The organism is Saccharopolyspora sp. NPDC003752, from assembly GCF_053605825.1.
This window is the reverse complement of sequence record NZ_JBSGJZ010000005.1, coordinates 1-115,343: the sequence shown is the minus strand read 5'-3', so window position 1 is coordinate 115,343 and position 115,343 is coordinate 1. Positions and strand designations below refer to the sequence as shown.

At 69.9% G+C, this 115,343-nt stretch carries 81 protein-coding genes (1 of these 81 running past the window's edge); 41 read left to right on the top strand and 40 right to left on the bottom strand.

What is annotated here, in order from left to right:
- A protein-coding gene (locus tag ACWEV3_RS08590; protein ID WP_452613273.1) for a sensor histidine kinase crosses the window boundary here: on the top strand, positions 1–780 show its 3' portion. It extends 336 nt beyond the left edge of the window; only the last 780 of its 1,116 coding nucleotides appear in the window; its start codon lies off the left edge, out of view; it ends in the stop codon at positions 778–780.
- 217 nt (positions 781–997) lie between these two features.
- Here the strand turns inward: ACWEV3_RS08590 and ACWEV3_RS08585 are convergent, their stop codons facing one another.
- The 4 genes from ACWEV3_RS08585 to ACWEV3_RS08570 all read right to left on the bottom strand — a co-directional run bounded on the left by ACWEV3_RS08585 (position 998) and on the right by ACWEV3_RS08570 (position 4,787).
- A complete protein-coding gene (locus ACWEV3_RS08585) occupies positions 998–1,612 on the bottom strand; it encodes a response regulator transcription factor (RefSeq protein WP_452613272.1) in 615 nt (204 codons plus the stop codon).
- Between the two features lie 336 nt (positions 1,613–1,948).
- On the bottom strand, positions 1,949–2,407 hold the full coding sequence (locus tag ACWEV3_RS08580) for a hypothetical protein (protein WP_452613271.1): 459 nt from the start codon (positions 2,405–2,407) through the stop codon (positions 1,949–1,951).
- A gap of 28 nt (positions 2,408–2,435) precedes the next feature.
- Entirely contained in the window at positions 2,436–3,608 is a 1,173-nt protein-coding gene (locus ACWEV3_RS08575) for a hypothetical protein (RefSeq protein WP_452613270.1), read from the bottom strand.
- Between the two features lie 588 nt (positions 3,609–4,196).
- A complete protein-coding gene (locus tag ACWEV3_RS08570; RefSeq protein WP_452613269.1) occupies positions 4,197–4,787 on the bottom strand; it encodes a cysteine hydrolase family protein in 591 nt (196 codons plus the stop codon).
- Positions 4,788–4,926: 139 nt separating this feature from the next.
- On the opposite strand from ACWEV3_RS08570, the gene ACWEV3_RS08565 reads away from it, so the two are divergent.
- A complete protein-coding gene (locus ACWEV3_RS08565; RefSeq protein WP_452613268.1) occupies positions 4,927–5,934 on the top strand; it encodes a GlxA family transcriptional regulator in 1,008 nt (335 codons plus the stop codon).
- A gap of 41 nt (positions 5,935–5,975) precedes the next feature.
- Positions 5,976–6,368 carry a MerR family transcriptional regulator gene (locus tag ACWEV3_RS08560; RefSeq protein WP_132492598.1) on the top strand — a complete coding sequence of 131 codons (393 nt, stop codon included), beginning with the start codon at positions 5,976–5,978 and terminating at the stop codon, positions 6,366–6,368.
- A gap of 1 nt (position 6,369) precedes the next feature.
- On the opposite strand, the gene ACWEV3_RS08555 is transcribed toward ACWEV3_RS08560, so the two are convergent.
- The 10 genes from ACWEV3_RS08555 to eccD form a co-directional block, all read right to left on the bottom strand.
- Entirely contained in the window at positions 6,370–7,329 is a 960-nt protein-coding gene (locus ACWEV3_RS08555; RefSeq protein WP_452613267.1) for a hypothetical protein, read from the bottom strand.
- A 127-nt stretch (positions 7,330–7,456) separates the two neighbouring features.
- Positions 7,457–40,234, bottom strand: coding sequence for a scabin-related ADP-ribosyltransferase (locus ACWEV3_RS08550; protein WP_452613266.1), 32,778 nt, complete (start codon positions 40,232–40,234; stop codon positions 7,457–7,459).
- A gap of 87 nt (positions 40,235–40,321) precedes the next feature.
- On the bottom strand, positions 40,322–40,642 hold the full coding sequence (locus tag ACWEV3_RS08545; protein ID WP_452613265.1) for a hypothetical protein: 321 nt from the start codon (positions 40,640–40,642) through the stop codon (positions 40,322–40,324).
- Positions 40,632–41,060, bottom strand: coding sequence for a YbaB/EbfC family nucleoid-associated protein (locus tag ACWEV3_RS08540; protein WP_452613264.1), 429 nt, complete (start codon positions 41,058–41,060; stop codon positions 40,632–40,634). Before ACWEV3_RS08540 ends, ACWEV3_RS08545 begins: the two co-directional genes overlap by 11 nt.
- 21 nt (positions 41,061–41,081) lie before the next feature.
- Positions 41,082–43,256, bottom strand: a complete 2,175-nt coding sequence (locus tag ACWEV3_RS08535) for a hypothetical protein (RefSeq protein ID WP_452613263.1) — start codon at positions 43,254–43,256, stop codon at positions 41,082–41,084.
- A 70-nt stretch (positions 43,257–43,326) separates the two neighbouring features.
- Positions 43,327–43,701, bottom strand: a complete 375-nt coding sequence (locus ACWEV3_RS08530) for a hypothetical protein (protein ID WP_452613262.1) — start codon at positions 43,699–43,701, stop codon at positions 43,327–43,329.
- 20 nt (positions 43,702–43,721) lie between these two features.
- Positions 43,722–44,015 (bottom strand): hypothetical protein, encoded by a 294-nt coding sequence (locus ACWEV3_RS08525; RefSeq protein WP_452613261.1) that lies wholly within the window; start codon positions 44,013–44,015, stop codon positions 43,722–43,724.
- Between the two features lie 36 nt (positions 44,016–44,051).
- The gene (locus ACWEV3_RS08520; RefSeq protein WP_452613260.1) at positions 44,052–44,396 is read right to left on the bottom strand and encodes a hypothetical protein; all 345 of its coding nucleotides are present in this window, start codon (positions 44,394–44,396) and stop codon (positions 44,052–44,054) included.
- 96 nt (positions 44,397–44,492) lie between these two features.
- Positions 44,493–45,932, bottom strand: coding sequence for a type VII secretion protein EccB (gene eccB, locus ACWEV3_RS08515; protein WP_452613259.1), 1,440 nt, complete (start codon positions 45,930–45,932; stop codon positions 44,493–44,495).
- 141 nt (positions 45,933–46,073) lie between these two features.
- Complete coding sequence (gene eccD, locus ACWEV3_RS08510) at positions 46,074–47,444, bottom strand: type VII secretion integral membrane protein EccD (protein ID WP_452613258.1); 1,371 nt, start codon at positions 47,442–47,444, stop codon at positions 46,074–46,076.
- A gap of 297 nt (positions 47,445–47,741) precedes the next feature.
- On the opposite strand from eccD, the gene eccCa reads away from it, so the two are divergent.
- Positions 47,742–51,686: a type VII secretion protein EccCa gene (gene eccCa, locus ACWEV3_RS08505; protein WP_452613257.1), complete on the top strand. Its 3,945-nt coding sequence runs from the start codon at positions 47,742–47,744 to the stop codon at positions 51,684–51,686.
- A gap of 138 nt (positions 51,687–51,824) precedes the next feature.
- Entirely contained in the window at positions 51,825–52,565 is a 741-nt protein-coding gene (locus ACWEV3_RS08500; RefSeq protein ID WP_452613256.1) for a response regulator transcription factor, read from the top strand.
- A gap of 6 nt (positions 52,566–52,571) precedes the next feature.
- Here ACWEV3_RS08500 and ACWEV3_RS08495 read toward each other — a convergent pair whose 3' ends face one another.
- A complete protein-coding gene (locus tag ACWEV3_RS08495; protein WP_452613255.1) occupies positions 52,572–52,856 on the bottom strand; it encodes a DUF397 domain-containing protein in 285 nt (94 codons plus the stop codon).
- Positions 52,853–53,695, bottom strand: coding sequence for a helix-turn-helix domain-containing protein (locus ACWEV3_RS08490; protein ID WP_452613254.1), 843 nt, complete (start codon positions 53,693–53,695; stop codon positions 52,853–52,855). Before ACWEV3_RS08490 ends, ACWEV3_RS08495 begins: the two co-directional genes overlap by 4 nt.
- A 117-nt stretch (positions 53,696–53,812) precedes the next feature.
- On the opposite strand from ACWEV3_RS08490, the gene ACWEV3_RS08485 reads away from it, so the two are divergent.
- From ACWEV3_RS08485 to ACWEV3_RS08470, 4 genes are all read left to right on the top strand, one after another.
- The gene (locus ACWEV3_RS08485; RefSeq protein ID WP_452613253.1) at positions 53,813–54,037 is read left to right on the top strand and encodes a zinc finger protein; all 225 of its coding nucleotides are present in this window, start codon (positions 53,813–53,815) and stop codon (positions 54,035–54,037) included.
- 83 nt (positions 54,038–54,120) lie between these two features.
- Complete coding sequence (locus tag ACWEV3_RS08480; RefSeq protein ID WP_452613252.1) at positions 54,121–54,393, top strand: hypothetical protein; 273 nt, start codon at positions 54,121–54,123, stop codon at positions 54,391–54,393.
- A 369-nt stretch (positions 54,394–54,762) separates the two neighbouring features.
- A complete protein-coding gene (locus ACWEV3_RS08475; protein WP_452613251.1) occupies positions 54,763–55,641 on the top strand; it encodes a helix-turn-helix transcriptional regulator in 879 nt (292 codons plus the stop codon).
- 108 nt (positions 55,642–55,749) lie between these two features.
- On the top strand, positions 55,750–56,601 hold the full coding sequence (locus ACWEV3_RS08470) for an oxidoreductase (protein ID WP_452613250.1): 852 nt from the start codon (positions 55,750–55,752) through the stop codon (positions 56,599–56,601).
- 119 nt (positions 56,602–56,720) lie between these two features.
- Here the strand turns inward: ACWEV3_RS08470 and ACWEV3_RS08465 are convergent, their stop codons facing one another.
- On the bottom strand, positions 56,721–57,521 hold the full coding sequence (locus tag ACWEV3_RS08465) for a sensor histidine kinase (RefSeq protein WP_452613249.1): 801 nt from the start codon (positions 57,519–57,521) through the stop codon (positions 56,721–56,723).
- Between the two features lie 385 nt (positions 57,522–57,906).
- On the opposite strand from ACWEV3_RS08465, the gene ACWEV3_RS08460 reads away from it, so the two are divergent.
- The gene (locus tag ACWEV3_RS08460; protein WP_452613248.1) at positions 57,907–61,122 is read left to right on the top strand and encodes a right-handed parallel beta-helix repeat-containing protein; all 3,216 of its coding nucleotides are present in this window, start codon (positions 57,907–57,909) and stop codon (positions 61,120–61,122) included.
- 150 nt (positions 61,123–61,272) lie between these two features.
- Positions 61,273–62,418: a S8 family serine peptidase gene (locus tag ACWEV3_RS08455; protein WP_452613247.1), complete on the top strand. Its 1,146-nt coding sequence runs from the start codon at positions 61,273–61,275 to the stop codon at positions 62,416–62,418.
- Between the two features lie 325 nt (positions 62,419–62,743).
- On the opposite strand, the gene ACWEV3_RS08450 is transcribed toward ACWEV3_RS08455, so the two are convergent.
- Entirely contained in the window at positions 62,744–63,667 is a 924-nt protein-coding gene (locus ACWEV3_RS08450; protein WP_452613246.1) for a DMT family transporter, read from the bottom strand.
- A gap of 217 nt (positions 63,668–63,884) precedes the next feature.
- On the opposite strand from ACWEV3_RS08450, the gene ACWEV3_RS08445 reads away from it, so the two are divergent.
- The 3 genes from ACWEV3_RS08445 (at position 63,885) to ACWEV3_RS08435 (ending at position 65,991) form a co-directional block, all read left to right on the top strand.
- Complete coding sequence (locus ACWEV3_RS08445; RefSeq protein WP_452613245.1) at positions 63,885–64,502, top strand: superoxide dismutase family protein; 618 nt, start codon at positions 63,885–63,887, stop codon at positions 64,500–64,502.
- Positions 64,503–64,699: 197 nt separating this feature from the next.
- A complete protein-coding gene (locus ACWEV3_RS08440; RefSeq protein WP_452613244.1) occupies positions 64,700–65,308 on the top strand; it encodes a TetR/AcrR family transcriptional regulator in 609 nt (202 codons plus the stop codon).
- A complete protein-coding gene (locus ACWEV3_RS08435; RefSeq protein WP_452613243.1) occupies positions 65,305–65,991 on the top strand; it encodes a YqeB family protein in 687 nt (228 codons plus the stop codon). Before ACWEV3_RS08440 ends, ACWEV3_RS08435 begins: the two co-directional genes overlap by 4 nt.
- Before the next feature lie 7 nt (positions 65,992–65,998).
- Here ACWEV3_RS08435 and ACWEV3_RS08430 read toward each other — a convergent pair whose 3' ends face one another.
- The 3 genes from ACWEV3_RS08430 to ACWEV3_RS08420 are packed head-to-tail and all read right to left on the bottom strand — an operon-like array spanning position 65,999 to position 68,322.
- Positions 65,999–67,021, bottom strand: a complete 1,023-nt coding sequence (locus ACWEV3_RS08430) for a WXG100-like domain-containing protein (protein ID WP_452613242.1) — start codon at positions 67,019–67,021, stop codon at positions 65,999–66,001.
- Positions 67,022–67,029: 8 nt separating this feature from the next.
- Positions 67,030–67,344, bottom strand: a complete 315-nt coding sequence (locus ACWEV3_RS08425) for a hypothetical protein (RefSeq protein ID WP_452613241.1) — start codon at positions 67,342–67,344, stop codon at positions 67,030–67,032.
- A gap of 48 nt (positions 67,345–67,392) precedes the next feature.
- A complete protein-coding gene (locus tag ACWEV3_RS08420) occupies positions 67,393–68,322 on the bottom strand; it encodes a hypothetical protein (RefSeq protein ID WP_452613240.1) in 930 nt (309 codons plus the stop codon).
- Between the two features lie 145 nt (positions 68,323–68,467).
- Here ACWEV3_RS08420 and dusB point away from each other — a divergent pair, with 145 nt between their 5' ends.
- From dusB to ACWEV3_RS08385, 7 genes are all read left to right on the top strand, one after another.
- The gene (gene dusB / locus ACWEV3_RS08415) at positions 68,468–69,616 is read left to right on the top strand and encodes a tRNA dihydrouridine synthase DusB (protein ID WP_452613239.1); all 1,149 of its coding nucleotides are present in this window, start codon (positions 68,468–68,470) and stop codon (positions 69,614–69,616) included.
- Positions 69,617–69,694: 78 nt separating this feature from the next.
- Positions 69,695–70,093: a hypothetical protein gene (locus ACWEV3_RS08410; protein WP_452613238.1), complete on the top strand. Its 399-nt coding sequence runs from the start codon at positions 69,695–69,697 to the stop codon at positions 70,091–70,093.
- A gap of 296 nt (positions 70,094–70,389) precedes the next feature.
- Positions 70,390–71,262, top strand: a complete 873-nt coding sequence (locus ACWEV3_RS08405) for a GGDEF domain-containing protein (RefSeq protein ID WP_452613237.1) — start codon at positions 70,390–70,392, stop codon at positions 71,260–71,262.
- Positions 71,263–71,516: 254 nt separating this feature from the next.
- Entirely contained in the window at positions 71,517–74,132 is a 2,616-nt protein-coding gene (locus ACWEV3_RS08400) for an LCP family glycopolymer transferase (RefSeq protein ID WP_452613236.1), read from the top strand.
- 99 nt (positions 74,133–74,231) lie between these two features.
- Entirely contained in the window at positions 74,232–74,879 is a 648-nt protein-coding gene (phoU, locus tag ACWEV3_RS08395; protein WP_132482228.1) for a phosphate signaling complex protein PhoU, read from the top strand.
- Between the two features lie 133 nt (positions 74,880–75,012).
- The gene (locus tag ACWEV3_RS08390) at positions 75,013–75,870 is read left to right on the top strand and encodes a helix-turn-helix domain-containing protein (protein ID WP_452613235.1); all 858 of its coding nucleotides are present in this window, start codon (positions 75,013–75,015) and stop codon (positions 75,868–75,870) included.
- A 198-nt stretch (positions 75,871–76,068) separates the two neighbouring features.
- Positions 76,069–76,626 (top strand): Uma2 family endonuclease, encoded by a 558-nt coding sequence (locus tag ACWEV3_RS08385; RefSeq protein ID WP_452613234.1) that lies wholly within the window; start codon positions 76,069–76,071, stop codon positions 76,624–76,626.
- 180 nt (positions 76,627–76,806) lie between these two features.
- Here ACWEV3_RS08385 and ACWEV3_RS08380 read toward each other — a convergent pair whose 3' ends face one another.
- Positions 76,807–77,604, bottom strand: a complete 798-nt coding sequence (locus ACWEV3_RS08380; RefSeq protein ID WP_452613233.1) for a helix-turn-helix domain-containing protein — start codon at positions 77,602–77,604, stop codon at positions 76,807–76,809.
- 106 nt (positions 77,605–77,710) lie between these two features.
- On the opposite strand from ACWEV3_RS08380, the gene ACWEV3_RS08375 reads away from it, so the two are divergent.
- Entirely contained in the window at positions 77,711–78,067 is a 357-nt protein-coding gene (locus ACWEV3_RS08375; RefSeq protein WP_452613232.1) for a nuclear transport factor 2 family protein, read from the top strand.
- A gap of 274 nt (positions 78,068–78,341) precedes the next feature.
- On the opposite strand, the gene ACWEV3_RS08370 is transcribed toward ACWEV3_RS08375, so the two are convergent.
- The gene (locus ACWEV3_RS08370; protein WP_452613231.1) at positions 78,342–79,235 is read right to left on the bottom strand and encodes a TIGR03564 family F420-dependent LLM class oxidoreductase; all 894 of its coding nucleotides are present in this window, start codon (positions 79,233–79,235) and stop codon (positions 78,342–78,344) included.
- Between the two features lies 1 nt (position 79,236).
- Complete coding sequence (locus ACWEV3_RS08365) at positions 79,237–80,121, bottom strand: zinc-binding dehydrogenase (RefSeq protein WP_452613230.1); 885 nt, start codon at positions 80,119–80,121, stop codon at positions 79,237–79,239.
- A gap of 87 nt (positions 80,122–80,208) precedes the next feature.
- On the opposite strand from ACWEV3_RS08365, the gene ACWEV3_RS08360 reads away from it, so the two are divergent.
- Positions 80,209–80,796, top strand: a complete 588-nt coding sequence (locus ACWEV3_RS08360) for a TetR/AcrR family transcriptional regulator (RefSeq protein WP_452613229.1) — start codon at positions 80,209–80,211, stop codon at positions 80,794–80,796.
- Positions 80,797–81,140: 344 nt separating this feature from the next.
- On the opposite strand, the gene pstB is transcribed toward ACWEV3_RS08360, so the two are convergent.
- The 5 genes from pstB to mshD all read right to left on the bottom strand — a co-directional run bounded on the left by pstB (position 81,141) and on the right by mshD (position 86,252).
- The gene (gene pstB / locus ACWEV3_RS08355) at positions 81,141–81,917 is read right to left on the bottom strand and encodes a phosphate ABC transporter ATP-binding protein PstB (protein ID WP_452613228.1); all 777 of its coding nucleotides are present in this window, start codon (positions 81,915–81,917) and stop codon (positions 81,141–81,143) included.
- A gap of 10 nt (positions 81,918–81,927) precedes the next feature.
- Positions 81,928–82,842, bottom strand: a complete 915-nt coding sequence (pstA, locus tag ACWEV3_RS08350; protein ID WP_358581475.1) for a phosphate ABC transporter permease PstA — start codon at positions 82,840–82,842, stop codon at positions 81,928–81,930.
- Complete coding sequence (gene pstC / locus ACWEV3_RS08345; protein WP_452613429.1) at positions 82,839–83,798, bottom strand: phosphate ABC transporter permease subunit PstC; 960 nt, start codon at positions 83,796–83,798, stop codon at positions 82,839–82,841. The genes pstA and pstC overlap by 4 nt, the downstream gene beginning before the upstream one ends.
- A 166-nt stretch (positions 83,799–83,964) precedes the next feature.
- Positions 83,965–85,080, bottom strand: a complete 1,116-nt coding sequence (gene pstS / locus ACWEV3_RS08340; protein WP_452613227.1) for a phosphate ABC transporter substrate-binding protein PstS — start codon at positions 85,078–85,080, stop codon at positions 83,965–83,967.
- Between the two features lie 218 nt (positions 85,081–85,298).
- Entirely contained in the window at positions 85,299–86,252 is a 954-nt protein-coding gene (gene mshD / locus ACWEV3_RS08335; RefSeq protein ID WP_452613226.1) for a mycothiol synthase, read from the bottom strand.
- Positions 86,253–86,694: 442 nt separating this feature from the next.
- Here mshD and ACWEV3_RS08330 point away from each other — a divergent pair, with 442 nt between their 5' ends.
- On the top strand, positions 86,695–87,918 hold the full coding sequence (locus tag ACWEV3_RS08330; protein WP_452613225.1) for an APC family permease: 1,224 nt from the start codon (positions 86,695–86,697) through the stop codon (positions 87,916–87,918).
- A gap of 289 nt (positions 87,919–88,207) precedes the next feature.
- On the opposite strand, the gene ACWEV3_RS08325 is transcribed toward ACWEV3_RS08330, so the two are convergent.
- Entirely contained in the window at positions 88,208–88,951 is a 744-nt protein-coding gene (locus tag ACWEV3_RS08325; RefSeq protein ID WP_358581468.1) for a winged helix-turn-helix transcriptional regulator, read from the bottom strand.
- A 187-nt stretch (positions 88,952–89,138) separates the two neighbouring features.
- Between ACWEV3_RS08325 and ACWEV3_RS08320 the strand changes: the two genes are divergently transcribed.
- The 7 genes from ACWEV3_RS08320 (at position 89,139) to ACWEV3_RS08290 (ending at position 93,436) form a co-directional block, all read left to right on the top strand.
- Entirely contained in the window at positions 89,139–89,897 is a 759-nt protein-coding gene (locus ACWEV3_RS08320) for an alpha/beta hydrolase (protein ID WP_452613224.1), read from the top strand.
- 48 nt (positions 89,898–89,945) lie between these two features.
- A complete protein-coding gene (locus ACWEV3_RS08315; RefSeq protein WP_452613223.1) occupies positions 89,946–90,749 on the top strand; it encodes an LmeA family phospholipid-binding protein in 804 nt (267 codons plus the stop codon).
- Positions 90,746–91,189, top strand: coding sequence for a TlpA family protein disulfide reductase (locus ACWEV3_RS08310; RefSeq protein WP_132482198.1), 444 nt, complete (start codon positions 90,746–90,748; stop codon positions 91,187–91,189). Before ACWEV3_RS08315 ends, ACWEV3_RS08310 begins: the two co-directional genes overlap by 4 nt.
- Before the next feature lie 396 nt (positions 91,190–91,585).
- Complete coding sequence (locus ACWEV3_RS08305) at positions 91,586–91,660, top strand: putative leader peptide (protein WP_350945149.1); 75 nt, start codon at positions 91,586–91,588, stop codon at positions 91,658–91,660.
- Positions 91,661–91,769: 109 nt separating this feature from the next.
- Entirely contained in the window at positions 91,770–92,219 is a 450-nt protein-coding gene (locus ACWEV3_RS08300; RefSeq protein ID WP_452613222.1) for a DUF4395 domain-containing protein, read from the top strand.
- A gap of 30 nt (positions 92,220–92,249) precedes the next feature.
- Positions 92,250–93,098, top strand: coding sequence for a sulfurtransferase (locus ACWEV3_RS08295; RefSeq protein WP_358581457.1), 849 nt, complete (start codon positions 92,250–92,252; stop codon positions 93,096–93,098).
- Positions 93,099–93,136: 38 nt separating this feature from the next.
- Entirely contained in the window at positions 93,137–93,436 is a 300-nt protein-coding gene (locus ACWEV3_RS08290) for a DUF1416 domain-containing protein (RefSeq protein WP_452613221.1), read from the top strand.
- A gap of 65 nt (positions 93,437–93,501) precedes the next feature.
- Here ACWEV3_RS08290 and ACWEV3_RS08285 read toward each other — a convergent pair whose 3' ends face one another.
- A complete protein-coding gene (locus ACWEV3_RS08285) occupies positions 93,502–94,248 on the bottom strand; it encodes a class I SAM-dependent methyltransferase (RefSeq protein ID WP_397527791.1) in 747 nt (248 codons plus the stop codon).
- A 248-nt stretch (positions 94,249–94,496) separates the two neighbouring features.
- Between ACWEV3_RS08285 and ACWEV3_RS08280 the strand changes: the two genes are divergently transcribed.
- Together ACWEV3_RS08280 and ACWEV3_RS08275 are read left to right on the top strand one after the other, a co-directional pair.
- Positions 94,497–95,138: an FABP family protein gene (locus ACWEV3_RS08280; protein WP_358581453.1), complete on the top strand. Its 642-nt coding sequence runs from the start codon at positions 94,497–94,499 to the stop codon at positions 95,136–95,138.
- An 81-nt stretch (positions 95,139–95,219) separates the two neighbouring features.
- Positions 95,220–95,732: a DinB family protein gene (locus tag ACWEV3_RS08275; protein WP_452613220.1), complete on the top strand. Its 513-nt coding sequence runs from the start codon at positions 95,220–95,222 to the stop codon at positions 95,730–95,732.
- A 216-nt stretch (positions 95,733–95,948) separates the two neighbouring features.
- Here ACWEV3_RS08275 and ACWEV3_RS08270 read toward each other — a convergent pair whose 3' ends face one another.
- The gene (locus tag ACWEV3_RS08270) at positions 95,949–96,797 is read right to left on the bottom strand and encodes an aminodeoxychorismate lyase (protein ID WP_452613219.1); all 849 of its coding nucleotides are present in this window, start codon (positions 96,795–96,797) and stop codon (positions 95,949–95,951) included.
- Positions 96,798–96,950: 153 nt separating this feature from the next.
- Between ACWEV3_RS08270 and ACWEV3_RS08265 the strand changes: the two genes are divergently transcribed.
- The 4 genes from ACWEV3_RS08265 to ACWEV3_RS08250 all read left to right on the top strand — a co-directional run bounded on the left by ACWEV3_RS08265 (position 96,951) and on the right by ACWEV3_RS08250 (position 100,191).
- Positions 96,951–97,391 carry a Fur family transcriptional regulator gene (locus ACWEV3_RS08265; RefSeq protein WP_132482183.1) on the top strand — a complete coding sequence of 147 codons (441 nt, stop codon included), beginning with the start codon at positions 96,951–96,953 and terminating at the stop codon, positions 97,389–97,391.
- Positions 97,388–98,530, top strand: coding sequence for a CAF17-like 4Fe-4S cluster assembly/insertion protein YgfZ (gene ygfZ, locus ACWEV3_RS08260; protein WP_452613218.1), 1,143 nt, complete (start codon positions 97,388–97,390; stop codon positions 98,528–98,530). The genes ACWEV3_RS08265 and ygfZ overlap by 4 nt, the downstream gene beginning before the upstream one ends.
- A gap of 127 nt (positions 98,531–98,657) precedes the next feature.
- Positions 98,658–99,218, top strand: a complete 561-nt coding sequence (locus ACWEV3_RS08255; RefSeq protein WP_452613217.1) for an RsiG family protein — start codon at positions 98,658–98,660, stop codon at positions 99,216–99,218.
- 163 nt (positions 99,219–99,381) lie between these two features.
- Complete coding sequence (locus tag ACWEV3_RS08250; RefSeq protein WP_452613216.1) at positions 99,382–100,191, top strand: methyltransferase domain-containing protein; 810 nt, start codon at positions 99,382–99,384, stop codon at positions 100,189–100,191.
- 83 nt (positions 100,192–100,274) lie between these two features.
- On the opposite strand, the gene ACWEV3_RS08245 is transcribed toward ACWEV3_RS08250, so the two are convergent.
- Positions 100,275–101,162: a hypothetical protein gene (locus ACWEV3_RS08245; RefSeq protein WP_452613215.1), complete on the bottom strand. Its 888-nt coding sequence runs from the start codon at positions 101,160–101,162 to the stop codon at positions 100,275–100,277.
- 237 nt (positions 101,163–101,399) lie between these two features.
- On the opposite strand from ACWEV3_RS08245, the gene ACWEV3_RS08240 reads away from it, so the two are divergent.
- Entirely contained in the window at positions 101,400–101,588 is a 189-nt protein-coding gene (locus tag ACWEV3_RS08240; protein WP_093264158.1) for a DUF3073 domain-containing protein, read from the top strand.
- A 645-nt stretch (positions 101,589–102,233) separates the two neighbouring features.
- Here the strand turns inward: ACWEV3_RS08240 and purM are convergent.
- From purM to ACWEV3_RS08210, 6 genes are all read right to left on the bottom strand, one after another.
- Positions 102,234–103,346, bottom strand: a complete 1,113-nt coding sequence (purM, locus tag ACWEV3_RS08235; protein WP_452613214.1) for a phosphoribosylformylglycinamidine cyclo-ligase — start codon at positions 103,344–103,346, stop codon at positions 102,234–102,236.
- Between the two features lie 107 nt (positions 103,347–103,453).
- A complete protein-coding gene (gene purF, locus ACWEV3_RS08230) occupies positions 103,454–105,040 on the bottom strand; it encodes an amidophosphoribosyltransferase (RefSeq protein ID WP_452613213.1) in 1,587 nt (528 codons plus the stop codon).
- Between the two features lie 131 nt (positions 105,041–105,171).
- The gene (locus ACWEV3_RS08225) at positions 105,172–105,561 is read right to left on the bottom strand and encodes a sterol carrier family protein (protein WP_397527784.1); all 390 of its coding nucleotides are present in this window, start codon (positions 105,559–105,561) and stop codon (positions 105,172–105,174) included.
- Between the two features lie 426 nt (positions 105,562–105,987).
- Entirely contained in the window at positions 105,988–106,788 is an 801-nt protein-coding gene (locus tag ACWEV3_RS08220; protein ID WP_132482171.1) for a helix-turn-helix domain-containing protein, read from the bottom strand.
- Between the two features lie 302 nt (positions 106,789–107,090).
- The gene (locus ACWEV3_RS08215; protein WP_452613212.1) at positions 107,091–108,263 is read right to left on the bottom strand and encodes a S8 family peptidase; all 1,173 of its coding nucleotides are present in this window, start codon (positions 108,261–108,263) and stop codon (positions 107,091–107,093) included.
- A gap of 240 nt (positions 108,264–108,503) precedes the next feature.
- A complete protein-coding gene (locus ACWEV3_RS08210; RefSeq protein ID WP_358580856.1) occupies positions 108,504–108,926 on the bottom strand; it encodes a PRC-barrel domain-containing protein in 423 nt (140 codons plus the stop codon).
- A gap of 173 nt (positions 108,927–109,099) precedes the next feature.
- Between ACWEV3_RS08210 and ACWEV3_RS08205 the strand changes: the two genes are divergently transcribed.
- On the top strand, positions 109,100–109,681 hold the full coding sequence (locus ACWEV3_RS08205) for a type VII secretion system-associated protein (RefSeq protein WP_452613211.1): 582 nt from the start codon (positions 109,100–109,102) through the stop codon (positions 109,679–109,681).
- A 42-nt stretch (positions 109,682–109,723) separates the two neighbouring features.
- Entirely contained in the window at positions 109,724–111,598 is a 1,875-nt protein-coding gene (locus ACWEV3_RS08200; protein WP_452613210.1) for a glycoside hydrolase family 15 protein, read from the top strand.
- Positions 111,599–111,769: 171 nt separating this feature from the next.
- On the opposite strand, the gene ACWEV3_RS08195 is transcribed toward ACWEV3_RS08200, so the two are convergent.
- The gene (locus tag ACWEV3_RS08195; protein ID WP_452613209.1) at positions 111,770–113,836 is read right to left on the bottom strand and encodes a putative bifunctional diguanylate cyclase/phosphodiesterase; all 2,067 of its coding nucleotides are present in this window, start codon (positions 113,834–113,836) and stop codon (positions 111,770–111,772) included.
- Positions 113,837–114,482: 646 nt separating this feature from the next.
- Between ACWEV3_RS08195 and ACWEV3_RS08190 the strand changes: the two genes are divergently transcribed.
- A complete protein-coding gene (locus ACWEV3_RS08190) occupies positions 114,483–115,220 on the top strand; it encodes a lysozyme (protein ID WP_452613208.1) in 738 nt (245 codons plus the stop codon).
- Positions 115,221–115,343: the final 123 nt, after the last annotated feature.

The following is a 115,343-nucleotide window of genomic DNA, read 5'->3' as shown; positions in this document are numbered from 1 at the left end:
GCGGCGCCCGCCCAGTCCGGCTCGGCGGAGCTGGCCGTGCTGACCCAGGAACTCGCCGCGACCAGCGCCGCGCTCACCGCCTCGCGGGAGCAGGAGCAGCTGCTGGAGGCGTCGCGGCGGCAGCTCATCGCGTGGGTGTCGCACGACCTGCGCACGCCGCTGGCGGGCCTGCGGGCGATGACCGAGGCGCTGCAGGACGGCATGGCCCGCGACCAGGACCGCTACCTGGGCCTGATCCTGCAGGAGACGCAGCGGCTGGACCACCTGGTCGGCGACCTGTTCGACCTGTCCCGCATCCAGTCCAACTCGCTGACCCTGTCGCTGACGCCGGTGTCGCTCGCGGACCTGATCAGCGACGCGGTGACCGCGATCGAGCCGCAGGCCCGCAGCCGCGGCGTGCGGCTGGTGCCGGGCGGCATCGAGCCGGTCGCGGTGCGGGTGGACATCCGCCAGATCAACCGGGTGCTGGGGAACCTGCTGAGCAACGCCGTCCGGCACACCCACCCCGGCGGCGCGGTCACGGTGTGCGCGCACGCGGCGGAGGGCCGGGCGGTGCTGTCCATTTCGGACGCCTGCGGCGGAATTCCGGAGGCGGACCTGCACAAGGTCTTCGAACCGGGCTGGCGGGGGACCCCGTCCCGCCCGGCGGGCAAGGACGTCGGTGGCGGGCTGGGGCTGGCGATCGTGCGCGGCATCATCGAGGCGCACCACGGCGGCGTCGCCGTCCAGAACGTCGAGGGCGGCTGCCAGTTCACCGCGTGCCTGCCGCTGGCCGGTTGAGGCTCGGCCTTGGCACGCCGGGTCTCCGGCGCAGTTTCAATTGAAACTGCGAACCTTCGGCGTGTCGGAGCCCGACACGCCGGGTCCTGTGGACAACTTCCGCAATTTCAATGGAAATCAGAGCTCTGATTTCCATTGAAATTGCGGAGGACCGAACCTCGGGTGGTGCCGTGGGTGGGGTGGCCGGGGTGTTGTCGGGCGAGGCATCGGTTGGGGATCAGGCGGCTGCTAGAAGGGGTTCCCGTCGGACGACGCCCAGTTCGATCGCCTTTCGGGTCAGCTCCGCCTTGTTGCGGACCTCCAGCTTCGCCCGGATCCGCTTGACGTACGTGTCGACCGTCGCCCCGGACAGGCCCATCCGCCGGGCCGCCTGGGAGTGCGTGTAGCCGTCGGCGATCCAGCGCAGCACCTCCTGCTCGCGCCGGGTGAGCACCTGCTGCGCGGGCTCCGCCGGGGCGCCGCCTCCGATCAGGGCCGCCCGGGAACCCGACGCGACGTACACCGCGCCGCGCGCCACCACGCCGAGCGCGTCGTAGAACTCCTGGTCGTCGCAGCCGTCGCCGATGAAGCCCAGCGCACCGGCCCGCAGCAGCTCCGGGACCTGCGCGGCGGCCTGCTCCGGCAGCACCACGAGCACCCGGTAGGAGCGGCTCAGCCGCGAAACGCAGTGCACCAGGGCGTCCGCCGGCAGCGTTCCGCCGTAGGCGAGGACCGCGACGTCGGAGGTGCCGGACAGCCGCTCGGGGGCCTGGCCGAGCAGCCGGGAGATCTTCTCCTGCAACTCGGGGCGGTCGGCGAACACGGTCACGTCGGACAGCACACGAACCAGCAACGTTCTTCACTCCCGGTGTCGCCGGTTCGCGCCGCGGCACAGACCTCTTCGGCTGTTCGTCGCGATTCGGCGGAATTTGGTGGGGCTAGGGAATTTCCGACTAGCCCGCGGCCTCTCTGACACCAGGAACGCTACCTGCGGAATGGCCGGGATCGAAGAGATCCCAACGGTCTGTAAACGTCAGTCGGACCTTGTAAGAATCTGTAAGGGTCGCGCGCCCGCGGTAATCGATCGCGCACTTTCCGCAATGCGCGACTGCACCGCACACTCTGGGCGCGGGAGTGAGTGTGCGGTGCAGCGCGGTTCCCGGCCCGCGGGAGGGGCCGGGAGATCGGGTCACCAGCGGCGGTGCGCGCCGGTGCCGAGCGGCCGGATGGCCGGCAGCACGGCGGTCTGCGCCGCGGCGACGTCCGCGACGTGCGGGCGGGGCGTCGTGCGCATGGGCACGGTTTCCCGGGCCGGCCGGGGCAGGACCGGGAGCAGCTGGGTGTCGCCGTTCAGCCGCGCGCCTGCGCGGCCGTCGAGCAGGTCGATGCGGGTCAGGTCGCCGTTGTGCGACTCGATCACGTCCCGCAGGGTGCGCCGGTCGGCCCGGGAGACTGGCAGCTGCCGACGCTCGGCGAACGCCGCGAGCGCCTGGGCGGCCGCGAGTTCGTCTCCGTTGTCCAGGTGGTTGGCAACCGCAGCGCTGAGGTTGTCCGACATTTCCGGTGCGAGGTGCAGGAACACCTCGTCGAGCTCGTCGAAGCCGTCCATCTCGGAGGGCATGATCACGCCCTGATCCCAAACGAACACGGTTTCCTCCTGAATTCGCCGACTTTCGTCAGGCGCTGCAGTCGATCTTCATCTGCGCAGCGGCGTGGTGCGCGTAGGTGGGGCCCTTGTCGGTCCAGTCCTTGCCGCGGGAGTGCAGCTTGATGGTCAGCCGTCCGCCGGTGACCGCGAACCGTCCACCGTCGACCCAGCTGCCCTGCCGGTTGGTCTGGAAGACCCGGAAATCGCCGGACGGGCCCTTGGTCTCGTCGCCCTGGTAGACGGTGTAGTAGCTCGGATCACCGCCGACGTGCTGCAGGTCGCCGCGAGGCACGAACACCGACACCTGGCAGCTGCCCTGCTTGACGTCACCAGTAGTGAACCGCCAGACCGCGGAGTTGTCACCGTCCCGGTTCGGGTCACCCGACATCGGCAGGGAGGAGTACGAACCGTCGCAACCGTCGGCCGCGTGGGCGCCGCCGCTGTTGAGCCAGCCCTGGTTGCCGTTGGCGTAGTAGCCGGGACGGCTGAAGCTGCCGCTCCCGCAGCCGGGCCCGGCGAAGCCGGAGAAGACGACCGGGTGGGCAGCGGTGCGCGCGGGGTCGGCCGGAACAGCGGGCTGCATCTCGCCGCGCGGGATCTCCCCAGCTGGCGGAGGAGGCACCGGCGCGCCGTCGTTCGGGCTGCCCGGCGGCGGGGGGCCTTGGACCAGGTTGCCGTCCGGGATGCCCGGCGGCGGGACCGGCTGCTCCTGCGCCATGCCCGGGACGAAACCGGACTGCGCCTGGGCGTCGTCCTCGTAGGCCGCCGGATTCGGCAGGGCGCGCGAGGGGGTGTCGTCGTTCTGGAGGAGCCCCGCGATCAGCACCGGGACGGAGAGCAGCACCAGACCGGCCACGGCCGCGGCGGCCACCACCGGCTTGGACACGCGGTTCCCGGGGCGCGACGGGACGTCGGCGGTCTTGGCGGCGGCGACGGGCTTGGCCTTGGTGACCGTCGCCGTGGCAGCTGCGGTCGCAGTCCCGGCCTCGACCGCCGTGGCCCTGCCGGTGCCGGCGTCGGCGACCGGCTCGGCCAGGGCGGACTCCTTGATGGCGGGCATCATCTCGGTGTCCGCATTGGACTTCCGCAGCTCGCGATCGGCGAGGTAGGCGACGCCGGTCTCGCTCGCGCCGTAGTACTTGTCCCCCTCCCAGGGGTGGTCGCCCTCGGTGGACTGATCTTTGCTGCCGCTCGGGCTCATCTCTCGCTTCCCATCGGTCGAGTCTCTGCCAGCCGCTCCCGCCGGGTCGGGGTTGTGCGGTTCGCGCTGCGGAGCCGTCTCACCCGGAGCGCCGGCCGCGCCCGGGCCCCGGGCATTGAGCCTGGTCAAGATCGCGCTGCTCGACAAGTAACCGAATAAGGGACAGGGGCGTCGGGGAAGCGCACTTGCACGTTCAGATAGCGCAAGGGTTCCGGGCGGGCGGTGGCGCGGAACCGGCCGGATCGGTTGATCTCGGCGCATGGCCCTTTCCCCTTTGGACGGTCCGACCGGCGGCTACCGCAACGCCCCCCACCTCGGCCCCGGGAGCCGGGTACGGCTCGGCCGCGCCGCCGGAGTGGACACCGGCCGGCGGTGTGCTTTCGGTCGACCAAACCGAGTTGCGGCGCGCCGTCGCGTTGTTCCGGGAAGCGGCGGCGGCTGCCGGAAGCGCGGCGGGCCGGTCGGCGCGACCTCCCTCCCCCTCGCGCCGGCCGGCCACCCCGCCTCCTGGTGGCCAGAAAGCCGTGAGTGTTTTGGGGCGCTATGGCACCCCAAAACACTCACGGGACGCACGGCGCACGGTGCGGGCTACTCCAGGTCCGATCCCTTCGCCACGACGACTCCGTAGATGTCGCCGATCGTCGCCAAAGCGCTGGAATGGAGCTGCTCCGCCGGCACGTCCCCGTTCGCGGACGGCAGCGGCCGCGTGGCGCACGCGTCCGCGACGACCGTGGGCGCGTAGCCGCGCAGGAACGCGCCTTCGCTCGTGAAGGTGACGCACATGTGCGTCATGAACCCGACGATGATCACGTTCTCGCGACCCGCGGCCGCGAGCTTCTGCTCCAGATCGGTGCCGTGGAAGGAGTTCGGCGCGTGCTTCACCACGACGGGCTCACCGTCGACCGGTGCCACGCTGGGATGGATCTGGCCGATCTCGGCGCGGATGTCGTACGGCGTGCCCTCGCCGCTGTCGTGAACGACGTGGATCACCGGCGTCCCGGCCTCACGCGCCCTCGCCAGCAGCACCGCAGCGACGTCCAAGGCTTCGCTCCAGCCCTGCAGCTCCATCACGCCACGGGTGTAGGTGTTCTGGTAGTCGACCAGGATCAGCGTGGCGTCGGCGAGGGTCGCCGGCGTTTCGCCGAAGCCGTTGAGCTGGCGAAGCGTCGTGGAAGCCATGGGAAAAGCCCTCCTCAGGCGGGGTTTCGGGATCGCTCGGCGCCCTGGCGGCGCCTACGTGATCGACGCTACGATCGCCCCGTGGTGTCTGCAATGACGCCCGACTTGCAGATCTGGACATCGCGTTGGGGGAGAGCCCGTGCCCGCGCTGAAGCGGCTGATCGTCATCGTCGTCTTCGACGGCGTCGACCTGCTGGACATCACCGGCCCGCCGGAGGTGTTCGCCCTGCTGCAGCGGGAAGTCGACACCGACACCGGCTACCGCGTGCTCCTGGTCGCCGAAACCACGGACCCGGTCACCACCGCGGCGGGCGTGCGCGTCCTGCCGGACGCCACGTTCGACGAGGTCAGCGGCCAGCGCATCGACACCCTCCTGGTTCCCGGCTCGGTGCGCATCGACGCCGACCAGCGCGTGACCGCCCTGACGGACCCGCGGGTCACCGCCCGCGTCAGGCAGCTCGCTGGCACATCGCGCCGCATCGCCTCCGTGTGCGTCGGCGCCCACATCCTGGCCGCCGCGGGCCTGCTCGACGGGAAGCGCGCCACCACGCACTGGTCGACCGCCCACCAGCTGGCCGCCGACCACCCCGCCGTCACCGTGGACGCCGACCCGATCTTCATCCGCGACGGCGCCGTGTGGACCGGCGCGGGCATCAGCTCCTGCCTCGACCTGTCCCTGGCGCTGGTCGCCGAGGACTTCGGCGAGCCCGTCGCGCTTCGCGTGGCCCGCCACCTCGTGATGTACCTGAAGCGCCCCAGCGGGCAGAGCCAGTTCTCCGTGCCCCTCGAACCGGTCTCCACCACGCGCCGGATCGAGGACCTGCGGCACTACATCACCGGCAACCTGACCAGGCCCATCGGCCTCGCCGAGCTCGCCGAACACGCCCAGGTCTCCGAACGCCAGCTGGCCCGCATCTTCAAGGCGGAACTCGGCATGACACCGACCGCCTACATCGAATCCGCCCGCGTCGAACTCGCCCGCAACCGGCTGGAAACGACCGACGCCACCCTGGACCGCATCGCCACCACCTGCGGGTTCGGCACCGTCGACACCCTCATCCGCGCCTTCCGCCGCCAACTGGCGACCACCCCGAGCGAGTACCGGAGCGGTTTCCAGTACGCCCCGCGGCGGGAGGGCCGCGCTTAGGATCCAGCCATCACATGCGTGTCGATGTTCGGGAGTTGGGCGTGCGCATCGGGGAACTTTCGGAGCGGACCGGCACTTCGCGGCGGTTGATCCGGTACTACGAGGAGCAGGGGCTGATCGTCGCCGACCGCTCCCCCAACGGCTACCGCGAATTCGCGGAGTACAACGTGGACCGGGTGATGCAGATCCGCGGGCTGCTCGACGCGGGGCTGCCGACCCGGATCATCAAGCAGATCCTGCCGTGCCTGGACAAACCCCGGGTCATCTACTTCCCCGACGCGACGCCGGAGATGATCGCGACCCTGGAGCACGAGCGGGACCGCATGACGGACCGGATCAGGTGCCTGACCAGAAACCGGGACGCGGTAAGGGAATACCTCGACGCGGTCCTCGAGTACAACCGCACCGGCGCGGCACCGGAAGCGACCGGCTAGCTCAGGCGTCGGCCGGCTGCTCCGCGTTCTCCATGCGGACCATCGCCACCCACTCGCGACGGGTCGGGGTCCGCGCCTCCGGACCCGATTCGGCGATGTGCGCCCGCAGCCCCGGCGGCAGGGCGATGCCGTGCTTCTCCAGGTAGTACGTGGTCAGATCCGACCAGATCCAGCTGCCGTCGGTGCGCAGCGTCACCGGGACGACCGGCTCCTCGCTGTCGGTCAGCAGGTCGGGGACCAGGTCGTCCTCCTCGGTCAGCGGCTCGCCCGAGTTCAGGTAGGCCACCTGCGACTCGCGCTCCGGCCCGGCCGGCTCGCGCTCCTCGTTCTCCTCGTCGAAGCGGGCGAGTTCGATGGTCGGCTCCGGGCCGACGCCGAAGATCTCCCGGCCCGCCACCAGCGCCGGCGCGTGGTAGTAGGGGTCCAGCGGGCTGTCCGAGCGGAACACCTCGACCTGCGGGCCGGCCAGCCCCGCGTCCCACAGCCGCTCCGCCAGCTCCGCGGCGATGACCTGCGGCTTCATCCCGCCCTCGGTCTCCACCAGGTGCATCGCGCGGGCCGCTTCCTCCGGGCCGCCCTCGGGCACCCGCCACGCCTGCCACGCGGTGTGCGTGCCCGGCTGCGACTCCAGGTACTCGCGGACCACGGCGGCGTAGGTCTCGGAGAGCGGGTCGTCGGCGCCGTGGAAGTCCCACGCCACCACCGAGACGTCGAAGGCTTCGTCGAGCGCGCCGATCGCTTCGGCGACGGCCGCGTCGACGCCGTCGAGCAGGACCTCGCGGGTGTCCGCGGGCAGGGGTTCGTTCCACTCCCGGAAGACCTGGGCGATCAGCCGCACCGCGTGGGACCACTGGCCGGCCACCAGCCAGCGTCGCGCCTGCCACACCACCTCATCGGGCAGCATCGGCGCGAAGCGCAACAGCAGCTCGTGCCGCGCCGCGTCCTGCTCGTCCTGCGTCATCTCCGAACCCCAAACTCCAGTTGCCGCACTGCGCACCGCCAGCTTCCCCGGTCTCCGGCACCGGTTCAAGTAACCGATACCGGGACGGTCCGCGCGCTTGAACGCGCCGGCGGCAGCCGTCCACCGCCTACGACGAACGGTCCCCGCCGCCACCACGGGCGTCCGGGTTGTCCGCGAGCTGACGGGTCCCCGGTTCGACACCTTCGAAGAGGACGTCCACCGGGAATCCGGAACCGTCGGCGAATTCCCGCAGGCCGGCGGCGAATTCCCGGGCGGCCTGATCGCCGTCGCTCGCGTAGACCCGGCCGACCATCTGGACGTAGTCCTCGAACGCCCCGCCGGTCGAGGTGTGGAGCCCGGCCTGGACCGCGATCATCCGAGCCGCCGCCGCGGTGCCGCTGTTCTCGCGCGTCGGCGGGCCAGGCTGGTCGGTGCCCGACGAGCCGTCCGGCCTGGCCATCGTCCCGGATCCGGAATCCATGTAGAACTGAACGTCTCGGGCCACCGTGTTCTTCGAGACGTCGTACGCGGATGCCCTTGCGATGGCCACATAGGTCTGTCCCTGCGCGAACAACTGCCGCCACCGCTGCAGCTCCGCGAGGCGCTCCGGCGTGCCCCGCCCCGGCAGGGGTTTCCGGCCTGCCGCAGTTCCGGCCGTCTCCTGGTGGGAACCGGACAGGTCAACGTCCACGAAGTCCAGGCCCGCCAGCAGGTCGACGGGACTGCCATCGATCTCGCTCACCGACTCGTTCAACGGCGAGAACGCCGCATCGTGAGTCGTCCGCGCCTGCTTGGCGGGCGGGGCGTCCTGCTCCTCGGACGCCGGTCGCTTGGTTCCGCCCCCGCTGACGTGCCCGGAACTGGTCGATGCCTGGTCTTCCTGGGACGACTGCGGTGCGCCGGACGAGTCCCGCCCCCGGCCGAGCAGGCGGCCGCGCGGCGGGTAGAAGTCGGCGAAGTGCTCCGCCAAGCCGCGGGCGAACGCCAGGGCCTCCGTCGGGCCGTCCTCGCGCAGCACCTTGGCGATCATCGCCAGGTGCCGCCGCTCCAGGAGCCGGTCCGCCTCGGTCACGTCGAGGCTGAGCCGGTGCACGCCCGCCTGGTCGGCGATCCCCCGCACCTCGTCGGACGGCTGCGCATCGGGATTCCACTTGCCCGTGGCCGCCCATTCCTCCAGCGCGTCGAACCGAACTTCCCAGCCGGGGCGCCGGTCGGCCCCGGCCGTCGTGTCGAGCCCGCGCAGATCCAGGCGCAGCTCCTTGATGATCCGCGCGAATCCCTTGGTGTCGGAGTCGACCAGAGCGCCCGCGAGGCGCTCGCGGAAGGCCTGCAGCCGGGACTCGTCCACCGAAGGACTCCCACCATCGGCCTTGACTTCGGCCCTGAACGCCCGGACCTCCAGTCGCACCAGCGACTTCGCCACGGCCGCAGCATCCTTCTCCCGCTGCGACGGCCGCTTCTCCGCCGAAGACCCGTCGTCCTGGCGCGATTCCGGATCGGCATCCCGGCCGGAGGGCGTCGGCTGCTTCTTCCCGGAGTCCGGCGCCGACGAGGACTCGCCCGGGCCGTGCACGTTCGACTCCGGCCGGGCACCGCCGAGCAGGCGGACGTTGTCGTCGGGATCCGCCGGGATGTAGATCGCGTTGTCGTTGGCCGGAACGTTCTCCGACGCAAGGACGTGCTGCTGCACCGGCCCGGCGACCAGATCACCGATGCCGTCGTCGTCCAACCCACCAGCATCGGCCTGATCCGCCCAGCCGGCGAAGAACTCTTCGGGATCGATCTCCTGGATCTGGTGGTCATCGGCAGGTCGGCCCCCGGACGCATCGCCGCTCGCCGCTGCGGCCGACGACTCGGCACCGGGCAGATCGACGTCCACCAGGTCCAGCTGCGCGATCCAGTCGCCGGAGCCGTCCCCGCCGAGATCGTCCACGCGATCCGTCAGCGGCGAGAACGCCCCGGCATCGAGCTCGCGGAACCGCTTCGCGGACTCGCCGGATTCGTCATCGGTGGCACTCCGCTTGGCGGCACCAGCACTGGCCTGTGCTTGCTGACCGGTGTTCTGGCTCGTCGACGGCTGCCCTCCGGCACGCTGCGCATCGCGTGCCCGATCCTCGGCCACCACCTGCCTGATGTCGGCCTCGGAGAAACCGCTGAGCCTCGAGATCTCCGCGTACGAGATGTGCCGTTTCTGGGATCGCCGGGCCAGCTCGGCCCTCCGCTCCGGGTCCGCCAGCAATTCCAGCCGCTGCACCGGCGACAGATCCCGCATCAACGCCCAGTACCACGACGCACCGCCGACCAGGTTCCCATGGCTGTCCCGCTTGGCCCTTTCCTGCGGGCTCGAAGCCTCTTCGATCAACGTCCTGATCTGGTCCTCGGAAAGACCGGTCGACGCCACGATCTCCTGGTAGGTGTCCTTCCCCTTCACCTTCCGCCGGTGAAGTCGGCGAGCCAGCTCTGCCCGCTCATCGGGGTTGTCCAGCACGCTTTGCCGGCCCTCCGGGGACAAGCCCCGGAAGCGTCGCCAGTACCGCATCCCGTCGAGGATCGAAGCGCCCAGCGATCTGCCCGTCTGGTTCGACGTCCCGGCGTTGTCCGGTCCCTGCGCCCGGTTCGGGAGCCCGCCGAACAGGCGGCCGCGCTGCGAGTAGAAGCCGGAGTACTCCGCCAAGCCGCGGGCGAACGCCTTCGCGCCGTGCTCGCCTTCCTGCTGCAGCACGTGCTGGATCATCGCCAGGTGTTCGCGGAACCGCTGCTCCTGCTGCCGGTGCCGCCGGCCCGCCTCGCCCTCGGTGCTGATGTTCAGCGCCGGCTGGACACCCGCCTCCCGAGCGATCGCCAGCACCTCACCGGACGGAACCGCGTAGGGATTCCACTTGCCCTTCGCCAGCCACGCCAGCTGCTCCTGGAACCGCCGCTCCCACAAAGCCGCGGCGCTCAGCGGAGCGAACTCCGGGCTGTGCAGGAACGCCTGCTGCTTGGCGCCCTCGACGAATGCCGGCAGCGGTGCCGGCACGACGTCGCGGACGCCCGCTGTGAACTCCTCCTCGTTCTTGCCCAGGTACTCGAAGCCGTGGACGTTCTCGTAGCCGACCCCACCGGGGAGCGCGACCTCCAGTTCGTGCGGCTTCGCCGCGCTCGGCCCGAGCGTGCCGTTCACCCAGATCCCGCCGGGCACGAAGATGCGGTACCGCCAGCCCTTGCCGGACATGCTGATGTTGGACCGCAACGACGTGCTGACGTAGATCGACGCCTTGTTGTCGGCGACGTAGGACAGGAGGTTCGCGTTCTCCCCGCTCTTCGGCCAGAATCCGCCGGCCGACCGGATCTCGCTCGGCGGCCGCATGTCCGCGCGGTACACGTAGAGCGGCCCCTGCAGGTAGACCAGCTGCGCGGGGACCGCGTCCCGCAACGGCACCGACCGGTCGAGGGCGGCCGCGAGGGGGTCACCGGCGGGGGCGTACCGGCTGAGCCGGTGCGGCACGACCGCGTGCCATTCGCCGATCCGGGTCGTTGCGTAGGCGTTCGCCCCGGGCTCCTTCGACAGGTACCAGTGGTAACTCCCGTCAAGCAGCTTCGCATGGACCTCCAACCGGTCTTCGCCGCCGATCGGGGTGAGTTCGACATGGCCGCCGAGGTCGGCGGTTCGCCGCCACAGCCCGTCCGGACTGACCTGGACGACCTGGTCACCGCGCGTCTCCGGGACTCCCCACCGCTCGACCTCGGCGTGCTCTGGGATCTGGGTCAGCTTGACGTAGCGGGCCTTCTTCTGCGTCAGCTGGATGGCGTCCCCGCCGGGGAGGTCGTCCGGGTCCGCGAGGACGTCTTCCTGCACGACGTTCCCGGTGGCCTCGTCGAATCGGATGATCTTGCCGTACCTGGAATCGGCACCGCGCCGGTGGTGGAATTCGAGCAGCAGGGCGCCGCCCTCATCCCGGCTCCACGTCCCGAGGTGGGCCGCGCCGAGGCGGTCGACCAGCAGCACGCGGTCGCCGGTCCGGTCGAGCCGGAAGTGGCCGACCGGATCCGTCGAGTTCTCGTGCCGGAACTCGGTGCGCTCCCCCCACACGGGGGTGTGCGCCACCGCGGACGCCAGGTTCTCCCCGGCGCGCGCCGCGGCCGAGGACTCGGCCACCTCCCGGGTACCGGTGCGTTCCGGCTGCCGCGTGCCGCCCGACGCATCGCTCATCGTGGACGATTCGTCGATCTCGCCGAGAACGACGGCGGACTCCACTGTGGATTCGTGCGGCGGTCCCCCGGTTTGCGTGGCCGTCGCGGCATCCTGCGACGTGGTGTTCTCCGGCAGGGCGTAGGAGAAGTTCCCAGGCCACAACCGTGCTGCGCGCAGCAGGTCCTCCGGCGGAATCGGCTGCCAGCCGTCCTGTTCGCTGCGAGTGCGGAGCCCATCGACCAGTTCTTGCAGTTCGCCGGTCACCTGGCCCTCGAAGTGGCCGGTGGTCGCGAGCGCCGCGAAGTTCCGCAGCGCGGTTTCGACGGTTTCCGGGCCGGCCTGGAGCGCCTGGAACTCGCGGAAGAAGATCCGGGTCAACTCGCCGGTGAGGCCGCCGAAGGCATTGCCCAGGCCGCGCGAGAGATCGCTGAGCAGGAGGTGCTGGCCCATGCTGTCCAGCCGCAGCCCCAAGCCCCGGGTGTAGTTCACCGCACCCTCGAACGCCCTCGGCTCGCGCAGGCCGAGCCTGTCGAGCCCGCCGCGCATCCACTTCACCCAGTCGTCGTCCATGCGGCGGCGCAGCTCCGCCGAGAACAGCACCGCCAGGTCGCCCGGCCGTGCGTTGAAGACCAGGGAGGCGTGGAGCAGAGCACCCGGAACGAGGTGGAAATCATTCGCGACCTGCGGGACCTCGGTGGGGATCCAGCCGAATCGCAGGGCGAAATCGACGAGCATGCCCGGGTGGAGCCCCAACCCGAGCAGGTCCTGCAGCAGCGGCACATCGCGGGAGGCGTCGAACCACGCCTGATCGGCCAGGATCTGCAGGCCCTGCTGCTCCAGCCACTGCAGGGCAGCGTCGGCCGGGGACTGCTCCGCCTGCTGCGCGGCGCCCTCTTCGGCCAACGTGCCCGCGGCGGCGTCCGGGGTCGTCGGTGCCACGCCGACTCCCTGCAGGACCACCTGCTCGTCGCTGACCGACACCACCTGGAAGGTGGTGCCCGCCGGGATGCCGACTCGCCCGTCCAGCAGCGAGTGCGCCGACTGCAGGTTCGTCTCGGATGGGGACCGGAACACGACCTTGGCGGTGCCCTCGCCGGGGGTGGCCGAGCCGAAGGCGGCGGTCGGCAGCCGGAACTCGCCGCCGGGCCGCAGGTCGCCCAGCCAGCCCGCCCAGCGGATCTCACCGTGCACCTCGTTGCCGTGGAACGGCGGGAACTCGCGCACGCCCTGGTTCACCAACGCCTCGACGAGCATCGCCCGAGTGCGCTGCCGCTGGAGATCGCCGGTGAAAGCCGGGTACGCCTCGTGGATCTTGCCCGAAGCGGCGTGGTTCGCCGCGACCAGCGCGGCGTCCAGCGCGCCGCCGCTGCCGAAGTCGGCGACCGCGTCATAAACGTCGTAGAAGGCGTCTTCGAGCTCTTGGGAGCCCGTCCACATCCGCTGGTAGTTGATGGCATCCAGGTTCTGCGGCTCGAAGAAGTCCGTGACGCGCGCCTCGGCAAGCGCGGTGCCGCGCCACTCGTTCGCCCAGGCGATGTCCTCCACCAGCCGATCCCGCAGCTCGGCCAGGTCACCGCTCAGCCGGGTGTAGAGGGCGACGCGGTCGTTGAAGCCGCCGGCCTCCAGGTACTGGTGCAGGTCACCGGCGAGCTGGTGCAGCGCGATGAGGTCGGCGGCGCTGATCGAGTCGTCCGCCGCGAACGCCCGGACCAGGTCGAGCAGCAGCCCCTCGTCGAAACCACCATCGGCGCGCAGTTCTTCGAGGTGCTCCAGCGAGATGCCGAGCTCGAACGCGACCTGCTCGTCCAGGTCCCGGACGGCGTCGCGGATGGCCTCGACCAACGCGTCCTCGGTGGCCGGGTCCGGCGTGCTGCCCTCCGCCAGCATCTGCCCCGACCAGGCGCCGCGCCGCCGCAGGAGGTTGGTCAGCGTGATCATGCTGGTCAGGCTCTGGTCCGGCATCGAGCCGCCGGCCGCGCCCCGGTAATCGGGGTTCACCACGTGCAGGTCCGGCCGGCCCTGGAACCGGGCGGAACGCAGGTGTTCGCCGCCGACCGCCAAGAACGCGATCTCCAGCTCGTGCGCCTTGTTGGTCGCCGGGCCCAGCGTGGCGTTGACGTCGATCCCGCTGTGCGGCGTCACGATCTCGGTCTGCCAGCGCGTGGTGTTCCGGGAGAAGTCCGCCGCGCGCGAGGTCGAGACGTACATCGACTTGTAGTTGTTGTTCACGTACTGGGCGAGGTCCTGGTTCCGCCCCTCCGCCAGGTCGTCGGGTCCGCTGTCGAGACCGCCGGCGGGCAACCAGTTCTCCGGGTTCTGCGAGCGGAAGCCGCCCGGGAAGTACTGCTCCGGGCTGCGCCCGTCCACCCGGTACAGGACTTGGCCGTCCGTCCGCCACATCGGCGGCGGGAAGATCCGGCCCGTGTGCCCCTGGTTCGCGGCATCGCCGGGCGGCTGCGGACTCGCGGCGGGCGCGACCGGGTGGTGGCTGCCGACGTGGGCCGTCAGGAGGGCCGTCTCGGTGCCGCCGAACCAGTCGGCCAGGTCGTTCCGGTAGAACTTGTACTCCGCCAGCAGGGCCGAGTCCTGGACCTGCCCGAACTCGGTGCGGAACTGGGACGGCCGGTGCAGCCGCCCGGTCATCTGCTCGCCGTGGTTCCCCCCTTCGACCAGCTCGATCGTGATCCGGCCCTGCTCCCCACCGGCCGTGCGGCGCCAGCGCCCGTCCGCGGACAGCTGCGTGACCGTGCCGTCGTCGGCGACGCTCGGCGCACCCCAGCGCTCCGAGACCTGGCTCGGCGAGATGTTCTCCGGCGCCGGGATGTGTTCCAGGTGGATCGCGGCCACCTGGAACGCGTGGACGCGGCCGGTCGCGTCGATGTCCACGTGCTCGTCCGCGGCGAAGAACAGCCTGGTGATGCCGCCGGGGCGGGGCGCCTGCTCGGTCACCAGGTGCGCGGCGCCCAGCACGTCGATCAGCAGGGTGTGCCCGTTGCCGGACAGCAGGATCTCGACGTCGAGCGGCTCGCCGTCGTCGGCGCGGCTCAGCCCGCCCTGCCAGCCGTCCGAGGTCTCCTCGGTCGCCTCGTCCACTGTGGATTCTTGCGGCGTTTCCGGCTGCTCGGCGGACGTCGAATCGGCGTGGGTCCGGGTCGCCTCCCCGTCGTCCGGCGACCGGTTCAGCTCCGCCATGAACTGCTCGACCAGCGAGTTGACCGACGCGGACTCGTCGACCGGCTCCTCGTTGCCGGTTTCGTCTTGCTGCGCCGCGAATTCCTCGTCGGAGTTCGCCGAGTGGAGGTCGCCGGCGTCGCCCGGCTCGTCGGAGCTGTCCTGCTGGTAGGTGCTGTCCGAGGAGATGCTGCTCTCCGACGACGTCTCGGCACCGGAGACCGCGACTTCCTCCAGCACGATCGGCTCGACGCTCGTCACGCGGAAGGCGCTGCCCGTCGGCGCCACCGGGTACCCGATGAGGCCGGTCTCGTGGAAGTGCAGCCATCCGGAGGAGTGCGGCCGGATGGTCGCCTCGATCAGGTTCGGGTCCGCGATGCCGGGGGCGACCCACCGCGTCAGCGGCTCGTTCAGCACCAGCACGTCGCCCGGCTCCGGCGACGCGTCCAACCCCACCGGGACCCGCATGCCGAGAACCGGGCCGTTGTACTGCGGGGAGCGGCGGATACCTGCGTCGACCACCGCCGCCACGACCAGGGCCGCCGGGTCGCCGCCGTGGTGCCGCGCCCAGAAGTCCGGGACGACGTCCTCGATCAGGCCGTCGGCGTACATCGCGGCCGCGACCAGCTCAGTGACCTCCCCGTCGGTCGCGTCGGGGTGGTCCACCCGCGCGGATCGCGCGTACGCCTCGAACCGCGTCGGGTGCGCGCGCGCCTGGAAGAACGCCCGGTCCAGGTCACCGGCCTGGATGCGGTTCGCGGCCGTCGGCTGGTGCCACTCCTGCATCCACTGCTGGAGCCGCGCCAGCTGCTCGGTCGCCGCCGGCTTGGGCTGCGAGTGGAGCTCGGACAGCAGCGGGCCGGCGAAGACGTGCAGGTCCAGCAGCTCGGGCAGCGCGTCTCCGCCCAGCCTGAGGTGGTCGGCCAGGGTCAGCAGCTCGTAGGGGTTCGCGTCCGCCTCGACCGCCTTCGCGCGGAGCTCGCCGAGGTCGTCCAGGCCGCTTTCGTACCAGGCGCGCAGGGTTTCGGGGATGTCCTCCCGCCCCTGGAGCCCGGCGGCCAGCTCGGACAGCGGAATCCGGTTCGCCACCTGGCATTCCAGCAGCAGTCGGCGGGATTCCGGCCCGAGCCCGTGCCGGTCCGCGAGGTCGACCAGGCGACCGGCGTCGAAGCCCGGGACGGTCCGCTGGACCAGCGTGAGCCGGTCGGGGGTCACGTTCAGCTGGCGGGCCCGCCACGCCTCGATGTGACGCGGGTCGGCGCCGTCGAGGGAACGACCGCGCGCCTCCAGGTACCGACCGAAGTCGGCCAGCTCCTGGGGCCGGACGCCATAGCGGGCCGCGTTGATCACCGCGGCCAGGCCGTTCCGCAGGGTGGAACCCCAGCCGCGCGGGGTGCCCGACCGGCCGACGCCGTCCAGGCCGGGCAGCTCGACGCCCTGGTCGCGCAGCCTGGCGGCGAAGCCCCGCAGCCAGTCCGCGTCGCGGGTCAGCAGGACGTCCGCCGCCGTGGCGGGGTTTTCGTGGCCCGCCAGGCTGTGCATTTCGCGCAGTTCGGCGCCGAACGCGTCGAGCACTGCGGGCTGCACCCCGAGCGCGCGGGCGACCCCGAGCAGGAATCCGGCCTCCTGCGGCGGGATGCCGTTTCGCGCCGCGATGTCTGGCAGTTCGGTGGGCACCCGGTGGAGCAGCCGCGCCGAGTACGACCGCAGCACCGGGTCTCCCGCCGGGAGCCCGAGGTCTGCCGCGAGCTGCGCCAGCCGCATGAACGCGTCGTTGCCGAGGGTCTCCCGCGTCGAGTCGTACTGCTGGCCGGTCATCTGGTCCAGGAGCGCGTGGGCCTGGCCGTCGAACGGCTGCCAGCCGTGGACGGCGACGAGTTCGTCCCAGGCCAGCAGGCCGTCGCCGAGCGGCTGGGACCGGAAGTCGGCGAACCCGTTGATGCCCGCGCCCTGGATGAACCACATGGTGTTGAGCACCGACAGCGGGTCGCGGCGTGCGCCGCCCGCTTCGCCTTGGGCGATGTGGTCGACCATGTTGAACAGCCAGTTCCGGTCCACCTCGGAGGTCTGGCCCAGGAGCGCCGCGATGTCCCGGAGCTGGGCCGCGAACGTCGCGACCCGGTCGGCGTCTCCGGCCAGCGCGTCCAGCGCCGGGAAGAACGGCCGCAGGAGTTCGGGGCTGATCAGTCCCAGCTCCTGCGCGGCGGTGTCTCTCGCCGCGAGTGCCTCCGGAGTTCCGTTCTCGGACGTCACGTGCTCGGTCGAGTACGGCGACGGGTCGTCGGACCCGGTGTCGTGCTCGGTCGAGTAGGGCGGCAGCGCGCCGTGCTGCGGGTCGTTCTCCGAGTAGGCCGGGAACGCGCTCGCCCAGGGCTGCTCCGGCTCGCCGACTCGGCTGTCCTCATTGGACTGTTCGGCGGACTGGCCGGTTCCCGTCGCCTGGTCGGGCGAGGCATCCTGCCGCCACTGCCGCACCAGGTCGGCCAGCCGGTCGTCGGCCAGCGCGAACAGGGTGCCCTGCGCGCCGCGCTCACCGGCGAAGGCCGCGAAGGCCGGGTAGTCCACGAACTCGATGCTGTGGCGTTCCAGCATCGAGGCGAACTGCCGGAACTGCCCTTCGAACTCGCCCGGTTCGATCGCGTACCTCGGCAGCCCGGCGTTGAACAGTCCCAGGGTGATCTGCTGGATGTTCTGCCCCTGCCGCAGCGCAGGCACGACGAGCAGGGCCTCGTGCGGGCCGATCATCAGGTCCTGGGCCGCCCTCGCGAGCGCGGCCGGTGCCATCTGCGCGGTCGCCGCGGCCTCGGCCAGGCCGGTCGGGATGCGGCCGAGATCGTTGAACCAGCGCAGGAGGTGGCGCATCTCCCGGGAATCCGGGGCGACCCCGACCGCGCGCATCACCTGCAGCGCGTCTTCGGCGCGGAACCACGGCGCCGCCAGCTGGCCGTGCAGGCTGCTGTGCAGGCCCTTCGCGATGAGCGTCCCGTCCACCGCGTCGGCCAGGCGCAGACGCGGCGACCGCTCGTCGCCCGCGCCGGTCCCCGGCGACAGGATCGAGCCGATCCGCGCCGTCACCAGCAGGCTCGGGTGGACGCCGGCGCGGGTGGCGACCTGCAGCACGGCCTGCTGCGACGCGCCGAGCTGCTCCGAGACGGCCGACACCGCCTGCGCGACGTCCGCGTGGTCGCGGGAAGTCGCGTAGCGGCCCAGGGACAGCCGGTCTTCGGCATCGAGCTCCAGCGAGTGGGCCAGCGCTGCGAAACCGATCGCCTGCTGCGAGGAGATCTCGGCATCGGGGCCGAGGCCCAGCAGCCAGCGCGCGACGAGCTCGCGCGTCGAGTCCGTCCCGGCGGAGGCGAGGTCCTGGGGTGTGCGGCCGGCGTCGGCGAGGTACTCGGTGAACCGCGCCAGCGCGGCGCCGTCCAGGGTCGCGAGGCCGGTGAACCAGGACTGGTGCTCGGCGTCGAGACCGTACTCCCGCAACAACCGGATCTTGGGGCCGTCGGTGCCGTAGTCGGGCAGCGCCGAGAAGTCGGTGCCGGTCTCGACCTCGGCCAGCTGCGGCTGGTACTGCCCGCCGGGCGCGCTCGCCCCTGGAACGGGCTTCGGCTCCTGCGACACCGACGCGTCTTGATCGCCGCCGTCGACCCCCGAAGTCGCGTTTTCGTCCACTGCAGACGATGTGGCGACGGGATTCAGGGCCGCTTCCATGGCGCCGACCAGGTCCTGGTTCGCACTGCCGGCGCCCTGCTCCTCCCCGGTGGTGTTCTCGTTCGCAACCGTGTTCTTCGGGGCGTTCTGGACCGGCGAGTCCTGCTGCCCGGACGGCGTGGGTGTGATCCAGTTGCCCCCGCCGAGGCTGCGCGGCGCATCCCGGTTGACCAGCCGGCTGACGTCGAAACCGTCCCGCAGCATCTGCTCCAGGTGGACCGACCGGAACCGGCCCGGCGCGACCGGTACCTCGGGCGTGTTCAGCAGCCAGCTCGCGATCAGCGACCGCAGTCGGTGGCCCCGGGGGCGAAGGAGGATTTCGAGCCCGTCGAACAAGCCCGGCCCGCCGCGCAGCAGGTGCCCCCAGCGGCCCAAGCGCTCACCGGCACGCGCCCCGGCCACGGTCAGGCCGTGCTCGCCCAGGTACGACCGGAACGATTCCAGATCGCTCCGGCCCAGCCGCTCCTCCCGGCCGAGCAGCCTCAGCCGGTCGCGGAAGATCTCCAGGTCTGCCGGCCGGAGCCCGAAGTCGGCGAGCAGCTTCGCGCGGGCCGCGGCCAACTCGGCCCCGCCGTCGGCGGGGTCGAGCAGGTCGAGGCCCGCGTCTTCGGCGCCGGTCACCGGGGCGGTGACGACCGTGCTGGAGCCCGAATCGCCCCGGGGAACCACGCCGGGATCCAAGACCGGCTCCACCAGGTCCGCCGACTCGTCCTGACCGGAGGAGACGTTCTCGTCGTAGCCCGGAAGCTCTTCGAAGGCCGGCGGCAGCAGATCGGCGGGCATCTCCGGCCGGTAGTTCCGCAGGACGAGCTCTCGGGCTTCGCGCGCCGAGTCGGTCTTGCCGAGGTGACCGCGCTCCTCCAGCAGCGCCTCGACGCTGCCCTGCCGATTCCACCGGTCGGCGTTCATCATCAGGCTGCGGACGGTCCCGTCGGACCGCACGTACGCGTCCAGGTACCGCGCGGGAACCCCGAGATCCTCGGCCGTCACCAGAATCCGGCAGGCACCGACGTCGCCCCACCGGTTGAGGTGGTAGCTCGCCCACGCCGCCGGGCTGGTCAGGCCGTGCTCGGTCAGCCGGCTGCGGATCTCGGCGAATTCCGCTTCGATCAGCGCCGCGCCGGCGCTGTGGTCCGTCGGCTGGACATCGATCTCGCTGCGCAGGTAGGTCGCCAGGTGCAGCGGCTCCACGCCGAACTCGGCAGCGGCCCGCAGCAGCCCGTGAACATCGAACAGCTCGTTGCGGGCGACCGTCGGGAGTTCATCGGGCACGCGGCCGAGAGCACGGGCCAACCGCCCCAGCGCCTCGGCGTCCAGGCCGTGCACCACGACCAGGTCGTGCAGTCTCGCGATGTCCTGGTCGCGGAACCACGACTCCTCCCGGAGCTGCGGGAAGGTCTCCCGCCCCCAGTCGCGCTGCTGCGCCCCCTTCCTGGTCAGTTCCTTCCACCAGGAATCCAACCGATCGCTCCGCCCGTGCGACCACGTGGGCGGATGGGTTTCCAGGTACTCGCTGAAGCTGGCCATCTCGCCGATGCCGACCGCCGGGAGCCCGCGGAAGGAGTTCAGGTCGCTCAGCGCGAGGCCGGTGGTGACCATCCAGCTCGCGACGGTGTTGACGGCGACGGCTTCCGGCCGCCGCCCGAGGAACTCCCCGAGCCAGGGCAACCGCAGGCCGGGCAGATCGCCGAAGCCGTGCTGTCCCCGGATCGCCAACACGGTGGTCGGCCACACGTGCCACTCGCCCGCCCTGGACCAGACGGTTCCCTGGAGTTGGGTCCTCGTCCCGGGATCTGCGACGAGGGCCCGCAGGTTCCTGCGCTCGTCCGCGGTCAGGTTCTCCTGGACCGCGTACCGCGTCATGCGGTCGAGCACCATCGACCCGAATTCGCCCGGCTCGGCACCGAGCCACCAACTCGCGATCAGCGACCGCATGCGGTTGCCGCGCGAGCGCCCCAGGGTTTCGCCCAGGTCGGCCCCGCCCCGCCCCACGTGACCCAGGCGGCCGAAGCGCTCGCCGGCCCGCGCCCCGCCGACCGTCAGGCCGTGGTCCTCCAGGTACTTGGCGAAACTCTCCAGGTCCGCCTTGCCGAGCCGGTCGACCCGTCCGCGGAAGGACGCGAGATCCGCCGGCCGCATCTTGAGGTCCAGGAGCAGATCTCTGACATCAGCGGGAAGCGGCCCGACCGTGCCGTCCTCGCGAACGTGCACGAGCAGGTCCGGCTCTTCGTGGGCGGAGTCTTCTTGATGCCCTTGCCCGGAAGCGGCGCCGGTCGGGTGCTCGACGCCGAGTTCGGCGGCCCAGGCTTCCACCGGATCGGCGCCCGCCCGGATCCGCTCGTTCACGGCCTCCTGCACGCCCGGGCGCTCGGCCCGCTCCACCAGCAGCGTCGATTCGTCCGACCTGATCCGGAAACGACGCGTCAGTTCCCTGCGCACTTCGTCGAAGCGCCACTCCACCGGCCGCTTGACGTCCGTCTGCCGATGGTCGAGGTCGGCCCCGATGTCGTGCTGGTTCTCCGGAGCACGGGCCCGGGCGCCAGCCGAGGTCTCGGGCTCGTCGAGGCCGTGGTCGCTCATCGCGGCGTCCAGCTCGTGGGCCCACGTCTCGACCGGGGCGGCACCGTTGTCGATGAGGCTCACAGCCGCGAAGTCCTGTCCGGGCAACGGATCCGACTCTTCCGAGCCCGGCGCCCGCCGCAGGTTCCCGCTCTCCTCGTCCGAGAGCTCTGCATCGCTGTGCGAACGCTTGACCGGCGGAGCCGTCGGCGTTTCAGCGCCGCTCTGCGACATGAGCGTCTCGTCGGCCCCGACGTGCGACGGGTCGCCCTCCGGGGGTCGCGACCAGAGGACCTGCGTCACGGGAGGGCTGCCGATTTCCCCCCAGGTGTACTCGACGACCTCCTCGATGTCGCCGGGCGGGATCTTCTCGATGAAGGCGACCTCGCGTTCGGCCTTGAAGACGTGGACCGGAATTTCCCGTGCGCCGAACGTCTTCACGACGTCGATGCCGGGCTGCGAGGCACGCACCTTGTAGCGGTACCTGCGGTTCTTGTACGCGTAGTCCGGATTGGTCGTCGTCGCCACGAACTGCTTGCCGCCGAACGATTTGACGTGGTTCAGCAGCGAACTGCCTGCCGTCGGGTCCACGGCGGTGAAGCCATGGGTCAGCGGCGACTCCCACGAAACGTCATCGGGGTCGATGTACCGCAGGTCGTCCTCGTCCAGCCACCGGTAGACGACCCGGCCCGGTTCGGTCAGCACGAACCCGTGCTCGACGTCCTCCTCGTCCAGCAGCTGGTCCGTCTCGTCGCCGAACGGTGGCTTGGTCAGCTGGCCCGGCTGGTCCTGGTGGGCGACCCGGAGCTGTTCGGTCCAGATCTCGGCCCACTCCTCGACCGGGTCGAAATCGGTGTCGATGAAGCGTTCCACGCGGGCCCGCAGGACCGGGTTCGCGGCCAGCTTCTCCAGTTCCTCGGCGGGAAGCCCGAGCTCCTTCGAAACCTGCTCGCGCACCTCGACGAAGGTCGGCGGAAGCTCCGGCTCATCGGGCTGCTCCTCCTGCGGCGCCCGCCTCAGGTCGGCGACGTCGTCCTGGTCCTCGCCCGTGTTCTCGGGAACGTGCTGGTAATTCAGGCCGTCGAAGTCCTCGACGTCAGGCCCGCTCAGCCGGTCGTCGCGGGTGAACCGCTCCATCCGCAGCAGGTCCTTCGCGGAAGCGGTCCCCGGGGGCAGACCCAGCCGCCAGCTCGCGACGAGCGCACGCATCCCGTAGCGCTCCGGGTCCTTCAGGATGGCGAGCTTCTGCCGGAAGTCCAGCCCGTCCTGCCCCAGCTGCCCGAGGCCGCCGAACCGCCGCGCGCCGCGCGCGGAGAGGTGGTGCTCGGTCAGGTAGTCCTGGAACGCGACCAGTTCCTCGTGGCGCAGCTGCTGGAAGCCCTGTTCGCTGAAGACTTCGAGGTCCGCCAGCACCAGCCCGTACTCGGCGAGCGCGATGCGGCGATCGGGCACCGACAGCAGCGGGCGCAGCAGGTCGAGGTCGTGCACGTCGTCGTCGTGCACCGGCACGTCCCCGGGCTTCCACCAGCCCAGGTCTTCGGCTTCCTGCCTGGTGATCGTCACCGTCATGCCACCCCGCCGGTAGGCGGAGTCCTGGAACGCCCGCGGGTCGTGGGCGCGCAGCTTCGACTTGGCGGTGACGGTGTACTCGACGTCCAGGTCGAACACCAGGCGGTCCTGCGGGCCGAACTCGGTGCGGCCCTGCAGCTCGTTCGCGTTCGTCTCGTCCGTGCTGGCCCCCTCCTTCCCGGCCAGCGACGCATCCGCGTAGAAGAAGGCGGGATCCGGCGCGGTCGCCGCGCCCGCGCCCGGGGCCTGCCAGGCGAGCCGGGACTTCACGTCGGACTCGGCCTGCGACGTGATCTGACCGTGGAACCGCTCGTTGCGGGCCGTCCGGATCTCGACGCCCTTGTACCTGGGGTTGAAGACCCGCTGGTTCACCTGGGTGTCGACGTCGGTGGCGAAGGTCTTCTCCCCGAGCCGCATCCTGTGCCGGTGGCCACGCCCCATGGCCGCCGCCAGACCGCCGGCGAGCTTCAGCTGCGCCTTGGCCTCGTCGATCTCGAGCTCGAACGTCGTCACGTCCCGGACGTTCGTCCGCTCGCCGTCCAGCAATCCTCGAACGACCGCTTGGACGCCGCGGACCTTGCCGACGATCTCCGCGGCCCGCAGGTGGCCCCCCACGGTCTCTTCGAGGTTCGCGATGCCCGCCAGGGCGTCCCCGGCGTTCCGGATGCCCCTCGTCAGGCCCTTGACCTCGCGGCTGGTGCGCAGCGCGTGCTCGGCGCTCTTGATGTCCTCCAACGCCTGCTCGGCGTCCCGGATGGCCTGTCGTGCCCTGTCAACGGTTTTCTGGATGTCGCGCAGGGTCGCCTCGGCGTTCTGGATGTCCTGCAGCGCCTTCTCGACCTGCGCATGAGATTCGGCGTCCTGGATGTCCTGGATGCTCCACCCGGTGTCCAGGACGTGCTGCAGGGCCGTTCCAGCGTCCTGGACGGACTGCGCGAAAGCCTCGGCGCCCCCATCGCGTCCCAGCCGCTCCGCTGCCTCGCGGATGTTCCGCACGGCCGCCTCGACGCCCTGGACGGCCTGCGCGAATTCGTCCCGCCCCGCGACGTCCTGGACGTTCCGCAGCCCCTCCGCCGCGTTGTGGATGCTCTGCACAACGGCTGCGGCATCCTGGATGTTCTGCAGCGGAGTCTCGGCATCCCGCATACCCCGCAGCGCCTGCGCGGCGCCCCGGATGCCCGTCGTCAGGCTCTTTGCTCCCCGGTAGCTCCGCAGCGCGTTCTCGGCGTCCTTGATGCTCTGCTCGGCCGTGAGCGCGTGCTCGATGACCTGCGCGAGGCTCCGGCCGTCTCCCAGCCCCACCACACCGTCGCGGATGCCCTGCACAACCGCCTCGACGTCCTGGACGGCCTGCTTGTTCGTGTCGGCCGACCGGATGTCCCGCAGGGCCGTCTCGACGTTCCCGATGCCGCCGAGCGCCTTCCCCGCCTTGCGGATGCCGTCGAGGGCTCCCTTCAGGTCGCGGCCATCGTTGAGCAACGCCTTCGCGTTCGTGCTCATCAGCTGGTAGGACAGCCAGTTCCGCAGCTGCATCCGGCGCGGGCTGGCGGGCCCGAAGGCCCGCTTCGCCTGGCTGTCGTAGCCCAGGCCGGACTTCGGCGCGCGCGAGATCACCTTCTCCACGAACTCGAGCACGTCGCCGAGCCGCTGGTTGGTCACCAACGCCGTCTTCGCCTTGTGCAGCTGGCCGGTGACGTCCCGCTCGCCGTCGAGCCGGCGACCGGTCAGCAGCGGCTGGGTGGTGCTCGACTCGATGTCCAGCAGGGGCTTGGGCATCTGGAGCGTGGCGAAGCCCGTCTTGGTGGCGTTCTCGCCCAGCGGGATGGACCGGTGCTCGGGGTTGCGGTAGGTGCTCGAAATGCCGGCGTTGGTCACGGTGTTGAGCAGCGCCGCGTGTTCGGTGTAGGAGAACAGCTTCGCCTCGAAGACCAGGTCGACGCCGACGCGGACGTTCTGTCCCCGGTTCTCGCTCCGGTCGCCGTGCTGGTAGGAGTCGCCGGTCGCCACCTCGACCGACCGGTTCGGGAAGCCGATCGACAGCGAGGCCGCGGGGCCGGCCGGACTGGCCGCGGTGTGGTTCGTGGTGATCAGCGGGTTGAAGAGGACCCCGGCGCCGAGGCTCTTGCCCGATGCGTACTGGGATTCGTTGCCGTAGACGGCCTGGTGCTCGAAGAAGCTGCGCCCGTCCTTCAGCTCCGTGACCGTGGCGTTCTTGTCCCAGCTGTCGGGGAGCTTCGCCTCGAAGCGCAGCTCGACGTAGTGCGTGTGCCCCTTCCAGTCCTTGTACTCCTGGAAGATCGACACCCCGCCCTTGAGGATTTCGAGCTGCGTCGCGCGCATGTCGAGGGCCGACAGCTCCTGCACCGTGTTCGAGTTCAGCGCGACCCAGTGCTTGCCCTCCTGCCACGCATCCGGCACCAGCTTCTTGCGGTGCTCGGCGAAGATGTCCAGCGCCCACTGGGAAAGCGGCACATCACCGGCCGACATCTCGAACAGGCCGACGCTGGCGTCCACGGAGTTGCCGACGTCGTCCAGCGCGGGCACCGGACGTTTCGTCGTGACCGCCGCCTCGGCCTTCTCGATCACCGCGTTGGCCGCCTCCTCGGTCATCACTGCGAGGGCCCCGTCGCGCTCCAGGTAGCGCCGGGTCTCCGCGCCGCCGCCGATCTTGTAGGGGTTGAAGGCCTTCCAGTGCGACGGCCTGCCCCAGCGGTACTGCTGGGCCTCGGCCCGGTGCTGGTCCAGCTTGTCGAGCTTGACCAGCACGTACTTGACGTCCTTGCCGGTCTGGAAGGTGACCTTGCTGCTCCCCGCGATGGCCTCGCTCGAACCGCCGCTGGACTGCCAGCTCAGCGCCCCCTCCACGTCGAGCCCCAGCGCGCCGATCTGCAGGCTGCCGCCGCGGTCGAGATCCGTCGACTCGCCGTAGGACACGCTCCGGCCCAGCTTCGAGATGGCGGAGATCGAGAGGTTCCGGGGATCGACGTAGTCGACGATCCTCGGCCGGTGGAACGTGGTGCGCAGGTTCTCCTGGTGCACGCGGTCCTGCAGGTGGCCTCGCCGGGTGCCCATGGCGATCACCTGGGGGCGGAGGTGGCTCGCCATCGACGCGTTGCCGACCAGGTCCGGATCGGGCGCGACGTGGAACTTCGGCCGGCTGGTCCACGGGAGCTTGAGCAGGTACGGCGTCCACCACGCCTTGGTCTTCTCGGCCGCGTCCCGCTGCATGCCGGGCGAGTTGTCGCTGACCCGCTCGAAGTGCGCATCCCCGCCGTGGGTCAGGACCACCATGTTCTCGACCGGCACCGCCGAGCCGAGGTCCGGGGCGAAGGACTCGATGCTGATGCCTTCGGGCACGCGCACGGTGGGACCGGGCCGGAACTCCGCCGCGTTCTTCCCCATGAAGTCCGGCACCCGGTAGTCCGCCAGGGCGTGGACGGTGTGGTTGCGCAGCTCGTGCGGCTTTCCTCCGCGGGTCACCTGCACCGCGACGTCGAAGTCGAATTCCCGCCGGATCTCGATCGCCGGGCCCTTGTAGCTGACCTTGACCTCGTCGGTGGCGGTGGTGCTCGAACCGGAGGTCGTGGTCCGCGAGGCGGAGAGCTGTGCGGCGACGTTGCCGTTGAACCACGTGGCCTTGAGCGGGCCTGCCGTGAAGGTCTTGAACCGGTTCCGGATCTTCAGCGAGAGGCTGCCGTAGATCGTGTCCTTGAGCTTGTTGCCCAGGGCGATCTCCGTGCCCCGGTTGCCGGAGAGCTCGGCGTGGTCGAGGTGCTTGGCGGTCCGCACGCCCTTCGGCGTGCCGGTGACCGCCACGTCGAAGCGGTAGTCGCCGATGCTGAACTCGACCGTGTAGGCGTGCTTCTTGCCCGCCTTTCGGCGCTGCTCGTCCTCCTGCAGCTGCGAGAGGATCTTCTGCCGCTCCGCCGCGGTGAGCCGGACGCCCTTGGCCAGCTTCTTCTCGAAGTCCTGGAGCGCCTCGTCCACCGGCTTGTCGCTGCGCACCGGCAACTTCCGGCCGCCGGCCTCCACCTCGGTGTCGATCCGGTAGCGGCGGATCGCGAACTCGTTCTCCGGCTTCGCCGCGCCGTCCCGGGCCGCCGCCAGCTCCTGGCGGATCCTGGCGCGGTCGGCATCGGAGAGCTCGATGATCCGCTTGGAAACGCGGTAGTCGAGCTCGCTCAACGCCTCCGCCGCGGAATACCGGCTGTTCGCGCGGAGCTTCTCCCCGCCGATCTCGACCAGGACGTCGACGGCGTCGAAGGCGTTGCGGCCGTTCTCCGCGCGGATCTGGAAGTTCTCCTCCAGCTGTTGCCGGATGCCCGCGGCTTCCTCGTCGGTGAGCTTGACGCGCGGCCGCTTGCCGAGCTTCTCGCGGAGATGCTGCACCGCGTCGTCGGACGCCGGATCCGCGACGTACGCCGCGTTTTCATCGAACGCGAGGTCGGGCTCCCTGCCGAGCTGTTCCAGGAAGGTCTCGACCGCCGAGTCGACCGACTGATCGGACAGGTACACCTCGTAGGTGCGGCCCCGGAAGCGGACCTCGGTGGCGACCGAGGTGGTGCCGATCTTGTTCAGGTTGTCGACGAGCTTCACCGGGTCGAAGTCCGTGACGGCGTCGTCCAGCTGGTCCAGCAGCTCGTCGCGCCGCTGCGGGGTCAGCTTCCCGTCGCGGTAGTCCTGCAGGATCAGGCCGGCGGCGATGGCCCGGACTTCCTCGCCGATGCCCTCGGCGCCGTCGAAGCGGGTGAGGTCGCTCAGCGTGCTGTTCTTGGCGACCGCGGCGTAGTCCTGGACCTCGTTGGCCAGTTCGGTCTGGTCTTGCTCGAGAAGCCCAGCCTTCTGCTGCTCGGTCGGCTCGGCACCGGAAGCGGGCAGCGACGTCTCGTGCGGCAGGGTGGCCAGCGCGGCCAGCATCTTCTCCTCGAACGCCGCGACCTTCTCCTTCGGAATCAGCACGAAAGCCGCGGTTTCTCCGGCCCCGGCCACCTTCTCGCCCAGCGCCTTGCCGTCCCGGCTGATCGTCAGGTCGAAGTGCTCCGCGAAATCCACCCGGTACAGGACGTGCCTCGCCGGGGCGTGGTCCTTCTGCTTCAGGAAGTTCTTGAACTTGCCGAACAACGACGTGCCGTGGCCGGCCCCGATCTTCAGTGACGCCTGGCCACCGGTCTGGACGTCCAAGCCGTCGAAGTTGGCCACGGTGTGCAGGTAGCGCACGTCGAGACCGATCGCGGAGGCGGACGTGGAATTGCTCGCGCTGATCCTGATCTCACCGCGGCGGCGGGTGGTCCCGCCGGTCACGTCGACCTCCATCAACGGCCCGAAGCCCGTCATCCTCGGGTCGGAGGTGAACGTCGCCGCGTAGTTGTGGGCGGCCGTGGCGGTGTGGTTGCGGATCCACCGGGCCCCCTTGTCGATCGCGTCCGGCAGCTTCTCCGACACCGGCGCGGACTTGTCCCGCGGAACCGCCTGGTCCCAGGTCACCGTGGTCTTCTTGGTCACGCCCCGGACGTAGCCGTCCGACCGGCCGTCCGGCGAGAGGGTCCGCATGAAGTTCTCGGTCATCAGGTCGAGACCGTCGTACTTCGACAGCTCCTGCAGCACCGCTTCCTGGGCCTTCGCGGTCCCGACCCAGGTGATGACGTGCTCGATGTCGTTCTGCGTCGATGCCGGCATCCGCACCGGCCGGCGTCCCGGGGCCAGGCGGTGGTATTCGCCGCCCGCGACCTTGGTGCCCAGGGCCTCCTCCGGGTAGCCGAGGGTGAACCTCTCCGGCAGCTGCTGGGTCATCTCGGCCAGCTTCACGCCGTTCTCCGTGATGCTGGCGTGCATTTCGAAGCCGACCTCGAACTGGTCGGCGACCGCGCGCACGAACTCGGTCTTGTACAGCGTGCTCGACGAGGTGGCCCGGCCGGTGTTGATGGACGAGTCCCGGCCCTGCTCCAGGAACGGGAGCACGTAGACCAGGCCGGACTTGTCCGCGACCGTCCCGATCCAGCCGGCGAGCAGGTTGATCTTCGACTTGTGCGACACCGTTGCGGTGCTGCCGCTGCCCGGCCCGCTTTCGAACTGGGAACCCTGCTTCGGGCCACCTGCCGCGTCGCCGCCCGCGGCCGTCGGCCGGGTCACCGGGCCGGTTCGCGTCAGCTGCAACATGATGTGGCGGTTCACGCCGAGCCGCACCGGGAGTCCGGCGCGGAGCATCCGGAGCAGGCCGTTCTCGCCGAAGGCGCCGGCCTGCTGGCGCAGGTACACCTCCAGATTGGTGCGGTCGGATCGGCTCAACGCCTGGCCGAGCTCGTTGTTCGCCTCGTGCACGCCTAGGTCGTGCCCGGTGACCGAGTCGAGGACCGTCTTGATGAGCAGATCCCGCGCCGAGAGCCCGTCGCCGTCCGCCGAGTGGGGCTGCTGGCTGCCGACGACGAGGTCGCCGACCTTCAGCAGCTGCTCCATCGGATGGGTGGCCCCGTCGTCGGTCACCAGCCCGATCGGATAGGCCCCGCCATCGTTCAGGTCGACGACACCCGAACCCGTCTCGCTGGTGTTCGCAACACCCGAGCCGGTCTGGCCCGAGCCGGAATCGTCCAAATTGGACTCGTTCGAGCCCGACTCGCTCGGCTTCGTCCCGCTCAGGTCGTCCCCGGACGCCTGGTCCTCCTGCGCGGACTCGTCCCGCAGGTGATCGCCGACCTGCTCGACGAGCTGCGTCAGCTCCGGGCTCAGGTCCTGCGGGCCGCGAGCGGTTCCGGTCTGCGGTGGCCGGTCGAGCTGCTCGACGAGCTCGCCGAAGCGCCCCAGTTCTTCCGCACTGGCCGGACGTTCGGCCGAATCCAGCAGCGCGAGGATGTTCCCGACGACATCCGGGTGCGATTCCTGGTGCTCCGCACGAAGAAGGCTCGCGAACTCGTCGAGTTCCTGCCCCCGAGTCCCCTCGCCCGGCCGCGAAGAACCCGGCTGCGACGTGGTCGCCGACTCCGGCCCGTTCACCAGTAGGTCCTTGACCTCGTCGAGGAGCCCGAGCAGTTGGTCGTCCTCGTCCGAACGCAGCTGTGCGCGGGTGTCCGGTTCGGTCAACGTCCCGTAGTAGTGCGCGGAGCCCTCGTCCCCGGTGCGCACCAGGACGATGGACCCCGAGTCGGGAGTGGTGACGCCCTGAACCGAATGGATCGCGTTCCGCGCGGGGTCGACCACCCAGATGTTCAGGTCCTGGGTTTCGGACACCAACTGCGGGATGAGATCGCCGAGCCCGGGGCCGTAGTACCCGTCCGCGAGGACCGATCTGACCGCCTCTTCGCGGGAGAGCCGGGTGTAGTCCGCGATTTGCTGGGACCAGGTCTCGCGAAGGCGCTGGGCCACGAGCTCGCGCATCTCCGCGACCGGCATGCTGATGCGCCCGCCGCTGCTGACCCTGATCGCCTCGAAGAGGCAGTTGCCGTCCCCGGGCACGCTGATCGGCGTGTAGCCGCGCAACTCGGCCTGGTACCCGCGCAACTCGGACGGCACCTGCGTGCCGGCGGTCTGCCTCGGCGCGGGCGCATTCGTCGGCAGGTAGAGCTGGTGGACGAGTTGCTCGAAACGCTGCGCACGGCGTTGCCCTTCCGTCGCGCTCTCCAGGGTCTCCGGCGCGGAGAGCGCATTGATGACGTGCTGGACCTCGACCGATCGATCACCGAAGTCCAGGCTCAGCAGTAGTTCGGTGAACTGCTGGATGACATCGGCAGAGCCGTGCTCGGACTGCTGCTGCGGCGGCTCGCTGGTCAGGTGGTTCCGGACGCGGTCGGCGAGGTCTACCAGCTCGGGGCTCAAGCCCCGGGATTCGTTCCCGGCCGCGGGCTGCCGGAGCTGGTCGGTGAGGTCGGCGAAGCGCTGCTGCTGCGATTCGCTCAACGGCCGGGAGGCCAGGCTCAGGAGCTCGGCGAGGTCCGCGACGACCTGCGGGTGCGTCTGCCCGTGCTGTTCCCGGAGCAGGTTCTCGAACTGCTCGATCGCCTGCTGCCAATGCGCCGCGGCCGCCGACTGCGGGGATTCCTCGGTCGGCTTCTCCGGCGTGGACGAGACGTCGATCGAGCCCAGCAGGTCCAGCTCTGCCTGGAGCGCGGCTTCCCGCCCGGCCTTCTCCGCCGCCAGTTCGGCCTTGGTCCTGCGGCTCCCGGCCTGCGGGTCGATCGCCTCGGCCTTCTTCGGGTGGAGGTCGAACTGGGCCGCGTTGTAGTACTGCACCCCGGCCCGGTACGCCTTGGTGTCGTTGAGGTTCTGCTTGATCGTGACCTCGAAGTCGAATTCGACGTGCGAGGTGTAGCGGTTGCGGCGCGTGTCCGCCAGATCCTTGCTGCGCTCGTTGCCCTCGACCTTGGTGAGGTGCTGCGCGCCGCCCCTCCCGGTGTTCCGCGAGGTCGTACCGCCGCCGACCGTGGCCATGATGGGCTGCGACGCGACCGGCGCCGCGGCGGCCGTCTGGTACCCGGTGTCCGAGCTGTTCGTGACGTCTTCGGTGATCTCCTCGACGTGCTTCTGCTGCCAGGCCGGCACGTCCCAGGCCAGCAGGAACTCCGGGGCGAACAGCCGGACCTTCGTCCGCACCGAGATTTCCTGGTTGAGCGGGCCGGGCACGGTGAACTCGAAGCGGTAGCCGTCGTCGGCCAGGAAGGGCTCGGCCGTGGGGCCGTCCGGCCTCTCCTTGGGGCGCGCCACCATCGCCGGCGACAGCAAGGCCTCCAGGTTCCGGTGGTCAGGCGTGCCCTTGGCGAGCCAGTCCCGCAGCGCGGCGCCGGAATCCTGCAGCCCGGAATTGACATCCTGCCCGTCGACATGGACGGACGTCTCGACGATGACGTCCACGAGCTTGTCGACCACGTCACCGGGCAGGATCTTGGCCAGCTCGAACGACCCCGCGCGGAGCACGTCCGGGGGCAGTTCCCGCAGCAGCTGGCCCTCGTCGACGATGTCCACCAGCAGGCCCTGCTTCGTCGGACTCTTCCCCGCGGAGTGGCTGCCCACCAAGGCGTCCGGCAGTTCGAGGAGGGCCTGCCCGCGGAAGGTGGGCGGGGCGTCGCCGAGAACGAGCTTGATCTTCTCCGGGGCGGGTCGGCCGTTCTCAGCGGACTCGCTCTGCTCCACCGGCACGACGAGCTTGTCCAGCACGGCCTTGACCGCCTCGTCGAGCGCGTCGGCCTGCTTCGTCGGCGACGAGGAGGTGTCCACGATGGACTTCGCGTGGTCCACCAGGGACTTCGCACTGCCGCCCGCCTTGGCCAGGGCGGACGCGATCTTCTCGACGACGACGTCGGCCTTGACCTTCTGCGCGGCGGATCCGGCGGCATCGTCCAGGATGGTCCTGATCTGCTCCGCGACGGCCCCGGCCCGGGCCTTGGCCTTCGCCGGCGACGACTTCGGCTCCGCGGCGAAGTCGACCTCCTGCGAAGTGGGCGTCGCCTTGACGGCCACGGCCGCCAACGTCATCGGGAGCTTGACCTCGAAGATCTCGGCGGTCAGCTCGACGTCCTGGCGGAACTGCGCCGCCTCGCCGGGGCGCGAGCGCCGCTGCTCGGTGATCTGCTCCGCGACGGAGACCTCGGTGCCCTCGGTCTTGTCCACGCCGAACGTCGCGCCCGGACGCATGGTCCCCTGGGTGCCGAACGGGGCCGGCGGGCCGACGAACGCGGTCGCGGTCGTCTTCAACGACCGGTTCACCTGCTCTTCGCCGATGGTGGTGTTGCCGGAGATCTCCGAAGACCCGCCCACCGGCGGTGTCGCGTGGACCACCTGGACGGGATCGCCGACCGGCTTGGCGTTGAGCTTCAGGACGTAGTGGGTCCTGCCGTCCGGGATGGTCACGGACCAGCCGCCGTCGAGGATCTGCCGAACCGTCCCCAGGTCGCGCAGCGCATCGAGCTTCTGGACCGCGCTCGTCGCCGGCGGCGGAGTGCCCGACTCCGGGTCCCAGCCCAGCACGAGGCCCGGATTCGCCTTCGCGACCACCCGGTAGGCCCAGTCGGCCAGGTCATCGCCCTTGCGCTGCAGCAGCGGATCGATGCCCCGAGCACCGGCGGACACGTCCACGCCGCCCTCGGGGGTGAACCTGATGGCCTTGACGTCCTTGCCCAGCCCGTCACCGAGGTCGTTGAGGGCCGGCTCGGGGGCCGGGTCCTCGAAGGTGAGCGGCGTCGTCTCGAAATCATCGGGCAGCGGCAGCCCGTGCGCCTGCCGGAAGTCCTCCGGAACCGCCATGATCGCCCAGCGGGGCAGCAGTCCTTGCCGCACGCCCCGGCGCAGGCCGGCCAGCTCGGTGTTGGGCTTGCCGAACATGTGCAGCGAGTCGTCGAGGCGGTTGTGCATCAGCACGTCCACCACGTAGAGGTGGACGTCGCCCTTCAGCGCCGCCGCGGTCAGCTTGTTGACGGCGGCCGAGGTGTCGCGCTCGGTGCCCTCGGCCTGGTAGCCGTGCTCGAAGCTGAGCTCGGCGATGCCGAGTTGGGCCATCAAGGTGCCGCCGAGGGACATGCCGCTGCTCTTGCCGTGGTGCACGGCGATCTGGCCGGTGGTCGCCGGCTTCCAGGATCCCTTCGGGATGATCCCGACGTGCTCGACGATGTGGGCCCGCAGGTCGGAGCTGAAGATGCCCTCGCGCTTGATCGGCGCGCCCTGCGGCCCGTCGCTGATCCGCTGCGGTCCCAGGAACATCCCCTGGACCAGGGTTTCGTACTCCTTGCGCGAGAGCTGGGCCACGTCCTTCGAGAGGACGTCGAACGGGTTCGACGTCTTCTTCTCGTTGGACTCCTCGTGCAGCTTGACGTACTCGCCGTTGAAGATGGCCAGGGTGTCGCGCATGTAGTAGACGAGCCCGGCACCTGGCGGGATCTGCTTGCCCAGCCGGTGCCCGGGATTCTGCTCGTCGAGCAGTCCTTCACGGCTCTGCAGGTCGCGCAGTGCTTCCTGCAGCAGCGGCTCGCGCGCACCGGGGTCGAGCTTCCCGGAGAGCTCGACCAGGTTCTCGGGCACCAGGTAGCCGGCGGCGCCGTCGGCGGTCAACTTGCCGAGGTCGCCGTGCTTCACCGGCCGGAACAGCTCGGCCAGGCTGCTCGGTCGCTTCGCGTGGTACTTGGACCAGCGCTCGCCCCAGTCCCGGTGCTTCTCCTCGCGGATGTCGGCGGTGAACCTGACCGCCCGCTCGATGCGGAGGGCCTTGCCGGTCTGGTTGACCTTGTCCTCGTGACCGGCGGCTCGCAGGTTGCCGCTGTGCGCGCTGGTCTCCTGCCGGTACTTCCCGCCGACCGCGGCGCCCAGGTAGATGTTCTTCGCGAATCCGTCCCGGCCCATCCGCACCCGGCCGAGCAGGTTCAGGGCCGCGGCCCAGCCGAAGCCGTGCTTCATGCGGACGCGCTGGCTGGCCCCGGCCGAGCGGGTGCCGGTGATGACCGCCTCGTCGACCTTCTGCTCGGAGACCACGTCGCCGAGCAGGGCGCCGACGTCGACCACGAACTTCCGGTCGCCGGCGTCGATCGTCACCTGGTGGGGGCGCGACTGCGAACGATCGGTGCCGTGGGCGTAGTCGCCGAACTCCTCGACGAGCCGGCTCGGGGAGAGCTCGCTGAGCTGCAGGTCGATCGCCTGCACCTCGACCGCCGTCAGCTTCCTGCCGTCCTGTTCCAGCGCGGCGAGGATCGTCCGCCGGACCTCGTCGTGGATGTCCTCCACGCCCTTGATGTGGGTGAGGTCGGAGACCAGCCCGCCGTTGTCCAGGACGGTGCGCAGCTGGTCCGCACGTTCCCGCGACGGCTTCGGCGGTGTTTGTTCCGGGACCGGTTCGGTGCCGCGACCGAGGATCTCGTCGAGCTCGGCCACCAGGGCCGGGAGGTTCTCCTCGGTGACGTAGACGTAGGACGCGCCCCGCTCCTGGCCGACGGACTTCAGCTCGGCGCCGAGGAGCTTCTTCGCGTCGGAGGTGTTGCCGTGCTCGTGCGTCGCGAGGCTGGTGTGGTTGTTCAGTTCGAGCCGGATCTCGACGAGATCGGCCGCGTGCGACGACTTCTGCTTGCTCGCCGCCGGTTTCTTGTCGGTGGCGGTGAACTTGCCGGACTTGCCGAAGGTGATCTGCCCGTCGAGGCCCAGCTGCGCCGGGCCCCTGCTGCCGCCGAAGAGCGAGGCGAGATCGCGCAGCCACCGGAACCTGAGCCCGGCCTCGGCGGCGTCGCCGAAGACGTACTCGGCCATGCGCTCGACCGACAGCCGGTGGTCGACCCCGATCTGGGCCCTGGTCTTGCCGGTGATCGTGAAATCGACCAGCTCGCTCCGCGCGTGCCACGCCACGGAGTCGGGCCGGAGGTCGGGATTGATCGCGAACCGGGGCGGCAGCTGATCTGCCCTGACGCTCGCGTGCTTGACCTCCAGACCGTGCAGGAGCGCTTCGACCGACCCGTCCTTCATCAGCGACGAATTGGCGGTGGTGTTGATCAGCTTGAGCAGCGCGCTGTTCTGCTTGACGAACTCCGGCAGCGCGTCCACCAGCTTGTGCTGGAAACCGCGGCCGAGGTGGGAGTCCCCCACCGCCGCGATGAGGTTCGCCGCCTTCTGGGTGAGGTAAGCCGGTTCCCGGCCCACCGGCTGCACGGTCTCCGAACCGGCGGGGTCGAGGTCGCCCCGCGCCGCCTCGATCTCCGCCTTGATCTTCGCCGCTGCCAAGCCGTCGCGGAGATCGTCGGCCGGGGCGAGGAAGTCGACCTTCCCGAAGTCCGCCTTGTCGCCCGGAGCCGGGCTGTGGCCGTCGAACGCCCAGACCAGATCGAACCCGGCCTCGAACGCCTTGTTCGCCGAGGACAGCTTCACGGTCTTCACGAACGACTGGTTGAGCCGTTGACCGATCCTCTTGAAGGTCTCGTTGATCCACGTGACCTGGGGCGCCACGCTCAGGAAGCCCGAGACCATGGCGGGGACCGCGCCGATGCTGACCGAGACCTGCGTCTTGACGCCGGTCTCCCTGCTCGACTCCGTCCGCTCCGACCGCTCGACGACGTTCTTCTGCTCGGTCTTGCCCTTCCCGGTGGTCTCCAGGATGGACTCGGGCCGCACGTCGAGGTTCAGGTCCAGCAGGCGGTGGCCGGGGGTCGTCCGGCCGGTGGGGAGCACGAAGGTCATGCCCTGCGCGAGCAGCTTCAGGGCCCCGAATTCGCCGGCGTGGAGGGCGATGGCGGCCAGGTCTTCCTTCAGCCTGCCCCGCGGCGCCGCCATGGCATCGCCCTGCAGCTGCGGGATCAAACCGATGACGTGGCCGGCGAAATCTTCCACGGCCTGCTCGCGGGACACCGGCCTGGGGTCCGCGTCCGAGCGCTGTTCCCGGGGGCCGGGGACCACTCCGTTGATCTGCTGCAGCCGGTAGACGTCCGGGAACTTCCCGTCCAGGTACAGCTTGAGGGGCACATTGCCCTGGGGGTGCTTCGGCGGCTCCTCGTCGGTGGACGTGGATGCGGAGTCCGGGACATCGGATTCCGAATCGTGCTGGAGGGCCTCCAGCTCGTGCGCCTCTTCCTCGCGGATGGTCGGCAGACCGGGCTGCTCCTCGATCTTCCTGATGGCCTTGTGCAGCTCATCGCCCGGCTTCGACTCGTCCTCAGCCGCGCGACGGTTCGGCGTGGCTGGTTCCAGGTCCGTGGCGTTCGGCCCCTGCGACAGCAGCGGGGTCGGCGCGAGCATCCTCGCCGGCCTGGAGATCTCGCCGTGCGACCGCGTCGGCGCCGCGTCGTGGTCGATGTCCAGATAGCGCAGCGCCTGCTCGGGCAGGCCGACCGGGTGCTCGGAGTTCGGCTGGGCGTCCGGCTTCCGGAACTCCTTGCCCGGCGGGGTCGTCGTGGTGACGTCGGTGACCTGCCGCACCAGCCCGCTCAGCTCAGGCCGCGAGTGGAGGTAGCCCAGCGCGGCGGTCCAGACGGCATCGGGCTGCCGGTGCTTGGCGACCAGTTCGCGCACCCCGGCCAGGTTCAGGTCGCCGCCCCGGTCGTGGAGGTCGCTGACCAGCGACTCGACGACCTGCTTGGTGAGTTCGACCGACGCTTCCCAGTTCTCGTGCCCGATCGCCGACGACTCCGGGGTGGCGCCGGATCGCCGGCTTCCGAACGGGTTCGACGCCCGATCGTCCACTGTGCTCGATCGAAGCTCGGAGATCAGCAGGTGCGCCAACGCCTCGGTGGCGTAGCTGTGGCCGACGCCCTCGACCTCCGACGTGAGGACGTGCCCGTCGGGCGTCCTGGGGTCGCTCAGCGCGTGGTTGACGCCGAGCTGCTCGGCCAGCAGGCCGATCTGGAACAGGTGCCGCACCCGGAAGCCGGACCTCGTCGTCGGCGAGTCGCCCATGATGTTGGCGACGTTGCTCTGGACGCGGGACAGGCCACCATCGGCGTTGAACACCGGAGGAGCGATGTCGGTGTGCGTGTACCGGTACTCGTCCACCAGACCCACCGAGTGCAGGATCTCGTGGACGAACTTCCAGTGGACGTCGCCCTTCGTCTTCGATTCCAGAACCCAGGTCCCCTGGTCGGTGCCCCGCTTGCGCTTGTCGGCCTGCTCCTGCGTGAGCAGGTCGACCTCGCTGTGCGCCTTGGCGGGATCGTCGACGAATTCCACCTTCAGGTAGAACTGCTCGCCCGTGGGCAAGCGGTGGCCGCGGGCGTTGACGAGTTCGTTCAGCAGCTTCGTCGTCTGCTCCCGCACACCGGCTTGCCGGCCGGTGTTGCCCTTGAGGTAGATCTTGTGCTCGAACTCCATCACGGAGCGGTCCGGCGCACCGTTCTTGCCGGTCACCGTGATCCGCCGCGCGTCGTAGGCGATCTTGCCCACCACGCCCTTCTGCGAGGTGAGGTGACCGATCAGCCGCTGCTTGAGCTCGACCTGACGAGCGGCGACCTGGTCCAGCCAATCCGGCCGGGCCTTGCCGTCCGCGCCCTTGGGGAAGTTCCCGCTCTCGTCCCGAGGGAGGCCGTACTTCGGCAGCGGGTGCCGGGTGTAGGTCTTCTTGCCGCCGGGCTTGCCGTCGTGCTGGACGTCGCGGTCCGTGTGGAACACGGTCACGTGGGTCACCGAATCCCGCAGGTGCGCCCAGTCCGACGGCTTCAGCGGGTCCGCGTACGGCGCGATCCACTTGCCGTCGCGGTCGATCACCGTCGCGGTGTTGCCGACCTGCTTCTCCGTCAGCTCGTCGACGTCCGGAGCCCGGCGGTACTGGGGTTCGTTGCCGGAGTCGAGAACGGAGTGCTGGGGTTCCAGCGGGGGCGCTCCGCTGTCGTCCTTCTCGGTGTCGGTCGGCGTGGGCGTGCTGGACTGCGCCGGGTGTTGACCCCCGGCACCGTCGTCGCCCGCCTGCGGCAAGAACGGGTTCGTGCTCGACGTCTCCGCCTGCAGAACGAACGGATTCGTCTCGATCGGCCCCTTCTCCCGCAAGAAGGGGTTGGTGATCGACGGCTCGGACTGTTGCAAGAACGGGTTGGTGCTGGGCGACTCGGACTGCTGCAGGAAGGGATTGGTGCTCGACGTCTCCGTCTGCAGGAAGGGATTGGTGCTCGAAGGGTCCGCGTGCCGGAACGGGTTCGTGCTCGGCGTCTCCGACTGCTGCGAGGTCGGCGTTTCCGCGTCCTGGCCGAGGTTCGGGGTGGCGGTGTGGCCGGGCTGGTTCGTCGAGGAGTCGGTGGAGGCCGGGGCCGACTCGGTCTGCTGCGGGGTGGGCGCGCTCGGGCTCGACTGGGTCGGGCGCGGGCTCGTGTTCTGGGAGCCGGTGTTCGAGAAACCGCCCTGCGAACCGGGGTTCTGGGCGTTCGTCGCGGTGCTGGTCGACGTGGACGTCGGGCCGGTGCTCGTCGCCATCGAGCTTGGCGACGTAACGGCGCCATGCGAGAACGCGACCTGGTGGTCGCCGTTCGAGCCGCGCTCGGACAGCGGCTCCCCGGTCACCGGATCGAGCTCCGCATCCAGGTCGATCAGGTCCGGCACGTCGTCGAAGTGGGAATCGCCGTAGTCCGAACCGGCATCCGACATCCAGTCGCCGTAGTCGCCGAGCAGGGGCTGGGTCTCGATGTTCGCGGCACCCTCCAAGGTGTCCAGCGAATCGGCGCCGCCGTAGTCGACCACAGTGGACGAATCGGAGAACGTCGAGCTGCTGTCGCTGAAGCTGCTCGACTCGGTGCTGATCGCACTTCCGGGCCCGGACGAACCGCCGAAGCCGGTATCGGTCGCAGCGGTGAAGGTCGTGCCGCCGGAGTCGAAGAAGTTCTTCATCATCAGCGGGAGGGTCAGGTTGTTCTGGAGCAGCTGTTCCTTGACCTTGTCGGCGACCAGCGTTTCGCCGAGCATCTCGGCGGCACCGGAGACCGCGCCGCCGGTGAAGCTCTCCCAGCTCGGGTCCCACTCCTCACCGTTGACGGCACTGCCCGCGCCGTCGCCCAGGAAGCCCTGGAGACCGAAGATGGGCGAGCCCGCGATCGAGCCCACGATGTGCGATGCCGCGCTCTCCCGGACGTGGCCCAATCCACCGTGGATCCCGTCGGAATATCCCTTGGTCAGCGCGTTGAACGCATTCTCGCCCAGCTCTTTCCGGTAGGGATGCATCGCCGTGGCCAAGCCGAGCTCGAAGCCGCCCTGACCCGTCTTCCCGGCGTTCTTCGTCACCGCCTCGCCGAAGGCCTCCCCCGCGCTCTTGGCGCCCTCCTTGCCCAGAACACCCGTCAGGTGCTTTTCGAACGCGGTGGAAACCGCGTCCTTGAACCGGAACCCGGCACTGGCGGTCAGGGACTGGAGCACGCCCTTGCCGATTCCGTGCGACGCGCCGTTGCCGAACCCGGTCAGGAAGTGGGTGCTGAAGTTCTTCGTCGTCGCCGCCAGGTCGCCACCCAGCTTCGTGACCGACTTCGACAGGGCAGTGGCCTCGATGTCGCTCGCCGCTTTCCCGAACTGCTTCGTGATGCTGTCGGCGGCGTGGTCGCCGACGTCCAGGAGCTTCTTGCTGAACTCGGAGGTGAGGTTGAACTTGGCGAGCGCCTTGCCGAGGTACTTGGTCGCGACCTTGCCCAGCGCAGCGGCGCCCATCGAGGCCACGCCGCCGATCGAGCCGGACACCGCGGCGCCCTTGATCGCCCCGGTGGTCAGGTCCTGGTTCCAGCCGTGCTGCAGGCCCTGCTTGATGAGCTCGGACTGGATCGCGAGGTCCAGCAACCACCCGGCGACCAGCTCGAACGCCAGCGACATGATGGTGGCGACCACCAGCTGCAGCAGGAACTTCAGGGCCACCGCGGTGATCGCTTTGATGAACGGGACCTTCAGCAGCGACAGGCCGCCGGTGGAGAACGCCATGGCGATCGCGGCGGCGATCTCGATCGCCATCAGGATCATCTGGCCGATCGCCTGCGCCTTCATGTACCTGACCTGCGCAGAGGTCTCGAACAGGAAGTCGCCGAACGACTCGGCGGCCGCCGCCACCTTCTCCAGGGTGCTCAGGCCGCTCGCGTCACTGGTGATGTACTGCCTGGCGTACTGGCCGAACTCCTCGGCCGCGTCGCCCGCGAAACCCGCGTTGATGGCGGCGACGTAGTCGTTCAGGTGGCGTTGCAGCGACCGCAACGCTTCGGCCGCGGCCTTGTACTCCCCTTCGAGATCCTTGAGCTTGTCCTCATCGGCCTCCGGCCATTCCGAGCCCGTCAGCCCGGCGAAGACCTTGGCTCCCTCCGGGTCGAGGTACAGCGACACAGCTGACACCCTCCCCGTTCAGCCATCCGCTCCCGCGCCCGGGAGCACCCCGTCGAAACTTGAGAAATCGAGCTCCAGAGCCGAGCACTAACCCCCGAAGGACTTGTTCGCGTTGTGCACGTTGTCCTGTTCGGTGTTGTCGGTCATGTTGTTGAACTTCTTGCCGTTGTCGCTGGTCTGCTGCAGCGCCTCTTTGAAGGTCTTGCTCAGGTCCCGGAAGTTCGCGAACAGGTGCACGCCGTTTTCCTTGACGCTGTCGGTGATGTCGCCTTCCTTGCCCGACGCCGCCATCGTCTCGGCCTCCAGGCGGTCCGCGTAGGAGATGAACTTCTCCATATCGGCGGTCGCTTCGCCGAGCATCGGGAAGTCCTTCCTCAGCTGCTCGGTGACGACGAACTTACTTCCCATTGCCGCGCTCCGGGTTCAGCGAGTCGGTGACGTCCTTCTGCATCTCCATCAGCGGCGCCAGGAACTCGCTGAAGGGCGACGCTCCGCCCAGCGATCCGCGCAGGTCGGCGATGTCGCCCAGCTGCGGCGCCATGGTCTCGTTGACCTGGTGGAGCATGTCGGCGCGGGCCTGCTCCACGACCTTCACGACGGCGTCGGCGAGCTCGGCCCGGGCCATCGTCCGGTACCGGTCGTCGTGGAACTCCACTTTGGCCAGTTCGCCGCCGGCCTTGACGGTGGCGCTGATCATCCGGTCCTTGGAGCGGGCCGTGGCGGTGCGGCTGAGCAGGTCCTGCTCGACCTTGCGCATCTCCTGCTGCTTCTCGGTGATCTGCGCGAGCGCCTGTTCCATCTGCGCCTGCAGGTTGCCGAAGTTCACGGTATGTCTCCCATCACGCGTTCAGCGGCCGATGGCCGTGGTGAAACCGCCTTGGCTGCCCCATTTTTCCGGGTCTTCCGTCAGCCAGGTGTTGCGCTGCCGCTCCTTCTCCTGACCGCCGGCAGCGCCACCGCCACCCATCGGCGGCGGCATGACCGGAGACTGCCCGTTCGCGCCGCTACCGCGTCCCTTCGGCCCGGTCTCGGTGTCCATCGTCGACGGCTTGCGCAGCGTGTCGTCCAGAGCGGAGCTGTTCGTCGTTGAACGCTTCGCCGGATCGCCGATCTCGGGCGGCCCGACGGGCCCGACGGTCTTCGTCCCGAACGAGCCGTTCAGCGGAATCTTGTTCTTGAACGGGGCGCCGTCCGGGCCGACGGCACCCAGGAACTTGCCGTTGGGACCGAGGACCAAGTTGCCCTTCGGGTCGAGGACCTGGCCGTGCGGGTTGACGGACGATCCGTACGGGCCGTAGAGCGGCCTGCCGTCCGGGCCGGTGGCGAACGTCCCATCGGGGTTGCGCAGCATCTGGTTCGGCCGGATCGCGGAGTCCGGGTCCACCTTGATCGGCTTGCCGTCCGGCCCGTTGAGCAGCGTGCCGTCCGGCTTGGTGATGGTTCCGTCGGCGTTGATCTTCGAGCCGTTCGGCACGGTCAGCGGGGTGCCGTCCGGCCCGCGCGCCACCGAGCCGTCCGGGTTGAAGACGGAGCTCTGCCCGCCCGGGTTGTTCGGGTCGTACGTCGTGCCGCCGAGCGAGTTGTTTTTGCCCAAGCCCAGCGATCCGGGGCCGGTGAGCAACGACGGCGGCGGGACGTTCTTCTCCTCGTTCAGCGAGCCGGTGCCGGTGCCGTTGCCATCGGTCAGGTTCTGGGTGAGCTCCTTGTTCTGGTCCTCGACCTCGTCGAGGTTGTCCAGGTCCGGGGGATCGGTGTCGTCCCCGGTCTTCTTGTCGCCACCCGAGCCGTTCTCGTCCGGCGTGAGGTTGGTCTTGTTCAGCTCGTCCTGCTTCTGCTTTTCGAGGTCGTCCTGCTGCTGCTTGTAGTCGTCCTGCTGCTGCTTCTGGAAGTCGCCCTGCTGCTTCAGGTTGTCCTGCTGCAGCTTCTGGTTGTCCTCCTGCATCTGCTGCAGCTTCTGCTTGAATTCGTCGTCCGCGCCGCCGCCCGAGTTCGGCTGGTACGTGGCGGTGATCTGGCCCAGGCGGACGTTGGGGAACCCCCGCGGGATGTGCTCGAACTTGCCGTTGGCCGTGCCCATGGCCTGCGCGGCCGGGGCGTCGAGCTTCTGGACGAAATCCGAGTTCCACAGGTCCTTGGCCGCCCGGTCGAGCTTCTTCTTGAACTCCTCCGACTCGACCGACACGTTCGTACCGCCGGCGGTGATCTCCCTGACCTCACCCGCGGAGGAGTAGGTCATCATGAGGTTCATGCTCCGCAGCGCCTCGGCCACTGCCATCCGCGGGCTGCTCAGCGAGAACGCCTCTTTGTTCTCGAGATCCGGGCGCCAGGCGGTGAAGGCGTTGAGCAGCTGGAGGGCGTACTGCGACAGCGCGTCCTTGGCCTTCTGCAGCTCGGCGATCATCCTGGGGTTGGCGACGTCTTCGCCGAATCGCCGCAGCTTCTTGACCGCGTCTTCCAGCTTGCTCTGGTAGGTCTTGGCCGCCTCCCCGGAGAAGCCCTGACCCGAGCCGACCGACTTCGCCTGGGCCTCGAAATCGGCGGCCCACTGGTTGATCGCGGTCTGGGTGTCCTGCAGCTGCTTGATGTAGAAGTCGACGCTCGGCTGGCTGGCGACGACCTGGTTGCCGGCCGTGTTCTCGAACGGGGCGATGGTCGCCACCGGGTCGAGGATTTCCTTGCCCTGCGCGAGGATCTGGCTCCAAGTGCTGCCCGCGCCGAACTGCGAGTGGTCGAGGTTCACCCCGATGTAGAGATAACCCCAGTTCCACCCCTGCGCACCTTGGTCGGCCCCGACCGTGAGCGCTTTCGACTCGTACTTGAACTTCAGGTACACGTCCCAGGTGTTCGCGGGGTCACCCGGCATCGTGTCGCCTTGCAATCTGTTGCCCCCACGGGCCTGCTGCAGGTAGTCGACGGTGGCGATCCAGGACGGCGAGTCGTTGCCGGCGAAGGCGTCGCGGTCGGCGACCTTGAAGTGACTGGGCACGAGGGCCTGGAGCGCTTGTTCCCAAGCAGCCGACATTTCTGCTCACTCTCCTACGACGTGCCCGCGGTCGCCGACCGCGACGATTGCCAACCGACCGGCCCAGCGGTCAGAAGGAGTTCTCCGATTTCTTGGTGTTCTCTTCCTCGGTCTTGTTGACCGTGGCCTGCAGCTTTTCCAGCTCATCGACCCAGCTCGGCATCCAGTCCTTGACGAGCGTCTGGAGCTGGTTGTCGATGTTTCCGGCGAACTCCCCGGCCCGCTGCGTCAGGGTCTGCGCCTGCGGCAGGAGACCGACCAGCAACTTGCTGTAGCCGTTGCCGGTCTTGCCGCCGTCCAGGTCCTTGCTGTTCTGGGCGAACGTCGAGAGGTTCTTCATCGGTTCGGAGTTCATCCACTCCGTGTAGAACTTGTCGAGGAAGGTCTTCTGGCCGCTGATCGCCGCGTCTGTGATCTCCAGCTTGTTCGTGTCGGGTTCAGCCATGGCACATCACCTCGCCGTCATCACATGAAGTACTGGGCGGCGACCTTGTCGACGTCCTTGTACGCCTCGGTGACGTTGTTGAGGAGCCCCGAGCCCTGGTGGAACTGCTGGATCATGTTCTTCTGCTCGTTGTCGATCATCTGCTGCGCGCCCTGCCACGAGTCCTTCCAGTGACCGGACAGCGCGGGGTCCTGGATGATCTGGTTGACGACCCGCTGGATCTCGTCGATGTGCCCGTTCAGCTTCTCGGTCTGCTTGAACATCATCGCGACCAAGGCTTCGGACTCCGCCTTGTTGACGTCGAGATCGGTCATTTTCGGTTCCTCACAAGGTATTCGGATCGGAGCGGATCAGTTGTGCGGCTTGCTCAGGACGTCGTAGATGCCCTGCCCGAACTGGGCGGCCTTGGTCTGGTTGTCCTCTTCCGCCGCCTGGATCTGCTTCTTGGCCGCGCCGAGGTTGTTGATGACCTCGTCGACCTTCGCCTTGATCTTGTTGTAGCTCTGGGTCCACGCCTCGATCTGCGTGCCGAACGTCCGGCCGGCCCCGGACCGCATGTACTCCTGCAGCTGCTGGTTCATCTGCTGGACGTTCTTGGCGGCCTGATCCATCGAGTCGACGTGCTGGACCAGGCTGCTGGTCAGTTGTTGGTGCTTCGCTTCATTCTGAGCGAGGTTGTTGGGCGAGGTGACCACCGATTCCTCCAAGGTTTTCGAAGCCTCTGGCAATCACGAAACTAGGACCACCGGCCCGCGCCAACCACATCCCAGAACAGGGACGTGGCAGGGGATTCAGCACTGCGGAGCGGCCGGGACCTGCGGGGTCTCGGTCACCGGCCGGGCGGCCGCGACCGGGTCCAGGGCGGGGCCGGTGGGCAACTGGTCGACGAGCATGGGCGGCATCGCCACCGGGCTCGCCGGGTAGCCGAGCGCGGTCGCCACATCAACCGACGGCACCGGGTATTTGACGCCGTTGTCTGCCACCAGGTACATCGTCGGAGCCTGGGAGCCGCCCGTGGGCGCGGCGGCGGCGAGAACGCCGCTGCCGGGCTGCAATGCCACCCGGTCCGGCCGGGAACAGCTCAGCGCGACCCCCGGCTGCGCCAGCACCGGGTTCGCGGTGTCCGTGATGTCCTTGGGTACCAGGGACATGCCCCGCACCACCGGAGGGCCGGCGGCGGTGGAGACGCACAGGGCCTGCTTGTCGTCGTCGGGCACCAGCTGCGGCGGCGTTTCCGGGAATGCGCCGTCGCGCGTCAGCACGTCCTTCGCCGCGGCCGGGGCCGAGTGCGCCGTGATGTCGCTCGCGCCGATCCGCCGCGGCTCCACCGGCTGTCCGCCGTAGGCGACCTGCTGCGTCCGCGGGTCGCCCCGGAGCAGCTTGAACAGCGTGTCGGTGAGCGGCACCAGCCCGCCCTGGGTCAGCAGGTAGGGCTTGCTCGCGGCGTCGAGGAACAGCTGTCCGACGACGCTCGGCGCCCCGCTGAGCTGCGGCCCCGCGGTGCCGCGACCGGCCACCTCCGGCGCCACCAGGTCCGGCCCGGACGGCAGCGCGTTGAGGAACCCGGCGGGCACCTCGATCGGGTCGGTGGTGCTGTAGCCGAGCGCGGCGGGGCCGGCGGTCTGGGTGTCCATCCGGAACTTCTGCCACTTCCAGGCGAGGAACACCGTGCCGTCGGGCCCGGCGACCAGGGCGCCGTCCTCATCGGTCATCGGCTCGCCACCGCCCTCGCCGACGAGCATCGTGAAGTCCCGCTCGCCACCACCGGTGGGGGCGGCGCAGGTCAGCCACGGATCGGTGCTCAGCGCGGCGGCCGACGGCAGACCGTCCGGCGCGCCGGGAATCCCGATCGGCGCCCCGCGCGGCGTGCCGAGCAGCGAGTTCTCGGTGACGGTGTGCACCGACAGGTCGGCGCCCGCGATGAGCCGGGCGGACGCCTGGTTGAGCACCGGGTGCAACTCGCCGTTGAGGAACAGCCAGCGCGCGCCGCTCTCCTTCTCCACGACGAGCGCGCCCGGCACCTTCCAAGCCGTGGCACCGCCCTTGTTGATCATTCCGAACAGGAAGGTCCCGATTCCGAGCAGAACCGCGACGATGATGCCGATGGCCAAGCCGCGCGACGTCCGCCGCTGCGGCGTGTCTGAAATATCCGGATCGGCACGCAGCATTCCCGCGCTGAGCCGCCCCATGACGAACATGTGCGCCTGAACCTGATCCCGCCGCGACTGCACACTCCCACGCCCTCTGCTGCGAAGAACTCGTCAACTCAATGCGTCCGGCCAACCCGCGACCAGCCGGACCGTCGAACTCGGACGCAATTTCAATGGAAATCGAAGGTCCGATTTCCATTGAAATTGCGGACCAACCCACCCTCAGCCGTTGATGGCGCGGATCAGGCCGAAGACTCCTAGCACCGTCAGCATCAGCGGGAGGAGGCTCACCGCCAGCAGCACGTGCAGGATGTCCGCGGCCCGTCCCCAATACGGGACCATGCGCTTGCCCGGAACGACCCAGCCCGCGACCATCAGCGCCACGCCGAACAGCGCCACGCCGACGAACAGCAGCAACCGTCCGAAGAGGTCCTGCTGCGCGAGCACCAGGACCAGCACGGTGCAGCCGAAAGCGCCGGGGACGACCACCGAGAGCCGGTGCCAGATCCCGCCCACGTCGCGGCCGTGCAGCAACAGCACCGCGCTGAGCACGCCGGCCATCGTGTACGTGGACCAGTCCGGCTCGGTGAGCAGGCCGGTGATGGCCGCCGCGCAGACCAGCCCGACCGCCAGGTACAGGGCGGTCATGTAGTTGTCGGCGACCTCGGTGCGGTCGAGCACGTTCCGGCTCGGGTGCGGCTCGATGCCTTCCTGCAGCTGCTCGGAGTTCGTCGGCAGCGGCGGCATTCGCAGTCCCGCGACGCGGAAGGCGAGTCCGGGGATGAAGGCACCGAAGATGACCGCGATGACGGCCGTCGCGGCCATCGCCTCCGCCATCGAGCCGGTGAGCAGCATCAACAGCGCGGTCACCACGCCGAAGACGCACACCACCAGCACGCCCAGGAACGCGTGCGCGTGCGTTCCGGACGCCGCCAGCGCCAGGACCGCACCACCGGCCGCGGTCGCCGAGGCCGCGAGCAGCGCCGCCATCCCGGAAGCCTCCGGGCCGGGCGCGAGGAAGCCGGCGAGCGCCAGGAACGGCACCGCCGCAATGCCGAAAGCGGTGCCCGCGAACGCATCGCCGACGGCCCGGGAAGCCGATCCGGCCGCCGCCAGCAGCAGCAGCGAGACGACGCCCGCGGCCACCGATCGCACCAGCGAGTCGCCGGGCAGCAACAGCCCGAGCCAGATGATCCCGGCCACTACCAGCGTCAACGCGTGCAGCAGCCGCTTGGTCCCGGTCGCCGTCCAGGAACCGGCGCGCGCCTGCATCCCGGAGGCGATGCCGTCGACGAGGTCGTCGAAGTGCACCGCGGGCATGGCTTCCTGCCGGGAGCGGAGGTAGAGCGTCTGCCCGTCGTGCAGCCCGAGGGCTTCCGGGGTCGCCTCCTCGTCCAGCGGCTCGCCACCGACCTCCTGCAGCAGCCAGCCGCCGTGGTCCAGGCCGGCTTCTTCCACCTGCGAGCCCGCATAGCTGATGATGGTCGGCATCAGGTCGATCAGCGGAACATCGGTCGGTACCGCGAGATCGAAGTTTCGATCAGGTGCCCGGATGGACAAACGGCACAGTCCCGCAACTGCGCTAGTGCTCACGCCGGTTCACGCTCCCTTTCCGGAGGGTTTCGCTCCAACGGCGACGTCGGGCACCGGACCCATGCTTCGATGCCCAACGTCGTCGGTAACCGCCTCGAACACCGGGGGACAGTTGCGTTCGAGACCGGGGCGGCGGCGCCGGCAGGTTCGCGTTGACGAAGTGCGTCGCCGTCCTGGCAAAACCATAAAGCGGAATTCGGTAATAGTGCTGTCGCCGATTTACGTGACCTGAAAGTCCCGGCCCTCGGTGGAAGTCTGCTGGAGTCGCAAGTTTTCCCGAGCGGGAAGGGAAATCGCGTGAGCGTCACGCTGTTCCGTCGCCTTGAGCGGCAATCGGGGCCACCGATGCCGACGGGCGAGCTCACCCTCCAAGAACCACCGGAGCTACCCGAGAGGCAGAGCGGGTTCTCCGGCATGATCACGTACCTGCCGATGGCGCTGAGCTCGCTGGCGATGGTGATGATCTTCCTCCGCCCGGGCATGGGCGGCGGCGGCGAGATCATGTACTTCGCCATGGGCATGATGGTGCTGGCCGCGCTCGGCATGCTCGCGGCGAACTTCCTGCGCGCCGCGTCGGAACGCAAGCAGCAGGTGACCGGCGCCCGCCGCGACTACCTCCGCTACCTGGGCCAGATCCGCCGCCAGGTGCGCAAGACGGTCGTGCAGCAGCGCCACGCGCAGACCTGGCGGCACCCGGAGCCGACCGCCGTGTGGTCGCTGGTCGGCACCTCCCGGTTGTGGGAGGTGCGCCCCGAGCACCCGGACTTCGGCGAGGTCCGCATCGCGGTCGGCGAGCAGCAGCTCGGCACCCGGATCACCGAGATCAACACCAAGCCGATCGAAGACCTCGAACCGCTGTCCGCGCACGCGCTGCGCCGGTTCATCCGCGCCTACGGCACGGTGCCCGACCAGCCTGTGCCGCTCTACCTGCGCGCCTACGCCCGGATTCTGCTGCGCGGCGACGTCGACGTCGCCCGCGCGATGGTCCGGTCGATGATCGCGCAGCTGGCGGTGCTGCACGCACCGCAGGACCTGCGGATCGTGATCCTCGGCCGGGAGCTGGACCACTGGCAGTGGACGAAGTGGCTGCCGCACTGCCTGCACCCGACCGAGACCGACGGCGCGGGCCCGGTCCGGCTGGTCGCCGAAACAACCGGCGAGCTGGAAGGTCTGCTCGGCGAGGAGATCGCCGGGCGGCCCTACTTCGAGCGCGACACCCAGGTCGGGCAGGGCGAGCCGTACGTGCTGGTCGTCCTGGACGGCGCGCAGACCGCACCCAACAGCCGGCTGGCGACCAGCGGCTACCGCAACGTCACCGTCATCGACCTCGGTTCCGCCCTGGACTGGCAGACCGATCCCCGCACCCTGCTCATGCGCGTTTCCCCCGGCAACGCCGAGCTGGTGCAGATCGGGCGGGCGGGCAAGGAAGACCACTCCCCGATCGGCCGACCGGATGCGCTCAGCCTCCTTCGCGCCGAGTCCCTCGCCCGCCTGCTCTCCCCCTACCGGCTGGCCATCTCCACCGACACCACCGAGCCGCTGACCTCCGACTTCGAGCTGACCACCCTGCTCAACATCAACGACCTGCGCGGTTTCGACGTGGCCAAGCTGCAGGCCCAGCGGAAGTCGGGCAACGCCCGGCTGCGGGTGCCGATCGGCGTCACCGGCGACGGCACGCCGATCGAGCTGGACATCAAGGAGTCCGCGCAGGGCGGCCAGGGCCCGCACGGCATGCTCATCGGCGCCACCGGTTCCGGCAAGTCCGAGCTGCTGCGCACCCTCGTGCTGGCGCTCGCGCTGACGCACTCGTCGGAAACCCTGAACTTCGTGCTCGTCGACTTCAAGGGTGGTGCGACGTTCCTCGGCCTGGACGAGCTGCCGCACACCTCGGCGGTCATCACCAACCTCGCCGACGAGGCGTCGCTGGTGGAGCGCATGAAGGACGCCCTGCACGGCGAGCTGATCCGCCGCCAGGAGCTGTTGCGCAAGGCCGGGAACTTCAGCTCCGCCACCGAGTACGAGAAGGCGCGCGCCGACGGCGCCGATCTGGATCCGCTGCCGACGCTGTTCGTGGTGGTCGACGAGTTCAGCGAGCTGCTGGCCGCGCACCGCGAGTTCATGGACCTGTTCGTGATGATCGGCCGCCTCGGCCGAAGCCTCTCGGTGCACCTGCTGCTGGCCTCGCAGCGCCTCGACGAGGGCCGCATGCACCAGCTCGAATCGCATCTGTCCTACCGGATCGGTCTGCGCACCTTCTCGGCGATGGAAAGCCGTGGCGTGCTTGGTGTTCCGGACGCGCACCAGCTGCCGTCGCAGCCCGGCGCCGGCTACCTCAAGACCGGTGTGGACAGTCTGACCCGGTTCAAGGCCGCCTACGTGTCGGGCACCTACCGGCAGGCCCGGCGCGAGGTCCGGCAGTCCGTGGTGGAGCGGCAGATCGTCCCGTTCAGCACCTCCTACATCCCGCCGCGCGAACTGCCGGTGGCCCACGAACCCGAGGAGCAGGAGGACGAGGGCGGCGCATCGCTGCTGGAGACCGCCGTGCAGCGGCTGGCCGACGAGGGCGGCCGGCCCGCGCACCGCGTGTGGCTGCCGCCGCTGGACGCCTCGCCGACGCTGGAGGAGATGCTGCCGCAGCTGACGATCGACCCGGCCCGCGGGCTGAACGCGGTCGATGCCGCGCAGCGCAACCTGCAGGTGCAGGTCGGCGTGATCGACCGGCCCTTCGAGCAGCAGCGCGAACCGCTCCTGGCCGACCTCTCCGGCGCGGGCGGGCACGTGTTCATCGCGGGCGGCCCGCAGAGCGGCAAGTCCACCCTGCTGGCCACCCTGATCACCGGGCTCGCGCTCACCCGCACCCCGCGCGAAGTGCAGTTCTACGGCCTGGACTTCGGCGGCGGCACGCTGTCGTCGCTGGCCGGGCTGCCGCACGTCGGCGGTGTCACCGGCCGGCTCGACACCGAGCGCATGATGCGCACCATCAACCAGGTCACCGCCCTGCTGGAAGACCGCGAACAGCGCTTCGCCCAGCTCGGCGTGGATTCGATGGCCACCTACCGGCGGCGGCGCGCGGCGGGCGAGCTCGCCGACGAGGAGTACGGCGACGTGTTCCTGGTGGTGGACGGCTGGGGCACGATCCGCCAGGACTTCATGGACCTGGTGCCGCAGTTCGCCCTGCTCGCCTCCCGCGGCCTGAACTACGGCATCCACCTGATCATCACCGCGACCCGCGCCGGCGAGGTCACCGGCGGCCTGCGCGACCAGCTCGGCACCCGGTTCGAGCTGCGGCTGGGCGACGCGGTCGAGTCGACGATCAACATGCGGGCGGCGGCGACGGTGCCGAAGATCCCCGGTCGCGGCCTGACCGAGGACCGGGCCCACTTCCTGGCCGGTCTGCCGCGCCTGGACGGCGCCGGCGACACCTCCGAGGGCACCCAGGAGCTGATCTCGACGATCGCGTCGTCGTGGAACGGCCCGGCCGCGCCGCGGGTGAAGATGCTGCCGCCGGTCCTCGACGTCGCCGAACTCCCGGCGCCGCGCGGCCGTCTGCAGATCCCGCTGGGCCTGTCCGGCGACGACATCGAGCCGCTGTGGCACGACTTCACCGAGCACCCGCACCTCATCGTCGCCGGTGACGACTCGACGGGTAAGACGAACCTGCTGCAGCACATCGCCCGCTCGATCACCAGGCAGTACACCCCGGACCAGGCCCGGATCACGCTGGTGGACTTCCGCCGCGAGCTGTTCGACACCGTGCCGGAGGAGTACCGGCTCGGCTATGCGGTGTCGAAGGACATCGTGCGGGAGGCGGTGGCGGGTTCGTCGCGGGCGATGCGGGAACGCGTGCCCGGCCCGGAGATCAGCCCGGCCCGGCTGAGCAAGCGGGACTGGTGGCACGGCCCGGAGCTGTTCTTCATCGTCGACGACTACGACATGGTGAGCACGGACCCGCACGACAACCCGTTCGTCCCGATCCTGGACTGCCTGGCGCAGGGGCACGAGATCGGCCTGCACGTGATCGTCGCGCGTAGCGCCAACGGCCTGGCCCGCACCTCCTACGACCCGCTGCTGCGCCGGATGCAGGAGGTGAACACGCCGGCGGTGCTGCTGTCCTGCCCGCCGTCGGAAGGCCCGGTCTTCCACGACGTGCGCCCGCAGAAGCTCCCGACGGGCCGCGCGCAGTACATCACCCGCCGCAAGACGTCCCTGTTGCAGACGCCGCACCTGAAGAACCCGAGTTGACCAACGCCATGTGGGTAGCGGGGGTCCGCAGTTTCAATTGAAACTGCGGACCCCACGACAAGTGGTGCGGGCATCCGGGCCGCGGGGTTGGCCGACCGGATAGTCTTCGGCTCTGTCGGGATTGAGCGGAGGCGGGCGGTGGACAGCGGTCCTTCCAGCGCGGGCCCGGGCGCGGTGCGCCGGCATCGGGTGCTCGTGGTCGAGGACGATCCGATGATGGCCGAGGTCATCGCCAGCTACCTCAACCACGCCGGGATGCTGGTCGCGGTGGCCAGCGACGGCGTCATGGCGCTCGACGGTTTCGCCGCGTTCAACCCGGATCTGGTGATCCTGGACCGGATGTTGCCGCGCCTGGACGGCACGCACGTGTGCCGCAAGCTCCGCGAGCAGAGCACGGTGCCGATCATCCTGGTCACCGCGCTCGGCGAGCAGGACGACCGGATCCACGGCCTCGAACTCGGCGCGGACGACTACGTCACCAAGCCCTTCAGCCCCCGCGAGCTCGTGCTGCGCGCGCAGGCGCTGCTGCGCCGCTCCGCACCCGCGCAGCAGGCGCCGCCGGAGCCGCCGTCCCACCTCCAGCGGATCGAGGACGTGACGTTCGACCCGACGACCCGCCAGGTCACCAAGGCGGGCAAGCCGCTGCGCTTCACCGGCCGAGAACGTGACCTGCTGGAGTTCTTCTTCGCGAACCCGGGCACGACGTTCCGCAAGGACGAGCTGATGCAGCGCGTCTGGCAGTGGCAGGTGGGCGACTCGTCGATGGTGAGCGTCTACGTCCGCCGACTGCGCGAGAAGATCGAAACGGACCCGGCGAACCCGACGATCCTGATCACGGTCTGGGGAGTCGGCTACCGCTTCGGCCCCACCCAGCCATAACCCGAGCTACGGGCGACGAAGCCCGCCGACGAAAGCGGCCCACTGAGCCCGGGAGAACACCAAGGTGCCCCCATCCCGGTCCTTCGTATCCCGAACCCCAACCAGGCCGGGAGCCAAAGCAACCTCGACGCAGTTGCCTTCAGCCGCGCTGTAGGAAGACTTCAACCAGCCCACCTCGACGCAATCCGCTTGGGCGCCGCTGTAGCTGGACTTCGACCAGCCAACCTCAACGCAGTCACCTTCTGCGCCGCTGTAGCTGGACACCCGCCAGCCATCTAAATCGGGCGTCATTTCGCCTCGCTCTCGTACTGCTCCAGGTACTTCTGCAGTATCTCCTGCGAGGCCGCCAGGGCGGAAGCATGATCTTCCAGTCGTTCCACTGCATCAAGGAACAGCGCTACGTCGCTCGGCTCGTCGATGAAAGCACCCGAGCGCCGCGCTTCCAGGTACACAACAGGGCGAGTCTTGATGAACTCGAAAAGCACGAAAGTGCCGCTCAAGCCTGCGTGCGCGCCAATTGAAAGCGGGACTACTCGAACCGTGACGTTCGGTTCCTCGCAGGCGGAGATGACCTTCCGCAGCTGATCGGCCATCACCTTGGCACCGCCGATTGGCCTGGCCAACGCGGTCTCGTCGATGAAGCAGCGCAACTCCACCGGATCCCGCTTGCTCAGAATCCCTTGTCTGACTTGCCGAATCGACACGTGGTCGTCAATCCGGTCTTCGGGAACACCGGATGCTTCCATCACCGTCCGCGTGTATGCCCTGGTCTGAAGCAAGCCGGGCAGCACATTGAGCGTCACGTCAGTGATCGTCTTAGCGCGCTGCTCCGCGTCGATGAGCGCCGTGAGCTGCTGAGGAAGCTCACGGCCGAGCTCCCACCAGGCCGGCTCGTGGATGTCGCGCGCCATCTTGAGCAGGCGTTCCCGATCCGCACCGGTCACGCGCAGCACAGCGAGGATCGCCGACACGTCGGACTCGGTGATGCCTTGCTTGGCGTTCTCGACGCGGCTCACCTTGGCTTCGGACCAGCCCAGCTGCTTCCCGACGAGCTTCATCGAAAGGCCGACTTCGTTCCGCGCGGCACGGAGTTCCTTGGCTAGGGCGCGAGCTCTCGGCGTATTGGACACGTGAACACCTTACGGCTATTCACCAGCACTTTCGATACACCCAATCGTGGATCTTGCAAGACTTGCATCGCTCACGGGAGACTCTAACCACAGGCGGAAGTCCCAAAAGGAGGCTTCATGAGCGACTACTTGACCTACATCTGGCGCCCGGTCACCGGAGGCCGCCACGCTTTCCCCATCACAGCAACGAAAACCCCTGCCGGAAAGCCGGTGGTGGCGTTCTGCGGAGCAGAAGCGGACGCAGCAGAGCTGCACGACCGCTCCGAAGTGGACTGGATCCGCGAAGACACCTGCATGCGCTGCTGGCGGCGGATCACCGCCGGGTGGGCCACAGGCCCGTGAGTACTTATTGCTGCTATAGCGACACAAAGTACACACGGGCCCTGACCAGCAAAAACAGCAACTTCAACGGTACGGAGAAACCAATGTTCTGGATCCAGCTCAGCACGTTCGTCCTGTTCAACCTGCTGATCCTCGCCATGCTCACCACCCAGATCCCCGCACGCACCATCGCCTTCACCACAGGCCAGCACGCCGGAGGCGGCGAAGGCGCCTACACGGTCTGGCATCTCATAGCCGACATCGAAGCCGAAACCCGCGAAGAACACGGGCCGGAACGCGAACATCCCCGCATACCACCAGAATTCCCCACCACCGACCCCGATGAGCCCACCGGACGCCACCACCTGCGCCCGTAACGGCCCGTGAGTGCTTTGGGGCGCTAGAACACCCCAAAACACTCACGGCCCAAGCCTCCCGAGCAGGGCCGGCGCGGTGACCTCCCCCAAACCCCAACCACACCGGCCCACCCCGGTGACCGGGCGCGATACCCCCGACCCCACGCGCCCGGTCACCGTTGACCAGACTCCGCAGGCCGTCGAGCACGCCCGGCCGCCCGCCGCTGCATAGGGGGTGAGCTGCAAGCTGCTTTGCAATGGCTTGGCATGACCCATGCCCGTTCTCGGCGGACCTCGCCGAGTCTCGCGGCCTCGCGCGACCTGGTGCGTAGTACTGGCAGGGCCAGCCATGCCCTTGGTGCTCGGCTGGGTGAAGAGCAGACTCAGGGCATGGGCAAAAACGACTTGGGCGACTTCCTCCGGGCCCGCCGTGCCGGACTCACGCCGGATGAGATCGGTCTGCCGGTCGAGTTCGGTGGCGGTCGCCGGGTCGCCGGCCTGCGGCGCGGTGAGGTCGCGCAGCTGGCCGGGGTGAGTACCGAGTACTACACCCGTCTGGAACAAGGCCGCGCCCGGCAGCCGTCCGAACAGGTACTGCATGCCCTCTGCGACGCGCTGCGGTTCGATGACATCGAGCGGCGGCATCTGTTCGCCCTCGCGGGCACCACAGCCGGGCACGACGACCGGGCCGAGCACTCGTCACGGCTACGACCGGCGCTGCGACAGGTGCTGGAGTCGATGGATCTGGCGTCTGCTTTTGTCAGCGACCGGAACCTCACTGTCGTCGGCGGGAACACGTTGTGGGCGTTGCTGTTTCCCGATGTGGCCGAGCTGCCGCGCCGGGAACGCAGCATGGCGCGCTGGACGCTGCTGGATCCGCGTGCTCGCCTGGTGTGGTGCGACTGGGAACGCGTCGCCCGCGACTACGTGCACGGGTTGCGGCTGGCCGCCGCCGCCCAGCCGCGAAACCAGCGCATCGCCAACCTGATCGGTGAGCTGATGATGCGCTCACCCGAGTTCCCGGCGTGGTGGTCAGAACACCGCGTCCAGGAACGCAGCACCGGCCTCAAACGCCTCCACCACCCCGTCGTCGGTGACCTGGAACTGCAGTACGAGATCTTCAACTCGGTCGCCGACCCGGGCCAGTCGCTCGTCGTCTACTGCGCGCCGTCCGGCTCGCCATCTCAGGAGCGCCTGCGACTGCTGGCCAGCTGGGGCAGCGAACCCGCCGCCGCGCGGACTACCCGGGACACCGCCGCAGAGTCCTGACCACCGCCCGGATCCAGCACCAACACCACCCGGACACGACCCCGCCATACCCGCGGGGTCGATGCCGCCGTGCCCACGCACGCCCCCATCCACGAGAGGACACCCGTAGTGAGCAAGACATTCCTGATCACCGGCGTCAGCACCGGCCTCGGACTGGCCATCGCCCGGCGAGCCCTGGCGGCCGGACACCGGGTCGCGGGCACCGTGCGCACCGAGCAGCACGCGGCCGCCTTCCAGGCACTGGACCCCGACCGCGCCCGGGCCTTCATCCTCGACCTGTCCGACTCGGACCGGATCGACCCCACGGTGCGGGCCGCCGAAGCGGAACTGGGCCCGATCGAGGTGCTCGTGGCCAACGCCGGCTACGGGCTCGAAGGCACCTTCGAAGAGTCATCGATGGCCGATCTGCGCCACCAGTTCGAGATCAACGTGTTCGGCACGGTAGCGACCGTGAAAGCGGTCCTACCCGGCATGCGGGAACGGCGCGGCGGCCACATCTTCGTCATCACCTCGATGGGCGGGCACACCACCTTCCCCGGACTGGCGTTCTACGAAGGCAGCAAACACGCCCTGGAAGGCATCACCGACACCCTCGCCCAAGAGGTCACCCAGTTCGGCGTGCGGGTCACCGCCGTAGCTCCGGGCGCGTTCAAAACCGACTGGGCAGGTAGGTCGCTGGTCCGCGCACCACGCAGCATCGCCGACTACGACGCACTGTTCGACCCGATCCGGACCCGCCGCCAGGCCCTCGCGGGTCAGGGCATCGGTGACCCCGATCGCGCGGGCGACGCCATCCTCACCCTCCTGGACGCGGAGAAGCCTCCCGTGCATGTCCTGCTCGGCTCGGACGCGCTGCGCCTGGTCACCGCCGGGCGCCAACGCGTCCAGGACGACTTCGACGCCTGGGAGAGCCTCAGCCGCTCCACCGACTCCACCGAAGGCGGAGTAACAGTCGCCTGACACTGGACAATTCAGCAAGACAGCGGCCAGGTGGAGACGCAGTGGGGTTGGCCACTGCGTCTCCACCTGGCTCGTCGCACTACCCGAGCACTTGGCAGGTATCCCGGCGGCCCCCTACATCACGAAATGCCCGCCGGGACGCGGGCGATGAAGCGGCAGCCGTCGGTGACCTGGTCTATCCGGACGTCTCCGCCGTGCGCGCGGATCAGGCCACGGGTGATCGCCAGGCCCACGTCGCCCGGCTCGACGGAGTCGCCGAGGTCCATGAGCCCTCCGCAGCCGTCGACCACGATCACCTCGATCTCGTCGCCCGACACCACCGCCGTCACCGTCACCGGCTCGCCCGGCATCGTGTGCCGCACCGCGTGCATCACCAGGTTCGTCAGGGCCCGCGTCGTCACCGCGATGTCGACCAGCACCGGATCGGTCGCGCTGTCCAGGCCGACGCCGTGCAGCCGCACTCCGCGCTCCAGGGCGACCGGGAGCGCCGTCGCCAGCGCCGAATCCAGCAGGTCCGCCAGCCGGGTCGGCATCCGGTCCACCGGCGCCGCCTGGATCCGGGCCAGCTCGAAGAGGTCGCCGGTCACCCGGTTCAGCCGCTGCGCGCCGCCGACCAGGCTTTCCAGGTATCGCTCGGGTTCCTGCGCGACGCCGTCCTGCAGCGCTTCCGCCGCGGCGCGGATGGTGGCCAGCGGGGTGCGCAGCTCGTGGGAGATGGCGGTGATCAGTTCGCGCTGCGCGCGCCGCAGGTCGGCCCGGCCCTGCTCCGCTTCGATCAGCGCGTTGCTCGCGGCCGTGAGTTCTTGGCGCAGCCAGCGGAGTTCCGGCTGCGGGTAGCGGCGGGTCCAGCGCCCGAGCGCCCACCCGACCGCTCCCGATGCGAGGCACATCGCAGCCAGCGCCTTGCTCACCCCGGCCACGTCTGGTCACCCCTGAGATCTGTTCCTTCGGCGGCGGTGGCCGCTCGCGGTGCGGGTCGCGCCGCCGCGGGTTCTCGTGGACCTGCCCGCGGGGTTTTCCGCGAGCGCGGTCCTTCCTGCACGCCACCCGCACCGCTGCGCAAGCCACTCTCGGAACAGTCCTCAAGTGCGTTCGCCCGGTCCGGGTGGCCGGCCGGCTCTCCGAATCGTCCGTTCCATTTAACCTCCCGGCAACCACGCTCCGGGAGTCCCATGAAAAGGGGTCGGCGGGCGACGTTGTTGGGACTAACGCTCGCGCACCGCGCAAGGCAGGCTGGGAACACCGTTTCAACGCAAAGCGGATTTAGCGGTCGTTGGATCCGCGCGGTCGATGGAGGAGAGTGGCGTGGCACGGCCTGTGCTTTCGGTCCGCCCGGAGGGGCCCGACGGTCATCGGACCATCACGGCGGCATTGGAGCAGGCCCGCCCGGGAGCGGTCATCTCGGTGCACCCAGGCCGCTACCAGGAGAACCTGGTGATCACCAAGGTCGTCACCATCACCGCCGCCGAGGGCTCGCGCACCGTGGAGCTGGCCCCGGTCCGCGGCAGCGCGGTGCGGGTGGTGTCCGAGGCCGTGCAGCTCAGCGGCCTCGTGCTGCGCGGCCGCGACCCCGAACTGCCCACTGTGGACGTTCCGCGCGGCCAGGCCGCGATGGACGACTGCGAGGTCACCGGCTCGGCCTGGACCGCCGTGCTGGCAAGGGAATCCGGCTCGCTGGCGATGCGCGACTGCCGGGTCACCAACTCCTCCGGCGCCGGCATCGTGGACACCTCCGAGGCGGGCAGCGTCGTCGAGGACAGCGTGATCGAGCACCTCGGCAGCTCGGCGATCGTGATCAGCGACCGCGCCGCGCCGACGATCCGCCGCTGCGTGCTCCGCGACAGCCGCGGCAACGGGATCTGCGCGAACGCCGAATCCCGCGGCACCGTCGAGGACTGCCAGATCTCCCGCACCGACAAGCCCGCCATCGCGCTGGAAGGCTCCAGCAGCACCGCCATCAGCAACACCTCCGTCAAGGACGTGGCGATCGGCGCCTACCTGAACAGCACCGGCCGCCCGACGCTGCGGGACTGCTCGATCACCGGCACCCGGGAGCACGGCGTCGTGGTGCTCGGCGGCAGCGAGCCGGTGCTGACCGGCTGCCGCGTCGGCCGCAGCAAGGCGCACGGCCTGCTGATCACCGACAAGGCCAAGGGCAGCTACGAACAACTGCGGGTGTTCGGCACCAAGCAGGCCGCCATCCACGTCGGGGAGCTGGCCGGGCCGAGCTTCCGCGAGACCACCGTGCACGACAGCGCGAAGGAAGGCGTGGTGCTCACCGACGAGTCGGTCGCGGAGTTCGACCGGCTCGAAGTGCGCGACGTCGAGGGCACCGGGATCAGCGTGGGCGCCGGGGCGAACCCGATGCTGCGCCGGGTCACCGTGCGGGAGGCGCGCGGCGACGGGATCGCGGTGTTCGGCGGCGGGCACGGCCGGATCGAGGAGTCCGAGATCGGCGACGTCGTCGAGGTCGGCCTGCGGATCGGCGAGGACGCCGACCCGTACGTCAGCGGCACCGTGATCCGGGCCGCCACCGGCGTGGCCGTGGAACCCGGCGGCACCGGCATGTTCCGGGACTGCGAGGTGCGGGACTGCACCGGCGACGGCGTGACCGTCGCCGACCACGCGGAACTGACCATGCTGCACAGCAAGATCCGCAAGAACAACGGCCACGGCGTGCTGGTGAGCGGCGGCGGCCGCGCCACGCTCGACGAGTGCGAACTGGTCGACAACACCCGCGACGGCGTCCGCGTCGAGACGACCGAACCGGTCTCGGTGACCAACTGCACGGCCACCGGCAACGGCGGCTCGGGCGTCAACATCCCGAACAGCACCGGCAGCGGCGGCGACCGGCTGGAGATCGAGAACCTGGACAGCCGCGACAACGCCAACACCACCGACGCCGAGGCCGGGCCGCTGGTCGAGCTGACCGCGCTGGTCGGCCTGGACGGAGTGAAGGAGCAGGTCACGACGCTGGTGAACCTGACCGAGATGGCCAAGCGCCGCGAGGCGGCCGGGCTGCCCGCGCTGCCGATGAGCCGGCACCTGATCTTCGCCGGGCCGCCCGGCACCGGCAAGACGACCGTCGCGCGCCTCTACGGCGAGGTGCTCGCCTCGCTCGGCGCGCTGCGCAGCGGCCACCTGGTGGAGGTCGCGCGCGCCGACCTGGTCGCGCAGATCGTCGGCGGCACCGCGATCAAGACCACCGAGGCGTTCAACAAGGCGCTCGGCGGCGTGCTGTTCATCGACGAGGCGTACACGCTGAACGCGCAGGAGGGCGGCGGCCCCGACTTCGGCCGCGAGGCGGTCGACACGCTGGTGAAGCTGATGGAGGACCACCGCGACGACGTGGTGGTCATCGCGGCCGGGTATTCCGAGCAGATGCAGGGATTCCTGGCCTCCAACCCGGGCCTGGCGTCGCGGTTCAACCGCACCATCGAGTTCGAGAACTACTCGGTGCCCGAGCTGGTCACCATCGTCGGGAAGATGTGCGAGGCGCACAGCTACGAGCTCGGCGAAGGCACCCGCGAGGCCCTCGAACAGCACTTCGGGCGGATGCACCGCGGCGCAGACTTCGGCAACGGCCGCGCCGCCCGCAAGCTCTTCGAGGAGATGATCGACCGGCAGGCCGTCCGGCTGGCCGCGCTGCCGGACGCCGACGGGCCGGAGCTGTCCCGGATGCTGCCCGAAGACGTGGGCGCCGAGCCGGAATCCGCGGCGGACGACAAGCCGTCGGCGCTGACCAAGCTGCGCGAGATGATCGGCATCGGCTCGGTGAAGTCGGCGGTGGAAGACCTGGTCAACCTGCTGGAGGCGAACAAGCGGCGGACCGCAGCGGGCCTGCCGACGCCGAAGATCAGCAACCACCTGGTGTTCGCCGGGCCGCCCGGCACCGGCAAGACCACGGTGGCCCGGCTCTACGGCGAGGTGCTGACCGGACTGGACGTGCTGCCGACGGGCCAGCTGGTGGAGGTCGCGCGAGCCGACCTGGTCGGCAAGTACATCGGGCACACCGCGCAGCTGACCCGCGAGGCGTTCGAGCGGGCGCGGGGCGGCGTGCTGTTCATCGACGAGGCGTACACGCTGACGTCCTCCGGTGGCAACGACTTCGGCCGCGAAGCGATCGACACGCTGGTGAAGCTGATGGAGGACCACCGCGACGAGGTGGTGGTGATCGTCGCGGGCTATCCGGCGGAGATGCAGGACTTCCTGGACTCGAACCCGGGTCTGGGCTCGCGGTTCTCCCGCCACGTGCAGTTCGAGAACTACACGGCATCGGAGCTGGTCAGCATCTTCGAGCGCACGGCGGAGACCAACGGCTACGAGTGCGGCGAGGCCGTCCGATCGGCGCTGCTGGACCACTTCGAGCAGGTGCCGCGAGACCGGAACTTCGGCAACGCCCGCTACGCCCGCCAGCTCCTGGAGTCGACGATGACCCGCCAAGCGGGCCGCATCAGCGCCCTCCAGTCACCAACCCTCGAAGACCTCCGAAACCTCCAACCCTCCGACCTCCCCCTCTGACGGCTCCCGGGGTCCGCAATTTCCATTGAAATCGAAGGTCCAATTTCAATGGAACTTGCGGACTCAGCAGACCCGACGGCGGCCGCCCCGGCACGGCGATCCTCTTTTCGGGACGTGTCGCCTTCGGGCGTCAGGGCATAGCTTCGGGGCGTGCGAACTTGTGCCAAGTGGGCGGCCGTTTTCGGGGTCATCTCGGTGCTTTCCGCTCCGGCGGCGAGCGCCGCGCCGGACCTGCCACCGATCACCCCGGTCCTGTCGAGCTACCAGGGCTGCCGCACGGCGTCCACAGTGGACACCAACGACATCCCGTGGGCGCAGGCGATGCTCCGCCCCGACCGCGCCTGGCAGCACGCGAACGGCGCGGGCGTGACGGTCGCGGTCGTCGACACCGGCGTGGACGCGACGTCCCCGGCCCTGGCCGACCGGGTCGCCAACGCCGGGGAGGACTGCGTCGGCCACGGCACCTTCGTGGCGGGCCTGATCGCCGCCACGCCCCGCCAGGGCGGCGGATTCACCGGCATCGCCCCCGGCGCGCGCATCGTGGCCGTCCGCGCCACCGACCAGGCGGGCAACGCCACGGCGGACGGCGTGGCCAACGGCATCCGCTCGGCGATCGCGAGCGGGGCCCGGGTCATCCAGGTCTCGGCCGCGGTCACCGAGGGCAACGGCGCCCTCGCCGCCGCAGTCCGGGATGCCACGGCGGCCGGAGCCGTCGTCATCGCGCCCGCTTCGACCGGCGACCCGGACAAGGCGGTCCCGTCGTTCCCGGGCGCATATCCCGAGGTGCTCGCGGTCTCGGCGATCGCCCCGAACGGCGCCCCGGTCCGCTCCTCGGCACCCGAGATCAAGGTCGACCTCGCCGCCCCGGGCGCGATGATGACCGGCATCGGCCCGCGCGGCAACGGCCTGTTCGTCTCGGGCGGCGACGCGGTGGCGGCGGCGCAGGTCTCGGGCGCCGCAGCGCTCGTCCTGTCGTACCGCCCGGCGCTGTCCCCGCACGAGGTGGTGCGCCGGCTGCGCGACACCGCCTACCCGCCGCCCGGCAACGCCCCGGACCCGCTGCTCGGCAGCGGAGTCATCGATCCGGAAGCAGCGCTGACGGCGGAATTCCCCACCGCAGGGGGAAAGCCGCCCGTCGTCCCGGCAGCGGTCCACATGCCACCGCCCGTGGACACGACGCCAGAGGTGACGGCGGCAGTGGTGGCAACGGCGGCGGCGGTCGCGATCGCGGCCGTGACGATCGCGGCGGTGATCATCCCCCGAGGCCGCAAGCGCGGCTGGCGCGCAGCCCCCTGAGCCCGCCACCCGAAGGCGGGTGTCCGCAAGCCCGCGGGGCGCCCATCGTGACGGCGCGAGAACTCGCGCTGACGGCGGTTTCGCGCGAAACCGCCATTCCCCGCGCTTGCCAGGCGCTGGTTTCGCGCGAAACCGGCGTTCCTCACGCCCACGAGATGGCGATTTCGCGCGAAATCAACATTCCCCACGCCCACGAGATGGCGATTTCGCGCGAAACCGCCGCCTCTCACTACGTAGCCAAGCGGTTCGCCACTCCGAGGGACGCGCCACCACGGGAAAACGTCGTGCAACAGCAAGACGGCGCCGGAAGGCGCCGGGACCTTGGTCAGACCCGCGTGGTCTCCGGAACTTCGACGAGCTTCGTGGTGCTGACCCGCTCGTGCCAGCCGAGCCCGGCCACCATCGCCACCACGATCACGAACCCGACCCACTGGGTCGCGCTCAACTCCGCCCCCAGCACGAAGACGCCGACGATCGCCGCCGTCGCCGGGAACGACAACTCGGCGAGCGTCGCCCGCGCAGCAGGAGTGGTGCTCAAACCGATGTAGTAGAGCCAAAGCGCGAGCAACCCGGGGATCAGCGCCAGCAGCACCAGCCCGAACGCGTTGTGCCAGCCCACCGCCACCGGCGACCCGCTGAACAGCAGGATCACCGACGCCGCCGGCAGCCCGATGGCGAACCGCAGGGTCGTGACGTCCCGCGCGGGAACGCTGCGGCTGACGAACCGCCCCAGCACCGTCCCGGCCGCCCACAGCACCGCGGCGCCCAGCGCCAGCAGCGCGGGCACCACCTGCGAAACCTCGATGTGCAGCGGGTTCTTGAACGCCAGCAGCCAGGCCCCGATCAGGGCAGGGATCGCGAAGGCGAAGTAGCGCCCGCGCAACTTCTCGCGCAGCAGGGCGAACGAGGCGACGGCCGCGAAGATCGGCTGCAGCTTCTGCAGGACCAGCGGCGTCACGGGGTCGCCGTACTTGAAAGCGGTGGTGAACAGCGCGGTCGCGAGCGCGGACGAGCCGACCCCGACGACGATGATCGCGACGCGTTCCCGCCAGCCGCAGGCCCGCAGAGCACGCAAAGCGCGCGGCAGGAACGGCGCCAGCAGCACCACGATGATCACGTGTTCCCAGAACACCACGCTCGCCGACGGCAGGCTCGTCGCGAGCGGCTGCCGCCACAGGGCATCGGTGCCCCACATCGCGGTGGCCAACGCCACCAGCCAGGTCCGATCCGCGCCCCGCGATAACCCCATGCCCACAATCTATGATCTCGCCCCGCCCGCTCGGCCGGCCGCTCGCCATCTGGGACGCGATCTGCGGCTTTCGTACCCCTGTTCATACGACAGGACATGGGCCGCCCGCCGCCATACGCTCAATCCGGGCCACCGCTGGACGCCGGTTTCGGCGCGTCGGCGATCACGGGCAGAATCAGCGTCGATTCGGACAGTAACGACAAAGGACGGATACCTCATGCTTCACCAGAGCTCTCGCCTGACCGGCTCGGTTCTCGGCCTGTGCACGACGGCCGTGCTGATCGCCGGATGCGGCGGCGGGCAGGCCCCGGCGCCGTCCGAGCAGCCCGCGACGCAGGAACACGGCCAGCACCAGGCCGCCAAGCAGACGTCGGCGACCTTCGAGCCCTACAAGGAAGGCGCCACCGCGATCACCTACAACCCCGAGCAGGTCCCGGCCGGTTCCCGCGTCAACCTGTCCTCGGAGCGCACCGACGGCCAGACCAAGATCACGGTGAACGTCGAGGGCCTGCAGCCGAACCGCGACTACGGCGCCCACGTGCACACCAAGCCCTGCGGCCCCACCGGCGAAGACGCGGGCCCGCACTTCCAGGAGAAGGCCGACCCGGTGAAGCCGTCGGTCGACCCGGCCTACGCGAACCCGCAGAACGAGGTGTGGCTGGACTTCCACACCGACGCCCAGGGCAACGGCACGGCCACCGCGGAGGGCAACTGGTCCTTCGACAACCGGCAGGACGCGAAGTCGTTCGTGATCCACGAGATGCACACCCACACGGAGCCCGGCAAGGCGGGCACGGCGGGCGGCCGCCTGGCCTGCACCAACGCCACGTTCTGACCGGACCGCGCCGCGGCGGAACGCAATTTCAATGGAAATCAGAGGTCCGATTTCCATTGAAATTGCGGAAACAGAACCAAGATTCCACGATGCGAGAAGGTAGTCAGAGGGGCGCCTGGCGGCCATCCGGCCGGAGGCGCCCCTCTTCCGGTCCGATTCTTTAACTGAGCACTCAGTTAATTTGCTAGCCTGGTGGCATGGCTCGAACAGTCGACCCGGAGCGCTCCGCAGCGCGGCGCAAGGCGATCACGGAGGCGGCCGCGACGTTGTTCGCGGAGCGGGGCTTCGAGAACACCTCCGCGGCGGAGATCGCGAAGGCCGCGGGCGTCAGCTCGGGGAGCGTCTTCTACTACTTCGCCGACAAGCGCGCCGTGTTCCGCTCGGTGTTCGAACAGGACCTGCCCACCTCCCGCGAGCTGGTGCGGCGGTGCACCGCGGGCGAGGACCCGGTGGCGTCGATCCTGACGATGGTGGACGAGCTGGCGGCCGAGGCGATGGACCCGATCGCCCCCGGCCTCCTCGTCGAAATCCTGCGGCAGGCCGGCAAGGACCCCGAGTTGGCGCAGGTCATCGGCCAGAACTCGGCGATCCTGCGCGCGGGGTTCGCGGAACTCGTCGAGCGCGGCATCCGCGCCGGAGCCATCGATCCGGCGCTGGATCCACATGAGACGGCGGAGGCGATCGAGGTCGTCATCGACGGCGCCTTCGTCAACGCCGACCCCGACCGCGACCCGCGGCCGATGCTGCGCCGGATCGTCGCGAAGTTGCTCTCCCACCCGTGCGAACCCGCTGGAGAACCCGCATGACCACCACCGAAACCTCCGTCACCCTCCGCATGTCCAACGTCGTGCTGTGGCTGCTCGGAACAGGCTGCGGCGCCGCCGGTTTCGGCCTGGGATTCCTCGTCAAACCACTCGTGGAGTGGATCGTCGACGCCGTCGGCGATGCTCCCGGCCCGCTGCGGCTGGCCGCCGCCCTGCCGACCGTCTGGGCGGTGCCCGTCCTCACCCTCGTCGGCCTCCTGATCGGCGCCTGGCTGGCGAGCACGGCGCAGAAGGAAGCCCTGGTCCTGACGGTCAACGCCGCGTGCGTGGGCCTGCGGCAGGACGGGGCCGACCGCCACATCCCGCGCGACGCGATCGGCTCCGTGTTCCTGGACGGCAAGGAACTGGTGTTCCTCGACGCGCAGACGAAGCAGATCGCCCGTCACAAGGCCTCCGACCTCTCCAAGACCGCCGTGCGCACCACCTTCGAGCGCTTCGGCTACCCGTGGGCGGGCATGAGCGATCCGCACGAGCAGGAGTACCAGCGCTGGACGGACGGGCAGCCGGGCCTCGACGAGCACGCCAACGGGCTGCTGCGCGCCCGCGCCCGGGCGCTGACCGACAAGCAGGCGGGCGTGGCGGCGGACCTCGCCGACCAGCTCCAGGCGGCGGGCGTGGTGCTCCGCGACCGCGACGACGCCCAGCAGTACCGCCGGATCGGCTGATCGGGGGTCACATCGGACGGATCACGCCGGACCGGACCAGATCGTCGTAGTTCGCGACGATCTCCTGCTGCACGATTTCGGGCGTGAGCGCGTCCGGACCGTACTTCTCGTGCAGGTCCATGCCGAACTGCACGGCGGCCTGGTCCGTCGGGTCGGTGCGGTCCTGCGTGCCGTAGTCGGCGACGTTCGCGCCGGCGTGCAGCTCGTCCTCGCTGAACCCCGCCTCCAGCCCGACGTAGCCGTAGTGGATGTTCGACCACGTGTCGTACCGGATCTCGCCAAGCACCCCGGGAATGGGCGTGTACGTGTTGTCCTCGACCGTCATGCCCAGGATTTTCGACTTGTGGTCCCATTCCCCGCCGGGTTTGACGAGGTTGCCCCAGTCCACGTAGGCGCCGGCCTTCTCCAGCCCGCTCAGGACTCCGTCGGACCGGTTCTTCTCCTGCAGGTCGAGAACCCTGGGATCCTTGGAGTTGTCGACCATCTCGTCGGTCATGTACGCCACGATGTCGCCGAACTCCCCGAACGCGTCCCCGGGTTTGCGCTGACTGGCCACACCGGAATCGAGGTACTCGACCTGCTGAGCGGCGTCGTCCACGATGCGCCGGACCTGGATGGCCACGTCCGCGGCGAACGAGCCGAGCCTCTCCCGCATCTTCGGAAGCGCCCCGTACGCCTCGCTGTTGCTGAAGATGAGGTTGCTGATCTTGCTCTTGGTGGCCTCGACGATATCCGCGAACAGGGCGACGTGGTGGCCCTGCTGCACACAACTCAGCCGCACCACACCGGTCGCGGCAACGATGTGGCCGACGTGCGTGGCGAAGATCTGCCCCGCCGAGTCCGGCCACGCTTCGCCGAATTCGCCGTGATGGACAGGAGGTGTGGTGAACGCCAGCGAGGCGTCGCGCCAGGCTCCGGCCAGCTCGCGCATGCGGTCCTGGTCGGTTTCGGGCCACCACCAGAACTCGGCGTCCGTCGATTTCACGGCATTCCAGAGTCCGTTCGGGTCGGCCGGTTCCGGGATGAACACGATCCCTCCTATCGCGGGAAGCAGCCGGTGGCGTCCTGCTGGGCGAGGAAGTAGATCGCCACCGCGTCCGTGCCGTTCTTCCCCTGCGTCAGCCACCGCCCCGGCAACGGATCCGCCAGCGCAACAACGGATTCCCCGGCTGGGCCGTATTCGCGCCGGAACGCACTCCCCAGCGGATCGCGGCCGATGCGCGACTCACCCGCCTCGATCGCCGCCCGGTGCCGGTTCCACTCGGTCTGCATGTCCTCGCCGACCGCGATGAGCACCCGGGACAGGTGCTCGAAATCCTCGGGCTTCATGTGGATGCAGTGGGGGTCCGCCATGTTTGAAGCCTGGCCCCCCGGAAGGCCCGCCGCGGCCCCCTGACCGCTTCAGGCCACGCCGGGCTGCGAGCTGCCGACCGCGCCCCAACCCGCGTCCAGGTGGCCGCGCAGGACGCCGTAGGTCGGGGCGAGCGCGCGCAGTACCGCAGCAGCTGCGCGGTCGTCGCCGGTGACCAGCGGGTGCTGGAGCGCACCGACCAGCCGCGCCTGCTCGGCGAGGACGACCGCCGCCTCGGTGCGACCGACCCGGTGCAAGCACGTCGCGGCGTCCGACAGCCGCCGCGCGCCAACGCGGATCACGAAGTCGACGAGCTGTTCGCGCATGTCGTCCCCGCAACCGGATTCGAACAGCTCCGCCAGGGCGAGCGCGGCGGTGCCGCTGCCCGGATCGGCGCGCAACCAGTGGGCCGCGCGGTCGAGCGATGCGCGGATGGCGTCATCCGGATCGACCTGCGCGGTCCGGTGGAAGTTCGTGCGCAAGGTGAACGGCTCGCCGTAGTCGATGGTGTCGCCTCGCCACGCCGCGACGAAGTCGCCCACCGGCAGGCGCGCGTACGGGTAGCCCTGCGGGTCGTGCAGCAGCACGTGCTCGTCGTCGATGCCGAGTGCCACGAGGTAGTGGTCCGCGCCGACCGGTCCGGTCATGCCCGGCTGGTACCGCAGATGCCCCATCTCGACGGGGCCGACCATGACCGGACCGTTCGCCAGGCTCGCCGACAGACGATCCAGCGCGGCATCGACGTCACCTCCGCTGGTGGTCTCCGCGGCCCAACCGAGGGCCGCCATGGCGTCGTCCACGCCGATCTCGGGGTCCCAGCCGGGCGGATCGAAGAACGGCAGCGACCCGCCGACCAGCTGCACGCCGAACGGGCTCCCGGTCAGCGTCTCCACGACGCCGACGTCCGGCGCATCCGCACCGATCATCATGACGAGGCTGTGCGAGTAGCAGTACGGTCCTGAGCCGCGATAAGCGATCATGCGGACAAGATGGCCTTTTTCGTGCGAAAACACCACCACCGTCCGCCACGCCCCCGCGGCAGTGCGGGCGGTCCGCGGTCGGCGATGCCCCCGGCGCGACCATCGATGTCGCGGCGGCTGAAGGTCGTTTCGGGCGTCAGCGACAATGGGGGGCGTGACCGCCACCTTGTCCAAGCCCGCCTTGAAGATCGGCCCCTACGAGGTCGATCCGCCGGTGGTGCTCGCGCCGATGGCCGGCATCACCAACGTCGCCTTCCGGCGGCTCTGCCGGGAGTACGGTGCGGGGTTGTACGTGTGCGAGATGATCACCAGCCGCGCGCTGGTCGAACGGCACCCGAAGACCCTGGAAATGATCACCTTCGACGCGGACGAGCACCCCCGCTCCATGCAGCTCTACGGCGTCGACCCGGTGACCATGGGCAAGGCCGTGCAGATGATCGTCGACGAGAACCTCGCCGACCACGTCGACATGAACTTCGGCTGCCCCGTGCCGAAGGTCACCCGCAAGGGTGGCGGCTCCGCCCTGCCGTACAAGCGGCGGCTGTTCGCCGAGATCGTCTCGGCAGCGGTCCGCGCCGCCGAACCGGCGGGCGTCCCGGTGACGGTGAAGTTCCGCATCGGCATCGACGACGACCACATCACCTACCTCGACGCGGGCCGCCTCGCCGAGGAGAACGGCGCCGCTGCCGTCGCGCTGCACGGCCGCACCGCGGCCCAGCGCTACTCCGGCACCGCCGACTGGACCGCCATCGCGCGGCTCAAGGAGCACGTCAAGACGATCCCGGTGCTGGGCAACGGCGACATCTTCAGCGCCGACGACGCGCTCCGGATGATGGCCGAGACGGGCTGCGACGGCGTGGTGGTCGGCCGCGGCTGCCTCGGCCGTCCGTGGCTGTTCCGCGACCTGCAGGCCGCGTTCGCCGGCCGGCCGATCCCGCCCGGGCCGAAGCTGGGCGAGGTCGCCGCCGTGCTCCGGCGGCACGCCGAGCTGCTCGCCGACCACATGGGCGAGGAGAAGGGCCTGCGCGACCTGCGCAAGCACATGGCGCAGTACCTGCGCGGCTTCCCCGTCGGCTCCGACCTGCGCCACCAGTTCGGCCTGGTGTCCAGCCTCGCCCAGCTCGACGACCTGCTCGCCGGGCTCGACCCGGACGTGCCGTTCCCGGCCGACGGCGAGGGCCCGCGCGGCCGCCAGGGATCGGCGGGCAAGGTCGTGCTCCCGGAGGGCTGGCTGGACGACCCGGAGGACGTCACCGTGCCGGTCGGCGCGGAGATCGACAGCAGCGGCGGCTGAGTGACCGAGCAGCGCACCACGAACCGCGATTCCGTTGCGGCGCGCCGAATTCGCCACCGATCGGTTTTCCTCGTCGGCGTGTCGGCGCTGCTTTTCGCGGCCGGATGTGCCCAGCCGCCAACCGAATCCGAGTCGATGCGACTGTCCGAGCAGTACTTCGCGGAGAACAACTCCGCCGCGGCGCGAGGACCCCAAGCGCAACAGGAGTTCTTCCGCCGCACGCAACATCCCGATTTCCAGGACCAGACCTGCGATCTCGGAACGATCACGGTCGAACTCGACCCGGCATTGTCGACGCTGCGGCCGGATCCGGGTTTCGCCCCGGACGGCGCCAAGCCGCGCGGCGAGATCTGGGTGGTCGGAGTCGAGGTGACCACCAGGTCGGCGGGCAGCACCACCGGCCATCAGATCGGTTCGCAACACCTGGTGCTGATGGACGGCCGAATGCACGGATTCGCGCCTTGTCCATCCTGGTAATTGTTGCGCGCTCAAGCGCTGTAACGCGAAGGACGGGCCAAACCGATGAACTTGCAATGCGGTGACGAGAAACACACACTGGTCTGCTCGTCCGTGCGGGTGGGTCCGATCCGTTTTGCTTCCACACACACCCCTCCGCCCGGTACACATCCAAGGCAGCTGCGGATTCGCGCGGCGCTCGCCAATTCGGACCAGGCCAGGGGTCAGCCGGTCGAGCGAATTAGGGCGGTGCGCGAGTCAGAGCAGCTCAAGCGATCCGTCCCACCCGACGACACCACGGACGGGAGGTGAGTGCGATGACCGGACTGCGCAACGGTTTCGCCGGGCCGGAGCCACTGCGTGACGACGAGCCGCCCATCGCGCTGCCTCCCGGCAGGCGCTCCCGGCAGGACCTGGCCAACGGGACCGGGATGGCCGAGCTGCACGAATCGATCGCGAGCCTGCTCGCGTCGCGCGGCCAGTGGCGGCAGGCGTACCACCACCTGCGGTCGGCGCTGGACCTGAAGTCCACCGCGGACGCGCCGCGGGTGCCGGAGCAGCTGCGGCACGAGGTCAACCGGCTGCGCCGGGAGCACGCCGAGGCCCGCGAGCAGAGCCTGCGGGACAGCCTGACCGCCAGCTACAACCGCCGCTACCTCGACGAACGACTGGCCGACCTGCTGGCCGACCACGTCGGCACCGACCACGGGCTGGCCGTGGCACTGGTCGACCTGGACTGGTTCAAGCAGGTCAACGACACCTACGGGCACCTGCTCGGCGACCGGGTGCTGCAGCGCGTCGTGGACCTGCTGCAGGAGGTGCTGCCGACCGGCGCGTTCTGCGCCCGCTACGGCGGCGAGGAGTTCGTCCTGGTGCTGCCGAACATCGAGCCCGCGGCCGCCGTCGCGGTGTGCGAAACAGCACGTTCCCGGGTGGAGCGGTTCCCGTGGGCGCAGATGGCACCGGGGCTGCGGGTGACGGTCAGCGCCGGCGTGGCGCACGAGCACACCACGGCCGATTCCGCGCCGGTGTCGGCCGAGCAGCAGCTGCTCAGCGCGGACGCTCTGCTCTACGCCGCGAAGCAGTCGGGGCGCAACGCGGTCGCGTACCGGACCGGAGCCGAAGTCCGTTTGGCCGGAATTGCAGCGGGACGGCGCGGAACCGCGGGGCGGCGGGTCGGCGGTTACTGATCGCGATCACGCGAAAGCACAGGGTGTATTCGAGAAACATTTACTCCGGCCAACCTGCATAGCACAGTTGGCCGCATTCGACGAGGTCCAGGGCATGATCGTGCACTGATTGTGAAGAAATTGTCGCCCACTATCGTCAATTCGGGCGATCGGCCGTACTATCTCGTAGGCGCCGACCGATACGCGTCGGGGGGTATCGAGCGCGTCGGCAGTAGTCGTAGACCGTTGGCTTTCGCAGGTGGGAGGGAAAACGCGTGCCGCAAGACCCCCGGCATGGCGAATTCGGGCACCGGCGTTCCCGCCCCGACGAGGACGTCGCCGACAACGCCACCGCCGCTTCGACCGGTCGACGCAGGCGCGCATTGAGCGACGACGGCACGGGCGGCACCCGCGTCATCGACCTGCTCTCCAAGCACGGCAAGGCCCCGGGCAACGGCTCCAACCACCGTCGCGCCGCCGAGCCGGAACCCCCGCAAGCACCCCCGGCACCGCAGCCGCCGCAGGCGTCGAAACCGCGCCGCGCCGCGCGACCGCCCCAGAACATCCCGCCGGGCCCGGCGGAGCAGCCGGACCCGCGCGGCTGGACCGCGCCGGAGGGCGCGTCGCGCCGCTCCCGCCCCGCGCCGCCGCCGAACCCCGGCACCCCGCCCGTCACGCCGCCACCCGGCTGGGCGCCGCCTGCGGCGGGCTCCCACGCCTCCCAGGCCCCGAACGGCGAGCCCCGCCAGGGCCGCCGCCGCGCGCGCCCTGAGGCCCCCGCACGGCCCGCCGACGGCCCTTCGGGCCGCGCCCGCCCGAACCTCGGCGGTGCCGCCGCAGCGTTCGCCGGTGGAGCGGCCGCACGCAACGGCGCCCCTGCCGACCTCCCGACGCGCAACGGCGCCCCCGCCGAGCCGCCCGTTGGCCGCAACGGCGCACCCGTAGAGCCGCCCGCCGGCCGCAACGGCGCCCCGGTCGAACGGCCGGGTCGCAACGGCGCCCCGGCAGAGCACCCGGCCCGCAACGGCATGCCGGAGCGGCCCGTCGGCAACGTCGCTCCGATCGAGCCGCCCATGCGCGGCGGAGCCCCCGGCCAGCCGCCCGCCCGCAACGGCGCACCCGCCGAGCCGCCCGCGGCCGAGCCGACCCGAATAACCCAGGCGCTGACCGGCGAGTCCGCCCCTGCGCCCGCCAAGCCGCCGCGCCGCGCGCCGCGCCCCGCCGCCGGCCGCCCGGTGCCGCCTCCGGTGAACGAGGACCTGGAAGCCACCACCCAGCACCCGGCCGTGCCCGCGGGCCCGCCGCAGGCCGAGAAGACCGCGATGGTCGCGCGCCCCAAGCGGGACGACAAGACCACCATCGCCAAGCCGGTGGCGCCGCCGGCCTCGGACGCCGAGGAGACGGCGATCGTCGCGCCCGCCGAGCTCGACGGCCTCGACGACTTCGACGACCTGGACGACGTCGACGACCTCGAGGACGCCGACGAGCCCGGCGAGACGGGCGAGGAGCGCAAGAACGACATCAAGGAGATCGACGCCACGCTGGCGCGGTTCTCCGCGGTCCACGACGAGATCGCCGCCGAAGAGGAAGCCCGGCGCAAGAAGTACTCGTGGCTGCTGGGCAAGCGCCGCGAGCCGGAGCTCGGCACCGACATCCCGTTCGACTTCGTCGAGGGACGCGACGGCCAGTCCCGGATGGAGTGGAAGAAGAAGCAGCGCAAGCGCCGCACGAACCTGATCGTGATGGCGGTGGCGATGGCCGCGTCGCTGACCGTGTTCCTGACCCTCGGCATCGCCTGGGGCGCCACCACGCTCTGGGGCCCGCCGTCGGTCCAGGCGCTGGACCCGAATTCGGACTCCATCAAGGAGATCGCCAAGCAGACCGGCGACCAGAACTTCCTGCTGGTCGGCTCGGACACCCGGGCGGGCGCCACCGCCGAGGACGGCGTGGGCAGCGAGCAGGACGAGCCCGGGGCGCGCTCGGACACCACGATCATCGCCCACATCCCGGCCGACCGGAGCCGGGTCGTGCTGGTGTCGTTCCCGCGCGACCTCAAGGTCGACCGGCCCACCTGCGAGCGCTGGGACGCGACGACCGGCAAGTACACCGGCGAGCAGGTTCCGGCGGACAAGGGCGTGCGGCTGAACTCCGCCTACGCCGTCGGCGGTCCGCTGTGCACGACGAAGGTCATCCAGCAGATCTCCGGTCTGCGCGTGAACAGCTTCCTGGGCATCGACTTCCAGGGCTTCAAGTCCATGGTGGACGCGGTGCAGGGCGTCGAGATCTGCACCGAGAAGCCGATCATCGACTCCACGCTCGGGACCGTGCTGCCCCAGGCCGGCCGGCAGACCCTCACCGGTGAGCAGGCGCTGAACTACGTGCGCGCCCGCCACGTCAAGGGCGACCCGACCTCGGACTACGGCCGGATGCAGCGCCAGCAGCTGTTCCTGTCGGCACTGCTGCGCAAGACGATGTCCAGCCAGGTGCTGCTCGACCCGGGCAAGCTGAGCGACTTCGTCAAGGCGGTCAGCGCGAACACCTTCGGCGAGAACATCGGCGTCGACCGGCTGATGGACCTGGGCCAGCAGATGCAGGGCCTGGACGCCAGCCGGGTGACCTTCATCACCGTGCCCACGACCGGCTACGCCGACGAGCAGGGCATGGAGGTGCTGCGGGAGGGCGACACCAAGGCGCTGTTCCAGGCGATCCTCGACGACGCCCCGATCATGTCGGGCAGCGGCGGCCCCGCAGCCGTCAACACCACGCCCAGCGGCGGCGGTGCCGCGGCGGCGAACGGCCTGTTCCAGCAGCAGCCCGCGGACCCGAACCAGCCGCCGGCCGTGCCGGACGGGCTGTCCACGGTGAACGCCGGAACGGACCTCTGCGGCTGAACCGCTCCGAGCCGCGAGTACGGGTTCATCACGGCCCGTTCACCCCCGGTTCACCACAGGGCATTCTGTCCGATTCCGGCTGGAAGTACCCTGGTTGTCATGCGTGAGGTTTACCAGGAACAGCTCGGCGTGCTGGCCGATGAACTCGCTTCGATGTCGACCATGGTCGGCACCGCCATGGAGCGCGCCACGAAGGCTCTCCTGGAGGCCGACCTGTCGCTCGCCGAGCAGGTCCTCGACGAGGACGTGCAGGTGGACGAGGCGCGGGCCCGCGTCGAGGAGCACGCCTTCGGCCTGCTGGCGCTGCAGGCGCCGGTGGCCGGCGACCTGCGCACGGTCATCTCCGCCATCCACGCCGCCGAAGACCTGGAGCGGATGGGCGACCTGGCGCTGCACGTGGCCAAGACCGCGCGCCGCCGCCACCCGAACGCCGTGCTGCCGCAGGACGTGCAGCCGTACTTCGCCGAGATGGGCCGGATCGCCGTCAAGCTGGCCGGCCGGGTCCGCACCGTGATCCGCACGCAGGACGTCGAGGCCGCGCGCGGGCTCGAAGAGGACGACGACGAGATGGACGACCTCCACCGCCACCTCTTCACCGTGCTGATGAGCCCGGAGTGGTCGCACGGGGTGGCGGCCGCGGTGGACGTCACGCTGCTGGGCCGGTTCTACGAGCGCTTCGCCGACCACGCGGTCTCGGTGGCCCGCCGAGTGGTGTTCGTCGTGACCGGAAAGATGCCGACCGGCTGAGCCGTCGTCGCAGGTCACGGGTCATTCGGCCGGGAAAGTATTAATACTCGGTCTCAGTACTCGATGTTGCGATCGTCGTGTGCGATGCTCGTTCGGGTGAGAAGGTTCCGAACAGCTTCCGGCGGGGTGCCCGGTGCGTAAGAGTCCGACCGTGCACCGTCGACGGCTGGGCAGCGAATTGCGGCGACTGCGCGAATCCGCCGGCCGCACGCACCGCGAAGTCGCCGCTCACCTCGACTGCTCCCAGGGCAAGATCAGCCAGATCGAACTCGGCCGGGTGCCGGTGCGCACCTCCGACGTGCGACTGATGGCCGAGTTCTACGGCGCCACGACCGATCAGCTCTCGGCGCTGGTGGACCTCGCGCAGGACTCCAAGCAGCGCGGCTGGTGGCAGCAGTACCCGAGCACCGCGCAGCGGCCCGGCCTGCAGACCTACCTCGGCCTGGAGACCTCGGCGAAGGCGGTCAGCTGCTACGGCTCGGATCCGCTGCCGGAGCTGCTGCAGACCGCCGAGTACAGCCGGGCCCTGCTGACCTCCGGCGCGCAGCCCTACGGGGCGGACGAGCTGCAGGAGCGGCTGACGGTGATCTCCACCCGGCAGCAGCGGTTGCTCGGGGAGAGCCCGCTGGAGCTGTGGGCGGTGCTCGACGAGGCGGCGCTGCGGCGCGCCGTCGGCGGCCCCGCGGTCATGCGCCAGCAGCTGGAGCACCTGGTGCTGCTGGGTTACCGGCGCAACGTCACGATCCAGGTGCTGCCGTTCCGCACCGGCGGGCATCCGCTGATGGGCGACCGGATCGCGGTGTTCTCCTTCCCGGACGACGCCGACCCGCAGGTCGTGCACCTGGGCGACTCGGCGAACTCCCGGTTCCTGGACAAGCCCGAGGACACGGCGGACTACCTGAAGTCGTTCGAGCAGGTCTGCACCCGGGCCCTGAACCCCAAGGACTCCAGCGCCTTCATCTCGGCCATAGCCGACGAATCCCCGGCCTAGCGCACGTTCGGTTTCCGCTGGTCAAATGCCATGCGCTAGACCACCCACCGCACGTTCGGGCCGCTACCAGCGCCAAAGGCACAATGCGGCCGCCAACACCCGGGTCTTTGCGTCGACGTCGCTTGCCGCAGCTGGGACACTGAGTCAGTGCAGAACCTTGCAGGTTCTGCACCTGCCAGCCAGGAAAGGAGCCGAGCCGTGAGCCTCGTGCACGCCGTTCCCGCAGCGCTCGGGCCGCACACCGTGTCCGAGTGGCACGAGATGCCACAGCCCGGCAATGGGCGGCGGTTGGAGCTCCTGGCAGGCTGGTTGATCATGCCCCCTGCCCCGACCCGCCGGCACCAGCGCATCGGCGATCTCGTGCGCACCGTTCTCGAGGACACTTTCCCCGAGAACATGGCGGTCACCGCCGCCGCGGTCGACGTTTCCACCCCCCGGCGGGACGGGCTCATCCCGGACGTCATGCTCATGACCCACGACACCGACGACGACCCGGCACGAGCCGAAGACGTGCTCCTGGTCGTCGAAGTCTGGTCGGACGGCAATACCGCGCGGGAGCGGGTGGAAAGGCGCCATGCCTACGCAACCGCGGGCATTCCGTTCCTGTGGGAGATCACCTTCGACGCCACCACTGCCGAACTCGTCGGCCAATGCAACGACCACGGACGATGGCTCGAACTCGACCGCCTCCCGCTCGGGCCTGACCCGATCGCGGTGACCGCCGCGCCGAAACCCCTCACGCTCGTGCTGACCTGAGCCGGCCCGGCACAGCGGCCGACGCCCGCGGAACCCCGGCTTCATGCGGTCCGCACGCGGGCGGGGCGTCCATTGTGGTCTGTTTCGTTGTAGCTCCACCCGTGCCTGATCCGGCCGAGCCGGCTTTCCAAGTGTTCGACGAGCTTCATCCAGACTTGCCCGGTCGCGATTTCGTGGAAATCAGGCCATTCGCCTGGATCGGAGGAAGTCCGCTGTGGACTGGTCCGCCGGGAAGAAGGACTCGATCGCCAGTTCCGCGACCGTCACGTCCAGCGGGGTGCCGAAGACCGTCGTCATGCTGAGCAGCGACAGCTCCCGGTCGCCGTGGCGGAGGCGCAGCGGCACCACGACATCGCTCGCCCCCGGTAGCTCGACCTCCGGTTCCGGCTGGTCGCACGGGTAGTCGCGGAGCTCCGCGAGCAGCTCGGCCAGCGCCGGGTCCGCGGTCGCCGCGGCCTGGCGGCGCAGCCGGCCGAGGACGTGGGCGCGCCACTCGCCGAGGTTGGCGATGTTCGGCGCCACGCCCTGGGGGTGCAGGCTCAGCCGGAGGACGTTCACCGGCGGCGCCAGCAGATCCGCGGCCGCGCCTTCGAGGAGCAGTCCGACGCTGGCGTTGCTCTCCACCAGCTGCCACGCCCGGTCGACGACCAGCGCCGGGTACGGCTCGTGCCCAGCGAGCACCTGGCGCAGCGCCGCTCGCACGGCCGCCAGCTCCGGCACGTCCAGGCCGCTCGCCGGGTAAGCCGGGGCGTAACCGCCCGCCAGCAGCAAGCTGTTGCGCTCCCGCAGCGGCACGTCGAGCCGTTCGCTGAGCCGCAGGATCATCTCCTTGGTGGGCTTCGACCGGCCGGTCTCGACGAAGCTGAGGTGCCGCGTCGAGATGTCGGCGTCCAGCGAGAGCTGCAGCTGGCTCAGCCTCCGACGCTCCCGCCATTCCCGGAGCAGCACGCCCACCTGGCGCTGTTTCACCGTTGTCACACCACGACATTAGCCACCGGCGCCATTACCTCCCGGGTAATCGACGCGGTGACTTCCACGCCGCACAGTGGTGCTCACCGAACCGCAGAACGGAAGGGTTTCCACCATGAACGAGCTCCTCGACCGCTACCTCGCCACCTGGAACGAGCGGGACGCCGACAAGCGCCGCGCGATGGTCGACGAACTCTGGGCCGACGGCGGCACCTACACCGACCCGCTGGCCGACGTGCGGGGCCGGGAGGCCATCGACGCGACGATCGCGGCGGTGCAGGCCCAGTTCCCGGACTTCGCGTTCCGCCCGGGCGAGGTCTTCGACGCCCACCACGACATCGCCCGCTTCACCTGGGAGCTCGGCCCGGCGGGCGGCGAAGCCGTGGTGGTCGGCTTCGACGTCGCGGTCCTCGACGAGAACGCCCGGATCCAGGCGGTGCACGGCTTCCTCGACAAGGTCCCGGCGATGTGATGCCCCGGTCGTGAGGGATGTCGTGGTGTTGAGGTGCGGTAGGGCGGGTTGTTGTCTTTGAAGCGGCGAAGCTGCTTAGCCCGCCCTCGCAACTCGCACCGCCGCGGGTTCTCAGGGGTCTTCTCGCGAGGACAGCCCCGACGTGGTGAATTGGCATTCATGATGTCGGGGATCCCACAGCGAGAAGGCACCTGAGGTTCCGCCACCCGCACCGCCACGCAGAGCAAGTTTGCAAACAGGCTCTCCGGCGACCATTGCCACTCACGACACCGGGTCAGGCTGCGACGTTCAGCGCCGCCATGAGCCGCCTGGTCCGCCGCTGCTCCTCGTTGGTCCCGAAGGGGGCCGCGATGAGCTCGGTGGCTCCCGCCGCCGCAAAGCGGCGCAGCGCGCGTTCCACCGCCGCGTCGTCGCCGATGACGGCGACGTCCTCCGGGCCCGCGAGCCCTTGGCGGTCCAGCACCGCCCGGTAGGCGGGCAGTTCGCCGGCGATCGCGAGTTGCGCGGCGAACCGTTCGCGAGCATCGTCCACATCGGACACCACCGACACCGACACCATCGCGACGACGCGCGGTTGTGCCGCAACCGCCCGGATCGTCGGCACGATGTGCTCGTCGAGCGCCCGCGGCCCGGCCCAGACCGTGATCGTGCCGTCCGCGAGCTCGCCCGCGATCCGCAGCATCGCCGGCCCCAGCGCCGACACCAGGAGCGACGGCGGCTCGGCGTCCGGGACCTCGACCTGCCCGGCCGCCCGCAGCGTCGCGCCGCGGAAGTCGACGGCTTCGCCGCGCAGCAGCGGCCCCAACGCCGCCAGGTACTCCCGGACGTGCCGCGCGGGTTTGTCGTAGGAGTAGCCGAACTGGTCCTCGACGATCACCCGGTGGCTCGGCCCGATGCCGAGGTCGAGCCGGCCGCCGGTGATCGCCTGCACCGTGAGCGCCTGGCCGGCGAGCATCAGCGGGTGGCGCGGATAGGTGGGCACGATCGCGGTGCCGAGCCGGATGCCCGGCACCGCAGCCCCGATCGCGGCCAGCGAGGTCAGCACCTCCCACGACGCGTGCTGGCCCAGCCAGAAGCTCCCGAAACCGTCGGCCGCGGCGTCGCGAACCACTGCCAGCAGATCCTCGTGCGAGAGCTCCCGCTCGTCGACGCAAAGCCCGATCCGCATGTCAGCCCCTCACGTCCAGCACGGCCTTGCCCGAAACCCGCCGCTGCAGCAGCGCTTCGGCGGCCTCGTCGAGGCGTTCCCACGAGCCCCGCCAGCCGACCTCCGGCGAGATCCGGCCCGCCGCCAGCAGATCGGCCAATGTGGACAGATCCGCGGCGGGCGCGGCGACGTCGCCGAAGGTGTTGAGCGACTTCGACGGCCCGACCGCGAAGATCGAGTAGGGCTCGAAGACCGCCGGTTCGCCGGAGGTCCAGCCGATGTTCTGCACGCTCCCGCCCAGCTTGACCAGCTTCCAGGCGTCGACTAGCAGCTGCCCGCCGACGTTGTCCAGCACCAGGTCGACCGGCCGCACGCCGGCCAGGTCGGAGACCACCTCGTGCGCGCCCAGCTCCGCCAGGCCGTCCTGCCGGTTGGCCTGCGCGATGACGTGCGCGCCGCCGATCGCGGCGAGCTGCACGGCGAAGCGCCCGACGCCGCCGGAAGCCCCCGTGATCAGGACCCGCTTGCCGAGGATCGGCGCGGTCCGCAGCGTGCGCAGCGCGGTCAGGCCCGCCATCGGCAGCGCCGCCGCGTCGGCCAGGTCCGCCGTCGCCGGAACCTCCGCCACCGCATCGGCGTTCACCGCCATGCGCTCCGCCCAGGCGCCCGCGCCGAAGGCGATCACCCGCGCACCGACCGGCGGGCTCCCCTCCGCCGCCCGCACGACGACGCCCGCGGCGTCGTAGCCGTGGACGGTGCCCGGGGCGAGCCGCTCGGCGAAGGCGATCTCGCCGTGGTTGAGCGAGATGTGGTGGACGTCGAGCAGCACCTGCCCGTGCTCCGGCTCCGGGACCTCGGCAAGGCGCAACTTCGCGGGTGCCGCCGGGTCGGCGACGAGTGCTCGCATGTTCCCTCCAAGCGTTAACCGGACCGTCAGTCCGTTTAATCGACGGTAGCATAGGCGGACCGACGGTCCGGTTCTTCAGGAGGGGATGTGCCGAAGCAGGAGCGAGCCGACGCGGCGCGCAACCGCCAGGCGGTGCTGGAAGCGGCCGAGCGGCTGCTGGCGGAGCGCGGGCACGTCTCGCTCGACGAGGTCGCGGCCGAGGCCGGGGTCGGCAAGGGCACGGTGTTCCGCCGCTTCGGCAGCCGCGCGGGCCTGATCAGGGAAATCCTGGCGGAGCGCTCCCGGGCGCTGCGCGAGAACGTCACCAGCGGGCCGCCGCCGCTGGGCCCGGGCGCGCCGACCCGCGAGCGGCTGATGGCGTTCCTGGTGGAGCTGACCGGCATCGGCGAGCAGAACGCCTCGCTCCTGTCGGCGCACGAAGCGGCCTGCGCCGACCACAAGCACGAAGACCCCAGCTACCGCTTCTGGGCGCAGCACATCGCGGACCTGATCACGGCGGAGAGCCCGGACCTGGACGCGGACTTCCTGAGCCACGCGATCCTGGCGACCTTCGACGCCGACCTGATCCGCCACATGCGGACCCGCGGCCCCGGCGCCTTCACGAGCGCGGTCCAATCCATGGTCACCACGCTGCTCGACGCACCCCGAAAGCAACAGGACCCCAGTTTCAATTGAAACTGGGGTCCTGAGTCAGACACCCACACCAGTTTCAATTGAAACTGGGACACCCGGGCACGGTGCCCAGTTTCAATGAGCGTTTTTCATCCTGGTCGACCCGCAGCTGCGGGCCGCAAAGGTGCACGTCGATGGGCTGTCGCATGCGCCGCAGGCGCATAGCCCACCTACGACGCCGGCACCGCTGCGGGTTCTCAGACGCTTCCTGGCGAGGACGGCCCTGACGCCGTGTATTGGACATACATAAGTCAAGGCACCCACAGACCAGGGAGCCTCTGAGGTTCCGCTACCCGCACCGCCACGCAGAACGAGGTTGGAAAAACCTCAATTGAAACTGGGGGTGATCAGCCGAAGCGGCCGGAGATGTAGTCCTCCGTCGCCTTCTGCGTCGGGTTGGAGAAGATCTTGCCCGTCTCGTCGATCTCCACCAGCTGGCCCGGCTCGCCGACCGCGCGCAGGTTGAAGAACGCCGTCTGGTCGCTCACCCGCGCCGCCTGCTGCATGTTGTGGGTGACGATGACGATCGTGTAGTCCTGCTTGAGCTGAGAGATCAGGTCCTCGATCGCCAGCGTCGAGATCGGGTCCAGCGCCGAGCACGGCTCGTCCATCAGCAGCACGTCCGGCCGCACCGCGATCGCTCGCGCGATGCACAGCCGCTGCTGCTGCCCGCCCGAGAGGCCGCCGCCCGGCTTGTTCAGCCGGTCCTTGACCTCTTCCCACAGGTTCGCGCCGCGCAGCGCCCGCTCCGCGACGTCGTCGAGCTTCTTCTTGTTCTTCTCGCCCGCCAGCTTCAGGCCGGCCACCACGTTGTCCCGGATGGACATCGTCGGGAACGGGTTGGCCCGCTGGAAGACCATGCCGATGGTCTTGCGCACCTGCACCGGGTCCACGTCGTTGGCGTAGATGTCCTCGCCGTCGAGCATCACCTTGCCCTCGACCCGAGAGCCCGGGATGACCTCGTGCATCCGGTTCAGCGAGCGCAGCACGGTCGACTTGCCGCAGCCGGACGGGCCGATGAACGCGGTAACGCTGCGGGCGGGCACCTGCAGGGTCACGTCCTGCACGGCGTGGAACTTGCCGTAGAAGAGGTTCAGGTCCTTGATGTCGAGACGCTTGGCCATGTTTCGGTCCCTACTTCGTCTTGATCGCGAGCAGCTTGGACAGCAGCGACGCGACAAGGTTGATCAGCATGATGACGAGCACGAGGGTCAGCGCGGCGCCCCACATCCGGTAGTCACCGGCCACCGTCCCGGTGCTGCGCTCCATGTAGATCACCAGCGGCAGCGACGCCATCTCACCTCCGAAGAGGTTGTAGCTGATCGAGCTCGAGTAACCCACCAAGATCAGCAGCGGCGCGGTCTCGCCGAGCACGCGCGCGAGGCCGAGCATCACGCCGGTGAGGATGCCGGACAGCGCGGTCGGCAGCACGATGCGCAAGATCGTCTTCCACTTGGGCACACCCAGCGCGTAAGACGCCTCGCGCAGCTCGTCCGGCACGATCAGCAGCATCGTCTCGGTGACGCGCACGACCACGGGCAGCATCAGCAGCACCAGCGACAGGGCCACCGCGAAGCCGCTGCGGCTGAACCCGAAGGTGGTGATCCACAGCGCGTAGATGAACAGGCCCGCGACGATCGACGGCAGACCGCTGAGGATGTCGACCATGAAGGTCGCGATCCGCGCGAACCGGGACTCCCGGCCGTACTCGATCAGGTAGACGCCGACCATGATGCCCAGCGGCACCGAGATGACCGCGCACACCAGGCCCTGCAGCAGGGTTCCGATCAGGGCGTGGTTGATGCCGCCGCCGAAGTCGTTGGGCAGCAGCCCGTTGAACGAGTTCGTCCACCAGGTGGAGCCGAACATCGGCTTGAGGCCCCGCTCCAGCAGCGTCCACAGCACCCACAGCAGCGGGACCACCGCGACCACGAAGGCCGCCCCGAACAGCGTGGTGGCCAGGTTGTTCTTGAACTTCCGCCCGAAGCTGATGCGCTGGAACGCCGGCGGGGTGGCGAGCTGCTCCACGTCAGCGGTGTCGGTCCTCATGCTTTCCCCTTACCGCTGGAGTTCTCGATCCAACGGGCGAGCGCGTTGACCGCGAAGGTGATGACGAACAGCACCAAACCGGCCGAGATGTAGGCGCCAACCTGCAGGTTGTTGTTGAACTCCCCGGAGCCGAGCGCGATCTTGGAGGCGAAGGTGGCACCGGCGTCGAAGACGCTGTAGTTCGGCGGCGCGGTGCTCATGCTCAGGATGATCGTCAGCGCGACGGTCTCGCCGAGCGCGCGCCCCAGGCCGAGCATCGACCCGCCGATGAACCCGTTGCGGCCGAACGGGAACACCGTCGTGCGCACGACCTCCCACTGGGTGGCGCCGAGCGCCAGGGCGCCTTCGATGTGCATGGTCGGGGTGCGCTGGAAGACCTCGCGGCTCACCCCGGTGATGGTCGGCAGGATCATCACGGCCAGCACGATGCCGGCGGTGAAGACGTTCGCGCCGGAGTCGGTCGGCGCGTTGCCGCCCGCGAAGATCGGGATCCAGCCGAGGTTCTGGTTCAGCCACAGCGCGACGGGCTTGAGCACCGGGCCCAGCACCAGGTAGCCCCACAGGCCGTAGATCACCGACGGCACCGCGGCGAGCAGGTCGACGATGTAGGCGAAGGGGCGGGCCAGGGCCCGCGGCGCGTACTGGGTGAGGAACAGCGCGATCCCGCAGGCGATCGGCATCGCGATGACCAGCGCGACCACCGAGCTGGCCACCGTGATCCAGGCCAGGTCGATGATGCCGAAGCTCATGTCGTTCGGGTTCGAGGTGTTCCACTCCCTGCTGAACAGGAAGTTCACCTGGTCGACCTGCAGCGCGGGGACGGCGCGGATCAGCAGGAAGATGCCGATCGCGGCGATGAGCGCGACGACGAACGCGCCGGAGGCGGTCGCAACCGTGGAGAACACCCGGTCGCCGATGCGGACCTTCGTGCCCGCCGTGGTTTCGGGAGCGGAAATGGGAGCCTCCGGTCCGGAACTGGGCGCCGAAGCGCCCCGCGGCGCACCGTTGTCGGTGTCCGCGGGGCGCTGATCGGCTCTAGTCGAGTCGGTCACTGCTGTTTGCAGCCTCTCACTTCGTCCGTTCGACCCTTGTTTCACCCTGGGTATGTGCGACCCGGGTTACTCACGAGATGGCGTTGACGGCAGTCAGGACCTTGCCCTTGAAGGACTCCGGCAGCGGCACGTAGCCGGCCTTCTCCAGCTCGTCCGGGTTGGCGTTGGCCGCGACCGTCAGGAACGCCTTGACCGACTTCGCGGTCTCCGCGTCGTAGCCCTTGGAGCAGACGATCTCGTAGGTGTTCAGCACGATCGGGTAGACGCCCGGCGCCTTGTTGCCGTAGATCGAGTCGAGGTTGACGCGCAGGTCGTTGCCCTCGCCCTTGATCTCGGCGTCCTCGATGGCCTTGCCGACGTTGGCGGTGGTCAGCTCGACCGGGCCGGCGCCGCTGTCGATCTTGGCGATGCCCAGGCCGAGGTTCTTCGGGAAGGACCACTCGACGTAGGTGATGCTGCCTTCGGTGGCCTTCACCGACTGCGCGACCTGGTCGCTGCCGTCGCGGCCCTGGCCGATGCCGGGGCCACCCTGGAACTGCTTGCCCTTGCCGGTCCAGCTGCCGCCGGTGGCGGTGGTCAGGTACTTCTGGAAGTTATCGGTAGTGCCGGACTCGTCCGAGCGGAAGAACGGCACGACGTCCTTGGCGGGCAGCTGCGCGTTCGGGTTCAGCGCCTTGATCGCCGGGTCATCCCACTTCTTGATCTGGCCCTGGTAGATCTTGGCGATCACGTCGGCGTTGAGGGTCAGGTCGGTGACGCCGGGCAGGTTGTAGGAGATGGCGACCGGGCCGAACACCATCGGCAGGTTCCAGGCCGGGTTGCCCTGGCAGCGCTCGGCGGCCTTGGCGACCTCGCCCTTCTCCTCGCTCAGCGGCGAGTCGGAACCGCCGAAGTCGATCTGGCCGGCGGTGAAGGCGGCGACACCCTTGCCGGAGCCCGACTTGGTGTAGTTGAGCTTCTGACCGGCGCACTTGAGGCCGTAGTCACGGGCGAAGACGTCCATGGCGTTCTTCTGCGCGGAGGAGCCCTCACCGGAGACCGGCTTGGTGCCGCACTCGACCTGGAGGCCGTCCAGGGCCGGGTTGCCGCCACCCTGCGGGGTGTTCTGGTCCGACCCGCAGCCGGCGAGCACGAGCGCGCCCGCGGCGAGAACGGCGAACGCAGCGCTGTGCCGCTTGATCTTCACTTCGTTCCTCCAGTTGGAAACCCTGCGGTTGCGCGGCCGAGCAGGCGCAGGCCCGTGTTTTGCCGCTCGCCAGGGACGCTAGGGAGTCGGGGTGGACGGCCTTCGCCATCGAAGTGAACGGGAGGTGAACAAGGCACGCTAAGTAAGCAGGCCCACAGTCGAACGGGGGATTGGCAGCCCGATTCTCAGGTGAACCAGTGACTCAGGGCAAAGATCGATCAGCGCCCAAATTGCACGTCCGTGTCCCATTTCTCGAATCCCAACCGCTGGTAGACCTTGATTGCGGGCGCGTTGTCACCTTCGACGTAGAGCATCACCTGACGGGATCCAGTGTCGCGGAGGTGGCGCAATCCGGCCACCGTGAGTGACCGACCCAACCCGCCGCCCTGCGCGGCCGGATCGACGCCGACGACGTAGACCTCGCCCATGCCGTCGGGGTGGACCTTGGTCCAGTGGAAGCCCAGCAGCCGGTCCTCGCCGTCCACGGCGAGGAAGAACCCGGCGGGGTCGAACCACTCCTCGCGCTCCTTGGCGCGCAGGTCCTGCTCGGTCATGCCGCCCTGTTCGGGGTGCCAGGAGAACGCCCGGTGGTTGACCTCGACCACGGAGGGTTCGTCCCGGCCTGCCCGGAAGGTGCGGATGCGCACACCTTCCGCGAGCTCCGGCTCGGGCAGCTCCGGGGTGGCGAGGTCCCGGCCCATCCGCCACAGCTCGCGGGGCCGGCTGAGCCCGAAGCGCTCGGCCAGCCGCACCGCGCCGGGGTGCTCGCCGTGCGACCAGATCCGCAGGCGGCCCAGGTCGGGCGCGGGTTCCGGGGAGAGCTCGGCGCGGTCCAGCAGCGCCTCGACCAGGCGGGTGCCGACGCCCTTGCGGCGGTGGTCGGGGTGCACGGCCAGCTCGGCGACGAGCTGACCGGCGGTCTTCTCGTGCTCGGTGTCCAGGTGCGCGTACCCGATGAGGACGCTCCCGGCGTCGCGCACCACGAAGTGCTCGGAGCGCACGTCGGCCTGCACCGGCTCGATCTGGTGGATGACGTCGCGATGCGCCTTCAGGCGCAAGATCACGTGTTCGCCGACCGGGGCCACCCCGTCGGCCTGCTCGGCCTTGTCGAGCAGGGCCATGACCTCGGCCGCTTCACTGCTGTCCAGTCCGTTTCGCCAAGTCAGCTGCACGCCACCGACGTTACCCACGAACCTTGCGGTTGACGCGAGCAGAACGCTAATTTCCCGAAGCCACCTCGCCCCAAGGCCAACCCAGGCGAACACCACCACTCGCCCCGAGGCCCGGCCGGAGCCCCAACCCACTCCGCCCCGGGGCCCAGCCCGGGTCCCGGTCCGCAATTTCAATGGAAATCAGAGGTCCGATTTCCATTGAAATTGCGGAAGTTGTCCACAGCCACCCTGGGTTGTCCACATCCCCTGGCGTGTCGGGCCCCGACACGCCGTTGATCCGCAAGTTCCATTGAAATCGTGGCTGGCCACGACCCCGGCCCCGGCCCTGGTCCCTGGCCCCGGCACCGGCACCGGTCCCTGGCCCGAGCGGGGCGGGGCGAGAGGCCGCCGACGGGTCGACGAGTTCAGGAGCAGATGTGCCGACAGATGCGAGGACCACCACGTGAGCGAGCTCCGCCGACGCCTGAACACCGCGGACGCGGTGACGATCGGGCTGACGGCCATGATCGGAGCGGGCCTGTTCAGCGCCTTCGCCCCGGCGGCGGCAGCGGCCGGATCGGCCCTGATCATCGGCCTGGTCATCGCGGCGATCATCGCGTTCTGCAACGCGAGCAGCTCGGCGGTCCTCGCGGCCCGCTACCCGGCGGCGGGCGGCACCTACGTCTACGGCCGCGAACGGCTCGGCCCGTTCTGGGGCTACCTCGCGGGCTGGGGCTTCGTGCTCGGCAAGACGGCCTCGTGCGCGGCGATGGCCCTGACGGCCGCCGAGTACCTCGCCCCCGCCGCCGCCAAGCCCGTCGCCGCGGCGTTCGCCGCGGCTCTGGGCGCGGTGAACTACGTCGGCGTCACCCGCACCGCCAAGCTCGCTCGCATCCTGCTCGCGGTCACGCTCGCGGCGCTCGCGTGCACGCTGCTCGCGATCTGGCTCGGGGGTGCCTCGGCTGCCGCCTCGGCGTCCCCGCCGCCTGCGCCGCTGGGCGTCCTGCAGTCCGCCGGGCTGCTGTTCTTCGCGTTCGCGGGCTACGCCCGCATCGCGACGCTCGGCGAGGAGGTCCGCGATCCGCGGCGGACGATCCCGCGCGCGATCCCGGTCGCGCTCGGGATCGTGGTGTGCCTGTACTTCGTGGTGGCGGTTTCGCTGCTGGTGGCGCTCGGCCCGGCGGGCCTCGCGGCGTCGTCGGCTCCGCTGGCCGACGCGGTGCGGGCCGGCGGCTTGTCGCAGCTGGCGCCGGTTGCGGTGGTTGGCGCCGGGGTTGCCGCGCTCGGCTCGCTGCTCGCGCTGCTCGCCGGGGTGGGCCGGACGACGTTGGCGATGGCCCGGGAGCGCGATCTGCCCGCGCCGCTGGCCGTGGTGCACCCGCGCTTCGCGAGTCCGCACCGCGCGGAGCTGGTGATCGTCGCGGCTGTCGTCGTGCTGGTGCTCGTCACGGATTTGCGGGGTGCGATCGGCTTTTCGTCGTTCGGCGTGCTGGTGTACTACGCGATCGCCAACGCTTCGGCGTTCACCTTGCCTCGCGACCAGCGCTGGTTCCCGCGCGCGCTCCCCGTGCTCGGCCTCGTCGGCTGCGTGGTTCTGGCGTTCGCGCTGCCATGGGCATCGGTGCTCAGCGGCCTCGCCTGCTTCGCGCTCGGCGCCGCCGTCTGGGCCTGGCGCCACCGCGCCTGACCTCGATCACCCCGCGTGGTCGTCGTCATCCTGGGCGGGCGGAATTGATTGTCCATCACTCGGCGATCGTCAATTTCTCGCGAAATTGCGCCCCGCCACGGTGAATCATCACCAAATGATTCCGCAACGCGGAAGGGAATTTTCCGCTCGTACCTAAGATCGGGCACCCCAATTCTAGGCAGAATCGGGAATCCGGCACCGGACGAAGATCAACAATTCCACCGGGGATCGCCTGGAATGCGCGAAGGAGCCTCCGGCCGGATCGGCCGGAGGCTCCTTCGCGGGTGGATCAGTACGCGTCGACCGTCTCGCGCTCGATCGCTTCGAGCTCAGGGTGCGCCTGCTCGGCCGCCCGCGCGGAGCCGCCGCGGCTCGGGCGGACGAACTTGTAGCCCACGTTGCGGACCGTGCCGATCATCGAGTCGTGCTCCGGGCCGAGCTTCGCGCGCAGCCGCCGCACGTGGACGTCGACCGTGCGGGTGCCGCCGAAGAAGTCGTAGCCCCACACCTCCTGCAGCAGCTGGGCCCGGGTGAACACGCGGCCCGCGTGCTGGGCGAGGTACTTGAGCAGCTCGAACTCCTTGTAGGTGAGCTCCAGCGCCCGCCCCTTCAGCCGCGCCGTGTAGGTCGCCTCCTCGATCACCAGGTCGCCGACGCTCAGCGAACCGTCACCGCCGGAGCCCGCGCTGGTGCGCCGCGACACCAGCAGCCGCAGGCGGGCGTCGATCTCCGCCGGGCCGGTGGTCGGCAGCAGGATGTCGTCCACGCCCCACTCGGCGCTGATCGTGACCAGCCCGCCCTCGTTCACCAGGGCGACCACCGGCACGTCCCCGGCCGCCAGCAGGCGGCACAGGTCGCGCGCGCCGACCAGGTCGTTGCGGGCGTCGACGATGATCACGTCGTGCGCGCCGCCGGAGAGGATGGCGCCTGGATCGGCGGGCAGGGTGCGGACCCGGTGCGGCAGCAGCGCCAGCGCGGGCAGCACCGCTTCGCACTCGGATTCACTGGTAAGCAGGAGTAGTTCGGAGCTCATCAGAGGGGCCTCCGTCCCAAGGCGAGAAACACCGACGACCGGTGGGAGAGCGGCCATCCGCAATCGGGGGACGGCCCGGCGTCGTTGCCTGTGGATGGCAAGGAGAATAACCGAAATGCGGCGGAAAAACCCAGGTCCAACCGGCGGCATCACATTTGTGAACGGTGGGCGACCATTTGTTACGGGCATGTGTCGGGTGCGCCACATCACGCTCACCGCCGCCGACGGCACGCCGCTGCGCGGGCTGCTCTACCCCGGTCCGGGCCTGCCTGCGGACCTCGGTTTCGTGGTCGGCCACGGCTTCACCAACCACGTGCGCAAGCCCGCCGTGCGGCGGGTGCTGGAACGGCTGGCGAGCCACGCCCCGGTGCTCGCGGTCGACTTCCGCGGGCACGGCCGCTCCGGCGGCCGCACCACCGTCGGGCCCGCCGAGGCGCTGGACATCGCCGCCGCCGTCGAGCGCCTCCGCGAGCTCGGCTGCCGCAAGGTGGTCACCGTCGGGTTCTCGCTGGGCGGCTCGGTGGTGCTGCGGCACGCGGCGCTGTCCACGCCGCCGGACGCGGTGATCTCGGTGAGCAGCCCGGCGCGCTGGTGGGTCCGCGAGACGCCCGCGATGCGCAGGGTGCACTGGCTGCTCGAACAGCCGCACGGCCGCTGGAGCGCCCGCCTGCTCGGCGTCCGCCTCGCCCCGCCCTGGCCGGACGTGCCGATCTCGCCGATCGAGCTGGCGTCGCGCATCCCGGTGCCGCTGCTGGTCGTGCACGGTGACCAGGACCACTACTTCCCGGTGGCCGACGCGGTGGCGCTCAGCGAGGCGGGCGGCGGCGAGTTCTGGCTGGTCCCTGGCATGCGACACGCCGAAAGCTCGACCAGCGCCGAATTGGTGGACCGCATCGCCGCGTGGGCGGCCGATACAGTGGGGCCACCTGATCGTGGTGGCCGCTAGCCCCCGAACGCCACCGGCCTCCTGCCCCGACCAGAAACGGACCGCTCGGTGAAGAAGCTCGCCATCGCCCTCGTGATCATCGTCGGCCTCCTGGTGGGCGCCGACTTCGGCGCTGCCGCGATCGCCGAGTACCAGGTGTCGAAGCGGCTCGCCGAGCAGATGCGGCTCCGCGAGAACCCGGACGTGCGGATCAACGGGTTCCCATTCCTCACCCAGGTCATCGCCGGGAACTACCGCGACGTGCAGCTGGCCGCCAACGCGGTGCAGGTCGGCCAGCTCAACGAGGTCGGCATCGAGGCCGACCTGCACGGCGCGCGGGTGTCCACCGCCGACGTGATCTCCGGCACGGCCGACCACATCACCGTCGACCAGCTCGTCGGCCGGGTGAAGCTGAAGGCCTCCGACATCGCGCGGCTGATCGGCATCCAGGACCTGACGATCGAGCCGGCCCCCAAGGACGCGCTGGCCGACGACGACGGCAACATCAGCAGCGCCGACGAGCAGCTCGCGGCGGGCACCGACGACACCAAGGCCGTGGTCCAGCTGGACGGCACCGTGAACATCGCGGGCTCCGACAACAAGGTGCGGGTCATCGCGGTCTTGTCCCTGGTCGACGACAAGATGAAGATCGAGCCGCGGAAGCTGGACCTGAACAACAGCGCGCTGGGCCGCATCGAGCTGCCGAAGCTGTTCGAGCAGTCGGTGCTCAAGCAGTTCAGCACCACCCTCGACCCGGGGATGCTGCCGTTCGAGATCAAGCCGACCGCCGTGCGCGTCGAGCGGGGCGCGCTGGTCATCGAGGGCATCGCCGAGAACGTCACCATCAACGCCGGCGGGGTGACCACGGGGTGAACGCGGGCACCTGGGCACTGCTGATCGCCGTCGCCGTCGCCGCGGTGTTCGGCCTGGTGTGGCGGGCCAGGGAGGGCAAGGTGCGCAAGGCGACCGGCGGCGAGGAGAGCATGTTCGACAAACTTCCCGAGGGCCTGCGGCAGCAGCTCGCCGACGCCCCGGACACCGACGCCAAGGTGACGCTGCTGCAGCTGTCCACCACGTTCTGCGCGCCCTGCCGGCACACCCGCATCCTGCTGTCCGACTTCGTCGGGCGCACCGAAGGCGTGCGCCACGTGGAGGTCGACCTCACGGATCACCCGGAGTGGTCGACGCCGCTGGGAGTGCACCGCACCCCGACGACGCTCGTGCTCGACGACGCGGGCCGGGAGCTGTTCCGCGTCGGAGGAGTCCCGCGCCGGGACGAGCTCGCCACCGCCCTGCAACCCCACCTCGCGTGACGCCGGTCCATCCGGCCCGCCTGGAGCTTCACGGTTCACGCTGGTCACGGGGCCGTGAGTGTTTTGGGGCGCTATGGCACCCCAAAACAAAAACCGCCCCCGCCACAACCCCCCCCCCCCAACCCAAAACTGTCTGGCGAGGGCTGCCGCAAGCGGCGCAGCCGCTTAGCCCACCTAAGCAACTTGCACCGCCGCGGGTTCTCAGACGTCGTCTGGCGAGGACAGCCCCGATGCCGTGTATTGGGCATGCATAAGTCGGGGATCCCACAGTCCAGACGGCGGCCGTAACTCCCGCAGGGGAGCCGCCACGCAAAACGAGCCTGGAACTTCCAACTACGGCGTCTCACCCTGTGAACGACCTTCCCGCCGATCGGTCTAGCCGGTAACCTCCGGTTCGTGCATGTACTGCTGACCCGGAGGCGCGCGGTGGATCTTTGCCGCGTGGGTAGCAGCCTGTGTTGCGGGCACTGACCGGGCGGTAGTACGTCTTGCACATCGCACGGCCGCGCGTGGCTGGGGTGTGCTCTCCGAAACCGCCTGACGGACTCGGCAGTCGAAGTCCACTGAGTCAGGAGGCCCCATGTCCGCCGCAACGCTCGACCCGCGTGGCGTCCGCTTCACCGCCGCGATGACCAGCGCGATCCTCGCGCTCGGGCTGATCACCGCGAGTTGGCGGGTGCTCGCCGCACAGATGGTGCTGTTCGGGATGTGCGCTTTCCTCGGAATGCGGCTCAACCCGTGGGGTTACGTGTTCCGGCAGGCAGTGCAACCGCGCCTCGCGCCCGTCGATCCGGCCGAACGCGAAGAACCGGCACCGGTCCGGTTCTCCCAGGGGGTCGGTTTCGCCTTCGCGCTGGTGGCCACCATCGGCTACGCCGCCGAGTGGACGACGCTGGGCCTCGTCGCGAACGCGTTCGCCCTGGTGGCAGCGCTGCTCAACGCGGTGTTCGGCTACTGCCTCGGCTGCCAGATGTACCTCTTGCTCCGGCGCGTCGCGCCCGTCGGGGCGTCCACATCAGACACCCGCTGAACCACCGAAGATCAACGAAGGAGTCGCTCGATGAGCCGCGCAGAGGTCCTGGTTTCCACCGAGTGGGCCGAACAGAACCTGAACACCGCCGGCGTGGTGTTCGCCGAGGTGGACGAGGACACCACCGCCTACGACGGCGGGCACATCCCGGGCGCCATCAAGCTGGACTGGAAGAACGAGCTCCAGGACCACGTCCGCCGCGACTTCGTCAACCGCGAGGGCTTCGAGAAGCTGCTGTCCGCCAAGGGAATCAGCAACGACGACACGGTGATCCTGTACGGCGGCAACAACAACTGGTTCGCCGCGTACGCGTACTGGTACTTCAAGCTGTACGGGCACGGTGACGTCAAGCTGCTCGACGGCGGCCGCAAGAAGTGGGAGCTCGACGGCCGCGAGCTGACCAAGGACGAGCCGAACAAGGCCGCGACCACCTACAAGGCGCAGGAGCCGGACACCTCGATCCGCGCGTTCCGCGACGAGGTCGTGGACGCCATCGGCAACAAGAACCTGGTCGACGTCCGCTCGCCCGACGAGTTCGCGGGCAAGCTGCTGGCCCCGGCGCACCTGCCGCAGGAGTCGGCGCAGCGCGCCGGGCACATCCCGTCGGCGATCAACGTGCCGTGGAGCAAGGCCGCGAACGAGGACGGCACCTTCAAGTCCGACGACGAGCTGACCGAGATCTACCAGGACGCCGGGCTCGACACGTCGAAGGACACCATCGCCTACTGCCGGATCGGCGAGCGCTCCTCGCACACCTGGTTCGTCCTCCGCGAGCTGCTGGGCAACGCCAACGTCAAGAACTACGACGGCTCGTGGACCGAGTACGGCTCCCTCGTCGGCGTCCCGATCGAAAACCCCGCCGAAGCGGCCAAGAACTGACCATCCCGGTCTCGTTTTCCAGGTGAGGAGAGTTGAGCATGAGCGGATGCGGAGCGCCGCAGCAGTCGGGCACGGCGGTCGCCGAGGACACCGACCAGGTCATCGTGACGGGCAAGGTGCGGGCCGGCAGCGAGCCGGTCGGCGGGGCTTTCGTCCGCCTGCTGGACTCCTCGGGCGAGTTCACAGCGGAGGTCGTCTCCTCGCCGGAGGGTGACTTCACCTTCTACGCCGCCCCGGGCGACTGGACGGTCCGGGCCCTCCACCGCGAGGGCAACGGCCAGACCGCGGTCACCACCAGCGGACCGGGCGTGCACGCGGTGGACATCGCCGTCGCCTGAGTTCTTCCCCACGCGAAGGGCGCCCCGCACCGGTTCGGTGCGGGGCGCCCTTTCGTCCACTGTGGTCAGCGGGCGGACTTGGACCGGAGCAGGGCGAAGGCCCGTTCGTCGCGGTCCTGGGAACGCGGGTCGGAGTCCTCCTGGCAGCCGACCGTCGTGAAGTCCACGACCTCCCAGCCGGTGCGGTCGAACAGCCGGCGCAGGCCCGTCTCGCTGAAGATCCAGAAGTTCGTCGCGTCGTTGTTGGCCTCGGCCGGGTCCAGCAGGTACGCCACCGGCAGCTGCTGGATCCGGGTGCCGTCCGGCGCGACCTGCGCGACCCGGGTCGACACGAAGCACAGGTCGGCGCGCTTGGCCAGCTCCTCCAGCACGAAGTACGGGTTCTTCAGGTGGTAGAGCAGGCCTAGGAAGAACACCGCGCCGTAGTGCTCGGCGGGCAGCCGGAACTGCGCGTCCAGGTCGATCTCGTGCACCTGCACGCCGGAGTCCAGCTCCTCGACGAGCCGGCGCGCGCCGCGCAGTCCGTTGAAGTTCGTCGGCGCGTTGTCGATCACGTCCACCTGGCAGCCCAGCTCGGCCTCCAGGAAGAAGCCGAAGTCGCCGTCGGCCGCGCCGATGTCCGCGATGCGGGTACCCGCGATCCGGTCGAACACCGAGCGCTGCTCGCCGGTCAGCAGCGCGTCCAGGTGGAAGATGTTCGCCATCGTGTCGTACGGGTACCAGCCGAAGTCGGCGGGCGCGATCTTGTCCTTGCGCGCCAGCAGATCCTCGCGGAAGGCCAGCGCCCGCTCGCGCAACGTCTCGAAGTCCATGTGATCCCCGTCCCCTGCTGTCGGCCCAGCGCAGTTCGGCGCGGTATCCGCCCGCAGATCATGCCCGACGCCACACTCCGGACGGGCGCCGCGGTGGTTATCCTTTGCGCGTGGAACTTATCGACTTCCTGCACTACGGTCTCGTCACCCTCGTCGGGCTCGCCGCGCTGGCCACCATCTGGTTCGCCTGCTACGTGGTGTACCGCCTGCACAGCGACTGATCCGGGGCTCCCGGTAATCTCGACGCGATGACTGCTACGCCGAACGAACCACAGCGCGGCAGCGGCGACGCCGCGGTCGCCGCGGCCGAGGAGCGCGCCAAGCTGACCCGGGACCGCAACGTCCCGGAGTACGACGACCTGCCCGGCGTCGGCGACACCGCCAACCTGCGGATGGGCCCGTCGCTGAACGACGCCTGCCTCGCACTGCTGCCGCTGGTCGGCGTGTGGCGCGGCGAGGGCGAGGCGTCGCACCCGTCGCTCGACGAGTCGTACTGGTTCGTCCAGCAGGTGACCATCGCGCACGACGGCCGCCCGTTCCTGACCTACGAGAGCCGCGCGTGGCGGCTCGACGGCGAGGGCGGCAAGGTCGTCGCGCCCGCGTTCCGCGAGGTGGGCTTCTTGCGCCCCCAGGCGGACGACACCATCGAGCTGATGATCCTGCACGAGACCGGCGTCGCCGAGATGTTCTTCGGCAAGCCGCAGGGCCAGACCACCTGGCACTTCGGCACCGACGCGGTCCTGCGCACACCGACCAGCGAAGACGTCACGGCGGCCACCCGGCTCTACGGCGTCGTCGAAGGCTCGCTGGCCTACGTCGAGGAGCGGGCCACCTCGGAGCACGAGCTGCAGCCGCGCCTGTCCGCGAAGCTCGACCGCGTCGTCGGCTGAGGTTCCCGCTCGGCCGTTCCTTGTCAGACCCCCGGGCTACGTTTCTGGTCAGCTGACCGACGAACCCGAGGCAGGCAGAGCATGACCAGCACCCTCACCGGCGAGCGCGCCGACATCCTGGAACTCCTGCGGGCGCACCGCGGCTTCCTGCGGCACACGGTGCAGAACCTCACCGACGAACAGGCCCGCCTGCGGCCGACCAAGAGCGAATTGTGCCTCGGCGGGCTGATCAAGCACGTGACCGAGGTCGAGCGGAGCTGGGCCGACTTCATCCGCAACGGCCGCAAGTTCGACGCCTACGACGAGGCGGCGTTCGCGGAGCAGGCGGCGACCTTCCACCCGACCGACGGGGAAACGCTGGAATCGCTGCTGGCGGAGTACGCGGAGGTGGCGGAGCGGACCGACGAGATCGTCGCGACCCTGCCGGACCTGGACCTCTCCCACCAGCTGCCGGACGCCCCGTGGCAGGAGGAGAAGGGCCAGCGCTGGACGGTGCGCCGGGCGCTCCTGCACATCGCGGCGGAGACGGCCCAGCACGCGGGCCACGCCGACATCATCCGCGAGACGATCGACGGCCAGAAGACCATGGGCTGACCTGGCAGGACCGACCTCGCGGGACCGACCTCGTGGGACCGCAATTTCCATTGAAATCGAAGGTCCAATTTCAATGGAACTTGCGGGAGTCATCCACAACCTTCGGCGTGTCGCGGAGCGACACGCCGTCCGGCCGCAATTTCCATTGAAATCGAAGGTCTGATTTCCATTGAAATTGCGGCCGGTCGGTCGCCGGTCGGTCGCCGGTGCCGGTGATCAGTAGTTGGACTCGTAGAGGCGGTTGATCTCGGCGTGCAGGTCGGCGTCGGTCTTGACCTCGGTGCCGTCGATGGTGTGCACCTGGGTCATCAGCCGGACGCTCGACGCCAGCCACACGCCGTCGCTTTCGAACAGCGCCGAGGCCGGGAACTTCGCCACCTCGGTCTTCCAGCCCGCCTGCTCCGCGGCGCGGAACAGCGCGCCCTGGGTGGTGCCCTTGAGGATGCCCGAGCTGGGCGGCGTGGTCAGCAGCGTGCGGCCCTGTGCGAGCACGACCGTCGAGGTCGGCCCCTCCAGCACCGAGCCGTCGGTGGCGGTGAAGATCACCTCGTCCGCGCCGCGCGACTCGGCCTCCCGCATCGCGGCCATGTTCACCGCGTACGACAGGGTCTTCGCGGACAGCAGCAGCCAGGGCGCGCGGTCCATCAGGTCCGGCGCGTAGCCCCGCTCCAGCGTCACCGCCGCGACGCCCTCGGCGCGCTTGCGCAGCGTGTCGGGGCCGATCTGCATGCCCATCGCGAAGCCGTTGGGGGTGCCGTCGCCGCCGTCGACGCCGCGGGTGCACACGAGCTTCAGCGCCATCTGCGGGTCGGTGTCCCACGGCCAGTTGTCGATGACCACCTGCACGACGCGCTCCCACGCGGCGCGCTCGGGCAGCCGCATCTGCATCAGGCCGGCGGAGCGCTCCAACCGGTCGAGGTGTGGCCCGAGTTCCCTCGGCTTCCGGTCCGCGACCAGGATCGTCTCGAAGATGCCGTCGCCGCGCATCACGCCGAGGTCGTCGGCGCGGAACAGCGGCGCCTCCGGATCAACGAGGGTCCCGTCCAAAAGTGCCAGTACGCGCATGCCGGAAGCCTAGAACCTCCGCGCCGGCGACAACGGCCGCCCCGCGCACGCGGCCGGCAACACCACCCGCCCCGCTCAACGAGCCGATCCGAGCATTCCGGCGCGGAGTTACGATCGAAGGAACTTCAAGCGCGCCGAGCACAGGAGCGGGCATTGAGCGACCAGGGATCGCTGCGCAGCACCTTGCACCAACGCGGCATGCGGATGACACCGCAGCGCCAGCTGGTGCTGGACGCGGTGCGCGAGCTCGGGCACGCGACGCCGGAGCAGGTCTGCCGGCGCGTGCAGGGCACCGCATCGACGGTCAACATCACGACGATCTACCGCGCCCTGGACCTGCTGGAGGAGCTGGGCCTGGTGCGGCACACGCACCTGGGGCACGGCGCGCCGACCTACTCCGTCGAGGAGCACGAGCACGTCCACCTGGCGTGCCACCGCTGCGGGACCATCGACGAGGTCTCGACGGAGCTGCTGGACGACCTGTGCCGCGACCTGCTCGCGCGGTTCGGGTTCGCCCTGGACGCCACCCACCTGGCCCTGTCCGGCACCTGCCGGAACTGCCGCAACGCCGACGCCGCCGAGGAGCGCCGATGAGCTCACCCCTGTTGGACCTGCCGGGTGCGGTGCCCGCGCCGGACGATGCGGTGGACGCCGGTGTGCCCTGGCACTTCGGCGACCCGTTCGCCGAGCAGCGGTCGGCGACCCGCTCCGCCGTGCTGGTGGACCGCTCGCACCGGCAGATCATCGCGGTGCCCGGCGAAGAGCGGCTGAGCTGGCTGCACCTGGTGCTCTCGCAGCACCTGACGGAGCTGCCGGACGGGCAGGGCACCGAGGCGCTGGTGCTGGACAGCCAGGGCCGCGTCGACTGCCACGTGCTCGTCGCGCACCACGACGGGGTCGTCTACCTGGACGCCGATGCGGGGGCCCAGGCCACCAGCGCGTTACCGACGATGGGCGTGGACGGCAGGCAGTCGCTGCTGGAGTACCTCGACGCCATGCGCTTCTGGTCCAAAGTGGAGCCTCGGGACGCCACCGAGGAGTTCGCGGTGCTGACCGCGGTCGGCCCGGACGCGGGCGGCATCCTCGCCCAGTTCGCACCGGTGCCGTCGAAGCCGTACGAGGTGAAATCCCTGCCCGGCGGTGGCTTCAGCCGGTACGTGCCGTTCCGCGCGCTGCCCACCATCGACCTCGTGGTGCCGCGCGCATCGCTGGTGGAGTGGTGGACGAAGCTGACCGACGCGGGCATCCGGCCCTCCGGCACGCTCGCCTTCGAGGCCCTGCGGGTGGAGGCGCTGCGGCCGCGGGTCGGGCTGGACACCGACGAGCGCGCGATCCCGCACGAGCTCGGCTGGGTGCACGTGGCGGCGCACGTGGCCAAGGGCTGCTACCGCGGTCAGGAAACCGTCGCCAAGGTGCACAACGTCGGCAAGCCGCCGCGGCGGATGGTGCTGCTGCACCTGGACGGTTCGGCGGAGATCCTGCCGGAGACCGGTGATCCGGTGTGGCTCGGCGAGCGCAAGGTCGGCCGGGTGGGCAGCGTGGTGCAGCACCACGAGCTCGGGCCGGTGGCGCTGGCGCTGCTCAAGCGGTCGGCGCCGGTGGACGGTGAACTGGTCGCCGGCGATCCGGAGCAGGATCGCGCGGTGGCGGCCGCGGTGGATCCGGACTCGGTGCCGCCGGACACCGGCGAGCCGCCGGGGCGGATCGCGGCCCAGGGGCTGCGCGGCCGGTAGTTGACGAGGCGGGTATGCCTGGAGGCACCACCCCGCGCGTGATCCAACGCGCCGGGGGAGCACCGTTGTTGCAACAACATCGCCCGAACTGTTGGCGAACTGCACAGAATTGCCGGAGGATGGCCACGTGATCGAAGTCCGCCCGGGTGGACGGCGCCGAATCGACAGGGTCCTGGCCCCGGACTACACCAGCGATATCGAACAGCGCACGCTCGGCGAGGTGCGCGCGTTGCGGGACGAGGCGGCGCAGGAGGAAACGGATCTCTCCTACCTGCGCCGGGTTCTGCACGCGCGGATCGACATCGTGCGCGCCGAGCAGCGGCGGCGCCGCGAGGGCGGATCCGCCTCGGTCGTCGAGCAGCTGGTGAACATCCTGTCGGACAACGCCGTCGGGCCGGCGGCCGGTTCCGGCCGCTACCAGACGACCGAGCCGTCGCGGGCCGAGGCGCACCGCAGGCACGTAGAGGCGCTGATCTCCGATGTCGACCTCTCGGACGTGATGTCGTTGTCGGAGGCCAAGCTCGACCAGGCCCTCGGCGCCTACACCGCGGAGGAGGACTCGGTGTCCCAGCGCCGCCGGGAGGTGCAGGGCGTGGTGGACCGGCTGAACGCGGATATCGCCCGCCGCTACCGCGAGGGCGCGGCATCCGTGGACGACCGGCTCGCGGAGGAACGCGACCGGCCCTGACCGCCGAACGGCGTCCTAAGTAGACGATCGGAACGCAGCTCGTGAGCGTTCGATCCGGTTCTCACCGGATCGAACGCTCACGAGTTTTTTTCTTCCCAACTGGACTTTCCTCGGAGTACGCTCACATATTGGTACTGATCTCCCATATTTTGAGATGGATGTCATGAGTGCACAGCCTGACACCTACACCCACGGACACCACGAGAGCGTGCTGCGGTCGCACCGCTGGCGGACCGCCGAGAACTCCGCCGCCTACCTGATCCCGCACCTGCGGCCGGGCACCCGCGTGCTCGACATCGGCTGCGGGCCGGGCACCATCACGCTGGACTTCGCCGCCCTGGTCGGCCCCGGCGAGGTGCTGGGCATCGACAACGTCGACGAGCCGCTGGAGATCGCCCGGGCCGGAGCCGCCGAACGCGGCCTGGACAACATCGCCTTCGCCAACGCCGACGTCTACCGCCTGCCCTACGCCGACGACTCCTTCGACGTCGTGCACGCCCACCAGGTGCTGCAGCACCTGACCGATCCGCCTGCCGCGCTTCGGGAAATGCGGCGCGTGTGCAAGCCGGGCGGCGTCGTGGCGGCCCGCGACGCGGACTACGGCGGCATGCGCTGGTCGCCGGGCAATCCGGGTCTGGACCGCTGGCTGGAGCTGTACCGGCAGGTGGCGCAGAGCAACCAGGCATTCCCCGACGGCGGCCGTTATCTCAAGACCTGGGCGCTGGAGGCGGGCTTCGAGGACATCACGTGCACGGCGTCGGCGTGGTGCTTCGCAGCGCCCGAAGAGCGCTCCTGGTGGGGCAACCTGTGGGCGGACCGCATCCGCCGGTCGTCCTTCGCCGAACAGGCCCTCACCCACGGCCTGACGACGCGCGAGGAGCTGGAGGAACTGGCGGCGGCCTGGCACACCTGGATCGCCGCCGAAGACGGCTGGTTCGCCGTCCTGAACGGCGAGATCACCTGCCGCCCCTGACTGCTGGCCGTGAGTGTTTTGGGGTGCTGTAGCGCCCCGAAACACTCACGGACCCGCGAGGGAGGCGCGTGGTGCGTTCGTCGTCAGTTGTGGCGTTCGCGAGCGGCGAATTCCGCCCAGAAGTCCCGCAGGGACTCGTAGTGGGTCGCGACGTCTTCGGCATCGTCGGCTTCCATCGCGTCGACGATCGCGTGCACGTCCTCCGCCGACGTGTCCGCGTCCAGGTCGCTGGACGTCATCAGCTGCACCAGGCCGCCGTAGTCCAGCTCCACCGCCGAATGCGGGTGGAAGCGCTCCAGCCAGCGGCCGGTCTCCCGCAGGATCCGCGTCGGCCCTTCCTCGCCGATGGACTTCCGGCCGATCGAGTGCGCCCGGGCGACCCGGCGCCGCGCGTCGGCCATCGCCGCCCGCCAGCACACCCGGCGCCGGCCCGGCTCGGTGAACACGCAACGCTCCGCCGGATCGATCAGCACGAACCACGGCAGCGGGACGGTCCAGGTGGACGACAGCACGTGCACCCCGCCGCCCGCGAGCTCGCTGACCACCGCGGTGGCGCGCACCTTGGCCTTCTCCGCGGGCACCTGCAGCGCCGCGGTCCGCAGCGGGACCTCCGCATCGCCCAGGAAGCCGACCAGCGCCGCGGCGGCCCGCCCGCGCAGGTCCAGCGGGCAGACCAGCGGGCCCGGCCCCACCGTGGCCGATGGCGCGCTCGGCACGTCCGCCGGATCGAGCACCAGCACGTCGCCGACGCCCGCGACCGCGCCGTCGGCGGTCTCGCCGGGCAGCAGCCGGGGCGGCGAGGCGAGCTGGCTGCGCAGCCAGACGTCCTGCTCCCGCACTCCGGCGTCGAACGGGTCGACCGGCCCCTGCGCGACGGCCGCCTCGAGCTCCTCGCGCAGCGGCGAGTCGAAGGCCGACAGGGGCTCGTACACCCTCAGGTAGGCGACGAACGGCTCTGGCACAGCGAGCATCGTGTCATGCGCCCCGGGACCGCCTGCGGCTGGCTCTCCGGGCAGCGAAAACAGGTGCGGGAAGGGCCCTCGGAGGGGGAGAGTTGGACGTCACCCAAGACACGGGCACTCAGTCATGGCACCACGTCGCGTTGAACCGCCTCGACACGGTACGGTAGTTACAGGAAAAGTTGTCGAGATCATGCGGGGCCGACATTCCCCTGTCCGCCCCGCAACCCTGTGCGAGGGGGTCGAGCCATGGGGCGCGGCCGGGCTAAGGCCAAGCAGACGAAGGTGGCCCGCGAGCTGAAGTACAGTTCCCCGTCCATGGACATAGAGGCGTTGCAGCGCGAGCTGTCCGTCTCGGAGTCCGGCGAGTGGTCCCGTGAGGACCGCGATGACTCGCGCGACGATGGGTACGACGACTACGACTACGACCGACGTTGAAGCACTTCTCCACGGGGACAGCGGATGAACGCTGTTCGCTCGATGGCGAGGTACGTCGGAGTCGTTCGTCTGACCCGATGTCAAGGAGCGGGTGGGGTTGACGAGTTCGCAAGTCCCACATAGGAGGAGCACCGCGAGTGGCGTTGCCGGGTTCACCGGCGACGCCACTCACGTCTGTGCGCTGCCGTCCGAAAAGGCCTGAGCGAGAAGGCGAACGCGCGCGGGAGTCCGGCGGGCAAGACGAAGCCGGCGCGCGCGGGCCGCCTCTCGGCGGGTGGCGCTGCTGGGCTCCAGCCGAACGGTATTCCCAGCAGGCGATAGTTGGAGCCCGGGGGCACACGCGCACGCCGGCAATCGGTTCAACGACCGAGACCCCATCAGGATTCCCGGCCGCGATCACATGTTTCGGGCGCGGCCCGGGACACAACCCGAACCGCGCCCGGCGCCAGCTGGATCTTTGAAGCGGCGAAGCCGCTTGGCCCACCCTCGCAGCTTGCACCGCCGCGGGTTCTCAGGTGTCTTCTCGCGAGGACAGCCCCGACGTGGTGAATTGGCATTCATGATGTCGGGGATCCCACAGCGAGAAGACACCTGAGGTTCCGCCACCAGCACCGCTATGCGGAACGAGCCTGGAAACAGGTTTTCTCAGAAGCGCGGGTGGTTGCCGCGGAGGAGCACTCGATCTTCTTCGTTCGCGCCTTCGACGGTGGGCTGCTTGGCGATCTCGCCGAGGACCCAGGCCGGCACGTGGCGGGCCGTGAGCACCGCGAGGGCGCGGTCCACGTCTTCGGCCGTCACCACCGCGACCATGCCGATGCCCATGTTGAAGGTGCGTTCCATCTCGTCGGCCTCGACCCGGCCGCGCTGGGCGATCAGCCGGAACACCGGGTCCGGCGTCCAGCTGCCCCGGTCCAGCACCGCGGTCAGCCCCGACGGGATCACCCGCGCCAGGTTCTGCGCCAGCCCACCGCCGGTGACGTGCGCGAACGTCCGCACGCCCGCCTCCGCCGCCAGCGCCATGCAGTCCTTGGCGTAGATCCGGGTCGGTTCCAGCAGCTCCTCGCCGAGGGTCCGGCCGAACTCCTCGACGTGGCCCTCCAGCGGCATCCTGGCGATGTCCAGCAGCACGTGCCGGGCCAGCGAGAAGCCGTTGGAGTGCAGGCCCGACGAGCCCATCGCGATCACCACGTCGCCCGGGCGGACCTTGTCCGGGCCGAGCATCGCGTCCGCCTCGACCACGCCGACGCCGGTGGCCGAGATGTCGTACTCGCCGGGCGCCATCATGCCGGGGTGTTCGGCGGTCTCCCCGCCCAGCAGCGCGCAGCCGGCCTGCACGCAGCCCTCCGAGATGCCCTTGACCAGATCGGCGATGCGGTCCGGCACGACCTTGCCGACCGCGATGTAGTCCTGCAGGAACAGCGGCTCGGCGCCGCACACCACCAAGTCGTCCACCACCATCGCGACCAGGTCGATGCCGACCGTGTCGTGCACGTCCATGGCCTGCGCGACGGCCAGCTTGGTGCCCACGCCGTCCGTGGAGGAGGCCAGCACCGGCTCCTTCCAGCGGTCGAGCTTGAGCTGGAACAGCCCGGCGAAGCCGCCGAGCGAGCCGATCACCTCCGGCCGCGTCGCGCGCTTCGCCCACGGGCGCATCTTCTCGACCGCTTCGTCACCGGCCTCGATGCTCACGCCCGCGGCGGCGTAGGTGGCTTTCGGACTACCGGTCTGGGCAGACCCTGCGAGCAGGTCTTCGGACACGACTGGCTCCACATCTTGGTGCGAGTTTCGGTTCGCCGGACGCGCATGTGTAGCACGGACAACGCTACGCGCCGATGGCGAACCCGGGTGCGGGAACGGTGCGATTCTCAGGGCCGCTGCAGCGCGTCGGCCGCGCCGTAGCTGCTCGGCAGCACCGGTTCGGCCGGCCCTGCGACACCGCGTTCGGCCTGGTTGAGGCCCTCCAGCAGGTACTTGCCGATCCGGGCGTCCTCCGGCAGCGGGATCGGGTAGTCGCCGTCGAAGCAGGCCGCGCACAGCCGGGTGCGGGGCTGCTCGGTGGCGGCGACGAGCCCGTCCAGCGAGACGTGGCCGAGGCTGTCCGCGCCGATGGAGCGGCGCACCCCGTCCATGTCCAGGCCGTTGGCGACCAGTTCGGCGCGGGAGGCGAAGTCGATGCCGTAGAAGCACGGCCACTTCACCGGCGGCGAAGCGATCCGGACGTGCACCTCGATCGCGCCGGCCTCGCGGAGCATCCGGACCAGGGCGCGCTGGGTGTTGCCGCGGACGATCGAGTCGTCCACCACGACCAGCCGCTTGCCGCGGATCACCTCGCGCAGCGGGTTCAGCTTGAGCCGGATGCCGAGCTGGCGGATGGTCTGCGACGGCTGGATGAAGGTCCGGCCGACGTAGGAGTTCTTCACCAGGCCGTTGCCGTAGGGGATGCCGGAGGCCTGCGCGTAGCCGATCGCGGCGGGCGTGCCGGACTCGGGCACCGGGATCACGAGGTCGGCGTCGACCGGGTGCTCCTTGGCCAGCCGGCGGCCGATCTCGACGCGGGTGCCGTGCACCGAGCGGCCGGAGATCGTGGTGTCGGGGCGGGCCAGGTAGACGTACTCGAAGATGCAGCCCTTCGGCTTCGGGCTGGCGAAGTGCTGGGAGCGCAGCCCGTCCCCGTCGATGGCGAGCAGCTCGCCGGGCTCGACCTCGCGGACGAACGACGCGCCGACGATGTCCAGCGCGGCCGTCTCGCTGGCCACCACCCAGCCGCGTTCCAGCCGACCGAGCACCAGCGGGCGGACGCCCTGCGGGTCGCGCACCGCGTAGAGCGTCTGCTCGTCGCAGAACACCATCGAGAACGCGCCGCGGACCGTCGGGAACAGCTCCATCGCGGCCTGTTCGAGACCCTTGTCCACGGCGAGCGCGGCCAGCAGGCCGGTCACCAGGTCGGAGTCGCTGGTGGCCCGCTCGCAGCCGTTGGCCGGCGAGGACGTGTTGGCCGTGGTGTCGACGCCCTCGGCGACGACCCGTTCCAGCAGCTCGGCGGTGTTGACCAGGTTCCCGTTGTGACCCAGGGCCAGGCCGTTGCCGGTGGCCGTGGTGCGGAAGGTCGGCTGGGCGTTCTCCCAGCTGCCGCCGCCGGTCGTCGAGTACCGGGCGTGCCCGACGGCGACGTGGCCGCGCAGCGACGCCAGGGTCTGTTCGGTGAAGACCTGGCTGACCAGACCGAGATCCTTGTAGACGAGCACCTGCGAGCCGTCGCCGACGGCGATGCCGGCGGCCTCCTGCCCGCGGTGCTGGAGGGCGAAGATCCCGTAGAAGCTGAGCTTGGCGACTTCTTCGCCGGGTGCCCAGACGCCGAAGACGCCGCATTCCTCGCGGGGGATGTCGCGTTCGAGGCTGGAGAGGTCCGTTGGGGTACTTGCGTTTGCCGGTTCGGGCCGGTCGGTGACCACCGAGAACTCCCTGAAGGACGAAGCCGGAGTTACACCTCAGTGTAAACAGGTGGCAACCGGCCCAACTCCGCCCCGATGCGTGTCCGCCATCTCATCCTCGGACCGGCAGTCGACGCGACGTGCAGGTCCGGTCACGGCTCGTCGATCCGGACCAGCGGAAGCCACTGCGAAACGTCGGAGCGGGAGCCGGAGGCGGTGAGCGCCCCGCGCTCCAGGGCGGCGGCCCAGTCGAGCCGCCCGGTCGCCAGCAGCAGCCAGGTGCGCGGGTCGGTCTCGACGACGTTGGGCGGCGTGCCACGGGTGTGCCGCGGGCCGGTGACGCACTGCACGGCCGCGAACGGCGGCACCCGGACCTCGACGCTGTTGCCGGGCGCGACCTGCTCCAACGTCCGCAGGCTCAACCGCACGGCGGCGGCGAGCTCGGCGCGCGCCGGCTGCGCCGCCTCGCCGTCCAGCCAAGACCGAACGGCCAGCACGGCATCGCGCATCTCCCCGGGATCAACGGCACGGCGACTGGGCATGCCCCAAAGCCTACGAACCCACCCGACCCCCAAACCCCCGACTCCCGGCCCCGGGCCCCCGACTCCGGACCCCGGGCCCCGACTCCGGACCTGGACTCCGGGCTCCAGACTCCGGACCCGGGCTCCGGGCCCCGACACCAGGCATCAGGCATCAGGCATCAGGCATCAGGCACCCGACTCGACCCTGGCCTCCAGGCACCCGACCCCGGACTCCGGCCTCCCGGGTCCGGACCCGGGCCCGGGCCCGGACCTGGGCTCCAGGCTCCAGGCACGGGCCTCCTCGGGGACCGGAGACACGCAATTTCAATGGAAATCGAAGGTCCGATTTCCATTGAAATTGCGGAAGTTGTCCACAGGCGTCGGCGTGTCGGGGTGCGACACGCCGATGATCCGCAGTTTCAATTGAAACTGCGGATCACCAGGGGCTCAGAGCCAGCCGAGTTTGACCGCCTGCATGCCCGCCTGGAAGCGGGTTTCCACGCCCAGCCTCGAGATCAGCTCCCGCACCCGGCGATGCGCCGTGCGCGCGCTGAAGCCCATCAGCCTGCCGATCGTGTCGTCCGTGGCGCCGGAGGCGAGCAGCGACAGGATCCACCGCTCCTCCTCCGTCGGCTGGAGCTCGTGCCCCGACAGGTCCTGGTCCGCGGTGAACGGCGCCGCGAAGCGCCACAGGTCTTCGAAGATCCTGGCGATCGCCGCCAGCATCGCCGAGCTGCGCACCACCACGGCGCTCTCCACCGAGGTCTCGCTCACCGTCAGCGGCAGCAGCGCGATCTCGTTGTCCACCATGATCAGCTTGGTCGGCGCCACGTGGATCACCCGCGCCTGCTCGCCCATCGCGACCAGCTTGGTGGTGATGTCCAGCTGCGGCGGGCGCGCCAGCGCGGACCGGTCGTAGAGCACTTGGTACTGGACGCCCTCGGCGAGCTTGCGCGATTCCAGCGAGTCCAGTGGACCCGTCGTCACGTACGGCGGCTTCGCCACGCCCTGGACCAGCTGCGTCGCGTTGCGCTGCAGCTCGTACGCGGCCCAGCCGACCCGCTTGGCCCCGTGCACGACCTGCAGCACGCCGCCGTTGCCCGACTGGGCCCGGGCGGCGCGCGTCACCGACGCGACCTGCGCCCGCACGGCCCGCTCGGTCAGCGGCTCGGTCGTGGCGGTGTCCCTTGCCGGCTCGTCAACCGCAGTCGGCGACTGCGTCAGCTCCTCGGTGTATCCGGGTAACACGGCACACCCCTCCTCGATGTGCCCCCAGCAGCACCGATTAGGCATCGGCACCGCGACGGACACTGAAACACCCCCGTGTTGGCAACGTATCCACCGGGAACGACCGCAGGAACCGACTTTCGCCGGATGCAGCGGATCGACCTTTGATTGACCCCTTTTGGCCGCATCCCAAGATCCCCCGTATGGAGCAATCGACGCCAGGCGGCCACTCGGCTGGAAAGCCCCCGTGCGGCTCGACGTCAAGCGCGGACGGGCCCTTCCTGGCGATCCAGGAAGGGCCCGCGTGTCGCACTGCTACCGGATCAGAGGTCGCCGATCTGCAGCAGGTCGGCGATGGTGCCGTCCGGGGCGCTCTGGATCACGCCCTTCGAGGCCTGACCCTGCAGCCCGGCGATGACGTCCGCGGGCTTCGCGTCCGGGTTGGCCTGCAGGAACAGCGCGCCGACGCCGGCCACGTGCGGGCTGGCCATCGAGGTGCCGCTCATCGTCTCGGTGCCACCGCCGGGCACGGTCGACACGATGTCCACGCCGGGGGCGTAGCCCTCGACACTGGCGCCGAAGTTGGTGAACGAGGCGGAGCCGTCGGCGTTGTCCGAGGCCGCGGTGGTGAACACGCCCTCCGCGCTGGCCGGGGACACGTTCTCGGCGTCCTGACTTTCATTACCGGCCGCCACCGCGAGGAACACACCGCTGTTGACCAGGTTGGTCGCGGCCTCGTCCAGCGCCGGGTCCTTCGGGCCGCCCAGCGACATGTTCGCCACCGACGGGCCGGAGTGGTTCTGCGCGACCCAGTCGATGCCGGACACGACCTGCTCGGTGGTGCCGCTGCCCTGGTCGTCGAGCACCCGGACACCGACGAGCTTGGCGCCCTTGGCGACGCCGTAGGTGTCGCTGCCGATGGTGCCGGCGACGTGGGTGCCGTGGCCGTGCTTGTCGGAGCCGTCGCCACCGGTGGCGTCGAAGCCGATCTCGGCGCGCCCGCCGAAGTCGGGGTGCGACGGGTCGATGCCGGTGTCGATGATGTAGGCGGTGACGCCCTCACCGGTGCCCTTGGGGGCGTAGCTGTCGTCCAGCGGGAGGTCCGGCTGGTCGATCCGGTCCAGGCCCCACGAGCCGACGGCTTCCTTCTTCGACGGCTCGACCTGGATGCGGTAGCTCTGCGAGATGTTCTCGACCTTGCCGCTGGCGCGGACGGCCTCGAGCGCCTCGGGGCTCAGCTTCGCCGAGAACCCGTTGATCGCGGTGTTGTAGACGACGCGCGGCTGAACGCCGAGCTCTTCGGCGACGCCCTGCGCGGCGATGCCGTCCTTGAGGTTGACGATGTAGACGTCCGACTCCGCGCCCTGCACCTGTGCCTGCGGGTGCAGCGCCAGAGGCGCCAACTCGATCTGCGGCTGCGCGCCTGCCGGTGCACCGGCGAACACGAGCGCCGCCGCGGCAACCCCTGCCCCGGTGCCGTAAAGCAGCTTCCTCATGTGTCCCCTCCTACGTTCATTCGCTCGGGTGGGGCCGAGCGAAAGGCGGTTCACGGCGGAACGTAACCAGGGAAAACACTCGTCCGGGTGATGTTGGCGATTTGTCGCCACACAATCGGGCGGTGGGGTGAACGAATTCCCAGCTCTGGGAGGACTACCGGGAATGAGCAGGTAAAACCGCACCCGCCGGGATTTCCGGCGGGTGCGGCGATTTGTTCTCCCAAGCCTGATTTGTGCGTTTTACGTAGCGGCTACCCAGCGTCGCAGGCGGAGGCGAACGGCCTCGACGTACTCGGGTTCGACCTCGGAGACCTCGTCGATCGACTCGGCGCCGTCGGGGGCGACGCCGTAGGTCATGCCGTAGTAGAGGTACAGCGCGCGCTCCTGCTCCAGCGGGAGATCGCCCTGCAGCAGGCTGACCCGGGGCGCGCGCCGGACCGCGTCCTTGTCGACCGCGATGGTGAGCGTGTCGCCGTCGAAGGCCGCGCCCTCCAGCGGCGCGAAGCTCTCGTTCGTCCCGAAAAGTCCAGTTTGGACGGTTATCCAAGCGGGCTGCTCGGTGTCGTCGTCGATGAACAACTGGCCGACGATGCCGATCCGCTGGCCCTCCGGATCGAAGACCTCGCACCCGAACATCCGCAACGCTTCCCGCTGGCCGATCATCGCCGCCTCCTCCCCCTCGCCCTCCCAGGTCAGTCTGCGCCCGGAACGGTCGCGGCGGCACCTCGGAACGGCTGCATCTCCGACCGTCCACCGAGTACTGAGCCGGGGCTGGCACCCTCGGAGGCGAGCCCCGGCACTCCCGCCGGGACCCGAACAGACCTACGGAGCTCCCGATGTCCCAGCCCGCCGACCGTTCCGCCCCGCCGATCAGCGCCGAAATGCGGGAGCACGCCAAGCAGAACCCCAACAGCTGGCTGTACATCGCCGATCCCGGCTACGCCGCCGAAGGCGAGGAGGTGCCGCCGGAGGGCATCGTGGGCGCCTACCGCATCGACGCCGACGGCGAGATCGACGAGGACTTCCAGTTCAACGACAAGTACCAGCCGTCCGAGATGACGACGAACCAGCTGGAACCGGCTAACGAGCTGGAACACGTGCTGGTGCGGATCGCCGCCGGCCAGCTGCCGGAGTCCGAGCTGCCCGCGGCGGTGCTCGACGGCGAGGTGCTGCTCTACGCGCCGAGCGCGGACGACCCGATGCTCTACACCGCGGAGCTGTCCGACGGCAGCCAGCTGGTGCCGGCCTGCACCTCGGCCGCCCGGGTTCCCGCGGACTGGCCCGGATTCCGCCGGGTCCCCGGGTCCGCGCTGCCGGACCTGCTCGGCGGTCTCGACCTGGGCCTGAACATGCACGACGCGATCCAGGCCGTGATCCCGAACCGCGTCCTGACCGAGGCCGCCGAGAAGCGCGGCTGAGAGCGGTGGCCGGAGCCGGGCGAGGTGCCTAGCCTCGGCAGTGTGACGGGCGATCAAGGACCAGGACGCATCGAGGACTACGCCCTGCTGTCCGACCTCCGCACGGCCGCGCTGGTCGGCAAGGACGGTTCGATCGACTGGCTCTGCCTGCCCCGCTTCGACGCGCCGTCGTGCTTCGCGCGCCTGCTCGGCGACGGGCGGGACGGCCACTGGCAGATCGCCCCGACCGCGCCGGTGCACGAGGTTCGTCGCCGGTACCGGGACAACTCCCTGGTGCTGGAGACGGAATTCCGCACCGACGGCGGGGCGATCCGGTTGATCGACAGCATGCCGCCGCACGAGAAGAACCAGCACGACCAGCCCTGCCTGGTGCGGATCGTCGAAGGCATCGACGGCGAGGTGGACGTCAAGCTCCGCTGGGTGGTCCGCTTCGCCTACGGCGACGCGGTGCCCTGGGTGCGCCGGGTGCGCGAAACCGAGCCGGTGCTGGACGAATACATCCTCGCCGTCGCCGGCCCGCACACCGCGGTGCTGCGCGGCGACGTCCTGCCGCAGCGCGCGCATCACGAGCGGGCGCACGAGCTGGTGCTCACGGTGCGCGCCGGGCAGCGGCTGTCCTGGGTGATGCAGTGGTCGCCGGACGCGCGGGACCTGCCCGCGCCGATGGATCCGGAGCAGGAAATCCAGGACAGCGAGGACTTCTGGCGGGAGTGGACCGGGAAGATCAGCTACGACGGGCCGCACTCGGCCGCCGTGTACCGGTCGCTGGCCACCCTCAAGGCGCTGACCTACGCGCCGACCGGCGGCGTCATCGCCGCGCCGACCAGCTCGCTGCCGGAAGCCCTGCCGGGCAACCGGAACTGGGACTACCGCTACTGCTGGCTGCGCGACGCCACCCTCGTCCTGCTGGCGCTGGAGAACTTCGGCTGCTCCGAGGAGGCCGCGGCGTGGCGCGACTGGCTGGTGCGCGCGGTCGCCGGCGATCCCGCGGACCTGCAGATCATGTACGGCGTCAACGGCGAGCGGCACATGGTGGAGTGGGAGGCCGACTGGCTGCCCGGCTACCGCGGCACCGGGCCGGTGCGGATCGGCAACGCCGCCTTCCGGCAGACCCAGCTCGACGTCTACGGCGAGGTGCTGGACATGCTGCACCTGGCCCGCGAGCGCGGGCTGCCGGAGAGCGAGGAGACCTGGGCGTTGCAGCGCGGCATGCTGCGGCACCTGGAGAAGATCTGGCAGCAGCCGGATCGCGGGCTGTGGGAGGTGCGCGGCCCGGAGCGGCACTTCACGCATTCGCGGGTGATGGTCTGGGTGGCATTCGACCGGGCCGTCCGCGCCGTGGAGGAGGACGGGCTGCCGGGGCCGGTGCAGCGGTGGCGGACGATCCGCGACACGGTGCGCGCGGAGGTCCTGGATCGGGGCTGGAACCCGGAGGTCGGCGCGTTCACCCAGTACTACGGCGGGACGGCGCTGGACGCGGCCACGCTGCTGATGCCGTCGGTCGGGTTCCTGCCCGGCGACGACGAGCGGGTGGTGCGCACCGTCGAGGCGGTGCAGCGCGAGCTGCAGCACGACGGGGTGCTGGTCGACCGGTACAGCACCGGTGACCGGCGCAGCGAGGTCGACGGGTTGACCGGGCGGGAGGGCGCGTTCCTGGCCTGCTCGTTCTGGCTGGTCGACGCGCTGGCCTACTGCGGGCGGCGCGCGGAGGCCGAGCGGATGTTCGCCGAGTTGGTGGGCCTGACCAACGACTTGGGCCTGTACGCGGAGGAGTACGACGGCGCGAACGGCCGATTCACCGGCAACTTCCCGCAGGCGTTCAGCCACCTGGCGCTGGTGAACTCGGCGGCGATCCTCTTCGGCGGCATCACCCGGGACCGCAAGAGCCGCCGCAACGGCCCCGCCACGACCACCTGAGCCCCGCACCTCGTGCAGTTTCAATTGAAACTGCACACTGGGGACCGTCGGCGTGTCGCAGCACGACACGCCGGTGGTTGTGGACAACTTCCCCAATTTCAATGGAAATCGGACCTTCGATTTCCATTGAAATTGCGGCAGAACCCGGGGGTGGCGGGGCCGGGTGGGGTGTCAGCCGAGGTGGTCGGTGATGAACGTCGTTATCTCCGCTGGGGATCCCGGGCGGGCGAAGAGGTAGCCCTGGCCCGTTTCGCAGCCGATGTCCGCCATCCGGCGGGCTTGGGCCTGGGTCTCCACACCTTCGGCCGTGACCGTCAGCCCGAGCGCGTGCGCCAGGTCCACCAGCGTTCCGACGATGCGCGCATCGACCGGGTCGGCCCGCTCCGCGTCCCGCAGGCCCTCCATGAACGAGCCCGCGATCTTCAGCTCGTGCACCGGGAGGTGCCGCAGGTAGGCCAGGTTCGAGTACCCCGTGCCGAAGTCGTCGATGGCGATCCGCACGCCCATCCGGGACAGCGCGCGCAGCGCGTCCAGCGGCTCGTCGGCGGTGCCCATGATCGCGCTCTCGGTGAGCTCCAGCTGCAGCCGCGACGGTGCCAGCCCGGTCTCGGCCAGGATCTCCGCCACGTCGGACACCAGGTTCGGGTCCCGCGACTGCCGGACCGCCAGGTTGACGCTGACGAACGGCGCCGCCGCCCCGAATTCGTCCTGCCACTGCTTCGCCTGTCGGCAGGCCTGCCGCAGCACCCAGCGCCCGAGCGGCACGATCAGCCCGGTCTCCTCGGCCAGCCCGATGAACCGGTCCGGTCCCAGCCGGCCCAGCTCCGGGTGAGCCCAGCGGACCAGCGCCTCGACGCCGACGACGTTGAAGTCCCGCAGCCCGATCAGCGGCTGGTAGTCCACGTAGAACTCGTCGCGCTCCAGCGCGGCGGGCATCTTCGCCGACAGGTGGAACTGCGCGACCTCGGTGGCGTTGCGGTCCGGGTCGAACAGCGCCCATCGGCCCTTGCCCTCGGACTTCGCCCAGTACAGCGTCACGTCGGCATCGCGCATCAGCTCGGCCGCGGTCTGCCCGGACACCGGCCGCTCGACGATGCCGATGCTGGCCGACACGGACAGCTCGTGGCCGCCGATGCGGATCGGCCGGACCAGCGCGTCGAGCACGGTGTCGGCGACCTCGACGGCCTGGTCGGTGCCGAACGAGTTCTGGATCACGATGACGAACTCGTCGCCGCCCATCCGCGCGACGAGCCGGTCGGCGCCGTGCACCGCGGTGGCGAGCCGGTCGGCGACCGCCCGCAGCAGGTCGTCGCCGACGTGGTGGCCGAGGCTGTCGTTGATGACCTTGAACCCGTCGAGGTCCATGTAGCACAGCGCCACCCGTTCGCCGGGTTCGTGCTGCTCGAGGATCGTGGTGAGCCGCTCCAGGAACAACGCCCGGTTGGGCAGCCCGGTCAGCGGATCGTGCATCGCCTGGTGACGCAGGCGTTCCTGCAGCATCCGACGGTCGGTGACGTCCTCGATCAGCGCGACCTGGTACAGCGGGAGGCCATCCTCGCCGCGGACCAGGGAGACGATCAGCTCGGTCCACACGGTGCCGCCGTCGGGGCGGACGAACCGCTTCTCCACCCGGAACTGGTCGCGTTCGCCGCGGACCAGTTCCTCGTACAGCCGCCAGGTGCTGTCGGGATCGTCCGGGTGCATCATGTCCTGCACCAACATCCGGCGGAGTTCCTCGCCGGGCCGGCCCATGATCCGCACCAGCGAGTCGTTCACCTCGAGGATCCGGCCGGTCATGTCGCCGATCCCGATGCCGATCGCGGCCTCGGCGAAGATCGCGCGGAACCTGGCTTCGCTGGTGCGCAGGGCCTGTTCGACGGCATCGCGCGCGTCCAGCACGGCCTGCCGGATGGCCTCCTGCTCGTCCAGCGTCCGCTTGCGCGCGGCCTGCACGAAGCCGGCGCACAGCGCGCCCTGCAGAGCGGCGACGCGTTCGCGCCAGATCGGACCGTCGTCCAGGTGCAGGACGTCGAGGATCTCGTCGCCGATGAGATCGATCGTGCGGCCTAACGACTCCGCGCTGGTGAAGTGCACGGCGACCAGGTCGACGCCGACCGACCGCGCGGGGGACGGGTCGAACGGCTCGCCGAGCAGCGCGTCGACCAGCCGGTCGGTGTAGCCGTACAAGCGGCCTTCCACCTCCGCGCTGGTCATCGGTACGTAACTGGTGCCCATCATGGCCTGCGCCCAAAAGGCGGCAAAGCGTCGTCGATCGGCTCGGTTCACCTCGGCGACCACCTCGTGAGCGCTGGGCACCGGCGCTGTCCAGCCAGTCATGCCTGGGGCGCCCTCCACTCGTCCTACTCGCCTGGGCCGTTCGTTCGGAGCATACGACCGGACCGGTCCAGCGGTCGAACATCAGGTACGGCACCCGGGGTAGGCGCTCACCTCATTCGAGCAGGCCATACAGGGGGCCTCACCCGGCGGGCGACTACCGTCCGCAACCAGTCGATCGCCAGAGCGTGGCTGCCGTGATAGATCTGATGTTTTCGACGCACAGCCCCGCCGAGAGGTTGTGCGCGGCCCGGAACTCCACCCTGGAGACCACTCGGTTCACTTGCGGTGTCCGGATTGAGCCATTCTGGTTAAAAACTAACACAGGATCTACATCTTTGGAAAACCATTCGCCACACTTTCGGGGCAGGACGCGTGGTCCCCCGACGACGCACCGCAACTACACCCCCGAGAGGTATCGATGAACCTTCCGAGTGGACGTGGTCGCCGATTACCACTGGTCTCCTTAGTATCGGTTGCCTGCGCAGGCGTTCTGCTCCTGTGCTCGCCAGCGCAAGCCAGCACACCCCTTCCGGGAAGGGAAAGCGCGATGAGCACGCAGGTGACCGGCGAACCACCGAGCGGAACCGAGACCGACACCCCGATGGGCTCGCAGATCCGCAAGCACGAGGGCGGCGGCGATGATCCGCTGCTCACCCCCGTCGTCGATCCGCTGGCCACGGTGGCCGGCATGGACGTCAGCGGCCACCAGGGCAACGTGGACTGGAACTCCTGGTGGGGCCAGGGCATGCGGTTCGCCTACGTGAAGGCGACCGAGGGCACCGGCTACAAGAACCCGTACTTCGCCCAGCAGTACAACGGCTCCTACAACGTGGGCATGATCCGCGGCTCGTACCACTTCGCGCTGCCGGACCGCTCCAGCGGCGCCGCGCAGGCCAACTACTTCGTGGACAACGGCGGCGGCTGGTCCAAGGACGGCAAGACGCTGCCGGGCGCGCTGGACATGGAGTACAACCCGTACGGCTCCACCTGCTACGGCAAGACCAAGAGCGGGATGACGGCCTGGATCAAGGACTTCAGCGACACCTACCACTCCCGGACCGGGCGCTGGCCCGTCATCTACACCAGCACGAGCTGGTGGAACCAGTGCGTGGACGGCGACTTCAGCTCGACGAACCCGCTGTGGGTCGCCCGCTACGCGAGCACCGTCGGCCAGCTCCCCTACAACTGGGGCATCTGGACGATCTGGCAGTACACGTCGTCGCCACTGGACAAGAACACGTTCAACGGCGCTTACGACCGCCTCCAGGCGCTGGCCAACGGCTGACGCCAGAACCCGCGCGGTGCCGGCGAGCCCGGCACCGCGTCGTGCGGTTGGGGCGTAGGTGGCGGTTTCGCGCGAAACCGTCGTTCGCCCCGCGTGCCGATGACGGTTTCGCGCGAAACCGCC

What these genes read in the sequence shown, in the direction of transcription:
- ACWEV3_RS08575 (WP_452613270.1), bottom strand. Translation starts at nt 3,608, where the DNA reads ATGAGCCCGAGCGGCAGCAAAGATCAGTCCACCGAGGGCGACCACCCC.
- ACWEV3_RS08570 (WP_452613269.1), bottom strand. Translation starts at nt 4,787, where the DNA reads ATGGCTTCCACGACGCTTCGCCAGCTCAACGGCTTCGGCGAAACGCCG.
- ACWEV3_RS08555 (WP_452613267.1), bottom strand. Translation starts at nt 7,329, where the DNA reads ATGACGCAGGACGAGCAGGACGCGGCGCGGCACGAGCTGCTGTTGCGC.
- ACWEV3_RS08545 (WP_452613265.1), bottom strand. Translation starts at nt 40,642, where the DNA reads ATGGGAAGTAAGTTCGTCGTCACCGAGCAGCTGAGGAAGGACTTCCCG.
- ACWEV3_RS08535 (WP_452613263.1), bottom strand. Translation starts at nt 43,256, where the DNA reads ATGTCGGCTGCTTGGGAACAAGCGCTCCAGGCCCTCGTGCCCAGTCAC.
- ACWEV3_RS08530 (WP_452613262.1), bottom strand. Translation starts at nt 43,701, where the DNA reads ATGGCTGAACCCGACACGAACAAGCTGGAGATCACAGACGCGGCGATC.
- ACWEV3_RS08525 (WP_452613261.1), bottom strand. Translation starts at nt 44,015, where the DNA reads ATGACCGATCTCGACGTCAACAAGGCGGAGTCCGAAGCCTTGGTCGCG.
- ACWEV3_RS08495 (WP_452613255.1), bottom strand. Translation starts at nt 52,856, where the DNA reads ATGACGCCCGATTTAGATGGCTGGCGGGTGTCCAGCTACAGCGGCGCA.
- ACWEV3_RS08485 (WP_452613253.1), top strand. Translation starts at nt 53,813, where the DNA reads ATGAGCGACTACTTGACCTACATCTGGCGCCCGGTCACCGGAGGCCGC.
- ACWEV3_RS08480 (WP_452613252.1), top strand. Translation starts at nt 54,121, where the DNA reads ATGTTCTGGATCCAGCTCAGCACGTTCGTCCTGTTCAACCTGCTGATC.
- ACWEV3_RS08475 (WP_452613251.1), top strand. Translation starts at nt 54,763, where the DNA reads ATGGGCAAAAACGACTTGGGCGACTTCCTCCGGGCCCGCCGTGCCGGA.
- ACWEV3_RS08450 (WP_452613246.1), bottom strand. Translation starts at nt 63,667, where the DNA reads ATGGGGTTATCGCGGGGCGCGGATCGGACCTGGCTGGTGGCGTTGGCC.
- ACWEV3_RS08445 (WP_452613245.1), top strand. Translation starts at nt 63,885, where the DNA reads ATGCTTCACCAGAGCTCTCGCCTGACCGGCTCGGTTCTCGGCCTGTGC.
- ACWEV3_RS08440 (WP_452613244.1), top strand. Translation starts at nt 64,700, where the DNA reads ATGGCTCGAACAGTCGACCCGGAGCGCTCCGCAGCGCGGCGCAAGGCG.
- ACWEV3_RS08435 (WP_452613243.1), top strand. Translation starts at nt 65,305, where the DNA reads ATGACCACCACCGAAACCTCCGTCACCCTCCGCATGTCCAACGTCGTG.
- ACWEV3_RS08425 (WP_452613241.1), bottom strand. Translation starts at nt 67,344, where the DNA reads ATGGCGGACCCCCACTGCATCCACATGAAGCCCGAGGATTTCGAGCAC.
- ACWEV3_RS08420 (WP_452613240.1), bottom strand. Translation starts at nt 68,322, where the DNA reads ATGATCGCTTATCGCGGCTCAGGACCGTACTGCTACTCGCACAGCCTC.
- dusB (WP_452613239.1), top strand. Translation starts at nt 68,468, where the DNA reads ATGGGGGGCGTGACCGCCACCTTGTCCAAGCCCGCCTTGAAGATCGGC.
- ACWEV3_RS08405 (WP_452613237.1), top strand. Translation starts at nt 70,390, where the DNA reads ATGACCGGACTGCGCAACGGTTTCGCCGGGCCGGAGCCACTGCGTGAC.
- phoU (WP_132482228.1), top strand. Translation starts at nt 74,232, where the DNA reads ATGCGTGAGGTTTACCAGGAACAGCTCGGCGTGCTGGCCGATGAACTC.
- ACWEV3_RS08375 (WP_452613232.1), top strand. Translation starts at nt 77,711, where the DNA reads ATGAACGAGCTCCTCGACCGCTACCTCGCCACCTGGAACGAGCGGGAC.
- ACWEV3_RS08370 (WP_452613231.1), bottom strand. Translation starts at nt 79,235, where the DNA reads ATGCGGATCGGGCTTTGCGTCGACGAGCGGGAGCTCTCGCACGAGGAT.
- ACWEV3_RS08365 (WP_452613230.1), bottom strand. Translation starts at nt 80,121, where the DNA reads ATGCGAGCACTCGTCGCCGACCCGGCGGCACCCGCGAAGTTGCGCCTT.
- pstB (WP_452613228.1), bottom strand. Translation starts at nt 81,917, where the DNA reads ATGGCCAAGCGTCTCGACATCAAGGACCTGAACCTCTTCTACGGCAAG.
- pstA (WP_358581475.1), bottom strand. Translation starts at nt 82,842, where the DNA reads ATGAGGACCGACACCGCTGACGTGGAGCAGCTCGCCACCCCGCCGGCG.
- ACWEV3_RS08325 (WP_358581468.1), bottom strand. Translation starts at nt 88,951, where the DNA reads ATGAGCTCCGAACTACTCCTGCTTACCAGTGAATCCGAGTGCGAAGCG.
- ACWEV3_RS08320 (WP_452613224.1), top strand. Translation starts at nt 89,139, where the DNA reads ATGTGTCGGGTGCGCCACATCACGCTCACCGCCGCCGACGGCACGCCG.
- ACWEV3_RS08300 (WP_452613222.1), top strand. Translation starts at nt 91,770, where the DNA reads ATGTCCGCCGCAACGCTCGACCCGCGTGGCGTCCGCTTCACCGCCGCG.
- ACWEV3_RS08295 (WP_358581457.1), top strand. Translation starts at nt 92,250, where the DNA reads ATGAGCCGCGCAGAGGTCCTGGTTTCCACCGAGTGGGCCGAACAGAAC.
- ACWEV3_RS08290 (WP_452613221.1), top strand. Translation starts at nt 93,137, where the DNA reads ATGAGCGGATGCGGAGCGCCGCAGCAGTCGGGCACGGCGGTCGCCGAG.
- ACWEV3_RS08285 (WP_397527791.1), bottom strand. Translation starts at nt 94,248, where the DNA reads ATGGACTTCGAGACGTTGCGCGAGCGGGCGCTGGCCTTCCGCGAGGAT.
- ACWEV3_RS08280 (WP_358581453.1), top strand. Translation starts at nt 94,497, where the DNA reads ATGACTGCTACGCCGAACGAACCACAGCGCGGCAGCGGCGACGCCGCG.
- ACWEV3_RS08275 (WP_452613220.1), top strand. Translation starts at nt 95,220, where the DNA reads ATGACCAGCACCCTCACCGGCGAGCGCGCCGACATCCTGGAACTCCTG.
- ACWEV3_RS08270 (WP_452613219.1), bottom strand. Translation starts at nt 96,797, where the DNA reads ATGCGCGTACTGGCACTTTTGGACGGGACCCTCGTTGATCCGGAGGCG.
- ygfZ (WP_452613218.1), top strand. Translation starts at nt 97,388, where the DNA reads ATGAGCTCACCCCTGTTGGACCTGCCGGGTGCGGTGCCCGCGCCGGAC.
- ACWEV3_RS08250 (WP_452613216.1), top strand. Translation starts at nt 99,382, where the DNA reads ATGAGTGCACAGCCTGACACCTACACCCACGGACACCACGAGAGCGTG.
- ACWEV3_RS08245 (WP_452613215.1), bottom strand. Translation starts at nt 101,162, where the DNA reads ATGCTCGCTGTGCCAGAGCCGTTCGTCGCCTACCTGAGGGTGTACGAG.
- ACWEV3_RS08240 (WP_093264158.1), top strand. Translation starts at nt 101,400, where the DNA reads ATGGGGCGCGGCCGGGCTAAGGCCAAGCAGACGAAGGTGGCCCGCGAG.
- ACWEV3_RS08225 (WP_397527784.1), bottom strand. Translation starts at nt 105,561, where the DNA reads ATGCCCAGTCGCCGTGCCGTTGATCCCGGGGAGATGCGCGATGCCGTG.
- ACWEV3_RS08215 (WP_452613212.1), bottom strand. Translation starts at nt 108,263, where the DNA reads ATGAGGAAGCTGCTTTACGGCACCGGGGCAGGGGTTGCCGCGGCGGCG.
- ACWEV3_RS08210 (WP_358580856.1), bottom strand. Translation starts at nt 108,926, where the DNA reads ATGATCGGCCAGCGGGAAGCGTTGCGGATGTTCGGGTGCGAGGTCTTC.
- ACWEV3_RS08205 (WP_452613211.1), top strand. Translation starts at nt 109,100, where the DNA reads ATGTCCCAGCCCGCCGACCGTTCCGCCCCGCCGATCAGCGCCGAAATG.
- ACWEV3_RS08195 (WP_452613209.1), bottom strand. Translation starts at nt 113,836, where the DNA reads ATGATGGGCACCAGTTACGTACCGATGACCAGCGCGGAGGTGGAAGGC.
- ACWEV3_RS08190 (WP_452613208.1), top strand. Translation starts at nt 114,483, where the DNA reads ATGAGCACGCAGGTGACCGGCGAACCACCGAGCGGAACCGAGACCGAC.